106 protein-coding genes, 1 tRNA gene, 1 pseudogene, 2 riboswitches and 3 other annotated features (1 of these 113 running past the window's edge) are annotated in these 115343 nt (G+C 37.8%); of the genes and pseudogenes, 10 read left to right on the top strand and 98 right to left on the bottom strand.

Annotated elements, in window-relative coordinates:
- The 3 genes from recJ to DBX25_RS03925 form a co-directional block, all read right to left on the bottom strand.
- Positions 1-1556, bottom strand: partial view of a single-stranded-DNA-specific exonuclease RecJ gene (recJ, locus tag DBX25_RS03935; RefSeq protein ID WP_108669477.1) — the 5' portion only. The gene continues 814 nt to the left of window position 1, outside the view; 1556 of the gene's 2370 nt are visible here — the first part of the coding sequence; the start codon lies at positions 1554-1556; the stop codon falls past the left edge of the window.
- A gap of 129 nt (positions 1557-1685) precedes the next feature.
- Complete coding sequence (gene secDF, locus DBX25_RS03930) at positions 1686-3941, bottom strand: protein translocase subunit SecDF (protein WP_108669476.1); 2256 nt, start codon at positions 3939-3941, stop codon at positions 1686-1688.
- Positions 3942-4224: 283 nt separating this feature from the next.
- Positions 4225-4521 (bottom strand): post-transcriptional regulator, encoded by a 297-nt coding sequence (locus DBX25_RS03925; RefSeq protein ID WP_108669475.1) that lies wholly within the window; start codon positions 4519-4521, stop codon positions 4225-4227.
- Between the two features lie 144 nt (positions 4522-4665).
- On the opposite strand from DBX25_RS03925, the gene spoVB reads away from it, so the two are divergent.
- A complete protein-coding gene (gene spoVB / locus DBX25_RS03920) occupies positions 4666-6213 on the top strand; it encodes a stage V sporulation protein B (protein WP_108669474.1) in 1548 nt (515 codons plus the stop codon).
- Here the strand turns inward: spoVB and DBX25_RS03915 are convergent.
- Positions 6202-6840, bottom strand: a complete 639-nt coding sequence (locus tag DBX25_RS03915; protein ID WP_108669624.1) for a DUF421 domain-containing protein — start codon at positions 6838-6840, stop codon at positions 6202-6204. The genes spoVB and DBX25_RS03915 overlap by 12 nt on opposite strands.
- A gap of 161 nt (positions 6841-7001) precedes the next feature.
- Here DBX25_RS03915 and DBX25_RS03910 point away from each other — a divergent pair, with 161 nt between their 5' ends.
- Positions 7002-7382: a TIGR04086 family membrane protein gene (locus DBX25_RS03910; protein ID WP_108669473.1), complete on the top strand. Its 381-nt coding sequence runs from the start codon at positions 7002-7004 to the stop codon at positions 7380-7382.
- 64 nt (positions 7383-7446) lie between these two features.
- Here the strand turns inward: DBX25_RS03910 and yajC are convergent, their stop codons facing one another.
- From yajC to nadB, 13 genes and pseudogenes are all read right to left on the bottom strand, one after another.
- The gene (gene yajC / locus DBX25_RS03905) at positions 7447-7722 is read right to left on the bottom strand and encodes a preprotein translocase subunit YajC (RefSeq protein ID WP_108669472.1); all 276 of its coding nucleotides are present in this window, start codon (positions 7720-7722) and stop codon (positions 7447-7449) included.
- A gap of 31 nt (positions 7723-7753) precedes the next feature.
- Positions 7754-8893 (bottom strand): tRNA guanosine(34) transglycosylase Tgt, encoded by a 1140-nt coding sequence (tgt, locus tag DBX25_RS03900; protein ID WP_108669471.1) that lies wholly within the window; start codon positions 8891-8893, stop codon positions 7754-7756.
- A 38-nt stretch (positions 8894-8931) separates the two neighbouring features.
- Positions 8932-9960 (bottom strand): tRNA preQ1(34) S-adenosylmethionine ribosyltransferase-isomerase QueA, encoded by a 1029-nt coding sequence (gene queA / locus DBX25_RS03895; RefSeq protein WP_108669470.1) that lies wholly within the window; start codon positions 9958-9960, stop codon positions 8932-8934.
- Positions 9961-9991: 31 nt separating this feature from the next.
- Entirely contained in the window at positions 9992-10198 is a 207-nt protein-coding gene (locus DBX25_RS03890; RefSeq protein WP_108669469.1) for a DUF2905 domain-containing protein, read from the bottom strand.
- Positions 10195-11196, bottom strand: coding sequence for a Holliday junction branch migration DNA helicase RuvB (ruvB, locus tag DBX25_RS03885; RefSeq protein ID WP_108669468.1), 1002 nt, complete (start codon positions 11194-11196; stop codon positions 10195-10197). The genes DBX25_RS03890 and ruvB overlap by 4 nt, the downstream gene beginning before the upstream one ends.
- A gap of 22 nt (positions 11197-11218) precedes the next feature.
- Positions 11219-11824, bottom strand: coding sequence for a Holliday junction branch migration protein RuvA (ruvA, locus tag DBX25_RS03880; RefSeq protein ID WP_108669467.1), 606 nt, complete (start codon positions 11822-11824; stop codon positions 11219-11221).
- Positions 11825-11935: 111 nt separating this feature from the next.
- Complete coding sequence (locus tag DBX25_RS03875; RefSeq protein WP_240620143.1) at positions 11936-12520, bottom strand: BofC C-terminal domain-containing protein; 585 nt, start codon at positions 12518-12520, stop codon at positions 11936-11938.
- Between the two features lie 179 nt (positions 12521-12699).
- Entirely contained in the window at positions 12700-13413 is a 714-nt protein-coding gene (locus DBX25_RS03870; RefSeq protein WP_108669466.1) for a YhcN/YlaJ family sporulation lipoprotein, read from the bottom strand.
- Between the two features lie 137 nt (positions 13414-13550).
- Positions 13551-14519, bottom strand: coding sequence for a phosphotransferase (locus DBX25_RS03865; RefSeq protein ID WP_157950872.1), 969 nt, complete (start codon positions 14517-14519; stop codon positions 13551-13553).
- Between the two features lie 1752 nt (positions 14520-16271).
- Positions 16272-16416: pseudogene (gene safA, locus DBX25_RS21740) on the bottom strand (SafA/ExsA family spore coat assembly protein); the annotation flags it as partial.
- A gap of 271 nt (positions 16417-16687) precedes the next feature.
- Positions 16688-17791, bottom strand: a complete 1104-nt coding sequence (gene nadA, locus DBX25_RS03855) for a quinolinate synthase NadA (protein ID WP_108669463.1) — start codon at positions 17789-17791, stop codon at positions 16688-16690.
- A gap of 12 nt (positions 17792-17803) precedes the next feature.
- Positions 17804-18655, bottom strand: coding sequence for a carboxylating nicotinate-nucleotide diphosphorylase (gene nadC, locus DBX25_RS03850; protein WP_108669462.1), 852 nt, complete (start codon positions 18653-18655; stop codon positions 17804-17806).
- Positions 18609-20222 (bottom strand): L-aspartate oxidase, encoded by a 1614-nt coding sequence (gene nadB, locus DBX25_RS03845; RefSeq protein WP_108669461.1) that lies wholly within the window; start codon positions 20220-20222, stop codon positions 18609-18611. The genes nadC and nadB overlap by 47 nt, the downstream gene beginning before the upstream one ends.
- 115 nt (positions 20223-20337) lie before the next feature.
- Between nadB and DBX25_RS03840 the strand changes: the two genes are divergently transcribed.
- Together DBX25_RS03840 and DBX25_RS03835 are read left to right on the top strand one after the other, a co-directional pair.
- On the top strand, positions 20338-21486 hold the full coding sequence (locus tag DBX25_RS03840; RefSeq protein WP_108669460.1) for a cysteine desulfurase family protein: 1149 nt from the start codon (positions 20338-20340) through the stop codon (positions 21484-21486).
- Between the two features lie 26 nt (positions 21487-21512).
- Entirely contained in the window at positions 21513-22052 is a 540-nt protein-coding gene (locus DBX25_RS03835; protein WP_108669459.1) for a transcription repressor NadR, read from the top strand.
- A 109-nt stretch (positions 22053-22161) separates the two neighbouring features.
- On the opposite strand, the gene pheA is transcribed toward DBX25_RS03835, so the two are convergent.
- From pheA to DBX25_RS03635, 41 genes are all read right to left on the bottom strand, one after another.
- Positions 22162-23016, bottom strand: coding sequence for a prephenate dehydratase (pheA, locus tag DBX25_RS03830; protein ID WP_240620142.1), 855 nt, complete (start codon positions 23014-23016; stop codon positions 22162-22164).
- A gap of 138 nt (positions 23017-23154) precedes the next feature.
- A complete protein-coding gene (locus tag DBX25_RS03825; RefSeq protein WP_108669457.1) occupies positions 23155-23604 on the bottom strand; it encodes an ACT domain-containing protein in 450 nt (149 codons plus the stop codon).
- Positions 23605-23646: 42 nt separating this feature from the next.
- Positions 23647-24936, bottom strand: a complete 1290-nt coding sequence (gene obgE / locus DBX25_RS03820) for a GTPase ObgE (protein ID WP_108669622.1) — start codon at positions 24934-24936, stop codon at positions 23647-23649.
- Positions 24936-25535 carry a Spo0B C-terminal domain-containing protein gene (locus DBX25_RS03815; protein WP_108669456.1) on the bottom strand — a complete coding sequence of 200 codons (600 nt, stop codon included), beginning with the start codon at positions 25533-25535 and terminating at the stop codon, positions 24936-24938. The genes obgE and DBX25_RS03815 overlap by 1 nt, the downstream gene beginning before the upstream one ends.
- Before the next feature lie 170 nt (positions 25536-25705).
- A complete protein-coding gene (gene rpmA, locus DBX25_RS03810; RefSeq protein ID WP_108669455.1) occupies positions 25706-25996 on the bottom strand; it encodes a 50S ribosomal protein L27 in 291 nt (96 codons plus the stop codon).
- Positions 25997-26008: 12 nt separating this feature from the next.
- Positions 26009-26344 carry a ribosomal-processing cysteine protease Prp gene (locus tag DBX25_RS03805; protein ID WP_108669454.1) on the bottom strand — a complete coding sequence of 112 codons (336 nt, stop codon included), beginning with the start codon at positions 26342-26344 and terminating at the stop codon, positions 26009-26011.
- Positions 26345-26356: 12 nt separating this feature from the next.
- A complete protein-coding gene (gene rplU, locus DBX25_RS03800) occupies positions 26357-26665 on the bottom strand; it encodes a 50S ribosomal protein L21 (protein WP_108669453.1) in 309 nt (102 codons plus the stop codon).
- 13 nt (positions 26666-26678) lie between these two features.
- Positions 26679-26760, bottom strand: a sequence feature (ribosomal protein L21 leader region).
- 80 nt (positions 26761-26840) lie between these two features.
- The gene (locus DBX25_RS03795) at positions 26841-28292 is read right to left on the bottom strand and encodes an Rne/Rng family ribonuclease (RefSeq protein ID WP_157950870.1); all 1452 of its coding nucleotides are present in this window, start codon (positions 28290-28292) and stop codon (positions 26841-26843) included.
- A gap of 80 nt (positions 28293-28372) precedes the next feature.
- Complete coding sequence (locus DBX25_RS03790; protein ID WP_240620141.1) at positions 28373-29239, bottom strand: M50 family metallopeptidase; 867 nt, start codon at positions 29237-29239, stop codon at positions 28373-28375.
- Complete coding sequence (locus DBX25_RS03785) at positions 29232-30005, bottom strand: M23 family metallopeptidase (RefSeq protein ID WP_240620151.1); 774 nt, start codon at positions 30003-30005, stop codon at positions 29232-29234. Before DBX25_RS03785 ends, DBX25_RS03790 begins: the two co-directional genes overlap by 8 nt.
- 145 nt (positions 30006-30150) lie before the next feature.
- Positions 30151-31380, bottom strand: coding sequence for an MFS transporter (locus DBX25_RS03780; RefSeq protein ID WP_108669451.1), 1230 nt, complete (start codon positions 31378-31380; stop codon positions 30151-30153).
- Positions 31377-31919, bottom strand: a complete 543-nt coding sequence (locus DBX25_RS03775) for an NADPH-dependent FMN reductase (RefSeq protein ID WP_108669450.1) — start codon at positions 31917-31919, stop codon at positions 31377-31379. Before DBX25_RS03775 ends, DBX25_RS03780 begins: the two co-directional genes overlap by 4 nt.
- A gap of 136 nt (positions 31920-32055) precedes the next feature.
- A complete protein-coding gene (locus DBX25_RS03770; protein ID WP_108669449.1) occupies positions 32056-32697 on the bottom strand; it encodes a response regulator in 642 nt (213 codons plus the stop codon).
- A 13-nt stretch (positions 32698-32710) separates the two neighbouring features.
- Positions 32711-33829, bottom strand: coding sequence for a GAF domain-containing sensor histidine kinase (locus DBX25_RS03765; protein ID WP_108669448.1), 1119 nt, complete (start codon positions 33827-33829; stop codon positions 32711-32713).
- Positions 33830-33976: 147 nt separating this feature from the next.
- On the bottom strand, positions 33977-34783 hold the full coding sequence (gene minD, locus DBX25_RS03760; protein WP_108669447.1) for a septum site-determining protein MinD: 807 nt from the start codon (positions 34781-34783) through the stop codon (positions 33977-33979).
- A gap of 2 nt (positions 34784-34785) precedes the next feature.
- Positions 34786-35463 carry a septum site-determining protein MinC gene (gene minC / locus DBX25_RS03755; RefSeq protein WP_108669619.1) on the bottom strand — a complete coding sequence of 226 codons (678 nt, stop codon included), beginning with the start codon at positions 35461-35463 and terminating at the stop codon, positions 34786-34788.
- Positions 35464-35565: 102 nt separating this feature from the next.
- A complete protein-coding gene (gene mreD / locus DBX25_RS03750; RefSeq protein WP_108669446.1) occupies positions 35566-36084 on the bottom strand; it encodes a rod shape-determining protein MreD in 519 nt (172 codons plus the stop codon).
- Entirely contained in the window at positions 36081-36980 is a 900-nt protein-coding gene (gene mreC, locus DBX25_RS03745) for a rod shape-determining protein MreC (protein ID WP_108669445.1), read from the bottom strand. The genes mreD and mreC overlap by 4 nt, the downstream gene beginning before the upstream one ends.
- 33 nt (positions 36981-37013) lie before the next feature.
- Entirely contained in the window at positions 37014-38033 is a 1020-nt protein-coding gene (locus DBX25_RS03740; protein WP_108669444.1) for a rod shape-determining protein, read from the bottom strand.
- Positions 38034-38227: 194 nt separating this feature from the next.
- The gene (gene radC, locus DBX25_RS03735; RefSeq protein WP_108669443.1) at positions 38228-38914 is read right to left on the bottom strand and encodes a RadC family protein; all 687 of its coding nucleotides are present in this window, start codon (positions 38912-38914) and stop codon (positions 38228-38230) included.
- 46 nt (positions 38915-38960) lie between these two features.
- Complete coding sequence (locus tag DBX25_RS03730; protein ID WP_108669442.1) at positions 38961-39521, bottom strand: Maf family protein; 561 nt, start codon at positions 39519-39521, stop codon at positions 38961-38963.
- 254 nt (positions 39522-39775) lie between these two features.
- Entirely contained in the window at positions 39776-40792 is a 1017-nt protein-coding gene (locus DBX25_RS03725; RefSeq protein WP_108669441.1) for a hypothetical protein, read from the bottom strand.
- A gap of 109 nt (positions 40793-40901) precedes the next feature.
- Positions 40902-41984, bottom strand: a complete 1083-nt coding sequence (locus tag DBX25_RS03720; RefSeq protein WP_108669440.1) for a LysM peptidoglycan-binding domain-containing protein — start codon at positions 41982-41984, stop codon at positions 40902-40904.
- Positions 41984-42589 (bottom strand): hypothetical protein, encoded by a 606-nt coding sequence (locus tag DBX25_RS03715; protein WP_108669439.1) that lies wholly within the window; start codon positions 42587-42589, stop codon positions 41984-41986. The genes DBX25_RS03720 and DBX25_RS03715 overlap by 1 nt, the downstream gene beginning before the upstream one ends.
- A gap of 9 nt (positions 42590-42598) precedes the next feature.
- Positions 42599-43576: a type IV pilus biogenesis protein PilM gene (pilM, locus tag DBX25_RS03710; protein WP_108669438.1), complete on the bottom strand. Its 978-nt coding sequence runs from the start codon at positions 43574-43576 to the stop codon at positions 42599-42601.
- Between the two features lie 15 nt (positions 43577-43591).
- A complete protein-coding gene (locus tag DBX25_RS03705; protein WP_108669437.1) occupies positions 43592-44350 on the bottom strand; it encodes a prepilin peptidase in 759 nt (252 codons plus the stop codon).
- A 98-nt stretch (positions 44351-44448) separates the two neighbouring features.
- Entirely contained in the window at positions 44449-44877 is a 429-nt protein-coding gene (locus DBX25_RS20475; RefSeq protein ID WP_157950868.1) for a hypothetical protein, read from the bottom strand.
- Between the two features lie 12 nt (positions 44878-44889).
- On the bottom strand, positions 44890-45366 hold the full coding sequence (locus DBX25_RS03700; RefSeq protein WP_108669436.1) for a competence type IV pilus major pilin ComGC: 477 nt from the start codon (positions 45364-45366) through the stop codon (positions 44890-44892).
- Between the two features lie 141 nt (positions 45367-45507).
- A riboswitch (cyclic di-GMP riboswitch) is annotated at positions 45508-45591 on the bottom strand.
- 82 nt (positions 45592-45673) lie between these two features.
- The gene (locus tag DBX25_RS03695; RefSeq protein WP_108669435.1) at positions 45674-46882 is read right to left on the bottom strand and encodes a type II secretion system F family protein; all 1209 of its coding nucleotides are present in this window, start codon (positions 46880-46882) and stop codon (positions 45674-45676) included.
- Positions 46882-47922, bottom strand: coding sequence for a type IV pilus twitching motility protein PilT (locus DBX25_RS03690; RefSeq protein ID WP_108669434.1), 1041 nt, complete (start codon positions 47920-47922; stop codon positions 46882-46884). Before DBX25_RS03690 ends, DBX25_RS03695 begins: the two co-directional genes overlap by 1 nt.
- 11 nt (positions 47923-47933) lie before the next feature.
- The gene (locus DBX25_RS03685; RefSeq protein ID WP_108669433.1) at positions 47934-49580 is read right to left on the bottom strand and encodes a GspE/PulE family protein; all 1647 of its coding nucleotides are present in this window, start codon (positions 49578-49580) and stop codon (positions 47934-47936) included.
- Positions 49581-49629: 49 nt separating this feature from the next.
- The gene (locus DBX25_RS03680) at positions 49630-50889 is read right to left on the bottom strand and encodes a type II secretion system protein (RefSeq protein ID WP_108669432.1); all 1260 of its coding nucleotides are present in this window, start codon (positions 50887-50889) and stop codon (positions 49630-49632) included.
- A gap of 16 nt (positions 50890-50905) precedes the next feature.
- Positions 50906-51364 carry a PilW family protein gene (locus DBX25_RS03675; RefSeq protein ID WP_108669431.1) on the bottom strand — a complete coding sequence of 153 codons (459 nt, stop codon included), beginning with the start codon at positions 51362-51364 and terminating at the stop codon, positions 50906-50908.
- A gap of 15 nt (positions 51365-51379) precedes the next feature.
- The gene (locus DBX25_RS03670; RefSeq protein WP_108669430.1) at positions 51380-51904 is read right to left on the bottom strand and encodes a pilus assembly FimT family protein; all 525 of its coding nucleotides are present in this window, start codon (positions 51902-51904) and stop codon (positions 51380-51382) included.
- A gap of 68 nt (positions 51905-51972) precedes the next feature.
- A complete protein-coding gene (locus DBX25_RS03665) occupies positions 51973-53229 on the bottom strand; it encodes a VanW family protein (RefSeq protein WP_108669429.1) in 1257 nt (418 codons plus the stop codon).
- Positions 53230-53244: 15 nt separating this feature from the next.
- Positions 53245-54108, bottom strand: coding sequence for a hypothetical protein (locus DBX25_RS03660; RefSeq protein WP_108669428.1), 864 nt, complete (start codon positions 54106-54108; stop codon positions 53245-53247).
- A gap of 133 nt (positions 54109-54241) precedes the next feature.
- A complete protein-coding gene (locus DBX25_RS03655) occupies positions 54242-55954 on the bottom strand; it encodes a sensor domain-containing diguanylate cyclase (protein WP_108669427.1) in 1713 nt (570 codons plus the stop codon).
- A gap of 124 nt (positions 55955-56078) precedes the next feature.
- Positions 56079-57359 carry a bifunctional folylpolyglutamate synthase/dihydrofolate synthase gene (locus tag DBX25_RS03650; protein ID WP_240620140.1) on the bottom strand — a complete coding sequence of 427 codons (1281 nt, stop codon included), beginning with the start codon at positions 57357-57359 and terminating at the stop codon, positions 56079-56081.
- A gap of 66 nt (positions 57360-57425) precedes the next feature.
- Positions 57426-58076: a hypothetical protein gene (locus tag DBX25_RS03645; protein ID WP_108669425.1), complete on the bottom strand. Its 651-nt coding sequence runs from the start codon at positions 58074-58076 to the stop codon at positions 57426-57428.
- Between the two features lie 10 nt (positions 58077-58086).
- Positions 58087-60258, bottom strand: coding sequence for a hypothetical protein (locus DBX25_RS03640; RefSeq protein ID WP_108669424.1), 2172 nt, complete (start codon positions 60256-60258; stop codon positions 58087-58089).
- 188 nt (positions 60259-60446) lie between these two features.
- The gene (locus DBX25_RS03635; RefSeq protein ID WP_108669423.1) at positions 60447-63101 is read right to left on the bottom strand and encodes a valine--tRNA ligase; all 2655 of its coding nucleotides are present in this window, start codon (positions 63099-63101) and stop codon (positions 60447-60449) included.
- Between the two features lie 53 nt (positions 63102-63154).
- Positions 63155-63385: a binding site (T-box leader), on the bottom strand.
- Positions 63386-63551: 166 nt separating this feature from the next.
- Here DBX25_RS03635 and DBX25_RS21135 point away from each other — a divergent pair.
- Entirely contained in the window at positions 63552-63743 is a 192-nt protein-coding gene (locus tag DBX25_RS21135; protein ID WP_108669422.1) for a hypothetical protein, read from the top strand.
- Positions 63744-63879: 136 nt separating this feature from the next.
- On the opposite strand, the gene ysxE is transcribed toward DBX25_RS21135, so the two are convergent.
- The 8 genes from ysxE to hemA form a co-directional block, all read right to left on the bottom strand.
- Positions 63880-64923 (bottom strand): spore coat protein YsxE, encoded by a 1044-nt coding sequence (ysxE, locus tag DBX25_RS03625; protein WP_108669421.1) that lies wholly within the window; start codon positions 64921-64923, stop codon positions 63880-63882.
- 72 nt (positions 64924-64995) lie between these two features.
- Positions 64996-66333 (bottom strand): LysM peptidoglycan-binding domain-containing protein, encoded by a 1338-nt coding sequence (locus DBX25_RS03620; protein WP_108669420.1) that lies wholly within the window; start codon positions 66331-66333, stop codon positions 64996-64998.
- Positions 66334-66502: 169 nt separating this feature from the next.
- Positions 66503-67792 carry a glutamate-1-semialdehyde 2,1-aminomutase gene (gene hemL, locus DBX25_RS03615; protein ID WP_108669419.1) on the bottom strand — a complete coding sequence of 430 codons (1290 nt, stop codon included), beginning with the start codon at positions 67790-67792 and terminating at the stop codon, positions 66503-66505.
- 30 nt (positions 67793-67822) lie between these two features.
- A complete protein-coding gene (gene hemB / locus DBX25_RS03610; RefSeq protein ID WP_108669418.1) occupies positions 67823-68809 on the bottom strand; it encodes a porphobilinogen synthase in 987 nt (328 codons plus the stop codon).
- Positions 68806-69606 (bottom strand): uroporphyrinogen-III synthase, encoded by an 801-nt coding sequence (locus DBX25_RS03605; protein ID WP_108669417.1) that lies wholly within the window; start codon positions 69604-69606, stop codon positions 68806-68808. Before DBX25_RS03605 ends, hemB begins: the two co-directional genes overlap by 4 nt.
- Positions 69606-70538, bottom strand: coding sequence for a hydroxymethylbilane synthase (gene hemC, locus DBX25_RS03600; protein ID WP_108669416.1), 933 nt, complete (start codon positions 70536-70538; stop codon positions 69606-69608). Before hemC ends, DBX25_RS03605 begins: the two co-directional genes overlap by 1 nt.
- A gap of 9 nt (positions 70539-70547) precedes the next feature.
- On the bottom strand, positions 70548-71381 hold the full coding sequence (locus tag DBX25_RS03595) for a cytochrome C assembly family protein (protein WP_108669415.1): 834 nt from the start codon (positions 71379-71381) through the stop codon (positions 70548-70550).
- 15 nt (positions 71382-71396) lie between these two features.
- Positions 71397-72746: a glutamyl-tRNA reductase gene (hemA, locus tag DBX25_RS03590; RefSeq protein WP_108669414.1), complete on the bottom strand. Its 1350-nt coding sequence runs from the start codon at positions 72744-72746 to the stop codon at positions 71397-71399.
- 257 nt (positions 72747-73003) lie between these two features.
- On the opposite strand from hemA, the gene DBX25_RS03585 reads away from it, so the two are divergent.
- Positions 73004-73489 (top strand): LiaI-LiaF-like domain-containing protein, encoded by a 486-nt coding sequence (locus DBX25_RS03585; protein WP_108669413.1) that lies wholly within the window; start codon positions 73004-73006, stop codon positions 73487-73489.
- A gap of 148 nt (positions 73490-73637) precedes the next feature.
- Here the strand turns inward: DBX25_RS03585 and yihA are convergent, their stop codons facing one another.
- The 13 genes from yihA to ilvB all read right to left on the bottom strand — a co-directional run bounded on the left by yihA (position 73638) and on the right by ilvB (position 91716).
- Entirely contained in the window at positions 73638-74222 is a 585-nt protein-coding gene (gene yihA, locus DBX25_RS03580) for a ribosome biogenesis GTP-binding protein YihA/YsxC (protein ID WP_108669412.1), read from the bottom strand.
- Positions 74219-76543 (bottom strand): endopeptidase La, encoded by a 2325-nt coding sequence (gene lon / locus DBX25_RS03575; protein WP_108669411.1) that lies wholly within the window; start codon positions 76541-76543, stop codon positions 74219-74221. Before lon ends, yihA begins: the two co-directional genes overlap by 4 nt.
- Before the next feature lie 459 nt (positions 76544-77002).
- Complete coding sequence (lonB, locus tag DBX25_RS03570; protein WP_108669410.1) at positions 77003-78670, bottom strand: ATP-dependent protease LonB; 1668 nt, start codon at positions 78668-78670, stop codon at positions 77003-77005.
- Between the two features lie 348 nt (positions 78671-79018).
- On the bottom strand, positions 79019-80284 hold the full coding sequence (gene clpX, locus DBX25_RS03565) for an ATP-dependent protease ATP-binding subunit ClpX (RefSeq protein ID WP_108669409.1): 1266 nt from the start codon (positions 80282-80284) through the stop codon (positions 79019-79021).
- Between the two features lie 369 nt (positions 80285-80653).
- Positions 80654-81931 (bottom strand): trigger factor, encoded by a 1278-nt coding sequence (gene tig, locus DBX25_RS03560; RefSeq protein WP_108669408.1) that lies wholly within the window; start codon positions 81929-81931, stop codon positions 80654-80656.
- Positions 81932-82107: 176 nt separating this feature from the next.
- The gene (locus tag DBX25_RS03555; RefSeq protein WP_108669407.1) at positions 82108-83118 is read right to left on the bottom strand and encodes a tetratricopeptide repeat protein; all 1011 of its coding nucleotides are present in this window, start codon (positions 83116-83118) and stop codon (positions 82108-82110) included.
- Positions 83119-83276: 158 nt separating this feature from the next.
- Positions 83277-83861, bottom strand: a complete 585-nt coding sequence (leuD, locus tag DBX25_RS03550; protein ID WP_108669406.1) for a 3-isopropylmalate dehydratase small subunit — start codon at positions 83859-83861, stop codon at positions 83277-83279.
- A gap of 15 nt (positions 83862-83876) precedes the next feature.
- On the bottom strand, positions 83877-85301 hold the full coding sequence (gene leuC / locus DBX25_RS03545; RefSeq protein WP_108669405.1) for a 3-isopropylmalate dehydratase large subunit: 1425 nt from the start codon (positions 85299-85301) through the stop codon (positions 83877-83879).
- A gap of 305 nt (positions 85302-85606) precedes the next feature.
- Complete coding sequence (leuB, locus tag DBX25_RS03540; protein ID WP_108669404.1) at positions 85607-86719, bottom strand: 3-isopropylmalate dehydrogenase; 1113 nt, start codon at positions 86717-86719, stop codon at positions 85607-85609.
- A gap of 128 nt (positions 86720-86847) precedes the next feature.
- Positions 86848-88380: a 2-isopropylmalate synthase gene (locus tag DBX25_RS03535; RefSeq protein WP_108669403.1), complete on the bottom strand. Its 1533-nt coding sequence runs from the start codon at positions 88378-88380 to the stop codon at positions 86848-86850.
- A gap of 34 nt (positions 88381-88414) precedes the next feature.
- The gene (gene ilvC / locus DBX25_RS03530; RefSeq protein WP_108669402.1) at positions 88415-89437 is read right to left on the bottom strand and encodes a ketol-acid reductoisomerase; all 1023 of its coding nucleotides are present in this window, start codon (positions 89435-89437) and stop codon (positions 88415-88417) included.
- 45 nt (positions 89438-89482) lie between these two features.
- Positions 89483-89998, bottom strand: coding sequence for an acetolactate synthase small subunit (gene ilvN, locus DBX25_RS03525; RefSeq protein WP_108669401.1), 516 nt, complete (start codon positions 89996-89998; stop codon positions 89483-89485).
- 2 nt (positions 89999-90000) lie between these two features.
- Entirely contained in the window at positions 90001-91716 is a 1716-nt protein-coding gene (gene ilvB / locus DBX25_RS03520) for an acetolactate synthase large subunit (RefSeq protein WP_108669400.1), read from the bottom strand.
- A gap of 123 nt (positions 91717-91839) precedes the next feature.
- Positions 91840-92098: a binding site (T-box leader), on the bottom strand.
- Positions 92099-92468: 370 nt separating this feature from the next.
- On the opposite strand from ilvB, the gene DBX25_RS03515 reads away from it, so the two are divergent.
- Both DBX25_RS03515 and yidC read left to right on the top strand, forming a co-directional pair.
- Positions 92469-92840: a hypothetical protein gene (locus DBX25_RS03515; protein ID WP_108669399.1), complete on the top strand. Its 372-nt coding sequence runs from the start codon at positions 92469-92471 to the stop codon at positions 92838-92840.
- Complete coding sequence (yidC, locus tag DBX25_RS03510) at positions 92783-93586, top strand: membrane protein insertase YidC (protein WP_108669398.1); 804 nt, start codon at positions 92783-92785, stop codon at positions 93584-93586. Before DBX25_RS03515 ends, yidC begins: the two co-directional genes overlap by 58 nt.
- A 196-nt stretch (positions 93587-93782) precedes the next feature.
- Here the strand turns inward: yidC and DBX25_RS03505 are convergent.
- From DBX25_RS03505 to DBX25_RS03455, 11 genes are all read right to left on the bottom strand, one after another.
- A tRNA-Arg gene (locus tag DBX25_RS03505) sits at positions 93783-93859 on the bottom strand.
- A 151-nt stretch (positions 93860-94010) separates the two neighbouring features.
- Entirely contained in the window at positions 94011-94523 is a 513-nt protein-coding gene (locus tag DBX25_RS03500) for a metallophosphoesterase family protein (protein ID WP_108669397.1), read from the bottom strand.
- Positions 94520-95134, bottom strand: coding sequence for an XTP/dITP diphosphatase (locus tag DBX25_RS03495; protein WP_108669396.1), 615 nt, complete (start codon positions 95132-95134; stop codon positions 94520-94522). The genes DBX25_RS03500 and DBX25_RS03495 overlap by 4 nt, the downstream gene beginning before the upstream one ends.
- 12 nt (positions 95135-95146) lie before the next feature.
- Positions 95147-95890 carry a ribonuclease PH gene (rph, locus tag DBX25_RS03490; RefSeq protein WP_108669395.1) on the bottom strand — a complete coding sequence of 248 codons (744 nt, stop codon included), beginning with the start codon at positions 95888-95890 and terminating at the stop codon, positions 95147-95149.
- A gap of 90 nt (positions 95891-95980) precedes the next feature.
- Entirely contained in the window at positions 95981-97045 is a 1065-nt protein-coding gene (locus DBX25_RS03485) for a GerMN domain-containing protein (RefSeq protein ID WP_108669394.1), read from the bottom strand.
- A gap of 134 nt (positions 97046-97179) precedes the next feature.
- Positions 97180-97986 carry a glutamate racemase gene (gene racE / locus DBX25_RS03480; RefSeq protein ID WP_108669393.1) on the bottom strand — a complete coding sequence of 269 codons (807 nt, stop codon included), beginning with the start codon at positions 97984-97986 and terminating at the stop codon, positions 97180-97182.
- Between the two features lie 10 nt (positions 97987-97996).
- Entirely contained in the window at positions 97997-98446 is a 450-nt protein-coding gene (locus DBX25_RS03475; protein ID WP_108669392.1) for a MarR family winged helix-turn-helix transcriptional regulator, read from the bottom strand.
- A gap of 251 nt (positions 98447-98697) precedes the next feature.
- Complete coding sequence (locus DBX25_RS03470; RefSeq protein ID WP_042345475.1) at positions 98698-98922, bottom strand: helix-turn-helix domain-containing protein; 225 nt, start codon at positions 98920-98922, stop codon at positions 98698-98700.
- 118 nt (positions 98923-99040) lie between these two features.
- Positions 99041-99511: an acyl-CoA thioesterase gene (locus DBX25_RS03465; RefSeq protein WP_108669391.1), complete on the bottom strand. Its 471-nt coding sequence runs from the start codon at positions 99509-99511 to the stop codon at positions 99041-99043.
- Between the two features lie 133 nt (positions 99512-99644).
- Positions 99645-101918 (bottom strand): DUF6359 domain-containing protein, encoded by a 2274-nt coding sequence (locus tag DBX25_RS03460; RefSeq protein WP_108669390.1) that lies wholly within the window; start codon positions 101916-101918, stop codon positions 99645-99647.
- 246 nt (positions 101919-102164) lie between these two features.
- Complete coding sequence (locus DBX25_RS03455; RefSeq protein ID WP_108669389.1) at positions 102165-103256, bottom strand: citrate synthase/methylcitrate synthase; 1092 nt, start codon at positions 103254-103256, stop codon at positions 102165-102167.
- A gap of 106 nt (positions 103257-103362) precedes the next feature.
- On the opposite strand from DBX25_RS03455, the gene DBX25_RS03450 reads away from it, so the two are divergent.
- Positions 103363-104241: a LysR family transcriptional regulator gene (locus DBX25_RS03450; RefSeq protein ID WP_108669388.1), complete on the top strand. Its 879-nt coding sequence runs from the start codon at positions 103363-103365 to the stop codon at positions 104239-104241.
- 294 nt (positions 104242-104535) lie between these two features.
- Here DBX25_RS03450 and sdhB read toward each other — a convergent pair whose 3' ends face one another.
- The 3 genes from sdhB to DBX25_RS03435 form a co-directional block, all read right to left on the bottom strand.
- On the bottom strand, positions 104536-105297 hold the full coding sequence (gene sdhB, locus DBX25_RS03445) for a succinate dehydrogenase iron-sulfur subunit (protein WP_108669387.1): 762 nt from the start codon (positions 105295-105297) through the stop codon (positions 104536-104538).
- 3 nt (positions 105298-105300) lie between these two features.
- Complete coding sequence (gene sdhA, locus DBX25_RS03440) at positions 105301-107064, bottom strand: succinate dehydrogenase flavoprotein subunit (protein ID WP_108669386.1); 1764 nt, start codon at positions 107062-107064, stop codon at positions 105301-105303.
- A gap of 67 nt (positions 107065-107131) precedes the next feature.
- On the bottom strand, positions 107132-107740 hold the full coding sequence (locus tag DBX25_RS03435; protein WP_108669385.1) for a succinate dehydrogenase cytochrome b558 subunit: 609 nt from the start codon (positions 107738-107740) through the stop codon (positions 107132-107134).
- Between the two features lie 381 nt (positions 107741-108121).
- On the opposite strand from DBX25_RS03435, the gene DBX25_RS03430 reads away from it, so the two are divergent.
- The gene (locus tag DBX25_RS03430; protein WP_108669384.1) at positions 108122-108583 is read left to right on the top strand and encodes a YslB family protein; all 462 of its coding nucleotides are present in this window, start codon (positions 108122-108124) and stop codon (positions 108581-108583) included.
- 115 nt (positions 108584-108698) lie between these two features.
- Here the strand turns inward: DBX25_RS03430 and DBX25_RS03425 are convergent, their stop codons facing one another.
- The 5 genes from DBX25_RS03425 to DBX25_RS03400 form a co-directional block, all read right to left on the bottom strand.
- Positions 108699-109931 carry an aspartate kinase gene (locus DBX25_RS03425; RefSeq protein WP_108669383.1) on the bottom strand — a complete coding sequence of 411 codons (1233 nt, stop codon included), beginning with the start codon at positions 109929-109931 and terminating at the stop codon, positions 108699-108701.
- 93 nt (positions 109932-110024) lie between these two features.
- A riboswitch (Lysine riboswitch) is annotated at positions 110025-110201 on the bottom strand.
- Positions 110202-110280: 79 nt separating this feature from the next.
- Positions 110281-112056: an excinuclease ABC subunit UvrC gene (gene uvrC, locus DBX25_RS03420; RefSeq protein ID WP_108669382.1), complete on the bottom strand. Its 1776-nt coding sequence runs from the start codon at positions 112054-112056 to the stop codon at positions 110281-110283.
- Positions 112040-113506, bottom strand: a complete 1467-nt coding sequence (locus DBX25_RS03415; RefSeq protein ID WP_108669381.1) for a nucleoporin-interacting protein — start codon at positions 113504-113506, stop codon at positions 112040-112042. The genes uvrC and DBX25_RS03415 overlap by 17 nt, the downstream gene beginning before the upstream one ends.
- Before the next feature lie 204 nt (positions 113507-113710).
- Positions 113711-114649, bottom strand: a complete 939-nt coding sequence (locus DBX25_RS03405; RefSeq protein WP_108669379.1) for an FTR1 family iron permease — start codon at positions 114647-114649, stop codon at positions 113711-113713.
- A gap of 32 nt (positions 114650-114681) precedes the next feature.
- Positions 114682-115343: hypothetical protein (locus tag DBX25_RS03400; protein ID WP_205685171.1), on the bottom strand; the 662-nt coding region annotated here is incomplete at its 5' end.

The following is a 115343-nucleotide window of genomic DNA, read 5'->3' as shown; positions in this document are numbered from 1 at the left end:
TCTAATGAAAAACCATTATGTTCGAGCATTAACTTCATATGATTAGAATCTGCTCCAATCTTACGAATGGTACTAATTTTTGCATCCTCAATCAAAACTTTTGGTTTTGGATTTCCCATTCCAAAGGGAGCGAGTCGATCCATTTGAGCTATGCTTTCAAGTGTGATTTCTTCAACAGTCGTGACTGTATCAAGCTTAGTGACAGGAACAAAGTCTTCTTCAGTCAGTTGCTGAATAGCCAATTCATTTAGTCTTTCCCTTAATTCTCCTACATCTTCTATTTTTAGTGTCATTCCAGCCGCCATTGGATGTCCTCCAAAATGAGGCAATAATTCCCGACACTTTGAAAGATTTTGATAGAGATCAAAACCTTCGATGCTTCTAGCAGATCCTTTAGCTAAGCATTTTTCTCGGTCAAAGCTTAACACGATGGCCGGTCTGTAAAATCTATCAACCAGTTTGGAAGCCACAATTCCAATGATTCCTGAATTCCATCCTTCCTTACCGACTACAATGACAGAATTTTCATCAATAGGCCAATTTTCTTCTACTTCTTGAATAGCTTCAGAAGTGATTTGCTGGACTAATGCTTGTCTTTCTTTATTTAAGCCATCTATTTCATTTGCAATATAGTAAGCTGTCTCAAAATCATCTGTTAGTAATAATTCAACAGCAGGATCTGCATCTCCTAACCTACCAGCAGCGTTAATACGAGGGCCAATCCCAAAACCAATGGATTCTTCATTTAATGATGAAGGCTCTATGCCAGCAACCTTGAATAATGCACGTAATCCTGGCCTAGAAGTTGTCTTCATATTCTGAATACCCTTAGAGGCAATCAGTCTATTCTCACCGAATAAAGGTACAAGATCTGAAATGGTCCCAATTGCAGCTATTTCAAGTAAATCGTTTGGCACTTCCCCCAATAATGCATGGGCTAGTTTAAGAGCAACACCTACACCAGCCAAGTCCTTAAATGGATAACTACTATCCTCTAACTTTGGATGGATAATAGCTAAGGCTTCTGGAAGAATTGGTCCAGGTTCGTGGTGATCTGTAATAATATAATCCAAATCCAGATTTTTGGCTACTTCAGCTTCATGTATAGCTGAAATACCAGTATCGACCGTTATTAATAATGAAACTCCTTCTTCTTTAGCAAGTCTAAAAGCTGTTTCATTAGGGCCGTAACCTTCCGAAAATCGGTTTGGTATATAAAAATCCACGTTTGCATTAAGCTTTTTAAATGTCTCCATTAAAACTGTCGTACTACTGACTCCATCTGCATCGTAATCCCCGAAAATGCGAATATGCTCTTTTCGGTCAATTGCACGATGAATCCTGTTCACGGCAAGATCCATTCCCTTTAACAAAAACGGATCGTGAAAAGGAGTTTCTTCCGGAAATAAAAAAGACCGTGCTGATTCCAAGGTATCCATTCCACGGTTCACCAGTAATTTTGCTACCAAAGGTGCGATTTTAAGCTGAGCGGAGAGAACATTCGCTTTTTCTTCATTAGGTAATTGGACTTTCCAACGGGTTTTTGATCGTAGCATACATTCACCCCTTAACCTTCATTATTATACAAGACAGGCAAAAGCGTTTCAAATTGTTTTATCTTCCTATTATTAATTGTGAATAAATTACAAAACCGCAGGAATGCTCCCACGGCTTTGTATGATGAATTAAACTTGCGCTTCATCCGTATTCTGTTTCTTTTCTACAAAAGTAATCAATGTTCCTTTTTTCTTCAACTCTTTAATTTTAAATTCGAGCCATAGTTGGGAAGCTATATAAATTGATGAATATGCGCCTATTGTTAAACCGATTAACAACGCAATCGAGAAGTTACGAATCGATTCACTTCCAAATACAAGCAACGCCACAACAGTAATGATTACTGTTAATACAGTATTAACTGAACGAGCTAACGTTTGACGAATACTGATATTTACAATATCTTCTAATTCTGAAACATACTTAATTTTTCTCTTCGAGCGCATGTTTTCACGAATTCGGTCAAAGGTAACGATTGTATCATTAATTGAATAACCAACAATTGTCAAGATAGCTGCAATGAAGGTTAAATCCACTTCAAGACGCAATAAGCTGAACAGTGTGATGATTACGAAAGCATCGTGCATCAATGCGATGACGGCTGGTAAAGCCATTCTCCATTCAAAACGAATGGTTACATATAAAATGATTCCAATCGAAGCAATTAACACAGAAATCAAAGCATTTTTCGCAAGTTCTTTACCAATAGTAGGAGAAACAGTACTCACATTAGGCTCCATACCGAATGCTTTGTTCATATGCGATTTAAATTCAGATATTTCATTCTTATTAAGAACACCTTTCAAACGAACTACTGCAGTTTCATTATTTTTACCTGAAAGGACAATATCATCACTTTCTAAGTCTAGCTTTTCAAGTTCGTTTTGCACTTTTTCAGTAGTTAGAGAATCCTTTGAAGGAATCTCAAGCCTTGTCCCACTACTGAAGTCAATGCCTAGGTTTAAACCAAACACCAATAAGAAGATGATTCCGATAATAGTCATTGCAGAAGAGATTCCGTAAAAAACTTTACGTTTATGAACGAAATCAAATCGATCAAATTTAGTCGGCATATCTAATGTGTTTTCAGAATCTGCCAAGTTACTGATATCCTCTTTTTTAACACCAAACCAACCTGGCTTTTTATTGAACAACTTACTGTGGACCCAAAGTCCAAGGAAAATTCGAGTCCCAAATACTGCTGTTACGAAACTCATCAAAATACTAATGATTAACATCGTAGCGAAACCTTTAACTGAGCTTGTACCGAAATAGAACAATACTCCCGCAGCCAAGATGGTCGTTAGGTTAGCATCTAGTATTGTAGAAAGCGAGTTCTTGTTTCCTGCTTCATACGCAGACTTTATAGAACGCCCAAGCTTTATTTCGTCCTTAATACGCTCATAAGTAATGATGTTGGCATCTACAGCCATACCAACCCCAAGTATAAGTGCAGCCACACCTGGTAGAGTTAATACACCGTTCATCCAATCAAATACTAAAAGGATTAGATAAATATAAATAGTTAAAGTAATAGTCGCTATGAAACCAGGGAAACGGTAATACAAAAGCATGAATAGATAGATGATAGCTACCCCAATAATCCCTGCCATAATGGTAAGGTCTAACGCTTTTTCTCCAAACTTCGCTCCAACTGAAGTTGAATAGATTTCCTTCAATTCAACTGGTAAAGCACCTGCATTTAATAAATTGGCTAATTCTTTTGCTTCATCAATGGTAAAAGAACCAGTGATTAGTACTGTATTTTGGCTAAATACTTCCCTTACAGAAGGAGCTGAAATCATATTATCCTGAGTCTCAGGCTTCTGCATAGAATCTTTGCCTTCTTCAAAATCCATCCAAATTGCCAAAACGTTTGTAGGCGCAGGCATAGCGGATATTTGCTCTGTTACTTCTTTAAATTTGTTAGCATCCTTTAATGTGACTTCAACCACAGGTTGATTTTCCATAAAGGTCTGAGATGCTCCGCCTTCCTTCAAATCCGAACCGGTCATCATTTCCTTGTCATTGTAATCACGAAAAGAAAGTTTTGCTTGTGTGGATAAGATTTCACGAGCCTTATTTTGGTCTTCAACACCCGCAAGTTGTACACGAATTCGATCTGTACCTTCGATCTGGATATTAGGTTCACTAACACCCAATACATTTATACGGCGATCTAAAGCACTCGCGGTGCTTTTTAACGTGTCTTCATCTACTTTTTTGCCATCTTCAGATTTAACTTCATACAAGACTTCAAATCCACCTTGCAAATCCAAACCGAGTTTAATATTATCCAATATTCTTGTTGTAGTCGTCCCCATCATTGCGAATATTGCAATGACCAAGATAAAAAAGACGACAATTCTTGATCTTTTGACCATTATGTATTGATCCTCCTCAGGTACTTTTCAAGCCTTAACGAAACATTAGATGCAGAGACAAAAGTTCTACCGGACATAAAAACTGAATATTCTTACATTTAAGAGAAAATGTCGTCACATAAATAATGTTAAGGTCTTTATTTTACTTAAATTAGAAAAAAATAATAGGTAACAATCATTCGGAAAATGTCGAAGCTCCTACCATATTATGAGACAATTTAAAAACACTGTCAATCTGATTACAATTGTATATTTTGCATGCTAGACCGAAAGTACAATTTATTCATCCCAATAAATCTTTATAGGAATCCGGGCCATTTAATCCATTCGATGAGGCCTTAAACGCTTCGATAGTGGCAAAATGTATATACTCACTTACATTTAGTCTCAAGATATCGTTCACGATGTTATGTAACAATGGAGAACCTTGATGCTTTTTCCATTTTTTCTTCTGAAGATAGTGCCAAATGTCCTGTTCCTTCACTTCCCCGTAGCCATACAGGACAAACTCTTCCCTTTTGCTCTGTAATGCAGGCATGACACTTTGCTTAAATTCATCAAACTGATGACTATTTCCCATAAATTCTACCTCTCTCTGCGACCTATTTTCTATTTTTAGGACTGGTTTCTAGGATGAGAGAAACGCTTGTCATGTTTTGTCCAACTGCAAGCATATAAATTATTGTATATGAATTGATTCATTTTGAGAAGGCAGGTAATCGGCATGTCGAAGTTTTTTAAAGGAGCAATGATCTTACTGGTTGCTGGTCTGATTACCAGGGTACTAGGATTTGTCAATCGTATAGTGGTAGCAAGATTTATTGGCGAAGAAGGAGTCGGGCTTTACATGATGGCCCTCCCAACTTTATTCCTAGTGATCACCATCACTCAATTTGGACTGCCTGTCGCCATTTCTAAATTCGTAGCAGAAGCGAATGCCGTTGGAGACCAAAAGAAGATAAAGAAGATTTTAGTCGTTTCATTAAGTATTACAGTTGGATTGTCATTAATCTTTACTCCTGCACTTTTCCTACTAGCTCCTCTATTGTCTGAGACATTGTTCACCGATGAAAGGACGTATTGGCCACTAATGGCGATTGCACCAATTGTTCCAATCATAGCTGTTTCATCTGTTTTAAGGGGTTATTTCCAAGGAAAGCAAAATATGAAACCGGCAGCTTATTCACAAGTTTTGGAACAAGTAGTTCGCATCACCCTCATCGCAGTCATGACAAAAGCTTTCCTTCCGTATGGAATTGAATATGCAGCAGCAGGCGCAATGCTTTCCTCGGTAATTGGAGAACTAGTATCACTTGCATACCTAATGACTACATTTAAAATCAAAAAACACTTTAAAGTGAGGAGCAAATTTTTTAAATCGGTACGTAAAGGAAGAGATACATTTAATGAACTAATGAGTATTGCCGTGCCTAGCATGGGTAGTAGGATGATCGGTTCGATTGCCTGGTTTCTAGAACCTATTGTAGTCGCTCAAAGTTTGGCAATAGCAGGAATCGCTGCAGGAGTGGCTACCAAACAATATGGGGAGCTAACAGGCTATGCCCTTCCTTTATTAATGCTTCCCTCTTTCGTAACGATGGCACTTTCTACTTCCCTCGTACCTGCCGTTAGCGAAGCCCATGCTTCAGGAGACCATAAAACAATCCAGCATAGGCTACAACAAGCTTTAAGAATTACTTTCATTACAGGTTGTTTATCCGTCATTGCACTTTATGTATTTGCAGTTCCTCTCATGGAAGCGATGTATGGTACTTCCGGGTCTGCTGTATTTATTAAATTCATGGCACCGTTTTTCATATTTTATTACTACCAAATGCCCCTTCAATCGGTTTTACAAGCATTGAATTTAGCAAAGGCAGCTATGATTAACAGTTTGATTGGCGCTGTAGCAAAAACTGCAATCATTTTTCTACTTGCTTCTAGAGAAGAGTTTGGAATTATGGGAGCGGCGCTTGGTATGGCAGTTGGAATTGTATTAGTCACTTTCCTACATTTTTTCACAATCGTAAAAAAAGTTTCTTTCACTATTGAAGTTCGTCAATACTTAGTTACACTAGGGGTGACTTTCATATCAGGTTTTATTGGATTCCTCTGCTACAATAAAATATTTATAGCTCTGGGACCAATCACCAATTTATTAACTTCCATCATGGTTTTGACAATAGTCTTTATCTTATTGTTGATTGTTATGAAAGTCATCAAGAAGAGTGAACTACAAAAAATCCCTTATATCAACATTCTAATTCGATGATGATTCATCTTTCTGATCGATAAAAAATGCTTCATTGTCATAACTACAATAAGAAATCTGTGTTATGTCAGGATAGCCTTGTTTTTTCATTTGTTCTAGTAGCCACTCTTGTGTTTTATCAAATTCAATTAAGTTCCGTTGTTGAATCGCTCCATCTAAAATTAAAGGCAGGGCCAAGGACGATGTTTTCGTTTTCGTTTTCTTTTGGTTCTGCTCTTCTTTTTTAAATACCGATAACTTTCCCGAAGTTTCTAAAATGGCGTATTCTACTTCTTTTACATCTTGAACATCCTTTTCTCTTAATTGGACCAACAAATCTTCAAAGTTGTACCTTTGTTTTTTCATCGCTTTTTCATCTATTTTTCCATTAGTTATTATCATGGTTGGACGACCATCTACAAATTCCCTAAAGCGTTGGCTTTTTAATGACAGAATAGCTGAGGTAATTTGAATGAGCATCAGCATAATCATTGGAAAGATAGAATGGACGATCGGTGAATTTGGCTGTTCTATCGAGATAACTGCCAACTCTGCAATCATGATAAATACGACAAGATCAAGTATATTCAGTTCCCCTATCTCCCTTTTCCCCATTAACCTGAAGATTATAATAATTAATACATACATAAATATTGTTCGTAATCCAATATGAACAAAGGCTTCCACAAGCGTTCCCCCCTACCATCATGAAAATTGCAATGTCTATAGTCTAAATCAAAAATAGTGAGAATATGCTTGTACAAAGCGTTTATATTGCTTGAAGTTAAATGGAAAGGGAATGAGGGAGAATGGAAACAAAAAAAATGGGTTCGGCGATCTTGTTTGGAGTAGGGGCCATCTTTATCTTCGCTATCGTCATAAGTTTTATCTTTTCACTAATTTTAAGGTTTTCATCCTTGACTGAATCCTCTCTCACTTATGTCATGATGGCAATGACTTTTATATCATTGTTCATTGGTGGATTCATCTCAGGTGGAAAGGGTAAAAAACAGGGTTGGATGCTAGGTGGAGGCACTGGTATTCTTTATACAGCCATTATTTTACTTTTTCAATACCTTGGACATGACAGTAGTTTTTCAGCTAAAGAATGGATTTATCATGGTTGCTTTATCGCAACTAGCATGATGGGTGGAATTCTTGGAGTCAATTTAAGTGGTGGAAATAAATAAGAATAACTAAAGCCCGAAGAATTATTCCTTCGGGCTTTTAGCATTATGATTATGTTTCAAGTGATTAAATACCTGTACCTTTTTCCGTTACTTCACGGATTGCAGCACGGTCATATGTAAGACGAGAACCATCTCCACATTTGATGACAACTTTGTTATCATCGATTGAATCAACAAAGCCATGAAGGCCTCCGATTGTTACGATTTTATCGCCTTTTGCTAGTCCGGTTTGCATAGTTTGAACCGCTTTTTGACGTTTCTGCTGAGGACGGATTAAAAGGAAATAGAATAGGACGAACATAATTAGTAAAGGACCCACTGTACCCAATAATTCTGCCATGAAATTCAACTCCTTTCTACGAGCAAATTATTTAGAAATTTTTCGCATTCGGTTTGTTGAAACCATATTGCTCAAAAAATTCTTCCCTGAAGTCGCCAAGTCGATCTTCTCGGATCGCTTGTCTCACATTCTCCATCAATTTTACCAGAAAATATAGATTATGATAAGTCGTTAATCGAATTCCGAATGTTTCATCACATTTTATCAAGTGCCTGATATAAGCTCTTGAGTAATTCTTACAAGTGTAGCAATCACAATTCTCATCAAGAGGCCCGAAATCTCTAGCGAATTTGGCATTTTTCACCACTAAGCGTCCATTGCTTGTCATTAATGTACCATTTCGAGCAATACGGGTTGGAAGTACACAATCAAACATATCAACACCACGGATTGCTCCATCGATCAAGGAATCTGGAGAGCCTACACCCATCAGATATCTTGGCTTGTCTTGCGGAAGCAAAGGCGTAGTAAAGTCGAGCACACGATTCATAACATCTTTTGGTTCACCTACTGAAAGACCTCCAATGGCATAACCAGGGAAATCTAACGATACTAAATCTTTAGCACTTTGCTTTCTAAGTTCCTCATATTCTCCACCTTGGACAATACCAAATAAACCTTGATCGTCCGGACGTTGATGAGCAGTTAAGCAACGCTCAGCCCAACGAGAAGTCCTTTCCACAGAGCTTTTCATATATTCGAACGAGGCTGGATATGGTGGACACTCATCAAAAGCCATCATAATGTCTGACCCTAAAGCGTTCTGAATTTCCATCGCCTTTTCTGGAGAAAGGAAAAGTTTATCTCCATTTAGATGGTTTCTGAAATGGACACCTTCTTCTTCAATTTGTCGGAATTCACTTAAACTGAAAACTTGGAAACCACCAGAATCAGTAAGGATTGCTCGATCCCAGTTCATAAACTTATGCAATCCACCAGCTTCTCTAATAATTTCATGACCTGGTCTTAGCCATAAATGGTATGTATTACTTAAAATAATCCCTGCACCAATTTGCTTAATATCTTCTGGTGACATTGTTTTTACAGTTGCCAATGTACCTACTGGCATGAAAACCGGAGTCTCAAAAGAACCATGTGGCGTATGTACACGACCTAGCCTAGCTCCTGTTTGCTTACACGTTTTTATCAATTCATATCGAATCGCTGTCAATCTATTTACTCCCTTCGAGCCATTTATAGACTCATAAATTATATAATGAGCATTGCATCTCCAAAGCTAAAGAATCGATACTTCTCTTTTACAGCTTCTTCGTATGCTCTAAGTACATTTTCCCTTCCTGCCAATGCACTGATTAACATAATCAAAGTGGACTTCGGTAAATGGAAGTTGGTAATCATCGCATCTATTCCTTTAAATTCGTAACCTGGATAAATAAAGATACTTGTCCAGCCATTCTCAGCTACGAATTGTCCGTCATTCCTTGCGGCGATTGTTTCTAAAGTCCTTGTTGAGGTTGTTCCTACTGTAATGATTCTACCGCCATTTCTTCTTACTTCATTCAGTAAATGAGCAGTGCCTTCAGTCATCTGGTAAAACTCTGCATGCATATCATGTTCGTTTATATCATCCACACTAACTGGCCTAAAGGTTCCTAGTCCCACATGTAGTGTGATAAAAGCAATATGAACACCCATATCCTTAATTTGCTCTAATAATGATTCCGTAAAGTGTAAGCCTGCCGTTGGAGCCGCTGCTGACCCTCGTTCTCTAGCAAAAACCGTTTGATAACGATCCTTTTCTTCGAGCTGTTCTTTTATGTAAGGCGGAAGTGGCATATGGCCAAGCTCATCCAATGTTTCATAAAAAATTCCTTCGTACTTAAAACTAATGATTCTTCCTCCATGATCAAGCTCTTCCTCACATGTAGCAGTTAGTTTACCATCTCCAAAAGACAATACTGTACCTACTTTTACACGTTTTGCGGGTTTTACTAATGCTTCCCAAGTGTCGCCTTCCACTTGCTTAAGCAATAATAATTCAACCTTCGCCCCTGTATCTTCTTTTATGCCAAAAAGACGTGCAGGTAATACTCTAGTATCATTCAAGACTAAGCAATCACCTGGTCTTATATACTCTTTAATATTCTTAAAAATGTCATGCTTTGTCTCACCGGTTTTTTTATCTAAAACCATGAGGCGGCTTTCTTCCCTTTGCAAAAGGGGGGTTTGAGCAATCAGTTCCTCTGGCAAATGGAAATCAAATAAATCCACCTTCATTGTCCTTCACATCCTGTACAAAATTTATGTCCTATTTTAGCCTTCCAATAACATAAAAAATTAATGAAAGTACCACACTGACGATAATGGAGGTCACAATAGGGAAATAAAAAGTAGCATTCCCTTTTTTTATCAGAATATCTCCTGGCAACTTACCTATCTTAATAAACTGGGCTAAGAAACCCAAGATTAGTAAGATTGCCCCTAAAATCATCATTATCTTAGGAATTCCAGTCATTTTACTGGTACCTCCCTACCAAAATGCTGGTATACAAGGTCCGTTGCAATCCTACCCCTTGGAGTACGTTGAAGAAAGCCGATTTGAAGTAAATAAGGTTCATAAACATCTTCAATCGTATGCGATTCTTCTCCAATTGTTGCAGCAATTGTTTCTAACCCTACCGGACCACCTCGAAAACGATCTAATAAATTCAATAGGAGCTTATGGTCTATATGATCGAGTCCACGTCTATCCACTTGCATCAACTCAAGGGCATATTGTGCAAGATCAAATGTAATTTCCCCGGAGCCTTTAACCTGGGCGAAATCACGCACCCTACGTAAAAGACGATTAGCGATCCGGGGAGTTCCTCTAGACCGTTTTGCCAATTCAACAGCAGCTAGCTCTGATAATTCTGTCTCCAGTATATCTGCGGTCCGAAGAAGGATTTCTTTTAGTTGTGCTTCTTCATAATATTCCAATCTACTTAGGACACCGAAACGATCTCTCAATGGAGCAGTTAATGATCCCGCTCGTGTAGTGGCACCAACTAGAGTGAACGGAGGAAGGTCCAAGCGAACAGAACGTGCTGTTGGCCCTTTACCGATGACAATATCCAAGCAGAAATCCTCCATTGCCGGATAGAGAACTTCTTCAACCGTCCTTGGCAATCTATGAATTTCATCAATGAAAAGAACATCACCTGGCTCCAAGGAGCTTAAAATCGCCGCTAGGTCACCTGGTCGTTCAATGGCTGGACCTGCTGTAGTGCGAATATTAACACCCATTTCATTGGCAATAATCGTTGCCAATGTTGTTTTCCCCAATCCTGGCGGGCCGTATAGAAGAACATGGTCAAGAGCTTCCTCCCTCATTTTCGCAGCTTCAATAAAAACGTGAAGGTTTTCTTTCACCTTATCCTGCCCAATGTATTGCCGAAGATTTTGAGGTCTTAAGCTTTGTTCGAAAGAAATTTCCTGTAGATCAGCTTCTTGATTAACGATACGCTCTTCCATGTTCTTCCCTCCTTTTTATCAATCACTTTAGCATCAATTGTAACGCCTTCTTAATATAGGCCTCTGTAGTTAATGTTTCTTTTTGTAAATCCTTCGCAGCTCTTTGAACTTCTTTATCTGAATACCCTAAAGCTTTTAACGCTTCCATTGCTTCATCGAGAGAATCAGAATAAGATGAATTCTGAACAGTTTCAAGCTTATTATTAAACAAATTCGGGAAATAATCTGGAACGATATTCTCTAATTTTCCTTTTAAATCCAAAATCATTTGTCTAGCCGTTTTTTTGCCCACTCCAGGAAACTTTAATAGGAATTTTTCATCTTCATTTTCAATCGCTTGAACAACCTGTTCCACTTGACCAGAGGCCAATATGGCTAATGCACCTTTAGGTCCAATTCCGGTAACATTGATTAACTTAAGGAATAAAGCCTTTTCCTCTCTACCCTTAAAGCCATAAAAGGCCGCAATATCTTCACGAACATAATGGTGAACATAAACTTTCTCTTGTTTGCCAGTGGAAAAAATAAAAGGATTAGGCGTCATAATAAGATACCCGATCCCCCCATTATCCACGACTATGTATTCTGGACTAATATAATCCACGGTACCAGTAATATAATCGAACAAATTTTCCCTCTCCTACAGTTTGCTGTACAACATTGTAACATACAATCCTATAGAAGTTAAAGAAGTGAAACAGGAAATACCGAGAGGACTATACTCCGCTCGGTAATATCTCTAGTCTTGCATTCCTAAAACTGAATAAGGTTTGTAGGCTTCTAGCACCTGAACATATTGATGTTTGTCCAAGATTCGAATGCCATGCTTCAATTCTTCATATTTCAACCCTTCTAGTTTCTCTACATCAATTTGGAAGAAGGAGTGAATGATATCAGCACTATCTGGTCTTCCATTAAAAATGGAGAGAGTTCCATCCTCCGTAATTCCAAAATAACCGTTTGCCTTTAGCAACGGTGAAATATCATCCATTTTTTTCTTAAATATCATCCTATTATTATTTTGATCAACGAGCTGCCAATCTCTATATTGAGCCCACAAATCTTCCATTGCTAAGATTTCAACCATAACAGTCTCTTCACTGACATCTCCATCCAAGTATTCTCTCAATAGAACGATTTTTCTTTTTAATGGTTTGGAGGGAATCATGACTTCTTGTAATTCTGCTGTATTATTCTTGACAAGTTTTTGCTTTGCTTCTTTAGCAAAGCTTTCTTCTCCTAGCGTTGTAGAGATAGCAAATAACAGGATGGATAAAAATAAAAACAATATGTAATACCTTTTTGAAAAAGTGCGCTTTAACATAAACTCACCTCATGGTGAAAGATTGATTCATTTCATCATAATTGAATAAAAAATATAATTCTTTACCCATAGTCTGTCCGCACATGCTATTTTTAACCATTTAATTTAGAGAACTTGCCTTTATACATTTGTAATGTTCATACCATAAAAAAGGAGGCAGCAATCGCCCCCTAAATCAATTACTCACTATGTTCGAGATGGTTGGACAAATCTTTCAGCATATTATCAGCCTTCATTTGGTCAATTTTACTTCCTCCACCATCACGAAGCCCATTATCTAATGACTGCACATAATAGTACACACCCGAATCTGTTAGGATATATACCTTCTTATCCCCGGCTAACGGTTTTAACTGTTTCTCTAATCGTTGCTTCGTTTCTTGAGACTTATCAAAGTCTGTAATCAAAACAGCAATCATCGCTTTATTACCATTGATGACTGATCTGGCTGCTTTTACATTGTCATCTTTCTCAGCAGCTTGGGAAAGCTTTTCAGCCAATCTTCCCTCATACGCTGTATAGTAAGAGGCTCTTGCCGGTCGGGTCGTTACCAAGTGATTATGATAGTTCTTATCATCTCGATTATAATCACCATCTTGTCTAAACCACCCTTGATCACGGTCTGAAATAGGAACAGTAGGGTTTCCATCATGTTCTAGTCTCTCTTTTTCTCGACCTTCGTAATAACCATTGTAGTCATTCATCATGTGAGGAACAGGTGCCTGTTCATCAAGCAAAATCGCATTCCCTTTTTCTTCCTTGTGATTCGTATAATAACCCACATTTTCAGTCATGTTATTTACAGAATCTCTTGCTTCTTCCTTTGTAGAACATCCGGTAATCCCAGCAATCGCTAGGAGCGTTACTGGAACCAATATCGTTTTCTTGCCCAATAGGAAAACCCCCTTTTCCTTACACTTGAGTAGGTAACCTGTTTGGACAGTCTTACCTTCTCCTTACTAGTGTTTAAAGAAACGGAGGTTTTAAGCCAAAAAAATTATAGGTATTTCTAATAAATTTTGGAGGTACTTTACTCTCCTACCATTTTGGACAAAGAAGTATAAAACTTCATTCGTTCAGCATATTGTTCGACCGTTAATTTCCAAATTGAGTGGACATAAATTTGGTTATGGACTAAATTATCACGGAAGATTCTATTCCATTCCCTAAATATATCAGCAGGGAATGCCAGAGCATATAAGAAAGCAGTATTGGACTTATATTTGTTGATTTCAGGATAATCCCAAATTTCCTCAAAATCATGTAAATAAGGAAGAATTCGATTCGCATATTGGAGTATGTCTAATATAGGGGGGCCGGAAGATATTAAGTCAAAATCAATGATAGATAAAGCTCCATTTTTCTTTCGCAAAAAATTATGGTGGGCCACGTCGCCATGAAGCACTGTATTTTCTTCTTTTTTCAGATAACCATAATATTTAGCCAATCCTTCCAATGACCACCTTCCCCATTCAATATACGATGCAATGATTGAATCAGCCACGAAGGTTTGAACAGAAGGTACAAATTGTTCGAAAACTTTAAGTCGCTCTTCCCACTTTTCTTTTTGGCGAAGTTTAGGCAAAGACTTTCCCGTTGGAGAAATAAATCCTTTCCCTGCTTCATGAAACTTGGAAAGAAGAATCAATCCTTCAACCCTGTCAGTCTCTTTTTTATAGGAGAATTTTTTTGAACGTGGGGGAAGAAACTCAATTAACGTATATGTTAAACCTCTATATAAAAAAATCTTCTGATCTTCACGAAACTTATAGGTCTCATAAAAGCCTTGCTCATACAGATAAGAAGTGAATGCTATTTGAAGTTCCATTTTTTCATACGAGGAAAATCCTTTTAATAAGAAGGTTCCCTCATTTGTATAAATTACATATACATTGCTTCTTAGCTTAATGTATTTCAACAATATTAAGGAACATTCTTCCACATAATCAAGGAGACGAGTGTAGAATACACTGTCTCCCTCTAAATGATTAACGTTCATACTCGCTGCTTTCATCAGCAAATCTTGGCATTTCAAAGGTCTGAGGATTTACTGGCATTTGAGATGAACCTGGAAACATTCCAGGGAAATTTTGCATCGTACCTTGTTGCATCATCCCAGGATAAGGTTGCCCTGTACCTGTAAATGGCATTTGACCCGTTGGTGGTTGTTGTCCTCCCATGAATGGCATTTGACCCGCTGCTGGCTGCTGCCCTCCCATGAATGGCATTTGACCTCCTGATGGCTGCTGTCCTCCCATGAATGGCATTTGACCTCCTGATGGCTGCTGTCCTCCCATGAATGGCATTTGACCTCCTGATGGCTGTTGGCCTCCCATGAATGGCATTTGACCCGCTGGTGGCTGTTGGCCTCCCATGAATGGCATTTGACCCGCTACTGGCTGCTGTCCTCCCATGAATGGCATTTGACCCGCTACTGGCTGCTGTCCTCCCATGAATGGCATTTGACCCGCTGCTGGCTGTTGTCCTCCCATAAACGGCATTTGACCCGCTGCTGGCTGTTGTCCTCCCATAAATGGCATTTGGCCCGCTGCTGGCTGTTGTCCTCCCATAAACAGCATTTGACCCGCTGCTGGCTGTTGTCCTCCCATAAATGGCATTTGGCCGCCAGGCATTTGCATACCATCAAGTCCTGTTTGAGGGTACCCCATTTGTTGTGGCATCGGTATTTGCGGTGCAGCTCCTGCTCCTTGCACCATTGAAGAGGATTCTGGAGACTCATAATCCCCACACCCACAATCTTCTTCTTGTTCATACTGTGCTCCTGCTACGTTCATCGGCATAACGTTTCCAAAAGGCATTTGGTGACCAAATGGCATCATTTGATGACCCATCATATGAGAGGAAGACTCACCTAAGCTCGATGATTCAACCTGATATTTATGGGGAACGAATGAAGGCAAACCTTGGGCTTGTGGGACGCTATATTGGTAAGCTTGAGGTTGATTCATTCCTGGATATGGCATTGGTGGCATATGCCCAAATGGTGGTTGTTGCATCCCGTAAGGTTGTTGATGTCCTGGGAATGTTCCTCCCATAATAAATGAAGAGGATTCCATCGAGCTTGGGCTTTCTTCCATCATAGGCATTGGCATATGTTGGTACATTGCCCCTTGGACCATTGGAAATGCCCATGGATGACAAGGAGGGCAAAAACCCGTTCCTGGCATAAGTGGTGTAATAGGTATACATTCCGGTTGAGCTATCGGTGCTTGCACAACTGGGCTTTCCGGACTTTCTTCTTTCATCGGTTTCATAATATTAGTTGGTTTTTGTGGCATGAGTGGTACATTTACAGGCGCTGGTTTCATTTTATTCATGTTCACCAAATAGTAATTATTAATATCTATTTCGGGAACCACGGGTTTTGTTTTAGGTGCTTCTTTCATAATTGGTTTTTGTGGCAGTGGTGCTTCTTTCACAATTGGTTTCTCTTTTACGATGGGAGCTTCTTTTACAATCGGTTGCTCTTTCACGATTGGCTTTTCTTTCACGATTGGAGCTTCTTTCACAATTGGCTTTTCTTTTACGATCGGAGCTTCTTTCACAATCGGTTGCTCCTTCACAATCGGAGCCTCTTTCATGATTGGTTGCTCTTTCACGGTTTCTTTTTGGCCGGCAAGCTGTGAAGATAACGGAACTTCTTTCACGGCTCCTCCATGGATAGGTGCTTCTTTTTTAACACCGTATTTAATCTTTGCTGAACCTTCTTTTGATGCAGAAGCATTTGGGTTTGGTATTTTAATTTTCATACCCGGCATTATCATATCTGGATTGCTAAGTTGTGAATTTAGTTTTTTTAATTCTTCAAAATTCACGCCATAATGTTTGGCTAATTTCCATAGGGTATCCCCTTTTTGGACAATATGAATTTTCACTCTGATTTCCCTCCTATGCATATGTCCTTATATACTATGAAGCATTGGGCAAAGTGCTAACATTTTTCATCAAAACTTATGCATCATAAAATGAAATTATGATGTCCCTACGTAATTCTTTTTGCTGTTATGAGGTTTCCCCCCTCTTCTAAGGGGATTCAATCCTTTAATGATAAGGAAAAAGATGTTAGGAAAGACTTAAATAGTTGGATTTGTCCCCATGAAACAAAAAACAAGCCTAATTTAGAAAACAGGCTTGTTTGAGGGTTCACTATGCTCTTTGTAACATTCTATCTAACGCTAATATTGCGTAATCCGCCACTTCTTGTTCAACTTTGATGATATTGATTGGTTCTCCTGCCTCTATGCTTTCCAGTGACCAGAGCAAATGAGGGAGGTCGATTCGGTTCATTGTAAGGCATGGACACATGTATGGATTCAATGAAATGATTTTCTTGTCAGGATGGCGATCCATCAATCTCTTCACAAGGTTCATTTCCGTTCCAATGGCCCACTGTGATCCTGGTTCTGCTTGTTCAATCATTTTGATAATGTAAGCAGTTGATCCATTATAATCTGACTTTTCAACTACTTCTCTACTACATTCCGGGTGAACAAGGATGTTCATTTCAGGATATTGCTCGCGTACGTATTCGATATTTTTGATCGTGAAATTTTCATGAACAGAACAATGACCTTTCCAAAGAATGACCTTGATTTTTTGGATATCTCCTTCATAATCAAGAACTTCATTGATAGGATCCCAAATTGCCATTTGTTCAAGTGGTACCCCAAGGTCATAAGCAGTATTTCGACCTAAGTGCTGGTCCGGCAAAAACAGTATCCTTTCTTTCTCAGTAAAAGCCCAGCTTACCATTTCTTTAGCATTCGAAGAAGTAACCGTTGCTCCACCATTCTTTCCTACAAATGCTTTAATTGCGGCAGTTGAGTTCACATATGTCAGTGGGATAATAGAATCCCCAAATATTTTGGACAAATTCTCCCAGGCTGATTCAGTTTGATGAATGTCCGCCATGTCCGCCATGGAACAACCTGCTCTCATATCAGGTAAAATAACGAGTTGATCATCTGTTGTTAAGATATCTGCAGTCTCCGCCATGAAGTGGACTCCACAGAATACTATATATTTTGCTTCTTTATTATCCGCAGATACTTGAGCCAGTTGTAGAGAATCTCCTGTAGAATCAGAGTGAACCACCACTTCTTCCCGTTGGTAGTGATGCCCTGGAATAAACAAAGATTTTCCCAACCTTTGTTTAATCTCGTTTATTTTCACATGCATTTCTTCATCGGTCATGGATTTATACTTTTCAGGCAGCATAGTTGTACCTACTACTTGTTCAAGAATGCTCATGAGTTTTCCCCCTTACAGTGTAATCGTTTCATGATTGTATACTTTGGCGCTAATATCGAGTGATTTAACCGAGTGAGTTAAGCTACCAAGGGAAATGTAATCAACACCGCAATCACGATACGAAGCTAAATTGGTTAAATTGATTCCTCCAGATGCTTCAGTAATGATATGAGGTGGGACAAGTTTTATCAATTCTTTAATCTCCTCGGGACTTCGATTGTCAAACATAATAATGTCAGCACCGGCTTCTACTGCCTCTAAAACTTGTTCTTGTGTTTCAGTTTCCACTTCAACTTTTACCGTATGTCCAATCTTGCTCTTAACTAAGTTAACAGCATTTGTGATTCCACCTGCGAAATCGATATGGTTATCCTTAATCATCACCGCATCATAAAGCCCCGTTCTATGATTGAATGCTCCGCCAGTCCGTACCGCAAATTTTTCAAGCATGCGTAATCCTGGCGTTGTCTTTCTTGTATCACAGACTCTTGTTCCGGTGCCTTCCAAAATTGAAGAGGCTCTCTTTGCAGCTGTCGCAATGCCACTCATTCTTTGGACAAGGTTTAGCACTACGCGTTCACATGTCAACAAATCGCTCATTTTCCCTTCCATCACAGCCAGCAATTGGCCTGGCTCAATTTCCTCACCATCATTCACCAGCACATTTACCTTCAAATTGGTATCCATCATGGAAAAACCAATCTCAATAACTGACTTTCCGCAAAACACACCGTTTTCTTTGGCAAGAAACTGTAGTTTTCCAAGGTTGTGTTGTTCAAACAGTGATTCACTTGTAATGTCGGCTTCCCCTATATCCTCAATAAAAAAAGCTTCCAGCATTTGTCTTAGCTTCAGCTTGTTCATATAAAGCAGTCCCCTTTTTAGTTGAAATTAAATGGTTTTTTGTAAACGAAATGGTACGATTTCTCCATTTATAATCATTTTCGAATGGAAAATCACTTCTAAAATGTCCTCCTCTACTTTCAGTTCGAAGAAGAGCAGCCTCCGTAATAATCCATGCATTAATTAACATCAACACGACTTTACATTGTTCTGGGGATAGTCCTTGTAAACGAATGTAAAGAAGGGACGATAAATCATATCTTTCTAACCAGTCTTTAATTGTTCTTAACCCTTTTTCATCCCTAACAATCCCGACGTAACGCATCATCATCTTTTTGATTTCTGATTCGTTCGGCAAATGTAAGGATAAATCTTCTCTTGAATCCACAAAATCCAAATCAATGGTTTGCAATGAATCATTTAGAGAACTTAAATAATGGCCTAATTCTTTGCCATAAACCAATCCCTCTAATAAAGAATTGCTAGCAAGGCGATTAGCTCCGTGCAACCCCGAACAGGATACCTCTCCAACAGCGTATAGACCTGGAATAGAGGTTCTACCCTTCGTATCAGTAGAAATTCCTCCCATTAAAAAATGACTTCCAGGAGCGACAGGGATTTTACCCTTTGTTAAATCAATTCCGCTATCCTTACAATAAGTTGCAATTGAAGGGAATCGAACTTCAAAATCCTTAATCATGGAGATATCCAAGTACACACGATCACCTATCTCTAAATGAGAAAAAATGGTTTGTGATACCACATGGCGAGGAGCCAAGTCTTTTAAGACATGCTGTCCTTCCATGATTTTCATTCCACATGCATTGACTAAAATTGCACCTTCGCCTCGGACTGCCTCTGAAATGAGTCCAGATGCCCTTCCATGGCTGAATAACAAGGTTGGGTGGAACTGTATGAATTCCATATCCCTGACCACTGCTCCTGCACGGATGGCTAATGCTATTCCATCGCCTGTTGCATTCTGGGAATTTGATGAATATTCATAGAGTGCACCGCAACCGCCCGTAGCAAGGACTACATGACGAGCAAAATAGTGCATATATTGCCCATTTTCATTGACTGTCATTACTCCAACACAATGTCCTGATTTATTGACTAATAATTCTATAGCAGTCTCACATTCCGAAATGTTAACATTAGAACTAGACAACTTATTTAATAAATGGTTGATGATACCCTTTCCAGTGGCATCTCCATTAAAATGGAGAATCCGCCTTACACTATGGGCACCTTCCATACCTAATGAAATGTTTCCACTTTCATCCTTATCAAAACACATGCCATCTTCTATCAATTGCCTAATAGCATCTGGTCCTTTTTCGACTAAACTATTTACAGCTGCTAGATCATTGTAATATCTACCTGCATCTACTGTATCTTTTCCATGTAATGCAGGTGAGTCTTTATCTGAAAAGGCCGCTGCGACACCACCTTGAGCTAAATATGAATTGCTATCTCTCAACTTAGACTTTGTGATGATTCTCACATTCTTTACCTTGCTTGATTCAATTGCTGTTTGAAGTGCAGCAATCCCACTGCCTATAATAATAATGTCATTGGTAAACATTGGTCTTCCTCCTGTTATTACAGGTGTCTTGACACTTATATTTACACATTATTAAACTATTGACAAGAGTTTTTTACTTTGCTATTTTTTTATACTTACAAATGGATGTGATACCATGATTTATTTCGATTACGCGGCTACTACTCCAATACACCCTACAGTCCTTGAGTTGTATTTAAACGTTTCCAAAAATTACTACGGAAATCCAAGTAGTTTACATGATATTGGGGGAGAAGCCAAACAGCTTGTAGATCATGCGCGGATATCGATTGCTTCTCATTTTGCAGTTCCTTCAGAGACTATTATCTTTACAAGTGGAGGAACAGAAAGTAATCGATTGGCACTAGAAACATTGTTATGGAACACACCAAAACACCATAACCACATTTTACTATCAAAAACTGAACATTCCTCCATCACACAATTCATTCATAGTCTTAGTGATCGTGGTTTTGAGGTCGAATACATTCCTCACCAAAAAGACGGTATGATTGATTTAGATTCTTTAAAAGCATTAATACGAGAGAATACAGGCTTAGTTATTGTTCAACATGTAAATCCCGAAATTGGAGTTATTCAACCTATTGAAAAAATCCATTCCATTTTGAAGAATCATAAAGCTTTTCTTCATGTGGATTGTGTACAATCATTCGGAAAGCTTTCACTAAAGAGTATTGCTAAATGTACAGACAGTCTTTCTATTTCAAGCCATAAAATTTATGGTCCAATGGGTGTCGGAGCGGTGGTATTTCCAAAAATCCAATCGTTACAACCACCATTACATGGAATCAATCACGAATTTGGGTTCCGCTCAGGAACAGTCAATGTTCCAGGTGTAGTCGCATTTGCTTTTGCTGCAGAACGACTAGTGAAAAGGGATGTAAATCATAATACACCATCAGATTTACGCAAATTATTACTCGAAGGGTTACTTGAGAAAGGCGTCTTATTTCAAGAAATTAAGGCTTTCTCCGATCAGAATCAGTTACCAGGTATTGTTGGATTAATTTTTTCCGGAATGCAAGGACAATTTGTTATGATGGAATTAAATCGAGCAGGGTTTGCGGTTTCAACAGGTAGCGCCTGTCAAGTTGGGATGCAATCCCCCTCAAAAACGATGGTTGCAATCAATATCCCAGAGATTGAGGCCAAGGGGTTTGTAAGGATTTCATTTGGGGAAGATACGAACGAACAAGATGTTAGAAAACTTATAAACGCCATCTCAAAGTGTGTGAAACCTATTCAAACGGTTTATTATGAATAATTCAAGATTCAAGGAGGAAGCTCTACATGATTGACAAAACCAAATTATTAGGCGATGAGAGAAGAGAAGTCCTGCTGAATTTATTAAAGGAAAGTAGGAACCCTTTAACTGGTAGCGAATTGGCCAAGAGAGCAAACGTTAGCAGACAAGTCATCGTAGGTGACATAACCCTCCTTAAAGCACGAAATGAACCTATTCTAGCTACGAGTCAAGGTTATATTTATATTCAACCTATGGAAAACAGGGAAATTCATGAAAAAATTGTAGCATGTTTTCATAAACCAGAACGGGCAGAGGAAGAGCTCAATTTACTAGTGGATCTGGGCGTTACTGTTAAAGATGTAAAAATCGAACATCCTGTCTACGGTGATTTAACTGCATCCATCATGGTCAGTAACCGAAAAGAAGTGAAAAACTTTATGGAAAAAGTGAATAGCACTAATGCTACATACTTGTCCGAATTGACGAACGGTGTTCACCTACACACTTTATCTGCTCCAAATGAAAGATTGCTGAATGAAGCAGTGGAAGTGCTACGCCAAGCAAATTTATTAATGGAAAACTAAGTGTCGGACTGACTTTTTTAGTCAGTCTTTTTTTGATAACTCCAAACCTGGTAAAAAAATTAAATGTCAGGCACTTCAAGGAGCACCTGACATCTAGAAAAAAAGAAAATTAATTAAAAGAATAGCTTGGATAACTTCCTAGGAGAGTTACCTTACTTCCTAACGCTTCTAATTCCTGTATGGCTCCAGGTATCAAAACATCATCCATCTCCTGTTCGATATCTACAATGAAAAAGTAATTCCCTAATCCCGTTTTCATAGGCCGAGATTCTATTTTGGAAAGGTTAAGTTTTCTCCACGAAAACGCAGATAAAACTTGATGAAGCGCCCCTGCGTGATCATCGGGTAACACAATCATTAAAGAAGTTTTCATCCCTCTAAACACCGAATCGTTCTTTGGAAAATGAATATTTTCCTTTCCAACTACTATGAATCGTGTATGGTTATGATCATAATCGTGAATATTCTCCTTAACTGTTACAAGACCATATTCTTTGGCTGCAAGTTCATTCGCTATAGCTGCATATACTTTATCACTTTTTTCATTTACCAATTTGGCCGCAGCGGCCGTAGAAGTCACACTTTCACAGGGTATCCCTTTTAGTTCCCTATGGAGAAATTTATGACATTGGGCAAGGGCGTGAGAGTGTGAAAAAATCCCCTCTGCTTCCCTCCATCTACCAACATGCTCAGGGTGCACCATTAAATGTTGACGGATTGGTGCTATAATCTCGCCTAATATAGGAAGATGGATTTCATGAATTAAATAATCCAACGTAATGTTGACGGATCCTTCTAATGCGTTTTCCAGAGGGACTACAGCATAGTCCGTTTCATCGCTACTCACGGCATCAAGACATTCAGGAATCGTAAGCATAGGTTGTTTATGCCACCCTGTAAAAATGGATGAAACAGCTAAATCTGTAAAAGTGGCAATTGGACCTAGGAATGCAATTGTTTTCAAGTGACTAATCTCCTCTTCCATTCATCTGTTCGTAAAAAATTACTGTTAATCTTAGACTATTTTCAGAATATTATCAATAACAATTAGAACAAAAATAAGACCTGATGAACACATTGTTCACCAGGTCTTATTATTTTTTTAAGCGCCAGAACTTAGCACTTCCACTTTGTCAACAAATTCAAGCTTCCTCATGCTTGAGAGCAAAGAATCCATATCTGTTTTCATATCGCTTACATTTAATGAAAGGGTTACGTTCGCCCTTCCTTGTAGAGGAATGGTCTGGTGAATGGTCAAAACGTTACAGCCTGTCTTTGCCACAATGGACAGAAGCTCTGACAACGTCCCTGATCGATCTTCGAGATGGAAAAAAAGAGTGATGATTTTTTCCTTGACTATCGTATGGAAAGGAAACACAGTATCACGGTACTTATAAAAAGCACTCCTACTTAAATCAACCTTCTGAACGGCCTCCCAAACGGATTCCGCTTTTCCTCTTTCAATCATTGCCTTTGCCTCCAATGTTTTTTGCATGGCTTCCGGCAAAACATCCTCTCGAACAAGGTAAAACTTTTTATCTGTTTTTTTCAAATGAACTCACCTCAATGAGCCTTATTTACATATCGTACTATACTACTCAACAAACTCAAATTCGTATTCAAGAAGCCTTACTGTGTCGCCATTTTGTGCGCCTCTTTCACGTAGGGCATCATCAACACCGAACGAACGAAGCTGACGAGCGAAACGTTTGATTGACTCATCTCGACTAAAGTCAGTCATCTTGAACAGCTTTTCAATTTTTTCACCTGTTACCACGAACGTACCATCCGGCTCACGTGTAATGAAGAACTCTTCAGGTGCCGTTTCATGTTTGTACATGACATGATGAACCCCTGTTTCCTCCACTTCATGATCAAGAGGGAAGGTTGGTGTGTCTTCTAATGTATCCGCTACTGCGAATAACATGTCACGTACTCCTTCTCGAGTAAGAGAGGAGATTGGGAAGACCTTGACATCTTCACCTAATTTTTCTTGGAAAGCTTTTAGATTCTCAGCTGAATCCGGCATATCCATTTTGTTAGCAGCAATAATCTGCGGTCTTTCAGTTAAACGAAGGTTATATTCCTTCAACTCTTTATTTATCGTAAGGTAATCCTCATAAGGATCTCTGCCTTCTAATCCAGACATGTCAATAACATGGACAATAACACGAGTTCTTTCAATATGACGCAGGAACTGATGTCCTAAGCCAACTCCTTCGTGTGCCCCTTCAATCAATCCTGGTAAGTCTGCCATAACAAAGCTTCTACCATCTTCAGTCTCAACAACCCCTAAGTTCGGTACTATCGTAGTAAAGTGGTATTCTGCAATCTTTGGCTTAGCTGCAGAAACGATCGATAGAAGTGTCGATTTCCCAACGCTTGGGAAACCTACTAAGCCTACATCAGCCAATACTTTTAATTCAAGAATAATATATCTTTCTTGTCCTGGTTCTCCATTCTCCGCAATTTCAGGAGCAGGATTTGAAGGAGTAGCAAAACGAGTATTCCCTCTACCACCTCGGCCTCCTCTTGCGATGACAGCACGTTGTCCATGAACAACAAGGTCAGCAATGATTTCTCCCGTATCCTCATCTTTCACGACAGTACCTGGTGGAACTTTAACAATCATATCTTGAGAGTTTTTTCCATGTTGTCCTTTTGACATACCATGTTCACCTCTAGGCGCCTTGAAATGCCTTTGGTAACGGAAATCTATTAATGTACGTAGTCCTTCTTCCACTTCAAAGATGACATTTGCACCTTTTCCACCATCTCCACCAGCTGGCCCCCCGTTTGGTACATACTTTTCTCTGCGGAAGGCAACCATTCCGTTTCCACCGTCTCCGCCTTTAACATATATCTTTACCTGATCGACAAACATCATAATTTACTCACGTCCTTGCTTTCATCTTGTGCTGTGCTCTCGACATTATCATTGTTTTTGCAATTAGCCCAGACATGGAAAACCAATTCTGTTTCATCGGCTTCTTCTATATCTAGTTCCAGGTCTTCATGCAGATTTTGGTTCAAATGCATTAATAATTCATTATTCTTTTCTATCTTTCCCTGTATGTCAAAGGAAAAACGGATTTTTCCTTCTATTTGCATTATGGTAATTTTCAATGTATTTTCATGGAGTAGGCTAAGTGAGGACGATAATATGTTGAGGAATCTGCTTGTCCATCTTGAAATGCTTTCGTCAACCGACTGACAGCCATGATCCATCCCAATTACTTCAAATTCCACTGAATATGAATATTCCATCCAATTTGCGGTAAGCAGCAATTCCGTCAGTTTCGGCATGTCTAAATTGGATAAACGCGCTTCATTATTTGCTTCTAGGATGATTTCTTCCATGATAAGCCTTGCCCGATCCGGTTTGTTCAAATCAAGATTTCCTTTGATTAACTGCATTTTATTAAGCCAATCATGACGGGAATAGCGCAACAGATCAATTGTTGTCCACTGTTTTTTTTCCATAAAAAAACTCCCAAGAAATATAGTATAAGTATTGTATGAACGATATTTGCTATAAGTATTAGTTCCAATTATGGGAGAAAGGACTTCAATAGCAACTAAAAGTCTTTCATTTATATATTATATAATAAGAAAACTCTAACCAAACGGTTAGAGTTTTCTAAGTTGCAACATTAAGCTTCTTGTGCAGCTGGATATACGCTAACTTTTTTGCGGTCACGGCCGAAACGTTCGAAACGAACTACGCCATCAACTTTAGCAAATAAAGTATCATCTCCGCCACGGCCTACGTTTTCACCCGGATAAATCTTTGTACCGCGTTGACGGTAAAGGATAGAGCCGCCTGATACGAATTGACCATCGCCCGCTTTAGCACCAAGGCGCTTTGCGATTGAGTCACGTCCGTTCTTTGTAGAACCTACTCCCTTTTTGGAAGCGAAGAACTGAAGATCTAATCTTAACATATGTTCCACCTCCTATTTGCTGAGGGTTATTTTCATGTATTTTCCATAATCACGTTCAATCGTCTGTAGGGATACAAGCATCGTTTCCAATATGAGCTGGACTTTATCCTGTGACTCCTTTGGAAGGTCCTCAGGAATTTCACAATGAAGATAGCCTCCATTTCCCCCTTGATCGATTTTCGGTTGAACATCGGTCAAAGCGAATATGCTATTAACAGCTCCAAAGGATACGGCTGAAACACCAGCACAAACAATATCCTGCCCATGCTTTGCAAAATTGGCATGTCCGTTTAATGTGAAGGACGAAATCCTTCCATCGGGACGATAATCCATTTTGATGGTAATCATTCAATCATACCCTTAAGCGTTGATTTTGCCGATAACAACTTTAGTGTAAGGTTGACGATGACCTTGCTTTTTACGGTTGTTTTTCTTCGCTTTGTATTTGAAAACGATGATCTTCTTTTGACGACCATGCTTCTCAACAGTACCAGTAACAGTTGCACCGTTAACTAGTGGGCTTCCAACTTTAACGTTGTCGCCTCCAACGAATAAAACTTTGTCAAATGTAACTGCTTCGCCTGCTTCCACGTCTAATTTTTCAACGTAGATTACATCACCTTCAGTTACTCTGATTTGCTTACCGCCAGTTTCGATAATTGCGTACATACTTGCACCTCCTCTAATGTCTAAGACTCGCCAATCACAGGCGTTTTGCATAAAACAAAACCTTACATACCTGATCTGTGCGGTTGTAGCACGGGTGCGCTACAAACATAACATTAAAATCCTACCATGAACTAGATTAAGTGTCAACAAGAAAAGTGGATTTCACCTTCCTACCCTATTTCCAGGATCCGAATTCTCGAATAACATAAGTAGGCTTCCCTGCATCTAATACCTTGAAATGAACGGCTTTTCTAAGATGCTTTTCTAGCTCTTGTTTATATATGATATTTTCACCTTCATAGAGGCTTATGACATCTTTTGTTGCTTCAATAGTAACAAAATCCCCATCATGATGTTGGAATTGTCTCAGTTCTCTTTCCAGCTTGAAAGCGATTGTCTGTGGACTTTCTACGCTACCATGTCCGTTACATGTTTCACAATTTATCATAAGCTGTTTAGACAAGGGTGGATTTTGCCTTTTTCTTGTTAATTGGAGTAAACCCAATTCTGTAAAACCAACAAGATGCACATGACGGTCATCCTGATGCTGTTCTTCTTTCATGGCATGAAGAATTGCCTGTTGGTTTTGTTTCGTTTTCATATTAATAAAATCCACAAGAATGATACCACTGATGTTTCGTAATCTAATTTGTCTCATGATTTCTTTAGCTGCCATGATATTCGTTTGCTTTATCGTCACTTCTTTATCTTGCTTTCCTGTAAATTTCCCAGTATTTACATCAATTACAGCTAATGCTTCTGTTTCTTCAATGATGATATAGGCGCCATGGTCAAGCCAAACGATTCTTTTTTGCAGTTTTTCAAGTTGTGCTTCGATATTAAAGTGATGAAAGATATTTTCTTTTTCTCTGTAATAGTGAATGGACCAGTCAAGTGACTCCTGTTGATCCAACCAATTTTTCAACAGTTGATACAAATCGATATCATCAACCCATATTGCCCCAGTTTTCTCTTTTAGCAAGGCGTCCTTCAGTCGATCAGGAAAATCATTTTTCTTTTGCAATACATCTCCGACTTTCGCATTTTGAAGACGTGAAGAAAGCTGATTATATTCTTTCCTCAATTGATCGAGTTCTTTTATTAACCCCTGTTCCTCCATACCGGACATTCCTGTTCTGATTAAAAGACCTTCATGTGGACTTCTAATCTTCGATGCAGTGTCTATCCATCTTCTTTGTTCCTCTTCTGACATTTTCTTGGATACAGAACAATGAGTATGTCCATACATGTAAACCAGTCTTTCTGTTGATAGCTCGATAATCCCTGTCAGCTTTGCCCCTTTTCCGTCAATTTCATCCGATATGGCCTGGACCATGATTTTTTCTCCTTGATGGAGGAAAGATGTAATCGGTTTGGATTGATCACTTGCTAATCGAAACGAAAGTAGCTGCTCCTTATGTAGGAATCCATTCTTTTCTTTTCCAAAGTTAACAAAAGCAGCGTCCATCCCTGGTACTACTTTTTCCACTCTACCAACGTATATATTTCCAACTATGCTTTGATTTTCATCTAACCAATTCTCAAAGGCTTCCAATTTATTTTGTTTCAATAAACCAAAACGTTTTTCTCGGATGCCATTATGAACTATCAATTTTTTTTCTAACAAACAAAAAACCTCTCTTCTCGTTTGAAGAAAGGATACCATAACTACTACAGATAATGTAGTTCCATCGACATCTAATATGTTTAATAGGAAAATAATAAGTCTCCAACTTTTCCATGAATCTGCTTATCAGAAAAATACGCATGAAGGAGTTCAGTTTCATCTAACATTCCTCGCTCCTTGCCGTTTTTCATAATGATGATTGGATGCTTACTCCCTCGCTGAAATTGTTCCAGTACTTTATAAATTTTCATATTTTCATCTGCTTCAATAGGGGAAAGGGCATATATATCATCATACTTCCCATAGTGCCTTTCCAATAAAAATCGAATGAACGAATAGTGGCGTTGCTTCCACTCCATCCAAATCGAAAAAAGAATGAATCCTACCATAATCCAAGCACTTAAGTTTAATGGAGAAAACATGAAGATTAGTATGGCGAAAGTGAAGCAAAATAGCGCGGAAAGCTGTAATGTCCTTTCCTGGCTTTTCATATACGACTTTCTTTTAGATAGGGTTAAGAGTAATAGCTTTCCCCCATCTAAAGGCCATATCGGCAATAAATTAAAGCAAAAGACGCCCAAATTTAAATACAAGAATATTTTAAAAAGGTCGTTAGGTAATAACCCTATATTATTTAACACATATGCAACAACTACTAACCATAGATGTTGTAATGGCCCAGCAAGCGTCACCACCAAATCTTCTTTTAAAGGACGGTTTCCATGTTCTTCAGTCTCCATGGCTCCCCCAAAGGGAAGTATAGAAATCGACTTTATCCTCCACTTATAATAGTGGGCAGCTGCAGCATGACCCATTTCGTGAACCAATAAAATTAATAACAGCATAAGGATATGAATGAAATGTGCAGTCAGAACCGATAATCCTGCAATCACCCAGAGAGTAGGATGAATCCGGACTTTAGGAAACAAACCAAAATATTTAATCAAACGATATCACCTGATTCGGATCGATGAAAGAATCACCTGATTTAATCGCGAAATAAAATTCACCCTTGTCACTTTCCTCACTTTTTGAAACAGTCCCAAGCTCTTTTCCTTTTTCTACGAACTCATAAAGTTTGACATCAATCTTTTGAAGATGACCATACCAGGACTCTGTTTTATTACTATGCTGAATAATGACTGTTTGGCCAAGCCCATCCTTAACCCCTGCAAAAAGGACTAAGCCTTCATTCATTGCTTCCACTTTAGAATCTTTCCCCGTCTCAATCATAATGCCTTCCCCGTTGACCTCAAAACTTTGAGAAATTTTCCCGGATGCTGGGACCGCATAAGTAACCGTTCCTTCGTTTTCTTTTTTACTGACTTCCATGCTTTCTTTTTGTTTTTGGTCCGGTAAAAAAGCTATGGGCTTTCCAAATGTTTCTTCATACCAATCAGTAATCGCTGCAAATTGTAATTCATAGGAAAGAGATTTCTGCACCAACTCCCTAGGCTTATCCAATTTTACGGAAGGATGCTTGAAAAGAACGGCGGTACCAATGAGGAGCAAAGCTGCTGCAAGAACCTTAAACAACATCATTTCCTTGTTAAACAGTGGATGACTGTCGTCCGATACTTCATAACTAGAGAATGAACCGTTTCGGTTTCGATCATTTTCGTAGATGGTATTCCAATCACGAGATCGACTGTCTTTCATCTTTTTTCGTTTTGCAATACGGTTTCGTATTTCCTTTCTTCGATTACTCATCATCACCTATCCCGGGCTCCTTTTATCGATACTTTGTATCAATGTATGAGCGACTTGTCCAACCTATTCTTGAAATACATAAAATCTAGAACAAGAGTAGAAAATGCAATAAGCCAAAAAGGCCCCTGATTGCTCAGAAACCTTTGACCTAAATGGTAGAAGATTGTCCTATTACACTAACTTTTTCATTTTTCCATAATTTTTTCCAAGAGAAATAAATCGTCACTGAAGCGATTAGCATCAAAATGCTTAGAATTCCAAAGCTCAAGATGACTCCTGTCTCTGCTAAATTTGTAAAGATGAGGAGAAGGAGTATACGGATGGCAAGCCCAATTGCTCTAAATAGACTATCAATCCTTCCGATAATTTCATTAGGAATATGATCCATCATAAATGAATTTCTAGCTACTCTAACACCTGAGTTACCAATTGCAATAAAGAACATACATCCAAGATAGAGTGGCAAACTGACCCATACAATCAGTGAAATAAATAGAGTATAACAAAACACAGTCCATACCATCGTTTTTTCATTGCCTAGCTTCTTTGCAACAAGTGGGATCATCATCCCAGCAAACATAGCTCCCAGGCCATAGACCATACTTTGCAATCCATAGATGGATTCTTCCGCTTTAAGGACTTCCGATAGATAGACTGGGAACAGGTAATTCGTCATCATTACACCTATAAAAGGCATAACAGATGCAATCAGAAACAGAAACATGATTGGTCTCTTTGACATAAATCTAAACCCTTCAGTCATTTTCCTAGTAAATCGATCACTGTTCTTTTCAACCGCTAACCTCTTATATGGAATTCTAGCAAAGAAATAAATGGCAATCAGATAAGTGAATGCGTCCAGGACTAAAATCCATTGTAACTCCACTTTAATCATTAGGAAGCTTGCTACTGCACCGGCAATCATACTTGATAATTGCCCTTGCACCTCCATCATTCCGTTTAGTGCTTTAAAGTGGCTTTTCTCAAATACCTCTTGATTAAAAGCAAACATTGCTGGATAAAAGAGAGTATAGTAAAGACTTCCAGTAAAATACAGAACGATATAATGCCATGTTTCATATGTTCCTCCTGTTAGCCCAATTCCTGCAAACACAACCAGCATAATAAAACCGAATATTTCACCTACTAGCAATATGTTTTTTCGAGACCATTTATCAACCAAAAAGCCGATTGATGGTGTAATCATAAAATTGATGATGGTCATAACTAACGTAATATATCCGAATAAAGCAGAACCATTCTCAGACGTAACCAACAACCAAGGAATCGCAATCATCGTTATTCCTGAACCAATCGATGAAGCTATGTTCGCTACTAGGATCCTTCGAAACCGAAAATCCTTATAGAGTGTATTCAACGTACTCCCTCCCTCTCTCTTTGTAGTAGGTAGAACTCCGTGTACATTTTCAGCTCATCTATTAGTTTTTCGATATTGCATAAAGCCTCCTCCAATATTATCTGATTTTTATAATCAAAGTCTTTTGGATCAAGAACAATTTGTTTAGGCAATACATTCGCATATAGTGAACGACCAGTTGTGCGCATATTGTTTAAAGCATTAATCCCCCCTTTGCCTCCCCCTGCAACCGCAATGAGGGACACTGGTTTATTGGCAAAGTATTCACTACCTAGGAAATCGAGCGCATTCTTTAATGCTCCACTCATTGCACCATGATACTCTGGTGAGGTTAAAAGAATGCCATCCGAGGTTTTTACTGCATTTTGTAAATGTAGGACTGAAGGATCTTGTTCCTGTGAAGCATCTCCATTGAATAGAGGTAAAATTAGTGCACTTAAATCAATAATCTCCATTTCATATTTTTCTGACATATTTTTAACCGCTAATGTCGTACGCCCTGCTTTTCTTGGACTACCATTAATAATTAGTAATTTCATATCCGTTCTCTCCTTGGTATTTGTTACTTTTAGTATAGGGAGAGCACAGATTTCCAGCCTCATTCAATGGCCAGAAAATTTTTTAAGATAATAGACCGATAGAAAAAAGAAAAACTCTACAACTATAGTCGTAGAGTCACACTTTATGAATACCTTGCTTTACCGCATATAGAGCAGCCTGAGTTCGGTCATGTAAATTTAACTTGGCGAGGATATTAGATACATGTGTTTTAACTGTTTTTTCAGTGATAAACAACGAAGACGCTATTTCTTTGTTGCTTTTCCCGGATGCAATTTCACGTAAGACCTCAATTTCTCGAGAAGTAAGTTCATCGATTGGATTGCGCTCGGACTTTTTTCCTTGAATATGAGATATCAAATGTGCTGTGACCGATGGATCCAGCCCACTTTCCCCTCTCATCATAGCTTTTATCGCAAGAACCAGTTTATCAGGATCACTATCCTTTAACTGATATCCCTTTGCTCCTGCTTCTAGGGCAGGAATGGCGTGATGCTGATCCGCAAAGCTTGTTAGAATTAAGATTTTAATATTTGGATTTTGCTGTTGAATTAATTTAGTAGCCTCAATTCCATCTAGTATTGGCATTGAAAGATCCATTAACATGATATCAGGATTTAGTACAGCCGCTTTTTCAACAGCCACCTGACCATTTTCTGCTTCTCCAACAACCGTGAAGCCTTCTTGAGATTGGAGGAACAGTACTAATCCTTTTCTCACAATATGGTGATCATCCGCAATAACGATTTTTATTGTCAACTTAGAGTCCCTCCTAAAATGGAATGGTTACTGCAATGGTTGTACCTTTGCCTCGCTCACTTTTAAATTGAAAGCTTCCATTCAATGATACAACTCTTTGTTTCATATTTTTTAATCCCCAGCTAGGAAGCTCTAAATCTGGTTGATAATCGAAGCCTTTTCCATAATCAGTGATACTCATATGTACTTTTTCCTTTTTTAATTCAATTGATAAATTAACTTCGTTACATCCAGAATGCTTATGGCTATTATTAAATGCTTCTTGTGCAATACGGAAAAGTGACTCTTCAACATGGGCAGGTAATAATGCTGTCCCCTTTACGTTGCTATGGACAGTAAGCCCAATCATCTGACCATAACCACTCAAGGCACAGATAATACCCTTTTCTAGCTCCTTAGGCCTTAATTGCCAAATAAGCGCCCGCATTTCAGCTTGTGCCTCAATAGCAAGATTTTGAATGTCAGAGAAGGTTTCTATAATCTTTTCTTTTTGGTGTAGTGAAGCACCCACTTTAGCCATGAGATTCATAGAAAATAGTAATTGATTTACAGAATCGTGTAAATCTTGAGCCAATCGATTGCGTTCCTCCACTAGTGCAAGTGCACGGTGCTTTTCGGTCAAATTAATTCGTTTGATTGTATTACCAATTTGTAATGCAATTGACTCCAATAAGGCTAGTTCTTCATTCTTAAAGGTTTCTTTGCTTGGGGATGCAATATTTAAAATCCCGAATTTTTCATTTCCTGACTTCAAAGGAACCGAGGCATGATGAGTGAGTCCAAACGTCTCTCCCCATTGATTTTCAATCGCATCTTCTAATCTTTTACATCCGATGATATTAACTGCTTTATCCAGTCTTCCATCTTTATATCGGTCTAAGCACCAACAATTCCCCCTAATCATTGGTGTATGTGTCTCATTCATTAATGCAGGGGGCAAATTAACTGAGGCCACTAGCTCATAATTTTCATACTCATCAAGCAAGAAAATCCACCCTGTACCAAAACCTGTAATTTCAAGAAGTTTCTCCAATACTTCATTTAAAACCATATTAAGATCAGTACCATTATTTAAAGTTTCAGCTATCTCTTTTAAAATGACCAATTCAGATAAGTGGTTTTTAGATTTCATACCTGTTCTCCTACTTCGTTCTTCTTTTTATTATACATTTCAAATTATTGTATGTGTATATATATTGGTAAATATTTCAAGTTGATTAGAGGAATAAAATTAGATATCAAAAAAGCACCCCACACATGGTCGGATGCTTCAGAATTGTTATGACTTGACGCCAAACATTTTTTTAATTTTTGCAAACATACCTTTAGGCTCGTCCTCTAATGCTTTTAATGGAACCGACTCACCTAAAATTCTTCTTGCGATGTTTCTATAAGCGACAGATGCACGATTGTTAGGATCTAAAGCAATAGGTTCACCTTGGTTTGAAGCTCGGATTACTTGGTCATCGTCCGCTACGATTCCAATCAAATCGATGGATAGATGAGTTGTGATTTCGTCAATATCTAGCATTTCCCCACTTTTTAACATATGGCTACGGATACGATTGATCACAAGTTTTGGAGCTTCTACATTTTCCTCTTTCTCTAGCAAACCGATAATACGATCAGCATCTCGGACTGCGGATACTTCAGGAGTTGTAACAACAATAGCTTTATCCGCTCCTGCAACTGCATTTTTATACCCTTGTTCGATACCAGCTGGACAATCGATAATGATATAGTCATAATCCTGCTTCAGCTCGTCAATCAACTTTTTCATTTGCTCTGGAGTGACTGCATTTTTATCACTTGTTTGTGCTGCCGGTAAAAGATACAGCAACCCTTCAAATCGCTTATCCTTTACAAGAGCTTGATGGATTTTGCAGCGACCTTCCACCACATCCACCAAATCATAGATTATGCGGTTTTCAAGCCCCATGACAACGTCCAAATTACGAAGGCCGATGTCAGTGTCCACTAAACAAACTTTTTTCCCTAGGATTGCTAACGATGTACCAAGGTTAGCGGAAGTCGTCGTTTTCCCGACTCCTCCCTTTCCAGATGTAATTACTATAGCCTCGCCCACGATTAGAGTCCCCCTTCTAATCTATTTAAAATAGGTCTTACTTTCTTCAATACTTGTAACTTATCTATAACTATCTCGTTTTTCTCACTCAAATAAGCACATTCCATTTCATGCGTTGCTTCTTGTGAATCATCTTGAATCAATGCCACACTATCTGCAATTCGAAGTTGTGAAGCCTTCATGACAGATGCTGCAATCACCGACTCTACACTTCCATTACATCCAGCATGTGCTGCACCTTTTAGCATACCGATAATAAAGATATTTCCACCAGCTTTGACGGTTCCACCTGGGTTAACATCTCCAATCAACAATAGGTCACCTTTGACCTCAAGTACCTGTCCAGACCTTACAATGGAAGCAATGGTTTCAATACTGCTCTCTTCTTTCCACCTTTTTGCTTCTTCAAATGGTATGACGTTGGAATCAAATGCCTCAATGACAAGCTTTTCCTTCTTTTGAACCAAATTTTTGATTTCTTCTTCCTGTTCTGGAGTCAACAAACGGTTTCCTGTATGTACACGAACAGAAATAAGTGGGTCATGTTTTTGGAATTTATATTTTGCCGAAAGCTTTTCTTCGAGGTCCCTTTTAATCTCATAAAACGAGCCGTGATCATCAAGATGGAGCGTCAGGCCTTCCTTTGTGCCTTTTATCATAACAGTTTGAGAACTTCTAATACTCATAACTCCATTGTCACCTCAATGAATGAATAATTCTACATCCGAAAAGCCAATTCCTTTTTTTCGATATAACTAAAGTAGGACTTCAGCTTAAAGGTATTAGTCCCTCAGACCTTCAAGCTGAAGTTTTTCGATTTGTTTTTTTAATGGATATGAAAAAATAACAACCGCTGCCGCATTCAAGGCTAATGTTGGTAGAAGTCTCACTGTTGCAAATTCATGATACGACATGGATGCGACACCAATGATTAAATTCATTTGGAAAATCGTCACTTCCAAAATGGCTATGCTAAGCAAAGTCATGATGGAAACAATCAAAATATTGTTCTGTAATACCTTCATAAAGCTTGAAAAAAGGAAAGTAATGACAGGAAAAGCAAAGAGATAAATCCCTAGAACTTCTGTATAAACGACGTCAAACATGATGCCTAGGATTAAAGCATAAACCAAGGCTGTCCTCCTTGTCCCATATACAGCCAAAAACATAAGAAAAATCATAATAAAGTGTGGTACAAAGATATTCTTACTTATTAACAGGTCACCTAAAAAGATATTGACAAATAGACTTTCAGAAATAAAAATAAAGCCTGCTATGAGAGGAAGGATTAGTTTTCTCACAGGTTTTCATCCTCCGATGACTCCAATGTTTCATCTTCCTTTAATAAAGACTTGGCTGATTTCACTTTACGGTCCACCACCATCACGTTTGCTATGTCATAGAAGTCCGCAGCTGGCTTCAAATAAGCAACTTGAGTCAAACCGTATTGATCCGTCTCTACTTCTTCCACAGTCCCGATTACAAGACCAGCAGGGAAAATCCCGCCTAAACCCGAAGTCAATACATGAGAACCTTTTTTCACTTTTTCATTGAAAGGAATTCTTTTCAATTTGAGCATTTGTTTTTTCTGATCATAACCTTCTATCAGCCCAAAAATATCTTTCTCACCTTGAATGTACGCAGAAATCCTATTTTTTGGATCTTGCGCGCTTAACAGTTGGACAGAGGAAGTGAATTGATTGGCATACTTGACTCTACCAATTAATCCTTTGGCAGTGATAACAGCCATGTTTTTTTCGATGCCATGAATTTTACCTTTGTTAATAGTTACAAGCTCATAATACCAGCGGTCGGGGTTTCTTCCAATCACTGTAGCCTGAATAGGAGTAAAATCGTGTAGGCTATCTTTTTTATCAAGGATTTCCCTAAGCTCCTTGTTTTCCTTCTCTAAATCCTGCACTTCCGTTTTAAGCTTTACATACTCGTCTAATCGAGCTTTCAATTTCTTATTCTCATCATATGTATTTTGAAGATCACGAAAATTTTCAATCGTACCTGTAATATACGCCACAGGTGTATGGAAAATTTGTTGAGCAAGACCGGTAGCATCCTTAATGAATTGCTCCGGCCAGCTCAAACGGTCACGCTCTCTTAATGAAAACCCAATCAATGCCACGAGGATGATTATGCTAACCAAAAGTAGGATTAGTTTTTTATTTAGAAAAAACTGTGGCATGATTTACACCTCGATATTATTTGCTAGTTAAAATTAACGATAATCTTTTGCACGCGCTTTGAATAAATGAATGTGATCTAACGCTTTACCCGTACCAATCGCAACACAATCCAGTGGATTTTCTGCGATCAAAACTGGCATTTTCGTTTCTTGGCTAATGACCTTATCTAAATTGCGCAAAAGAGCACCTCCACCAGTCAAGACAATTCCGCGATCCATAATATCAGCCGCTAGTTCAGGTGGTGTTTTCTCTAATGTATTTTTAACCGAATCGACAATTGCATAAACCGTATCATGCAATGCTTTTGAAATCTCTTCTGCTGAAATCTCAATCGTTTTTGGCAGACCTGTCAACAAATCACGTCCACGAATCTCCATATTTTCAATTCCGTCTGGATCTCCAGCTGAACCAATCTCCATCTTGATGGACTCGGCTGTACGCTCCCCAATCATAAGGTTATACGTCTTACGGATATAATTGACAATCGCCTCGTCCATCTCATCACCAGCAATACGGATTGACTGGCTCGTAACGATTCCCCCTAATGAGATAATCGCGACTTCAGTAGTACCTCCGCCGATATCTACAACCATGCTACCAGTAGGCTCCCATACAGGAAGGTTTGCCCCAATCGCTGCAGCAAATGGCTCTTCAATCGTATAAGCATCCCTTGCTCCTGCTTGGCGTGTTGCATCAATAACAGCACGTTCTTCAACTGCCGTAATCCCTGAAGGTACACATACCATTACATAAGGCTTTCTTGAAAAGTAACCTTTTGGTTGAGCTTGGTTGATATAATATTTCATCATAGTCGCAGTTGTTTCATAGTCTGCAATTACGCCGTCTTTCATAGGACGTAAAGCCACAACATTACCTGGTGTACGACCAATCATATTTTTCGCATCATTTCCAACCGCTACAATTTGTTTTGTATCTGTTTGAAGCGCAACAACTGATGGTTCGCGGACTGCGATTCCTTTTCCTTTTAAATATACAAGCGTATTCGCTGTACCTAAATCAATTCCAAGATCTTTTGTACCAATTCCCAACATTCTAGTATCTCCCTTTCTGAACATAAATGCATTGTATACGAAGTAATAATAATCTATTATCTTGTACGAGTTTAAGGCCCTATTATTTCCGCTGATGGGCAATTGAAATGAGCGTTATTTTCCGTGTGTTGATTTTCTTTCTAAAAAAAAATCATAAATAATATTATATAGTAACGTCAAAAATTTTGATAGTGTTACAAATACCCTTTTTCTTTCAAGCTGACATATTTTTTATCACCGATAATCACGTGGTCTAATATATCAATCCCAATGATTTTCCCGCATTCGGCGAGCCTTTTTGTCACCTCAATATCTTCACGGCTTGGAGTAGGGTCGCCAGAAGGGTGATTATGAACACAAATAATGCTTGCTGCACTTCTTCGGAAGGCCTCTTTATAGACTTCACGTGGATGAACAATGCTTGAGTTCAAGCTTCCAATAAATATCGTTTGCTTATGGAGGACTTGATTTTTTGTATTGAGGTAAAGGCACACAAAATGCTCTTGCGTTAAAAAGCGCATATCATTCATACAATAATTTGCACAATCCTCTGGAGAACGAATTACATATCTGTCTTGGTCAGTGAAATTACTGATTCTTCTTCCCAGTTCAACTGCAGCTAATATCTGTATTGCTTTTGCCTCACCGATTCCCCGGATGCTAATCATTTCTTCTACCGATGCATCCTTTAATAATCGCAATCCTTCAAAATGTGAGATCAGCTTATTAGATAGCTGCATGACAGATTCATTTTGCGTGCCTGTCCTTAACAGAAGTGCTAGCAATTCTTGGTTTGATAAGCTTTGTGCACCATCTTGGAGGAATCGTTCTCTCGGACGTTCATCCTTTGGAAAATCTCTTATTAACATTTTGGTGGTCATAGTATCTTCCTTTCCCATTAAATGACGAAAGGAAGCATGAACCGACTTACTCTTGGAAGTGCTTAAGTTCTCTAGATAATCTGGAAACCGGCAGACCTACGACACTGAAATAATCACCGTTAATTTTCTTAACAAAAAGTGAACCGAATCCTTGAATACCGTAGGACCCCGCTTTATCAAAAGGCTCCCCGCTATCTAAATACGACGTGATGTCACTGTCAGTCAGCTCCCAAAACGTCACTTCCGTTTCTTCATAAAAACTTTTCACTTTGTCGCCTTTAACTATTGCTACACCTGTCAAAACACGATGCTCTCGACCAGATAGCTGTCTAAGCATAGAGAACGCATCATCACGATTAACGGGTTTACCTAAAATTTTGCCATTACAAACCACTACTGTGTCGCTTCCAATAATTATTTCTTCCGTGAATTGTGTCGCGACCGCCTTTGCTTTTCTTTCAGCAAGCTGTACGACTGCTTCTTCTGCTTCAATATCGTGTGGAATAAACTCATCAATATCACTGGAGTGAACTCTAAAGGGGATTTGTAGAAGAGATAGGAGTTCTTGTCTTCGAGGAGAAGAAGAAGCTAAAATAATAGAATGCATACTTTCATCACCTTGCCTTACATGTTCAAATTGGGAGATACACTTGTATCGTATCAAATAAGAGGAACATGTACAATGAAAGCGTACATTAAATGTGTATTTCTTTTCCAACAAGAAAATGAGATGTATTTTATTCGGGGAATCAATTTTTATTAAAAAAACTATTAAAAAGAAGCAAAAAAAAGAGACCATTATGGATCTCTTTTACCACGATTATGTCGAATCATTTCCCGGTAAATAAACGTGTTTCGACATTAGCCCTTTTGATAGATTTTTAAGAAGTTTAATAAGTGCTGCTGTCCTTGTACTAACTCCTCTATCTTACCGTTTTTAGCGAAATCAGACAGCTTGGATTGGCTTGTTAAAAGCTCAGTGATAGCCTGTTGCATAGACTCATCTTCGAGCTTAGATACATTAGCTTGAAGATGTTCCTGAATATTAGCATCTCCGTTAACCTTCACTGATCTATCTCCTGTCATAGCTAATGAATAGAGTGCTGTTAAGCTATTGAAATACTGGATACTTTTCGTGATGGTATCTAGATCGGTTTCGTTGGCTTGCATTTCTTTGGGTGCTTCGATCGTTATTTCCTTCCAGAATGCATCAACACCTAGCCCTTTATAATACACTGAAATGCTTTTTGTTCCTTCTAAATTATTTCCCGCTCCTAAAAGAATGTAAAACTTCCCGTCCAGTTGAAAGATTTCTGTACTTAATTTCTTCAACTTAAAAGCCTCCTGTTGTACTGTAGCAGCTTCTAAGGTGCTAAAAACTCCCCCTTGCACAACAAACGCTTGAATAGAAGGAAGTGGGATGTCCGCAGACTCTGTCGGATTCGTCTCCGTTTGAGTAGGAGTAGGCACACTTGTTGCCACACTCTCTTCTTTTTTGGCAGTAATCGTATTTAGAACAATCCATCCAAAACTAATGCCAAGCGTTACAGCAAAGACGATAGCAATCAATAAAGATTTTATAAGTCCAACAGAATTATTCTTCTTGTTCCACCCAATTGTCGTGATTGTTGCACCTTTGTTGTTTTTATTAGGCGTAACAAAAATTGATTCTTTTTTAGAAAATTCATCTTCAGGTGTAGGAAGAATCCAATCGAAGCTTTCCTCTTCCGCTTCAGCAGAAGCTGCAGACTCTTGTTGTGATTGTATAACTTCTTGGAAAGAAGGCTCTTCTTCAATTACAGGGGCTTTTTCTTCCTTGAAAGAACGATTTCTTCCATTGATTTTAATAGTGATAGTAGAAGGTTTTGACTTGTCCATTCCCTAAAAATGCCTCCTTTCGACGGGGTTTGTTCCATCCTAACATAGGAGAAAAAAAAAATAACAAGACTTTTGTCGTCTTGTTATCAATAGCTTTCGTCAAATATCGTCAATTGTTGAGGACGGGAATTTCGATGGTTTTTCCAGCCATAAGACGACTGATTCCATTCCAAGACTTAATCGTCTTTTGTTCTTCAGGATCACTATAGTATTTCATGGCAAGATTGAAAAACGTGTCTCCTGATTCTACTTTATGCTCGTAAACTTTATAGGATTTACCGTTCTTTTCTTCCATTACATACTCGTGTTTCTCTTCCTCAGAATCCTGGTTATCTACTGTTTCTTCATTCGCATCATTGGACGGATTTTCTTCTTCACTCTCTACATCCTGTCTATCAGCTGAATCAACACTTGGTGTTACTTCTATTGGTACCAGAGGATTGATTTTTTCAGAAGGTGCAGGTTTTTCATATTTCGGTACCTGACTCTTCAGATCTTCTAATTTAGGGAAATAGAAAGTAGAAACCGTGACGCTGTAAGTTAACTTAGTAACCGTTACTGATGATTCCCTTACTTCTCGTTGCCCAGTAAAGGTGAGATTATCAATTTTCGTAATACGAGGCAAATCCTCAATCGCCTTAATGAAGGCTTCCAATTCAAAATAAGAAGGCGACTCAACCGTCATGGATACCGTAAGCTGCTCGACTCCATCAGGTAAGGGAACAGCAGGAAGGGATTCAATAGGTTGGCCGTTTTCGTTAGTATTAGCAGCCTCGCTTGTAGAATTGGTCTCTACTGAAACAATGGAATTTGCAATTTCTGAAACCATGCCACTTCCTGTTTCACCAGTTTCTGTTGCTATTTGTTGGTTCTGGCCGAATGTAAAACTAGTAATTAAACTACCAGATTCCACTTCCGCTCTTTCCAATTCTAAGATGAACTGGTCAACTAGAGGTGCGACCGGAAGCTTCTTCTGTAACTCTGTCGTCTGTGTCAAAATCTCGCCTTTTTTCTCAGTACCCTGAGTTCCAACGTTGTCTAGCTTTTCTTCCTGAGCAGAAATGGTCGTACTCAAAGAAGAAATTCGTTCTTTTAAAGGTAAGAAATGAAACCAAAACGCATATCCAAATCCCAATGTACCAAGTCCGATGATGATGACAATAAGAGTTAGGAATTTTTTACGGGAATCCATTATGGCTTCACCTCCCCTTCTCTTTCAACTAGCTTTAATGCCTCAAGATCGACCTTCAGCGTATATTGGGTAATATACCTTGGTAACACATCGTTTTTTAAGGTGGGTTGAGATTCTTCTTGTCCAATCGTTTCGGTGACGATGCTTAACAATGTTGCTTCTTTAATGAAAGTTGACTCTTCAAGGCGCTTTAAATAAAACGCCGATTCCCTTGAAGAATCAAACTGGATCGTCAATTGAGCATCTCCACTATCTTGATACGAAAAATTCAACAAAAACCCTCGTTCTGGCAGTAGGGACGCCAAGTGTCTCAGCAATAAAAATGTCGAGACTGGATAATTCTCTGCCCAAGCAATCGCAGTTTCTAATTCACTAGTAGAACTTTGGTCAGCGCTTTGCAACTGTTTTTCTTGTTGAATATTCGCAAGTTTCTCCAGTGACGCGAGCTGTTGCTGAAGCCTGACCTCCTTTTCCACTTGCTGCCCATAAGCAAACCAGGAGTAAACCGCAACTGCAGCCACGATGAAGAAAAGCATAAGTATGCCAAGAAGTTGGAATGATCTACTCTTTTCTTTTTGGGGCATTAAATTTATATCCACTAACATTCTCGACACCTACTTTAGTGCAAGTCCAATACAATCTGTGAAAACAGGAGGGATATTATAACCCTTTTTCGTTTGGAACAATGGTTTTAATAAAGATTGGATAGGAATCTCAAACGAGCCTTCCATCTTTTTTTCCAGGTATTCCATACCAGGATGATCTCCTGTTAGGACCATCTTGGTAATTCCGTTTCTACCTTTAGTTAAATTAAATCGATAAAAAGTCATAAATCGTTCTATTTCATTTATTGTATCACGTGCCAACGATTCAAGCCCGTTTTCTTCATCCTTCCAAATAAAGTATTCCTGGCCACTACGGGCTTTAAATGACTCTATTTGATTCTCATTCACCGGTAGTTTCGTTAGCCTTACAAACTCAGGGCGATGATTAGCGAATACTGACAATTGTATTGAATCAACACCGATTTGCACGATTAGAGCATGCTCGTCCAATTCAGATTGGCCTAAATGATAATATAATCTATAAAGTGAAAGAATCGATAAATCTGCCACCACTGGCTTTAGGGAGCACTCTTTAAAAAGATCCGTGAATTCATGAATGATAGATTCCTTCGTCGCAATTAACAAGATTTCTTTCTGGCCAGATTTCTTGCCAATGTCAATCGCTTCGAAAATAGGATCCTCAAACGGAAGATGCAACGTGTCACCAAGCTGCATATATAAGTAACCCTTCAGTTCATCCTCTACTATTTCAAATGGTACTAAAACTTTCCGGATAACTACGAATGAATCTGGAACACAAAACGCAATTTTACTACCTTTCAATTTGTATTCGTCGACAATTTCATCCAAGATCATCGCAAAGGTCTCTTTTTGCTTAATTTGGCCTTCGACAATGACTCCTTCCGGTAGACATTTTTGTCCGTAAGAAAAAAAACTGTTCTTCTTCCCACTTTCAACAAAGCGAATATAACGGTCTTTAATAACAAAGTGTACTCTATGTTGACTGCTCCTTATTAACGACCCCATCCGCCTCACTCCTTTTTAAAACAAGTAAAAAGTATTTATGTACCAATTAATAATTCTTTCACCATAGAAATACGCCATCAGAGAGCCTACTACGATAAAAGGACCGAATGGAATCGGTTGCCTTTTCTTGAATTTGCCCACCATAATAATTCCTAGTCCATAAATGGCCCCGATAAACGTAGCGATGAAAAAGGATAACAAGGTAAACTTGAATCCAAGGACAATTCCAATCAAAAAATAGAGCTTAATATCCCCACCGCCCATTCCACCTTTGCTGATTACCGCGATGAAAAAGAGCAGTCCAAAACCGAAGAATGCGCCAACAATAGAGTCCCACCAAGGATTCAATGGAAGCCAAATCCGCTCTATAATTAACAACGGTAGAAAGAACAATAAAATCTTGTCAGGGATTAGCATGTAAGCAATATCTGAAACTATGATAATAATCAATAATGATATAAAGGTCCAGGCGGTAAGCAGTTCCCAATTGAACCCAATCTTATAGAATGCAAGAACGAATAAAAAAGCAGTACTTAACTCTATCAACGGATATTTAATAGAAATTTTTTGACCACATCCCCGACATTTCCCGCCTAGAATTAGGTAAGAAAAAATCGGTACTAGATCCACTGCTGTTAAAGTTCTTTTACAGGAAGGGCAATGGGAACGTGGTTTAATGATGGATTGATTCAATGGAACACGCAAACCAACCACATTATAGAATGATCCTAAAATTGCTCCTAGTATGAAAATATATAGATAAATTAGTAGCATAGAAATCATCCTTTAACAACTTTGTATCTAATATTATACTAAACTATTACTTCAGTTGGATATGTAAAAAAAGAACTCCTTATGAAAAGGAGTGAGGTTTATTTTGGGAAAGTGTCTAAAAGAGTTTCAGAATCCCTTGAACACACCTTAACCCTGTATGGGCAAAGTCTGATGTAATACTGAGTTTGATTATTGGACTTTACTATTAATATTCTTGAGTCATCCGAATAGGGATGTTGTGGTGGTGAGAAGATTTCGAGATTCAATCCCATATCTTGTCTCGTACCTACATAGCCAGATTTCTTTAATTGTCCTAGTGTTAACAATTTAACACCATTATCTAAGTACACATCTTCAAAGAGTAGATAGTTTTCAGTTGCTTGGATATATTGCACACCATTAAGTTGATGAACTCCGTCCTCTATATGTTTGAAAGCTGGCTTAATTAATAGCCAGCTTCCGGAGTTGAAAAGAACTACTAAAGAAAGACTGACAATAAGCAAGATAAATTTTTTTCGAAGTATCACAACTGTGTTTTATTAAGGAGTAGTTGGTGTTACTGAAACATTTGTTCTTTTTATATCTTTAGCTGCCAATGGAGCTGCTGCTGTTCCGACAGAAAATTTAGAACCTTTCAAATAAACCTTAAATGTTTTAGATGTATCATCATATTTCACAAAGGATGCCCCATCATAGCTTGCGGCATTATTATCAGCATCATTAAAATCATCCAAGTATCCACCTGAAACTAGTGTCGAGATTTGATATCCTGTTTTTGGGTCAGTACCAGTTGTTGGATAATCGTAAGCTAAGCCATCTACTTTCGCAATCTTTGCTGCAGAAATTACCATGTGAGCGTTTGCAGCATGAGCATCTTTCTTACTATTCTCAATGATATTACCAATACTCGGCACAGCAATCGCCGCAATAATCCCCAAAATAACGATAACGGCCAATAATTCCACAAGTGTTAAACCTTTTTGATTCTTGAAATGTTTCTTGAATCGCTTTAACATAACATTCTCTCCTTGGTAATAATAATTTTATTTACATAGGCTTCAGCCTAAAGTAACCATTTTCAGAATATTTAATCTTCTAAAAGGAATAAAAATGCCAATCATTACATCTAATTCGAACAGTAACTGTTCAACATTAAAGGTAAAATTGGCGGGTTGCACTACTCGCTCCTGTTCTTTCAAGTGCCCAATTACGAAAGAACAATCATTGCATCCAATTTATTATTCTAGCAGTTTTTCATACTCTTATTATATGAGTAAAAAGTCATATTTTTCAAATATAAATGTGTTAGAATTGTAAATTTTTTTACTGTATCGTTTCAAATATACTAAACATGGGCACCGCAATAGCTGATACTATTACACCCACCATTATTGATAAGAAAACAATCATCATCGGTTCCATTAAGGCTTTAATTTGATCCGTAGCATTGTCTACCTCGGTTTCATAGAAGTCTGCAACCTTGTCCAGCATTAAATCCATAGTCCCAGATTTTTCTCCTATTGCTATCATATGGGTGACCATGGGTGGAAATGCCCAATGCTTTTCCATAGGAACGGTAATTGATTGCCCTTTTTCGATAGAATTCCTACTGTTTCTTATTACCCTTGCAAGCACTTCATTGCCAATAATTCTTTCAACTATAGTCAATGAATGTTGAATAGGCACTGAGCTAGCAAAAAGTGAACCTAAGGTACGGGACATTCTTGCGATACTAGCTTTTTGCAATAGCTTTCCAATTACAGGTATTTTCAATAACGCGAAGTCAAAATAGTACCTTGTCGTTTTATTTGATCGCAAATATTGAATACCTAGAAGGTTGAATAGACAAATTAATAATAAAAGCCACCAATACTTCTTAAAAAAATCACCTAATCCCAATACCATTCTAGTAATGAGTGGTAGTTCTCCACCAAAAGAATGGAACATATCAGCAAATGCCGGTACAACAGTCGATAATAGAAACACGACAACAACTACTGAAATAATTCCTACTGTTGCAGGATACATCATGGCAGATTTCACTTTTTGTGTAGTATTGTGTTGTTTTTCGTAATATACTGCCATTCTCTCAAGAATTTCATCTAAATTTCCGCCTGCTTCCCCTGCTCTCATCATATTTATGAATAAAGGAGGGAAAATCTTTCGGTGAATTTCTGCTGAATCTGAATAAGGCTTTCCTTCTTCAAGACTGTTAGCAATATCTTCTAATGCTTTTTTTAATAACTTACTAGAAGTCTGCCTTGCTAGAATGTTAGTAGTTTCAACTACAGATATACCAGCTTTCAACAAGGTAGAAAATTGCCGAATGTAAATCACTAAATCTTGATTTTTTACCTTTTTTACGTTTAGGTTTACTTCTTTATATAATATTCCTTTTAACTCTTCTATTGAAGTGACCGCAATGCCCATCTCTTTTATTTTTGAGACAGCTTCTTTACGGTTGTCAGAAGTAATTTTCCCTCGCCTGATTCTTCCTCGGCGGTCCCGTCCTGTATAGCGAAAGACTGGCATTAAAGGACACCTTCCCCTATGTAAGGAGCTGCAGTTGCTGGATTAATTTTTTCTGCTTCTAACAGTTTCTTAACGGCCATTTCAAGTGTTTGCATCCCTTGTGCCCTGCTAGTTTGCATAACACTATGAATTTGATGAATCTTCTCGTTACGAATCAGATTTCGCACAGCTGAATTATTAATCATGATTTCAACTGCAGCCACTCGACCGTTTTTATTAACAGTTGGTAAAAGCCTTTGAGATACAATTGAATTCAAGACCGAAGCAAGTTGAACCCGTACTTGTGGCTGTTGGTTTGGTGGAAACACATCTATAATCCGATCAATCGTTGCTGGTGCATCTGTCGTATGCAATGTTCCTAATACTAAGTGCCCTGTCTCAGCAGCTGTTATGGCTGTAGAAATGGTCTCTAAATCACGCATCTCACCAACTAATATAATATCTGGGTCTTGACGAAGACATGCACGCAGCCCATTTGCAAAGTTTTTAGTATCAAAGCCAACTTCACGTTGATCAATCACACTTGAACCATGCTTGTGCAAATATTCAATTGGATCTTCCAAAGTAATAATATGCCGCTTTAGGTTCTTATTGATATAGTCAATCATTGCTGCTAGAGTTGTAGACTTTCCGCTACCAGTAGGACCCGTTACCAAAACCAGGCCTTGATGCTTCTCAGACACCTGTTTCAATATTTCTGGAAGCTGCAGGTCCTCTAACGTTGGAATTTTAGTGGGAACAACACGAATAGCTAAACTGATACAAGAACGTTGATGATATGCATTCACACGGAAACGGGATACACTAGGAATGCCATAAGAAAAATCAAGCTCGCCTTTTTCTTTGAATGTATCCCATAAGTTTTCTGGAATAATCGCTTTAGCCATCGCTTCAGTATCAGATGGTAGAAGCTTGTCCTTCCCATATTGCTTCAACTCACCATGAAGCCTCATTATTGGAGGAACTCCAACAGTCAAGTGAATATCTGAAGTACCTAATTCAAAAGCTGCCGTTAATATATAGTCTAATCTTTCTTTCATTAAGTGCCCCCCTATTCCTGAAGTGCCACTCGCAGCACTTCCTCCACTGTTGTTAATCCATTCTTTGCTTTCAATAGTCCATCATCAATTAAGAAGATCATTCCAGTTTTCATCGCGTAGCTCTTAATTTCTACAAGAGGCTTATTATTCGTCATCATCGTTCGAATGTTGTCATCCACCACAAGAACTTCATGGATAGCTAGCCTGCCTTTGTATCCACTGTTTTGACAGTTCGGACATCCAGAACCCTTATAAAGTTTATCTACCTTAATTCCTCGTTTATGGAACACATCTTTTTCCATTTGTGAAGGTTCGTATTCAATTACACATTCTTTACAAACCTTACGAATCAAACGCTGTGCAACAACACCAGCTAACGAAGATACTACTAAATAAGGTTCAATATCCATATCTAGCAATCTTGGGATAGTAGTAAGGGCACTATTCGTATGTAAAGTACTGAATAACAAGTGACCCGTCAATGAAGCACGGACGGCAATCTCTGCTGTTTCACTATCCCGAATTTCACCCAACATAACAATATTTGGATCCTGTCTTAAAATTGAACGTAATCCTTTTGAGAATGTAAGGCCAATGGCAGGATTCACCTGTACTTGGTTAATGCCTGAAATTTGATATTCCACAGGATCCTCAACGGTAATAATATTAACCTTATCCGTATTCAAATGATTCAATGCAGCATATAAAGTAGAAGTTTTCCCTGACCCTGTAGGTCCAGTAATCAGGACCATTCCTGATGGACGTTCAATCATTGAGACGAATTTCTGAAGATTAACCTTATTAAATCCTAATTGAGACAGGCTTATTAAAACGCTCGATAAATCTAAAATACGGATGACTACTTTTTCTCCATACACGGTTGGCAGTAGGGAGATACGTAAATCGACGGTTGTATAATTAACCTCAATCTTAATACGACCATCCTGTGGCAATCTAGTTTCGGTAATATTTAAGTTAGCCATGATTTTGATACGAGCAATTAACAAATTGTAAATATTTTTCGAGAGAATTCTTTCAGTCCGTAAAATACCATCAACACGATACCTAACAATCAGATTATCGTCTTGTGGATCGATATGGATATCACTCGCCTTGAGTTGCACTCCTGTTGACAAAAGCTGGTTAACCAATCGTACAGCTGGAGCCTCATCCCCATCTAAATCCCCTTCAATCAATTGATCTGGGTTTATATCATCAAACGTTTCTTTCATATTGTAATACTTATGTATAGCAGAGAGTATTTCATCTTTAGTTGAAATAACTGGGGAAATTTGAAATCCAGTCGATAACCTTAAGTCATCTAATGCAAAATAATCCATTGGATCATTCATTGCAACTATTAGTTGATTACCTTCTTTTTTTATTGGAATCAAGATGTTACGCATTGCAAACTCTTTTGAAATTAAACTGACCAGATTGGACTCAACTGGATATCTAAACAGACTTATATGTGGTATCCCGAGCTGAAATTCCAGAACTTCAATCAATTGTTGTTCACTTATATATCCCCGCTCTAATAAAGCATCTCCCAGTTTTTGGCCATCTTTTTTAGAACGCAAGGTTTCTTGAAGCTGATTTTCATTTATTATATTTGCTTCAACTAATAAATCACCTAGTCGCTTCCTAATCATAGTCATGTTCTTCACCTCTCTTAAGTTCACAATAGATCAATCTATCATTTTTAATCTAGTTATACTCGTACGTTATATCCGAGGTATCTATATCCCACCCAATATCAATCCCCGACTCCGTCAAACCACCTGGCCTACCGCATTTTTCAATGAATAATGCATTGTTTTTAGTTGGTGAGTAAATATTGTAGTTCTTTCCACTTGGAACACCCGATACAGTGCCACCTACACATATTTTTGCTGATGAATCAAAACCATTAATATGTTTATCGTTAAAATTGGCGTTACCTTTAACATATATCGAAGAATTACTCATTCCATTAATATTTCCATTCACATTAAAATTTGCGCTTCCTATTACTACTATTGTGGTATTTACTATACCTTGGTTAATATTCTTAAATTCTGCTGCTCCACCAATATAAATAAACGAATTGCTAATTCCATTGATAGGATCGTTAAAATCAGCACTTCCCTTAACATAAAGAGTAGAATTCTCTATTCCTTTGTTGATAGGCTTGTATGCAACTAAGGAACCTTCTATTAAGATATCCACATTGGAAATATCAGATGGATCATTAATTGTAACAGAACCCTTATAAGAACAATCCTTGCTCCCAAAATTATTCAAATTAGTACATTGTGGTAAGTTTATAGGAGCAGTAATGATGGTTTCATAGCTTGGTGGAAGAGTGTTTCCACCTGTCCCTCCTCCATTACCTGGTCCTAAATCTATAGTAATAGCCCCGATTTCCATATTAAGAGTAGATTTAATTTTTTTTTCACCCTTAAAATTGTCTCCTGTTCCCTTACTTAAGAAAGAAATCCTAATTGATTCGCCTGGTTCAATATCTCCACAAGTGGGGCATTTTAAGTCTGTTGATGGATTTTCAAAGATTATTTCAAATTTTCGTTTGTCATTTGGATCAATATTTTTAGAAAGTAATAAAGTATTGGGTAAATGAGAAAAAAATAAACCATTTCCCTTAATCGAGTCTACTAAGTCTTTTGCGATGGTTTCCTCATAAAATTCGTTAGTATTAAGGGCTTTGTTATTATAATCTGTAATTATTTTGGATTTTACATTTGAAATAATTTCTGTAAGCCTAATATGATAAAAATCCGAAAAATGAATAGATTGATATTGAATACCCATCTCTGCAACATCGTTTACTTGGATTCCTTTTTCTGTCCTTTTTATTTGGTGCATATTATTTACTATCATACTAGTTAATGTAACAGCTAAAATGCTGATTATCACAGTAATTAATAAAACACCAACCAAAGTGACACCTTTATTATTCCTTACAATCATTTTAACCTCCAAGACTCTACATTCTAGAAAGGATCGTTTTCACTTCAAATTGATTTCTAGAATCCATTTCATCTTCAACAATTAATTTTATGTGGAGAATTTTATTATTAAACGATTGATCGACCTCAAATTCTGTAGGTAGTTGAGTAACAGAGCCTACAATGAGTGTCAATGTATAGTTGAATCGGGAGTCTGAAATTGTTAACGTGTTTCCATTTTGATCTATTAAAGTTATCTTAGAAGCTTTTGGATTTCTATCCATTGTCACTTTGTATTTCTTCTTAGTTTCATGAAAATTAGTTAGTTCAGCTAGAATATAATTAGCTTCTTGTTGGAGTTGTACTTGACTCGTTGCTTTTTTTGAGAAGTTCAGGCTGTTCATCATCGCCGAACTTGTAAGGATGATTAGAATAGACAAAATTGCCATTGAAACTAACACTTCAACCAGAGTGAGTCCTTTCTGTCCCTTAAACATATTCTTTTTTTCTCCTTATTTTTTATATTCAAAAAAAGTATATGTGTCAGAAGAAAGTTTATTGTTCTGGTTCACATAAATGTAAACTTTGTATAGATTGGATTGTACTTTTACTGTAACAAGCTCTGGCTGTTGTTTGAGGTACACTTCTATCAAATAGGAAGGATCGTTCATTGTAAATTTATAATAAGTCACATCTATTTGGTTCGTCCCCTGTAATTCTTTTCGTGTTACTACTTCAATGTTTTTCTTTAAGTTTAGGTTAGGATATGTTGACATTAATAGATTTGATGCACTGGCATAGGTATTGATATTGGTTATGAATTTTTGAAACTCAGATTTATACGGTTCTTGTTTTATGAGGGCCTGTTGTTCCCTGGCAATATTTACGGTTTTAAGTGTTTCTGATGTGCGATTATTATACTGAAAGGCATTTGTAAAATATGTAAAAAACACCAACGTAATTATGCTTATTATTGTAAAAGAAGCCAATAATTCTACCAAAGTTATCCCTCTATTATTCTTTATAGAAATAAACATAGAATTATTAACCTCCCATACAATAATCTCTCTATATCTTGAATTATGATTATTTAACACCAAAATTATTATTGACTGCTGTTTTCTTCAACAACTTCCTCCTCGGAAAGTTGTTCTTCGACTGAAGTTTCTACAGAATTTTGTTCAATTTCTGTATTTCCTTCCACCTCAGCCTTAATCTCCTCAAACACAACCTCATTCACCGGCAAGTAAAAATCTTCAGCCATTAAGACCGCTTCAAGACGCTCTCCCTTTGGATCGAAAATGTCTCGGTAGACTGAAATGGAGTATCCTTTTTTCCCTTTAATCTTTTGCTCTGACTTGATTGAATTTAGATTAGCTACGTAACGAATGATTTTTTTCGGTTCATAGGATTTTTCATTTTCGAGTCGTACTTTATAGGACAGGCCAGCTTGCATTCCCTTTACCTGGATGGTCATTCCACTCTCTTGTGGGACAAAGCTGATGACATATTCTCTATCATTTGGATTGAAGATGATGAAATCCATTTCATCCTTTAGGATTTTTGCTTCAAATCCTAACTGAATTCCATTAGGGATTTCCTTACTTGTGTGTCTTTCTACTATTTGCAAATTTGTAGGCAAAATAGATTGGTACATACTTGAAGCTATAGTAGTTAAAAATTCACTGGAAAAAGTCGATTCATTAGTCTCCTTCAAGTAATTCAGTAAAGAAAAATTGGACTTAGCAGGAATAACCATCTCTTTATGCTTGGTGAGCCATCTCTCCGTCTTTTCTTTATCCGGTATCTCCTTCGTCACTTCTGAAAGAACTACATTTTTAGTCAATGTATCTTCACTGATAAATTCAGACAACTTGAAACTGACGATTGACTGTTGTAAAGTTCCAACCGTCTTTTCAATTTCCATTTTTAATCGTTTTAGATCAATCGTTTCAACTATTGATTCGTCAGTTATCATTAATAATTGGTCCTTTAGTTGTTGTTCTTTCACAGTGACAAATAACGGATTAGACATTCCATCCCCTGCCGACAAAATAGATTCTTCAATTTGAAAATAGAACATATCACTTGGTAACTGAATGCTTTTATCAGAAAAAGATATCTCAACCTTTGAGGAAGACTTCCATTCAATCGTTTTTTCATTCAACTTTTGTATAGCTTGATTTTGTTCAAGACTGGCTACTGAAACTGGACCGATAAAGGTATTTTGGACAAATAGTAGCTTATTCTGGAATACCGTTTCGTACGCAAACACTCCAATACGGGAAAAGGCAGTGATGAACAATGTGCAAAAAAGAATGATTAAAAATAGTCGTAGTGGTATCGCTGTTTTTTGCTCCATTTTCACTGCTCCTTTCTAAGATTGCTTACGGTTTTTATATAATTCTTCCAAATCATCAAAAAGCTCTATAGACGGATTACTTTCTTCAACTTGTTTTTTTTCTTGTTGTGCTAATGCAAGTTCAATCTCATCAATTGTATCTTCGTTTATACTATTTCTGTTAGTAGAAATAGCGTCAGATTCTACATGATCGAACGACTTCATTCTAGCCATCATTAACGCTTCAGCATCATCCACTCCATCGAAATCAATTCCATCCATTTCAATTACCTCGAATGGCAATTCCCCATTATCGTTACTAGATAAATGAGAAGGTTCATCTTGTTGGATTTGTAGAGGAATAATAAAATCGCTCTCTCGTTCAGGAACTTCTTCAGCTTGTTCTTCAAAAAGTTCAATATCCTTTGTTTCAGCTTTTTCTACAGGCGAAGGTTCCTCTTCAATGTCTAAAGTGTTTTCTATCTCAATGACCGGTTCTATAGTTACTTCTTTTTCCTCACTTGAAGGCACTAGAACTGAAGAATAATATTGATCGACCGTTTCAAACCCTTTTGCTTTTTCTTCTAATTCGATCATTGAATATAATGGTATAGGTGTGTCCTGTTTTAGTAATAATTCCTCATCCTCTTGATGATTGGTATATATGGAATCTTGTAATCTCTTATCAAATATGTATGATAGCAAAAAAGCCAAGGAAACTTGGATTAATATGATTTGCCATAATGGGAAGACGGATGTACCAACAAATCCCATCAAGCCTAATAATGCACAGACAGCGAGAACAAGGATTTTGCCTTTATTAGACAATCCTAGAGGTAACAGGATTAACAAGACGGCAATTAGTAAGAAAGATATAATCATTGTTAAACCTAGCATCATTGACGTCACCCCATTTATTTTGTAGTCTCATGACTATTTTATATGATTCTATGTCGAAAGTAACGAAGAATTGATAGCATTTCTCGTTTTTGACACATACAAATAAGCAAAAAACCAAATAAAGGCCTTTTGCTTATTTTATATACTGTGCAACCTTATTGCGTCCAGCTCTTTTTGCACCCGTATACATGGCACGGTCTGCATGCCTCATTAATGACATCGCGTCATCTGCATCTTTAGGTGCAGTAGCGAAACCGATACTCGCCGTAATATTCACTAGAATTTTGGATCTCGTTGTCTCTAGATCAGAAGTAACGGTAAATGGACGTGTAGCAATGAGTTTGCGAATTTCCTCTGCCATTTTATAGACTTCACTACATGAATAGTTTTCCACCATGATTACAAACTCTTCCCCACCATACCTTGCAACTAGTCCACGGTCACCAACATATTCGTTAATTCGTTTAGCGATTTGACATAGGATATCATTGCCGCTTTGATGACCATAATTGTCATTCACAGATTTAAAGTGATCTATGTCTATTAGGATTATGGAGATCTTCTTTTCTTGTGCTTCATTATTATCCATAAAAAGTTGAGATAGTTTGGTCTCAAAGTAGCCAAAATTGTAAAGTCCTGTCAGAGCGCAACGTTCACTTTTTTGTTTGGCAATTTGATGGTGCTTGGCATTTTCGACAGCGATGGCCAAGTATGAACATAAAATATCGACAATCATCAATTGGGATTTTTCATAGGCCCTTTGTTGACGGCTTCCGAGTAACAATACCCCTCGAACTTCAGAGTTACGCAGAATAGGTACTGCAAGAACACTTTCAATGTAATCAGGTAAAGTCCCCATTGAAAGATGTTTCCACTCTTTTTGCTTGCAATACAAAACTGATTGTTCCGTTTTCCAAACTGTCCCACTTATTCCTTCAAAAGGTTTCAATGGACGGAATTTTTCTTTCCTACCATTTATTGAACGTAGCATATAGAGCTCTTGCTTTTGTTGATCAACATCAAGAATATACGCCACATCCACATGGAATATTTCTGAAATTTGATTGATGAATACATCCAATACTTCATCAACATTTAGTCTTTCGGCAAGTTGATGACCCACTTCACTCGCTTTTTGCAGAAATCTATTAATGTTTTCAGAAGAATAATAGAGACGCAAAATTAGAGAGAGACCTAACATAGGAATCCCAACAAAGAGAATGGCGATTGATCCTAGCTGTTGGTAGAGAGTGAACAGCACAAGCCCTATTGGGAATGCGATAATTGAACTGATCGAATCGACTAACAAATCTTTCCCGAAAATATTCCGTTTTCTTTTAAACAAATAGATGATTATTAACGATAAAATCGTTTGATTAATAACGAAATAAGTAGTTGCATACGCTAAAATTTTCAAAAAATCTTCTTTATTATTTATATCTAACGCAAAATGAGTCCCACCTATAGCATAATAAATTAGACCACTAGTAAGTGAAACCAAAAAGAACATTAGTGAGTTTAATGGAATCCTAAAGGAGTCTTGTTTTGTTACCTTTACCTTTAACATTAGGGCAAGAACAGCAATTTGCATCAAAATTAATTCAGTAGATAAACCATAAACTAGAAAGACGGTCAATGAAACCGCTTGCGCACTAAAGATCGGCGTTTGGTTAATAACAAGTGGAAAATATGCAAGCAAGCACACTAGTATTGCAAATTGGACGAAAATCCAGTGATCCCCAGAAATTTGTGATGGGAAATATAGATGTGTAAGCCAGATGCCTGCTGGTACTATTAAAATCCATAAAAACCAGATGACTATTTTTAAAAGTTTACTAACCTGCATATTCCCACCCCTTTCTAGTATGATTCCATTTATACTATACAAATATTATCAATTAATCCTTCTTTTGTCATATATTTCAGTTAATTTAATTGAAAATATTACATAATAATTGTTGACATTATTTTCAGTTTAATAATTCCTTTATATACGGTCTTGCCAACCCTATAAAATACAAAGAACCCGTAACAATTAATAAATCATTCGGACCACATACAAACATAGATTGTTTTATTGCTTCTTTCCAATTTTCTTTACTTGTTTTATTAGTACAAGTGCTAGCCATAAGTAATTCATTTGTAGTAGTAGCTCTTGCAAAAGGTATTTGTGTGAAAGTAATGGAGGAAGCAACACAATCCAACATACTAATTACTTTTTTATAGTCTTTATCTTTTAATGATGTAAACACAAAATGATAGTTCTTATCTGGATATCTAATTTTTAAAGTATCAATTAAAACGTTCATACCTTCTGGATTATGGGATCCATCTAAGATGATATTATTAGGAAGAACTTCAAATCTACCTGCCCACATTGCTTTTTTTAACCCTTTTCGAATGCTTTCTTCAGAAATATTTAAACCATAGTTTTCATTTAACAAAAACACAGCTGCAATTGACAATGCTGCATTATTTATTTGATGATTTCCTAGCATTTTAAGATCTATATTTGATAGATGATTGTTATCCATAGAAAATGAGAAACTTTGAAAATCTGGTTTTTGAAGAATATCATTTATGATTATTTCAGAGTTTAATCGATAAATTGATGATTGTTCATTTATTGCTTTCTCTTCAATTACATTGCTCGGTCCCTGGTCAATAACACCACTTATAACTGGAACTCTTTTTTTTATGATGCCAGCTTTTTCATATGCAATTTCTTCCAGAGAATCCCCTAATATGCTTGTATGATCTAGTGAAATTGAAGTAATGATTGATAGTAATGGTGTTATTACATTTGTTGAATCTAATCTTCCTCCTAATCCCGTTTCAAAAAGTGTAATATCAACTTCACTTTTCTCAAAAAATAGGATGGCTAAAACTGTTATAATTTCAAAATAAGTTGCTCTATAACCAGCTTTACCTTCTTCTAATATAGGTAGAATTTTATTTAACAAACAAAGAAAATCTTCATCAGTAATCATCATTTGATTGATCATTATTCTCTCATTGACTTTTTCAAGATGAGGTGAAGTAAAACTACCAATCTTTAAGCCCTCTGCCATTAATATTTCCTTCAATGCATTTAGTGTAGAACCTTTTCCGTTTGTACCAGCAAGATGGATGCTTCTAAAATTCCTTTCAGGATTTGAAAATTCTTTCAGCATATCCTCCATTCTTTTAAGTCCAAATTCCATTCCCAATTTGGTTTCTCTATTAAACAAGAAATCCTGTGCCTTTTCCATGCTCGTAAACATAAACTTATTCTCCTTAGTGATAAAATAAAAGACCATTAACATTTATCTCAATATTTATTTACAATTTTGTTTTGACATTTCTTCTAAAGTATTTAACAAAAATAAATAGATTTGGTAAAAGCCTTTTCTATTTTTTTCAGCATTAATCTCTCTCCAATTAATTTCCATTTGAATAGCTGGAATTTTACAATGTTTACTAACAAAAGCAGCAACACAATTAGGATTATCTGCTTTAAAATGATAATCATTGGCAAAATCATTAAACCCTAATGATTTTGCAACTTTAATAATAGTATCTACTACAGAATAATTTTTTTGAATGTTTTCACCATATCCAGTTGCTATTTCAATTGAATTTTTATAAGACTCATTCATAATATGAAGATCAAGTAAGAATTTTATATTTTGATTTTTTATATATTTTATTAACTCTAATTTATAAAGACAGTTTTTATCATAATTAGCATCATCATTATTATTTCTTGTTTTAATAATTGAATGAATACTACCATTTTCATGCAAAAGTTCAGCAATAACTCCGGTATAAGATTCCGATTGTTTTACTCTTCCATTACGAATTTGTTTTACTGCATGTGGTGCAGATACCATAACAGGTAAATTACCTTTTAGTATTAAAAAATTATTTGCGCTTATATGCTCATTTCTAAACTCTTCTTCACGTTTAATTATTTGATTATAATCCACAAAATCACCTCTATTTACTCTTTGTTCTAATAAAGAAGAGTCCTACTGAAAAAGCACACATGAGCAAAACTATATAAACATCTAATTCAAATGAACTTTTGGTCTTGAATATACTCATAGTGAAAAGAGATGATAAAAAGACAATTGGAAATAAAACATAAGAAACTAAATTAAATCGGAAAGATAACTTGGTTTGCTGATATTGATCAATGGCATTTAATTTTTCGTTAACTTCTTTATATATGGCTTCACTATCAAATACTACTTGCCATTTTTCATAAAACTTTGCAATAACATTATTATCAGAAATATGTCCCAATTTAGCTTGTGTTAAAAAGTGCAGAAAATCTTGTCGTATAGCACTTGCATTCATTTTTTCAGAGACAAGACTGTCACGGACTATTTTATCAGAAAATTTCCGTAGTCCATCTCTTTGTTGTGCAGAAAACAAAAAGATAAAAAATTTTTCCTCAAGAAAATTCTTTGATAATTTTTCTAATCCAGTTCGATCTATTGAGTCTTTTTCAACTAAATATTGAACACCGCAACTACGTGAAAACCCATAAAACAATAAATCTCCCCTTTGTAAAAACTTTTGTTGAATCTCTCTATTCTTTTCTTCTAGGCTTGAGATATATGTTTTTTTTGTTGCGCTACACGTTTTTAATACTATATTTTCTTTCTTTTCTGGTATATAAGTATTTCCTATAATTTCAATAGATTCATACGCTATTCCTTTTCTTGTGGACTCATGTTGAATTTCCATTTCCTCTTTTAAGAAGTAACTAATTATTTTATTTACATCTTGACAAATTCTTTTATCAATTTCCAAAATATAATTTAAAGGAACGTCTCCTGAAAAACTAGAATTTAGAACTAAAAAACCTACTCCATATTTGAATAATCTAGATTCTACTTTTATTTCCCTAAATAATAATGGATTATCTATCAAAATATCCTTATCAATTGAAAAGGAATCCTCATTAAATGTAATAACTTTTTTAGCTGCTACTAAGAAGTTTCTACTATGTAGTTGAGAATTTGGAAGTTTTGTATTATTAAAAAAATAGTCATTAAACAATGGTAGAAAATTCTTAGAAAACTGTTTATATTTGTTTTCCTCATTGATAGGACTACCAAATCTTTTTGAGAATCTCTTTTGAATTCGATTGAATTTTTTATAATCAAAATGGAATGGGAAAACATATGAAACTTTCTGCGTTGAAATCCAGGGATCTGTATATTCCCTCATAATTTCAAGAATTTGATTTTGTTTTAAAATTGAATCGTTATTGCATATCTCTCCATCTATTATCTTCCAATCTTCATTTTCCTCATAAGGCTTTCGGTAATAATTTTCAAAAAAAGATAGATTTTTCACTAGTCTTTTATGGTTAAAGCCGGTAATAAGAGGTTTTATTTTTATGCCATCTGAAAATAATATATATAAACCATTGTTTTCAGTTTTAGCCCAATATTCCGAAAATAGAGATGTAGGTGGTTGTAAATAAATTTTCACTTTTATTTCTTCAACCTTGTTTTCATCTAAAATAACATCTAGATTTTCCGTCTTTGTGTATAAGTGATTGTTAGATTCTGAGAGATAGTTTTCTTTATCTAGCTTCAATAATGCCAACTCTTGAGAAAATAAACTTAAATCGTTTTCTTTCAATAACATACAATTTTTAACATCTGTAGAATCCTTATCATTTAAAATAAAAAGATTCTTTTCGAAAAATAGTAAAAATTTATTAATCACATCTCCTGGTTTATTTTGGTGTTTAGCTGCAATAATAATTGCGTCTAAATTCATTTCTTTATCTATTATTAATAAATTTTTCAAATTCTTATATATTCTCTCAAAGTCAAATGGAAGACACTGATATTCTATAATATATTTAGTAATGAAAATGGAAAATATAGTATCAATATTATAAAATGGGTTCAATATTATATGTATACAATTGGAATTTAAATTTATTTTTTCAAGCACTAGATTAGGATAATTAAGTATAGAATCAATGGATTTAATTATACCTTTTTCTATATTTTGTTTTTGTTCAGTGATTGAGTATTCCTCATGTGTAAAATCAAAATAAAGATAGTTTGTCTTAAGATGATCGGAAACCATTTTTTCACATTCGTAAAAATATGTGTACTGTTCTGTTTTATAATTCTTCATTAATCCCCCTACCATTCACCTATTTAATTTCCTTGTCTGCACCTATTTACCTTAATTAATTACTAAATATATTATATATATTATGTATTTCTACTTTCTATATAAAAAATAAAATGGCTCATAATATAACCTCGCCTCAAAAAATTAGATTTTTTGGTGGTTATATTATAAGCCGTATTAATTTTACTTTATTTTAATTTCTTTAATTCATTTATTCTGTTAGCAACTGCATCACGTTTTTCAACGTAGTCTTTCTCTTTTGCACGCTCTTCATCAATAACATGAGCTGGAGCTTTACTTACAAAGCCTTCATTACCCAGTTTTTTCTGAACACGTTCTACTTCTTTATCAAGCTTTTCACGTTCTTTTTCTAGACGTTTCAGCTCTTCTTCGATATTGATTAATCCTTGTAATGGAAGAATCAATTCTACTCCTGTTACTACAGCAGTCATAGCCTGCTCTGGCTCTTCGACTTTAGTGCCAATCGTTAATACTTCTGGGTTACAGAAGCGTTCAATATAGGCACTGTTCTTTTGAAGCATCTCAGAGATTTTTTCATCCTTCGTCTTAAGGATTAAGCTGATTTTTTTACTTAAAGGTGTGTTCACCTCTGCACGGATATTACGTACCGTACGAATGATTTCTACTAGAAGCTTCATCTCTTCTGCTGCTTCTGAATCAGAAAGGTCAGCATTCACTGTCGGCCAAGCTGCAACAGTGATCGATTCTCCATTGTGAGGTAAGTTTTGCCAGATTTCTTCCGTGATGAACGGCATGAATGGATGCAGTAATCTCATCGTATTATCAAGTACGTATGCCAAGATTGAACGAGTTGTTTTCTTTGCAGCTTCATCTTCACCGTATAAAGGAAGCTTCGCCATTTCAATATACCAGTCACAGAAGTCATCCCAGATGAAGTTATAAAGTAGACGCCCAACTTCTCCGAATTCATACTTATCAGCAAGTCGAGTCACATTTTCAATCGTTTCATTTAATCGTGTTAAAATCCACTTGTCTGCAACTGATTTTTCACCGGATAAATCGATTTCTTCATACTTCATACCGTTCATGTTCATCAATGCGAAACGTGAAGCGTTCCAAATCTTATTGGAGAAGTTCCAGATCGCCTCTACTTTTTCCATGCTGAAACGTAAATCTTGGCCTGGTGAGCTTCCAGTCGATAAGAAATAACGAAGGGAGTCGGCACCATATTGATCGATGACATCCATCGGATCAACACCGTTACCAAGTGATTTACTCATTTTGCGACCTTCTGAGTCACGAACAAGTCCGTGGATTAGAACGTCTTTAAATGGACGCTCACCTGTGAACTCCAAGCCTTGGAAAATCATACGTGAAACCCAGAAGAAAATGATATCGTATCCAGTTACTAGGCAGCCTGTTGGATAATAACGCTTAAAGTCCGGAGCCTCTTCATCCGGCCAACCCATTGTAGAGAATGGCCATAGAGCTGAACTAAACCAAGTATCTAAAACATCTTCATCTTGCTTCCAATTTTCCTCATCAGCAGGTGCATCATGTCCTACATATACTTCACCTGTTTCCTTATGGTACCAGGCTGGAATGCGGTGTCCCCACCATAATTGACGGGAAATACACCAGTCACGGATATTTTCCATCCAGTGTAGATAAGTCTTTTCGAAACGTTCTGGTACGAAGTTGACCTTCTCTTCTTGTTTTTGAAGTTCCACTGCTGCATCTGCCAAAGGCTGCATTTTTACGAACCATTGAGTGGATAGGTAAGGCTCTACGACTGCCCCACTACGCTCTGAGTGTCCAACTGAATGCATGTGCTCTTCAATTTTGAATAAGACACCTTGCTCTTGTAGATCTTTTACGATTTGCTTACGGCATTCAAAACGATCCATACCTTCGTATTTGCCAGCTTTTCCATTCATCGTGCCGTCTTCATGCATCACTAGAACTCGTTCTAAATTGTGGCGGTTTCCGATTTCAAAGTCATTCGGATCATGTGCTGGAGTAATTTTTACTGCTCCAGAACCGAATTCCATATCAACATAATCATCACCCACAATTGAGATCTCGCGTCCAACGATTGGTAGAATGACGGTTTTACCAATCAAGTGCTTATAGCGTGGATCTTCTGGATGAACGGCAACTGCAGTATCACCAAGCATCGTCTCAGGACGTGTTGTTGCAACTTCAATATGACCACTTCCATCAGCCAATGGATATTTCATGTGGTAAAAAGCACCTTGAACATCTTTATATATAACTTCGATATCAGATAAGGCAGTCTTCGTGGAAGGATCCCAGTTGATGATATATTCCCCACGATAGATTAAGCCTTTATTGTAAAGGGAAACGAAAACTTCTCTAACTGCCTTAGAAAGACCTTCATCGAGTGTAAAACGTTCACGAGAGTAGTCTAAACCAAGACCCATCTTAGCCCATTGCTCACGGATATGGCCAGCATATTCTTCTTTCCATTTCCATGTTTCTTTAACAAATGCTTCACGACCTAAGTCGTAACGGCTCTTCCCTTCGCTACGTAGCTTTTCTTCTACCTTCGCTTGAGTAGCGATTCCAGCGTGGTCCATTCCTGGTAACCAGAGAACATCATAGCCCTGCATTCTTTTCATACGAGTCAAAATATCTTGTAACGTCGTATCCCAAGCATGACCTAAATGTAGCTTCCCTGTAACGTTCGGTGGCGGGATAACGATTGTATAAGGTTCCTTTTGCTCATCATCTTTTGCTTCAAAAAATTTGCCTTTTAGCCACCACTCATAACGACCTTTTTCAATAGCTTTCGGATCGTATTTAGTTGGCATTGAGGTAGTTTGTTGTTCTGTTTCCATGTTTAGCCCTCCTAAAACACTTTTTTGCAAATAAAAAAACTCTCTTTCCTTGTGAAAAGGACGAAGAGAGTTGTTCGCGGTACCACCTTTTTTCCGAATGAAAAAACCCATTCGGCGCTTAATGACAATAACGGCTTTTCACCGGCATTCACTACTAAAAAATTCGTTCACGAATGCAGCTTATGGGTGACTTCGACTAGCTCTTGAATAAGAAACCTCCCACCAAATGGTTTCTCTCTCTGAAATCAGAATTCAAGTCTACTTATCCCAATCCTTGCTTTTACTTTTATAGAGTTACGTTTATAGTACAAAAATGTAATCTTAACGTCAATAATCTTTCCCGATTTTTTACTAGTATATACGCAGACTCGTCTAATGTGCAGTTATTTTCACCTTTTTCTTTGAATAACAATAAGATAAAACAAATACCTATTAAGGCGGGTGGCTAAAATGAAAAAAAGATACAATCCCTACAACATGCCCCCTTGGCTACGTAATTTGCGAGCTCTTTGCAATCAATTTATTATTCCTTTTTGCATATTCCAAGGAATCCGGACTTTCTTTTTTCCGACTGCATTTGATATTTTATTCCTCGGCTTATTAGTCTTTTTGGCAGTTAGCCTTCGGTCAGATTGGATTTGAGAAAAAATCGTGTGATTTAGGCGTTTCGGTAATATATGAGGCTGCTTCGGTAATAAATCTGGAATTTCGGTAAAAAAGATGTCCCGTTCGGTAATAAAGGCTACAATTTCGGTAAATAAAGGAATACGTAGGAATTTTAATCTTGCTGGGCTGCCGCAGCGGCTGCAGCTTTTTTCTGTTTCTCGATTTCATCAATTCTCATCACGACATACTCCACATTTTTCAATGTCCAATAGTTACGTTGAAGGTTTTTCATGTACATAATTTCTGTTCTTTGATTTCGTTTTTCATGATAATGTTCTACGGAAGATATGATGGCTCCTGGATGGGCTAAATAGCTTAAGAACAACATCATTTCTTCTTCCTTTAAGGAAAAATACTTTAAATACGTATATAACCAATCAATCGCATCATCATGACGGATAGGATACGTTTTACATGAATTAACTATAAATGGCAATAGATCAAAATGAACAGGGGCTGTTTTTGAATCTTCAAAATTAATAAAATGTCCATAGCCCCTGTCATCATATAAAAAATGGGAGATTGATACCTTTCCATGTGTGACCACAGTCCGAAGCTTTTCACTATCTTTCGTTTTTTCATACCATTCTTCTAACTTTTTGATGGAAAAGGTTAGAGCTTGTGAAATGTCATGATAGTATGAGCAGTACAATAACTCAAAAGGCGACATATACCATTTACGTTCACTAGCTTGAACAAATTCCTCGAGAAATTCCTTCTGCTTATTCCACAGTTCCACTGTTTTTTCATAATGTGCTTCCCGTTCTTCTTTTTTGACTTCAATTTCTTTGGACGTTAGCGTATGCATCCTGGCTAGTTCTCGAAACATATGCTTATGCTTTTCATTTCTCTCACTATTATTGTCATCTAAAAGCCAGGGCATCAAATAATACAGCTTACCATTGTTCAAAACTCCATAACGATTGTCCATGGTCATGAAAATGGGAACAATGCGGTTATAGCCTCTTTGATACAGTTTCTGAACGTTCCGTATAAAATCCATACCTATTTTTGGATCTATGCTCTTTAAAGCGAACACACCTTGATCTGTATAAATTTTATCAATTTTGCCCATGTTTTCATGATATCTCACCTGTAACATGTAAAATTTCATGATTTCGTCGACTTGGGTTTCCATTTCTTTTTTCAATTCCATCCCTTCACCCCCAGTCTCTTTGGATTTTCGAAAAAATAACAGCTTGAGCCAGGCCCAAACTGTTATGGAATATTATTTTCGATTGGCTACAACTTGTGGAATGTAGAGGACTTGACCTTCATAAATATCATTTTCATCATCTAAGTCATTTTTCTTTACGATATCCTGGACTGGAACTTGATATCGACTGGCTACTTCATGTAAATTTTCTCCATGTTGGACAATGCAAACTTTTAGTATCGCTTTATCCTGAGTTTCCTTCTTCCCAAAAAAGTCAGTTAAAGAAACGCTCGCAGTGGAAATTCGCTTTTCTTCAACTGGCTTTTGCTCCACTGCTTCTGCATTTGAAGCTTTTTCTGCGTATTGCTGAACAGAAAATGTAGTATTGACCCTTGGACTTGCCTGATAGGAGATTTCCTCTACATTTTCAGTTTCCACGACTACTTCCTCTTCTACTTCTTGAACAAAAGTATCTTGTGTTATCCGTTGTTCTTCTGCATCTTCAATTCTTTGACTATAGTCCTCCTGATAATATGGTGAATTAAGAACTGATACATCTTGGTCGTACTGAGATTCCTCCTGCAAAACCTGATTTTCTTGCCTTACCTGGTACTCTTGCTCCCCTTCCTCCAATATTTCTTCTTGATAATGAAAGACTGGAATCTCAGTAAATGACTCTTTTTGAGAGGATACTTCTTCATCCTCATATTGATATACGAAAGTAGATTCTGTATAAGATTCCTCGTCTTCACGTGGAAGTTTGGATGCTTCAACGGTAAAAGGCTCATACTCATCTTCTTCACGATAAAGTATCGGCTCCACAACTTCGGCAGATTCTTCGTTTTCATATTCTTCAACTTCTTCATCTAATTCCTCTGTCTCGTAGGATCGATGAGCAAATACTTCTTCAGTTTCTGGTGTAAAGGCTTGATACGGATGATGGGTTTCAGGCTCTTGTTGCGGGGTAAACTGTTGTTCCCCGTAAATACCGGTAATACATAAATCTGCGGATAATTTTAAACAATTATTTTCAGGCATAGTATAATCAAACGTCTGAATCATTACATTCACTTCGTCCAGTGAACTAATTCTATTGGCTGGAATTGAAATGTCTACAGGGAAGGCATGTTTAAAAGTGCTATAACCTTGATCATCCCTTTCCACATTCTGAATCGTTCTTTGGAAACTATTTGGCGATATATCACCAGTCTCCCACACTTGACTTCTACCACTGCTACGATACTGGCCTGTCAATTCCAAATATCCTTTTATATTTACATACTGATCATTTTCAGCAATGGTGACATTTGGATCAATGGCAAGACTAAATAGCTCCCCTACTTCCTGTCCTTTTTGAAACCAAACAGACTCTTCTAATGAAAATCGTAAGTACGATTGATCATTCGTCAAAATAATTTCCTCCCCTCATGGCTCAAAACGATATATATACCAATACAACTCTATGTATAATGAAGCAGGAATATGACAGTAAGTACCGGTTCTTTAAAGGAAAATCATGTTTGTTTTGTGTATCCCAGCTCTCAACAAAAAAACGCCCTGTAACACAGGACGTAGTTCATTATCTTTTTAATGCAGCAAATGATTTTTCAACTGCTTCTATCGTCTTCTCAATATCCTCATCGCTATGTGCGGTTGATAGGAACATTCCTTCAAATTGTGAAGGTGGTAGGAAGATACCTTGCTCAGCCATTTCACGATAGTATGCTGCAAAGAATTCAAGGTTAGAAGTTTTTGCTTTTTCGTAGTTAATTACTTCTTCATTCGTAAAGAAGAATCCGATCATTGAGCCTGCACGGTTAAAGGATACAGGGACGTCATATTTACGCGCAGCTTCAGTGATGCCTTCTTCAAGTCGGTCTGCTTTTTTATTGAACTCATCATAATGTTCAGGCTTTAGCTGACTTAAAGTAGCATATCCAGCTGCCATCGCTAATGGATTTCCAGAAAGTGTGCCTGCTTGATAAATAGGACCGCTTGGGGCAATTTGTTCCATGATTTCAGCTTTACCACCATATGCTCCAACTGGAAGTCCTCCACCAATAACCTTGCCTAGGCATGTTAAATCCGGTGTGATACCATAGTAGCCTTGTGCACAGTTATATCCTACACGGAACCCTGTCATAACTTCATCAAAAATTAATAACGCTCCATATTGTGATGTAATGTCACGCAACCCTTCTAAAAATCCAGGTTGTGGAGGAACAACACCCATGTTTCCTGCAACCGGCTCTACAATGATACCAGCGATATCATCCCCGAATTGCTCGAAGGCATATTTCACGCTTTCCAGATCATTGTATGCCACTGTAATTGTGTTCATTGCCACACCTTCAGGCACTCCCGGACTATCAGGTAGTCCAAGAGTAGCAACTCCAGACCCTGCTTTAATCAATAAGGAATCCCCATGGCCATGGTAGCATCCTTCAAATTTAAGAATCTTGTTTCTTCCAGTATATCCGCGTGCGAGACGTAGAGCACTCATGGTAGCTTCCGTTCCAGAGGACACCATACGAATAACTTCAATGGAAGGGACACGCTCGATGACAAGCTTGGCAAGTTCGTTTTCTAAAAGAGTTGGCGCTCCAAAACTTGTTCCCGTTTCAGCTACTTTTTTGATTTCCTCTACAACATGATCATTTGTATGTCCTAAGATTAGCGGACCCCAAGAAAGAACATAATCGATATATTCATTGCCATCGATGTCATAAATTTTTGATCCCTTTCCACTTTCCATGAAAATCGGATCCATATTTACAGATTTAAAAGCACGGACAGGACTGTTTACTCCACCTGGCATAAGTGACTTTGCTTCCTGAAACGCTTGCTTTGATTTTTCGAAAGATCTCATATCAACGTCTCCTTAATCTTATAAAATTAATTACAGCTCTTTCACCCATTTAGCCACGTCTTTTGCAAAATATGTGATGATTAAATCTGCACCAGCACGCTTTAATCCGGTCAACGTTTCCATTACGATGCTCTTTTCATCAATCCAACCATTCTGTGCAGCCGCTTTGATCATGGAGTATTCTCCACTAACATTGTAAGCGACAACAGGCAAATTAAAGGAATTTTTCACATCTCTAATGATATCCATATATGCTAATGCAGGCTTGACCATTAGGAAGTCCGCGCCTTCCATCATATCCGATTCTGCTTCCCGTAATGCTTCTAATCGGTTTGCAGGATCCATTTGATAAGCTTTGCGGTCGCCGAATTGAGGTGCACTATTAGCTGCATCACGGAATGGTCCGTAATAAGCAGAAGAATATTTTACAGCGTAAGACATAATCGGAACATCATGGTATCCAGCTTCATCTAAACCAGCACGGATAGCAGCAACAAAACCATCCATCATATTGGATGGAGCAATAATATCCGCACCAGCCTCAACTTGACTGACAGCCGTTTTTGCAAGAAGGTCTAGAGTTGGGTCATTTAGTACTTTGCCCTCTTCTACAATGCCGCAGTGACCATGACTTGTGTACTCGCATAGACAAGTATCAGCTACTACTAATAAATCAGGATACTTTTCCTTCACTAATCTTGTTCCTTGTTGGACTAAACCATTGTGGCTGAATGCCCCAGTACCCGTTTCATCTTTTTCATGATCGTAAGGTACACCAAATAGAATAACTGATTTGATGCCAAGCTCTACTGCCTCATCCACTTCTTCCATGAATTTATCTAAGGATAATTGAAACACTCCTGGCATGGAGGTGACTTCATTTTTCACATTTTCTCCTGCAGCGATAAAGATTGGATAGATTAAGTCTTCCGTACGTAAAAATGTTTCTCTTACCAGTGCTCTCATATTCGCGTTTTGGCGTAATCTTCGATGACGTGTGAACTGTAGGTCTTTCATTCTAAGTCCCTCCTATTTTTATTCGAATAATAGCTTTTCATAGAGTCAATCATTCCATCAATGGTATACACGTCCGGACATATTTCGACGTTCAATCCATGTTTATTAGCCGTCGCCTTTGCAATTGGACCAATGCAGGCGATCAGTGAATTCCGTATGTAATCTTGTAATTGATAGTGCTCCACAACTTTCATAAAGTGGTCAATCGCTGAAGAACTTGTAAAAGTAATGACATCGATATTTTTTTCACTTAAACAGTCTTTTAAAGCACTGTCACTGCCTTCAGGAATTACGGTATCATACATGATGATTTCTTCGCAAAGATTACCATTTTCACGTATGGCAACGGCAATAATATTCCTCGCAAGATTTCCTTTAGCAATTAAAACTTGTTCCCCTTGTTTTAAGATTGTTAAAAATTCTTCTACAAACACTTCAGCAACATATGTAGTGGGAATAAAATCTGCTTCAAATCCCTTTGATTGTAAGTAAGAAAGGGTCTTTGCACCAATGACTGCTATTTTCGGTAATGTTGTTTGGATTTCAAGGCACTGTAACCATTCGAAAAAATAATCGACACCATTTTTACTCGTTAAAACCAACCAATCGAAATTCGAGAGCCTGTTCAACACAGCGGAGATTTCTTCTCGGTTGGTTTCTGATTTTTGAAACGACAAGAGAGGGATTACTATAGGAATCCCTCCGTGCTGTTTAATCTTGCTGGACATTTCATAGGACTGGTTGCTTCCTCTTGTGATTAACACATATTTTTGATGGAGAAAGCCTTGTTCATCCATTACTTATCCAGCTCCTCTTTAACCTTGTCAATCAATTCTTTTGCTCCTTCTTTCGAAAGTAGACTAGCTACTTCATGACCAACCTCAACAGGATCTTTTCCTGAAATCATTTCTTTATAGATGACTTTTCCATCCGGGCTTGCCACAAGTGATGTTAATGTAACATTTTCGGAATCGTCTACCGTAGCGAAACCGGCAATGGGAACCTGGCAGCCACCTTCCATTTTATCAAGAAAAGCACGTTCCGCTTCAACAGCGATTTTCGTTTTATTGCAGGTGAATTTGCTAAGTTGTGCCAATAGTTCTTGGTCATCTTCACGACATTCAATAGATAAAGCGCCTTGACCAACTGCAGGTAAACAAAAATCTGTATCTAAGAATTCTGTAACTACTTCAGATTTCCAACCCATCCGAGCTAATCCAGCAGCTGCTAAAATAATCGCATCATAATCTTCGTCCTTTAATTTTTGAAGACGAGTGTCAATGTTTCCACGAATCCATTTAATTTCTAAATCTGGTCTTCTCGCAAGAATTTGGGAACTACGTCTAAGACTACTTGTTCCAATGATTGACCCTGCAGGAAGCTCATCTAATGTTTTACCATCCTTGGAAATTAACGCATCTCTATGATCTTCCCTAAAAGGGATACAACCAATTGTCAGTCCCTCTGGCAATACTGCAGGCATATCTTTCATACTATGGACAGCTATATCAATTTCTTTATCTAAAAGAGCTTGTTCGATTTCTTTAACGAATAACCCTTTGCCCCCAACCTTGGAAAGTGTGACATCTAAGATTTGATCACCTTTAGTCACTATTTCCTTAACCTCAAATTCAAATGGCAGCCCAAGGGATTTTAATTGGTTAATGACCCAATTCGTCTGCGTCAAAGCTAATTTACTTCTTCTGGAGCCTACAATAATTTTTCTCATGGGACCCTCCTAAGTGTTCCAAAAATGGAAAGCAGATAAGCTTCCAAATAGTAAAAAGTTAATTAATACGATAAAAAATGAAGCGATGTTCCAATAGGCAAGTGTTTTTCCGTAGACTTGCTTACGAACCCTCAAATATAAATAACAACTATAAGAAATGAGTACAATGAATGACCCAACGATTTTCGAATCGAACCAGCTCACATCAGGGACTTTTATGTATGCCCACTGCAAGCCAAGAATTAATGCTAATAAAAGCATAGGCACTCCAATCACTGTTAATACATATGACATATGTTCCAACTTTGATAGGTCACCTAACCGGATTAAGCGCTTTCCCCATTTTTTCCTTTTCAACAAATCATATTGCAATAAATAGAGAAGGGAAAATACGAAGGATAGTGAAAATGCACCATAAGACAGGATTGCCATCGTAATATGAATCAATAGCAACTCTGAAACTAGTTTTTGGGCAAGTACCTCTGATTCTACTTGAACTGGAGCAAATGTATGGATGGCCATAACAATGAAGCCCAGTACATTCGTAAAGAAAACGGTAAAATCCACCCGTAATAACTTATTAATAGCTAAAGAGAGTGTAATTAATACCCAAGCGTAAAAATATAGCCCTTCAAAAATCGTCAAGACTGGGAATCTTCCAGTTTTTTTGACATAAAGAAACAAAAAGATTGTTTGAAGCACCCAAACAATCGCAAGCAGCCAGAAGGCAAAACGGTTTGCCCTCCGGTCATTATGAAGGAAATCAATAAAGTATAAGAGCACACTTACCGCATACAGTACTACCGTAAACTCATGCAATCTTGTCATATACATTTCTAACATAGGAAGAAGCCTCTCTTACGCATGAGCCTGAACAGGCTTCAATCCTACTTTTGCTACACTTGGTTGCTGAATCTCAGTGGCTGTTTGCTTAGTCACCAATTCTTCAATATTAAAAGTTTTAATGAAATTCTGAAGAGCTTCTGCACTTTCAGGTTGATTTCCCGCTAGCTCTTTTGCAAACATGATTGGATCCTTGAGCATTTGGTTTACGATACTTTTTGTATGCTTGTTAAGGACTTTCATGTCACGTTCAGACAAGTGTGGAAGTTTTCTTTCAATGCTATCCATTGTGTCCGCCTGAATCGCTAAAGCCTTTTCACGTAAAGCAGAAATGACTGGTACTACACCGAGCATATTAATCCAAGAGTTAAACTCTACTATTTCGCCTTCAATCATGATCAAAATCGATTCAGCAGCTTTTTTACGCTCTTGAAGATTAGCTTCTACAATCCCTTCCAAATCATCAATATCATAAAGGAAGATGCTATCAAGCTTTGCTAAATCTGGATCAAGGTCACGCGGGACAGCAATGTCGACCATGAAAATAGGACGGCCTTTTCTCAGTTTATTGACCTGCATCATCATTTCTTTAGTGATGACATAATCCTTGGATCCTGTAGAAGAGATAAGGATATCAGCCTCAACTAATGCACATTGTAATTCTTGAAGCTGTTTTGCTTTGCCCGAGAAACGCTCTGCAAGATTCAAAGCTTTTTCAAACGTACGATTAATAACCGTCACATCTTTTGCACCGTTACTATAGAGGTTTTGGATGGCAAGTTCACCCATTTTACCTGCTCCTAAAACGAGTACATTCTTATTTTCTAAAGAACCAAAGATTTTTTTAGCTAACTCTACTGCTGCATAGCTTACAGAAACAGCATTAGTATTGATTTCCGTTTCAGCGTGAGCTTTCTTTGCTAAAGTAATAGCTTGTTTAAATAAATGATTGAACACTGTACCTGTAGTCTGTTCAGCTTGTCCAAGAAGATAACTAGAACGTACTTGACCAAGGATTTGTGTTTCTCCAAGTACCATTGAATTCAACCCACAGCTCACTTGGAATAAGTGTTCTACCGCACCATCACCCTCATATATGAATAGGAATGGTGAAAATTCACTTACTTCAAGATTGAACCATTGGGAAAGGAATTCTTTAATATAATAACGGCCCGTATGGATTTGATCGACAACCGCGTAAATTTCCGTTCTATTGCATGTAGAAATAATGATATTCTCTAAAATGCTTTTTTTATTATTTAATGCTCGCATTGCATCTGCAAGCTCAGTTTCATTAAATGATAGACGTTCACGAATTTCTACAGGGGCAGTTTTATAGTTGAGACCAACTGCTAAAATATGCATATATCCTTCGCACCCCCAATTAATTTTGACTATAAAAGTTCCATGACCATTATATCATGGACATTGTTTCGTACCTGAAAAAATTATGAACAGAATATGAATTCATATGCTAACATGGAAACAGTAATGTTTTCCTTAATTATTAATAATAGAACCAACTATTTATCACCAATATTCGACATAAACCTACTAATGTACCGTACCAAAAAAGTATTGATGTTGCAAGCAGTTACAATTGATTTTTATGGAGGTAATTTATGAAATCCCAACATATTTTTCCTGGAGTCATTTTAATAGGATTTGGTCTCTACTTTTTCATGCAACAAAACGCAATCACTCTTTTCGAAGGGTTTTATTCCTGGCCAACATTGCTTGGAATAGTAGGCATAGCCTTTTTACTGCAAGCATATATGGGTAAAGAGTTTGACAGTATTCTTCCCGGAGTGATTTTATTCGGTTTCGGACTGCATTTTCACGTGGTTGGAAAACTTAAAATTTGGCCAAATGACATTGGAGTATTCATATTAATTATCGCCTTAGGATTCATTTTACGAGCCAATAAAACAAAAAAGGGAATGTTCCATGGAATCTTACTACTTACTGTCTCGATCCTTCTCCTTTTCTATGATCGAATCTTTAAGATGATGGGTGTACTTGAAAACGGAATGGATACAGCATTGAAATTTTGGCCTTTTGTTTTAATAGGCATTGGTTTTTATGTAATGTTTATCCGAAAAAAATAACTAATAAGCTAAATTTCTAGTTGACCCCATAATTAATTTTTTCCAATTACATAAATGTTCATTCATACAATCTTATCTTTCATAAAACTCAAAAAAGAAACAGCCAATCAAAAGATCGGCTGTTTCTTTTTTTAAACAGTATTTAGTTCTATTTCATATGTCTAAATAGTGCTGACCAGGCTTCATCCTTGCCAAGCCCTGTTTCAGATGAAAACATAATCACTTCGTCACCATGTTCGATTTCCAAAGTCTCTTTTACAACTTTGAGATGCTTTTGCCATTTACCTTTCGGGATTTTATCGGCTTTTGTCGCAACGATAATTACCGGGATTCCATGATGTTTTAAGAAATCATACATCATCACATCATCCTTGGAAGGAGGATGACGAAGATCGACAATCAATAAGGCAGCTTTTAACTGTTCACGTGCAGTGAAGTAAGTCTCAATCATCCTTCCCCATGCCTCACGCTCGGATTTACTTACTTTTGCATACCCATACCCCGGTACATCTACAAAGTGTATTTCTTCATTTATGATGTAGAAATTCAAAGTCTGGGTTTTACCAGGTTTTGAAGATGTTCTTGCTAAATTCTTACGATTGATCATTTTATTTATGAAGGAAGACTTTCCAACATTCGATCTTCCTGCCAGAGCGAATTCCGGTAAATTACCTTCTGGGTATTGCTCTGGTTTTACTGCGCTAATCACTATATCCGCATGTGTTACTTTCATTTGCTTGCACCTACTAATGCTTGCTTCAATACCTCATCAACATGGGATACTAAGACAAATTCTAATTCATTTCTTACGCTTTCAGGGATATCATCTATGTCCTTTTCATTATCCTTCGGCAAAATGATTTTCGTTAAACCTGCTCGATGTGCACTTAATGTTTTTTCTTTAACTCCACCAATCGGCAATACGCGACCACGTAATGTTACCTCTCCTGTCATACCTACTTCTCTTCGGACAGGTTTTCCACTTAAAGCAGAAACGAGCGCCGTCGTAATAGTAATACCCGCAGATGGACCATCTTTTGGTACTGCTCCTTCAGGAACGTGGATATGGATGTCGTATTTTTCATGGAAATTCTTATCAATTCCAAGTTCTTCAGGCTTGGAACGAATATAACTGAAGGCTGCTTGGGCTGATTCCTTCATTACGTCACCCAGTTTCCCTGTTAAGACAAGCTTACCTTTTCCTTGGGAAAGAGAAACCTCAATCTGAAGGGTGTCTCCACCAACCGTCGTGTAAGCTAATCCCGTTGCAACGCCGATTTGATCCTCCATTTCAGCCTGACCATAACGGAATTTCGGTTTACCTAAGAAAGTATCAACAGTTTTATCAGAAACAATGACCTTTTTCTTATCCCCAGCAACGATGATTTTTGCCGTTTTTCTACATACATTCGCAAGCTGTCTCTCTAAACTACGAACTCCAGCTTCTCGAGTATAGTATCTAATAATTTTTTGAATCGCTTCATCTTTGATCTGAAGCTGTGATTTCTTCAATCCATGTTCAGCAATTTGCTTTGGTAATAGATGGTCTTTTGCGATATGCAATTTTTCCAGTTCCGTATAACCTGCAATATTAATGATTTCCATACGGTCACGCAATGGTCCAGGAATAGTTGCTAGGTTATTGGCAGTGGCAATGAACATCACTTTCGATAAATCATATGTTTCTTCTATATAGTGGTCACTAAAGTTGTGATTTTGCTCTGGGTCCAACACTTCAAGCATAGCAGAAGAAGGATCACCTCTGAAATCAGAGGACATTTTATCGATTTCATCCAATAGGAATACTGGATTAATCGTCCCAGCTTTTTTCATGCCCTGAATAATTCTACCTGGCATTGCACCAACATAGGTTCGACGATGTCCACGAATTTCGGATTCATCACGTACTCCACCTAAAGAAATACGGACAAAATTTCGATTTAACGAGGTTGCAATCGACCTTGCTAAACTTGTTTTTCCTACTCCAGGAGGTCCTGCTAAACAAAGGATTGGTCCTTTTAAAGAGTTGGTCAACTTTTGCACAGCCAAATACTCCAAAACTCTTTCTTTCACCTTTTCTAAACCATAGTGATCTTTATCCAATACTTTTTCAGCTCGAGCAATATCGATATTATCCTCCGTCGCATTAGACCATGGAAGAGCGACAAGCCATTCAAGATAGTTTCGAATTACAGCGCTTTCTGCTGAACTGGAAGGTACCTTTTCATAGCGGTCCAATTCCTTCATCGCTGTTTCTTGAATGTGATTCGGCATATTAGCCTTTTCGATTTTTTCAGTCAAAATGGCAATTTCACCTGTTTTGCCTTCTTTATCTCCAAGTTCTTTTTGAATGGCCTTCATTTGCTCACGAAGATAATATTCTTTTTGTGTTCTTTCCATTGATCGCTTTACACGTTGACCAATTTTCTTTTCTAAATTAAGCACTTCACGTTCATTATTGATGATATCAATAACCTTGCCAAGACGCTTTTTAATGTCGATTGTTTCAAGAATCTCCTGCTTTTCTTTCAACTTCAACGGTAAATGAGATGAAATAATATCTGCTAGTCGTCCTGGTTCTTCAATATCTGCAGTGGATGCAAATGTCTCTGCTGAAATTTTCTTGGACATTTTAATATATTGCTCAAAATATTCAAGAAGCGTTCTCATTAGAGCTTGATGTTCGACATCCTTCTCTTCTGAGTCGTCATAAGTTAACAATTCAGCAGTCATATATGTATCATGATCTTGAATTGAAATAGCCTCAGCTCTTGATAAACCTTCGACTAAAACACGGATAGTCCCATTAGGAAGCTTTAACATTTGCTTAACCTTTGTCAAAGTTCCCATAGTGTAAACATCTTCTTCACTCGGATCGTTTAAGGAAACATCCATTTGAGTGGTCAAGAAGATAAGATGTTCTTCCACCATTGCTTTTTCCAAAGCCTGAATAGACTTGTCCCTACCTACATCTAAATGCAGGACCATAGTAGGGTAAACGAGTAATCCTCTTAGCGGAAGGAGGGGGACGATGAGTTGTTTTTGTTCAGCCATGCCTAATACCTCCAAAAGAATAAGCGATATTTTTTTCTATACGCCAAAAATAAAGCGAAATGTTGATAACCAATAATACCGATATGTTAAAAAAAATTCCAAGGCATTCCCTGAAATTCATCAACTGCATAAAGATTAGGAATTATGAAAATCAAGACAAAGCATCCATCCATTTCAGCATTGCTCAACCTTTTAACAATTCTATCTTATTTGCCAGGGTGTGTCTATCAGTTTGAATTTATGAGATGTATGCGATTAGTATCTCCAAAACTGCCCGTCTAAAATGTGTATCACAGCAAATTCACATGTTATATGTTGGGATTACAAGACTCATAAAACTTGCTCCCTATTGAAACACCGAGATGTATCTAAAAACATCAATTCTATATTTACCCTAGGCTGATTCTCATGGTGTTCATAAAAAATGCTTCGGTGTCGAATTACACCGAAGCACTTTTTTTAGACACTCTTTTCACGAGGTGGAAACGTAAGATTGGGTAAGACATCCTCTGGTCGTTCTTCCTTCTTTAATGCTAGATCTAAAACTTCTCTAAAATGAAGGACAGGAACAATTTTTACCCCTTCTATTTCTTTCAAGATGGACTGCATGTTTTCTTGAGGAATAATGATTGTATCAGCACCAGCTAACTTCGCTGCCTTTACCTTTGGATACACTCCTCCAACCGGTTTAACTGATCCATGTATGCTCATTTCACCAGTCATGGCGATTTTATGATCGACAGGAATTCGATAAATCGCAGAGTAAATACCAGTAGCCATAGCAATACCAGCTGAAGGTCCATCTATCGGAACTCCCCCAGGGAAATTCACGTGAATATCAAATTGGTCTGCAGGCACACCCATGGATCTTAATACTGTCACCACATTTTCGATTGAGCCTTTTGCCATGCTTTTTCGTCTAATTTGTTTTCCGCTTCCACCAATACTTTCTTCTTCTACAATTCCAGTGATATTGATAGAACCTTTATCCTTTGCAGCGATTACTGTCACTTCAATTTCCAACAATGCACCACTGTTCGGACCATGAACCGCTAAACCATTCACCAAACCAATTTTAGATTGTTCCCCGATTTTCCGCTCCATTCTTGGGCTCAACTGGCTGGTTTGGACGATCCACTCAATTTCTTCATCTTTCACAAAGTCACGTTTTTCAGTGATTGCAAGGCCAGCAGCTGTTTGAACTAAGTTGACAGCCTCACGACCGTTTCTTGCGTATGTAGAAAGGATAGTCATTCCATTTTCACTGACTTTAATATTAACTTTCTTTGAAGCATTTTGGGCTACTTCTATGATTTCTTCTTGTTCCAGTTCCCTAAAAAATACTTCCATACATCGCGAGCGAATGGCTGCAGGAATTTCACTTGGTGTTCGTGTTGTGGCTCCGATTAAGCGAAAATCCGCAGGCAAACCATTTTTAAAAATATCATGGATGTGTGCGGGAATTCCATTGTTTTCTTCTTGGTAGTAGGCACTTTCAAAATGGACTTTACGGTCCTCTAATACTTTTAAGAGTTTATTCATTTGGATAGGATGCAATTCCCCTATTTCATCAATGAACAAGACCCCACCATGGGCGTTTGAAACAGCCCCTTGTTTTGGCTGAGGGATTCCGGCTTGCCCCATTGCCCCTGCACCTTGGTAAATTGGATCATGGACCGAACCTATTAAGGGATCCGCAATTCCTCTTTCATCAAATCGGGCTGTAGTTGCGTCTAACTCAACGAAAACCGCATTCCGTTTAAAGGGAGACCTTTCATACTTTTTTGCTTCCTCCAACACAAGTCTTGCAGCAGCTGTCTTTCCTACTCCTGGAGGACCATAAATGATAACGTGCTGCGGATTCGGACCACACAATGCTGCCTTTAAAGCTTTAATTCCATCAGTTTGCCCTACAATATCGTCAAAGCTAGCCGGCCTTACTCTTTCCGCTAGAGGCACAGTTAATGAGATAGAGCGCATTTTTCTTAGTTGGTCCATTTCTTTTCGGGATTCACGATCGATCGTCACTCTTTGGGAACGTTGCCCTTTTAAGAGATTTAAGAAATACAAACCAATTACAACACCAAAAAACAACTGGATAAACACAGCAATTCCTGTCCAGCTCATCGAAGTACCTCCTGAAAATCATCTCTGTTCTGTATTGCTAGTATCTCCTTGGAACAGGAGAATTAACCGTATTTTTACAAAAGAGATAGTCTGGTGATTTTTAACTTGAAGTGGCTACTGAATGTATTAGAAAGTTTGTCCGTTGATTTCAGCGAGAGGAACTTGCTTTCTGCAGGAAGGGGTGGGAGTCTCCTAGGTGTTATGGCCTGTGGTTTCTATCCTGAAGTACATTGTTGATTTACTCATGTTTGGATTGGAGCAGTAAACATCAGGCAAAAAACAACAATTAATGCAAAAAAGAAGAAAGACTCAAAATAAATGAGCCTTCCTTCCTTATGGTTATACAAATTATGCGCTTGTTTTTTCTTCACCGACAACAACCGATCCGTCTGTCAATAACAGCTTTGGTGGTTTGTTTTCAGTTACAGTTTCAGCTGTAATGATACATTTTTCGATATCTTCGCGTGAAGGCAATTCAAACATGACTTCAAGCATGATTCCTTCAATGATTGAACGTAATCCACGTGCACCTGTTTTTCTTTCAATTGCTTTTTTAGCAATTTCATGAAGGGCCGCTTCTTCAAATTCCAATTGAACATCATCCAGCTCAAGCATTTTTTGGTATTGCTTCACTAAAGCATTTTTCGGCTTAGTCAAGATTTCGATTAATGCTTCTTCATCCAGCTGCTCTAATGTAGCGATTACTGGAAGACGCCCGATGAACTCAGGAATTAATCCGAACTTTAATAAGTCTTCAGGAAGTACTTTTGATAATAACTCTTTTTCTTTTACTTCTTCCTTCTTATTATCAGAACCGAATCCAATTACTTTCTGACCAAGACGTCGTTTAATAATAGGTTCAATTCCATCAAATGCACCACCACAAATAAACAAGATATTCGTCGTGTCGATTTGGATGAATTCTTGATGAGGATGCTTTCTGCCACCTTGAGGTGGAACGCTAGCTACAGTACCTTCCAAGATTTTCAACAACGCCTGCTGTACACCTTCACCAGATACATCACGAGTGATGGATGGATTTTCAGATTTTCTAGCAACTTTATCAATTTCATCTATGTAGATGATACCTTTTTCAGCTTTTTCTACATCATAATCAGCAGCTTGAATCAATTTCAAAAGAATGTTTTCAACATCTTCCCCAACATAACCTGCTTCCGTTAGAGATGTTGCATCCGCAATTGCAAATGGCACATTTAAAAGTCTAGCTAATGTTTGAGCCAATAATGTTTTACCACTACCTGTAGGTCCGATCAAAGAGATATTACTTTTTGAAAGTTCTACATCGTCAATTTTACTGTTCGAATTGATTCGTTTGTAGTGATTATATACAGCTACAGCCAACGATTTCTTTGCCTGCTCCTGACCAATTACATACTCATCCAAGATTTCTCGGATTTCCTTCGGCTTAGGAACATCCTTAAATTCTACTTCTTCCTCAGTGCCTAGCTCTTCTTCCACAATTTCTGTGCAAAGCTCGATACATTCGTCACAAATATATACTCCAGGACCAGCTACGAGTTTGCGTACCTGCTCTTGAGTTTTACCACAAAAAGAACACTTAAGTTGTCCCTTTTCATCATTAAATTTAAACATGATCTCTCACCCCTTTAGAACTTTTCCCTGTATAACAAAGAAGTCTGGACGGCCATTTTCACCGATATCCAAACCTTCCCATCAAGCTTTGAAGATTGATTAAGTTGCATTTTACCACGTTCTTATGTAAAAGAAAAACGATATTGCTTAGAGAAAACGAGTCAATTAGAGACTCATTTTCACAGTACTATGTATTTTGCCCTTTAAAGGCAATCCCAAACCCAGGAATTTTATTAAGAATAGATAGAATATGTATATGCGTGCTAAACCTTATTTTACACCTTATGTAAGAAATAATCCTAGTCTAGTATATGGTATAAAACAAGGCACGAAATAATCGCGCCTTGTTTATTTAGATGATTTATTTAATTACTTGCTGTTTTCAACAAGGAAATCTACTGCTTTACGAACACGTAGGTCTGCTTTAACACCTTCAAGGTTACCTAAAGCTTGCTTGATTGTGTTTACATCCATGTTGTATTGCTCAGACATTTTTTGGATTTCGCTGTCCACATCAGCATCAGTTGCTTCAAGGTTTTCAGCATCTGCGATTGCTTCAAGAACTAAGTTGATGCGTACACGGAATTCAGCTTCTTCTTTCATTTGAGCTTTTAAAGCTGCTTCGTCTTGACCTGAGAACTGGAAGTATAGGTCAAGGTTCATACCTTGCATTTGAAGACGTTGTTCAAACTCTTTCATCATGCGGCCAATTTCGTTTTCAATCATTACTTCTGGAATAGTTACTTCTGCATTTTCAGCAGCTTTTTCTACTACAGCGTCACGTAATTGGTGTTCAGCATCATGCTTTTTGCTCTCTTCAAGGTTTTTCTTTGTTTTTTCTTTTAGTTCAGCTAAAGTTTCAACTTCTTCATCAACATCTTTAGCAAATTCATCATCTAACTCAGGAAGTTGCTTTGCTTTGATTTCATGAAGAGTAACTTTGAAAGTTGCAGGCTTTCCAGCAAGCTCAGCAGCATGGTACTCTTCTGGGAAGTTTACTTCGATATCTTTTTGTTGACCAGCTTCTAAACCAACTAATTGATCTTCGAAACCTGGGATAAATGAACCTGATCCAAGTTCAAGTGAGTAGTTTTCAGCTTTACCGCCTTCGAATGCTTCGCCATCTACAAAACCTTCAAAGTCGATTACGACAGTATCACCGTTTTCAGCTTTTCCGTTTCCTTTAACAACTAGCTCAGCTTGGCGCTCTTGCATAGCTTTGATTTCAGCGTCCACGTCTTCTTCTGTTACTGTTGCATCAAGCTTTTCAACTTCGATACCTTTATATTCACCTAATTTAACTTCAGGTCTAACAGTTACAGTAGCTGTAAAAATAAGGTTTTTGCCTTTTTCCATTTGTTCTACATCGATTTCAGGGCGATCTACAGGATCAATTCCTGCTTCTTCTACTGCGCTTGCATAAGCTTCAGGTAGGATGAAATCAAGAGCATCTTGATATAGCGCTTCTACACCAAAACGTTTTTCGAACATTTGGCGAGGCATTTTTCCTTTACGGAATCCAGGAATATTTACTTGCTTTACTACTTTTTTAAATGCAGCGTCTAAACCTTCGTTTACTTTTTCAGCTGGAACTTCAATTGTAAGAACTCCGCGGTTCTCTTCTTTTTTTTCCCATTTAACAGACATGCGTTTCCCTCCAAAAATCTATATACTTCATTATTTTGCTTTAATATGCCTTGTTGATTGCTCACAAGTCATTCTTACAAAATTCTCAAACTGAATTGAGAAAGTCGTTTTTTGTATGTTCTACATTACAACCACTACATTATAACATAGGTTGTCTTTGTTTCAACAGCAATAGCTTAAATTATGGGAGAAGATATTTCCTCCAGAGCGCGTAGATGACCCAGCGCCTCACTTATTCTTTCTGGTTGACACGCATAAAGGGATGCTATTTTTACCGGATCCGGTTCAGAACCTTGATATTCATCGGATAAATAATGGTAGGCAGCCACCAGTTCTTCATCATGAAAAGGAAAACCAAACGGATAACTAATAAAATGGTGTCGTTCTAGAATATTTTTAGCGAGTTCATATTGGGTTGGATTTTCTTGCCCTAATCCATTATCCAGGAGTTCAATAAGTTTTAACAGCGCTGTATCATCTTTAACAAGAGGTAGCTCTGAAGGTACAGCATTCATGCTCCGACCTAGTTTCACAATTGAGATTTCTATCCCGTATTGTTGCTCTACCATCATAGTTAAAACCATAGTCTTTAGGAATGGATGGGCTTTTTCATCCACTAAAAAATCCTCCAGTTGAGAAGCATATGGTCGAATGTTTTTATCAGATAACTTAGATAGAAGGAAAAATTGTTCGCTATCCGTTTTACCTTTAAGGATAAACTCTTCATACTCCGGTAGGACTTCTGCTTCTTTTTTTGTCTGTCGCTCTAATATGACTCTTTTACTGAATTCTAACATCCTTTCAAATGACTCCTCTTTATCAAGAGGGACCTCATTTTCATCCAGCAACGCTTCAATAGTTGAGACCATTTCTTCGTGCTCATTTAAATGAAGAAGCACCATTAAATAAATGCTCACAACTTGGAAATAGTCACCGATTCCTTTATGCATGATTTCCTTACAAAGCTGTTTGGCTTCCTTATATAACCCAAGCTCAACCATTGAAACAACAAGACCAATATGTAAATCTGCGTGATCAGGCTCTAATTCGACCGCTTGTGTAAGATAGGAATAAGCTTCTTTGAAGTTTTTATTTGCAAGAGAGTCCAACCCAAGCTTAATCAATCTATCAGATAACCCAGGTAGCGGGATGACATTGTCTTGCCTCTGTTTGTTTTTGTGATTCATACCTAAAACCCGCCTTATTCAATACGTTTGCTTTTTAATAGTGTAGCACGGCAAGTATAGGGAAACCAAATTCTAGAATAATATAATAGAGGATAATAACTTTTTTCATAATGAAGGGAAAAACCTATCCATTGAAATGGGATCACTTCTTGTGCTATCTATCCATGCATGAATTCATAGTATTTAATTTTTTCATCTAGTTGCAAGGTTAATGAAATTTCATCCCAACCGTTGACAAGCATTTCTTTCCAATATGGATGGATTTCAAATCTAGCTTCAAACCCTGAAGAGTCTTTCACTACTTGGTTAGGTAAATCAACCTCCAACTCTCTTTGAACAGCACTTGTTTTTTCAATGAGATGTTGGATAGTTTCTTTCGAAAGCTTGATAGGAAGCATACCATTTTTCAAGCAATTTTGATAGAAAATGTCAGCAAAAGATGGTGCTATCACAACGTTGAATCCATAATCCAAAAGGGCCCATGGAGCATGCTCTCTTGAAGAGCCGCACCCAAAGTTCTCTCCTGCAATAAGAATGGTACACCCTTTTGCATCTAATTGATTCAGTTCAAAATCTTCTCTCTCATTTCCATGTTCATCAAATCGCCAGTTAAAAAAGAGGTAGTCACCAAAACCTTGCCGATCAATTTTTTTCAAAAATTGTTTCGGAATAATTTGATCCGTATCCACGTTAGCCCGGTTTAATACTGCCACCCTGCTAATTACAGTCTTCAATCCACTCATGTCTCTCAGCTCCCTTTATATGTTTTTTTTAACTAATTGCTGTTGACTTAGTGTACGCACGTCAATAAATGAACCATAGATTGCTGCTGCCGCTGCCATTGCTGGGCTGACTAAATGGGTTCTTGCACCTTGTCCTTGTCTACCTTCGAAATTCCGGTTTGAAGTGGAGGCACAGTGTTCCCCTGCTGGTACCATATCCGGGTTCATACTTAAGCACATACTACATCCAGACTCCCTCCACTGAAATCCGGCATCAACGAAGATAACATCCAAACCCTCATCTTCCGCTTGTTGTTTGACCTTCTGAGAACCAGGTACCACTAGCGCCCTTACTCCTGATTTCACTTTTTTACCTTTTACGATTTCCGCTGCTTGTCTAAGGTCCTCGATTCTTGAATTGGTACATGAGCCAATGAATACATGTTGGATTGGAATATCTCCCATTGTTGAACCTTCTTTTAAATTCATATATTGAAGGGCTCGTTGTAAGGAATGCTGTTGTACTTTATCCTCATAATCTTCTGTTCGAGGAATGGTTCCATCTATTGGGCTGCACATGGCAGGATTGGTGCCCCAGCTAACCATAGGTGTGATGTCTTCACCTTGAATGACAATTTCATGATCATAAATCGAACTCTCATCGCTGGCTAAACTTCTCCAAAATTTGACCTGTTCATCAAAAGAACTTCCTTTTTCACTATATTTCCTTCCTTTTATATAAGAAAAAGTTGTTTCATCAGGGCTAACTAAACCCGCTCGAGCCCCACCCTCAATGGACATATTGCATACGGTCATCCTTTCTTCCATTGACATATTGCGAATCACTTCTCCGCAGTATTCAATAACATAACCCGTTCCAAAATTGACTCCTAACTTGGAGATAATATATAAAATAACATCCTTAGCAGTAACCCCATGTTGTAAACTTCCCTTAACCTCCAGCTTCATTGTCTTCGGTTTCGTTTGCCATAAAGTTTGAGTCGCAAGAACATGCTCAACTTCACTAGTTCCTATTCCAAAGGCAAGCGCACCAAAGGCACCGTGTGTAGATGTATGGCTATCGCCACACACTATTGTCATTCCAGGCTTAGTAAGTCCTAATTCTGGTCCAATAACATGAATAATACCTTGGTCTGCACTATTCAAATCAGCAAGTGGAATATTAAATTCCTTACAGTTTTCCTCAAGTGCATTCAACTGGTTCCTTGCAGTTTCATCATGAATGACGAAACGATTCTCCGTTGGGACATTATGGTCCATCGTAGCAAACGTTTTATCTGGCCTTCTTACACCTCTACTCTTTACTCTTAACCCTGCGAAAGCTTGTGGGGAAGTTACCTCGTGTATATAATGTAAATCAATATATAAGAGATCCGGTTTATTCTCTTCCCTATTTACAATATGAGATTCCCAAATTTTCTCGATTATCGATTTCCCCATGCTTATCCCCCTAACAGTTTTTTTACCTGTTCTATTTGTTCAGAAAGGCCTAATTACACTGGTTCTTTTCCTAGGACCATATCGGCTTAATTGAGGATATTAAACCCTATAATATGTTTCTTGATTTTCATTTAGGTTCAAACTATTACCTTTTAAACTGTTTAAAAGAAGACACGGCCGGATTAAGGACGTGTCTTGTTACTTTCTCGTATAGAAGAGTCCACCAAAACAAAAACAGAGGTTGGCAAGACTCTAATAAAATTATTTTCGATATAATTTACTCGCTTAAGTGAATAGATAATCATTTATGCGTAGGCTTGCATGATATTAGAAATCGCTCCTTGATCAAGGATATTATTTTTAATTTCAGCTACCATCTCAACCGTAGAAAGAACGCTATTACCCTTAGATGTGATATCTTTTGTACGGTATCCCTGTTCTAATACATCTTTAACTGCTTTTTCAACCGCTTCCGCTTCCTCTTCTAATCCAAAGGAAAGACGAAGCATTGACGCTGCTGATAATATCATCGCAATTGGGTTAGCAACATTCTTCCCTGCAATATCGGGTGCTGATCCATGAATCGGCTCATATAAATTCAGGCCATTTTCCGACAATGACGCTGACGGGAGCATTCCAAGTGAACCAGTCAATACGGACGCTTCGTCACTTAAAATGTCTCCAAACATATTCTCTGTAACGATGACATCAAATTGTTTCGGATTCTTGATTAATTGCATGGCCGCATTGTCCACTAACATATGTTCTAATTGAACATCCTGGTAATCCTTAGCAACTTCATTTGCTACTTCCCTCCAAAGCCTACTTGATTCTAGTACATTTGCCTTATCAACCGATGTTACTTTTTGTTTTCTCGTACGTGCCAATTGGAAAGCTAGTTCAATAATTCTCTTAATTTCATCTCTCTTATAAAAAAGAGTATCTACAACCGCTTCAATCCCATGTCGGAACGTCCTTTGACTAGGTTTCCCAAAATAAAGGCCTCCCGTTAATTCCCTAACGATAACGAAATCTACTTCTTCAATGATTTCCTTACGTAGGGGAGATGAATCGGATAAGCTAGAATAATAAGTAACAGGACGTAAATTAGCGAATAATTGTAATTCTTTTCTAATCTTCAGCAAACCTGTTTCTGGTCTTTGATTAGGTGGAATTTGATCCCATTTAGGCCCTCCTACAGCACCTAATAATACCGCGTCACTTTTTTTACATAGAGTTACCGTTTCTTCAGGAAGAGGTTGACCTGTCTGATCTAGTGCAATCCCACCGATTTGCCCATATTGGAACTGAAAGTTATGTCCATAACGTTCAGCAACACACTCCAAAATTTCAACAGCACCCTTTGTCACTTCTTCCCCAATTCCATCTCCAGGTAATACGGCAATTTTCTTATACATACCTCTCTCTCCCTTCATGAAAACTTTTAATTTTATACAAGCTGTAATGCAGGCAATTAAACATTAGCTTTGGATTATTCGCCCTTAACAACAACCTTTAGTAAGAAATAAATTTTATAGATTATCTTTTATATCAAGACTTTTTTCTCATCCTTTAAATAAATAACTCGATTCACTGCATGTAAATAAGCTTTAGCAGAAGCCTCCAATACGTCTTGGGCAAGCCCCCTGCCGCTCGTTTCCATCCCTAAATAATTCATTTTCACATAAACTTGTGCCAAAGCATCTCTGCCAGCCCCGACAGATTGAATCCTATAGTCCAGAAGATTTACAGGATCTTGAATGCACTTTTCCATCGTATTATATAAGGCTTCTATGCTACCGGCACCGGTACCAGCTTCCATCAATATTTCATTATTCCTACCCGTGATTGTCACAGTGGCTGTTGGTACTTGATTCGTTCCGTATTGAATTTGAATGGAGACTAAATCATAAAAACGATGATCATTTGATAGTTTTTCTTCTAGCACTAGTGCAACTAAATCATCATCTGTCATTTCTTTCTTACGATCAGCCAGTTCTTTGAAGGTAACAAACATTTTATTCATATCATTCACTGAAACACAAAGCCCCAGTTCTTCAAGTCTTGTTTTGAATGCGTGTCGTCCTGAATGTTTGCCAAGCACCATACTATTAGTCGAAACACCTACTAATTCAGGAGAAATGATTTCATAGGTCGTTTTTTCTTTTAACACCCCGTCTTGATGAATCCCGGATTCATGTGCAAAAGCATTTCGACCGACAATTGCTTTATTTGGAGGCACTTCCATTCCAGTCAATCTACTGACCAAATCGCTTGTTCTTTTAATTTCTCCTAGTTTAAGTCTTGTATTTGCCTTGTAGTAATCGGCTCTAGTATGCAATGCCACCACTAACTCTTCTAAAGCAGCATTTCCTGCTCTTTCTCCAATCCCATTAATAGTTCCTTCAATTTGACTGGCACCTGCCGATATCGCAGCAAGGGAATTTGAAATTGCCATCCCTAAATCATCATGACAATGAGCTGAAAGTTGAACCTTATGGATGGATGGTACATTCTGGATCAAATACTGAAATATCCCGCCATATTCCTGAGGTGTTATATATCCGACTGTATCAGGAATATTAATTACTCGCGCCCCTGCTTTAATGACTTGTTCTACCACATGCGCTAAATAATCCAATTCTGTCCTGCACGCATCCTCAGCTGACCATTGGACAATAGGGAACCGCTTGGATGCATACTTTACAGACTCTACCGCGGCTTCAACTACTTGATCTTTTGACATTTTCAATTTATGTTGTCGATGGATGGGTGATGTAGCCAAGAATACGTGAATTCTTGGTTGTGCCCCATCTTTAAGTGCTTCCCAGGCAGTATCAATATCTTTTTGCAGGGAGCGAGATAAGCCTGTCACCGACGAATTCTTCACAACCCTCGCGATTTCTTTGACGGAAGCAAAGTCACCTGGAGAGGCAGAAGGAAAACCAGCTTCAATAATATCCATACCCAGCTTTTCAAGCTGTATGGCAATCTCCATTTTTTCATTGGCATTTAGGTTTACGCCAGCTGATTGTTCTCCATCCCGTAAAGTTGTATCGAAAATTTGGATTTTCCTCAAATTAATCTCGCTCCTTTCTATCTAGTTTTTTTAATTAATTTTTGACTAAAGCTTTTTCTTTCTTAGACTGTTGCTGAACAAACGGCATCATCTTCCTTAATTCCCTGCCTACCTGTTCAATCAGATGATTGTTTTCCCTATTATTGATAGCTGTGAATTCTGGACGATTTGCTTGATTTTCTAAAATCCATCCTTTCGCAAACCTTCCTTCTTGAATATCTTTTAAGACGTTTTTCATTTCTGCTTTTACTTGATCGTTAATGACTCTTGGTCCTGATACAAAATCACCCCATTGGGCAGTATCTGAAATGGAATATCGCATTCCTTCAAGACCACCTTCGTACATTAAATCAACGATTAATTTCAATTCATGCAAACACTCGAAATATGCTAGCTCAGGCTGATATCCTGCTTCAGTCAATGTTTCAAAACCTGCTTTTACTAAGGAAGTCAACCCTCCACAAAGAACTGCCTGTTCACCAAAAAGATCAGTCTCTGTTTCTTCTTTAAAAGTCGTCTCTAAAGCCCCTGCACGAAGGGAACCAATCGCCTTTGCATACGAGAGTGCAAGTTCCTTTGCATTGCCTGTTACATCTTGGTAAATGGCAAACAAAGCAGGTACACCCGCATCTTGCTCATATGTCCTTCTTACTAAATGGCCCGGTCCTTTTGGAGCCACTAATAAAACGTCAACATCCTTAGGTGGAACAATCTGGTTAAAGTGAATATTGAAACCATGTGCGAATAATAAAGCTTTGCCTGCTGTTAGTCCCTGAACAATTTCTTCTTGATAAACCTTTGGCTGCATTTCGTCAGGAAGTAGCACCATTACTACATCGGATAATTCTACTGCCACTGCGACTGGATAGACCGCGAAGCCATCCTCCACTGCTTTGTCCCATGACTTACCTTTTCTAAGGCCAACTACTACATCCACACCGCTATCCCTCATGTTTTGTGCATGTGCATGGCCTTGTGAACCATACCCAACTACTGCAACTTTCTTTCCTTTTATGAACTGTTCATTTGCCTCTGCATTGTAATACATTTTAGCCATCGTTAATTCCCCCAGTATTTTAATTGTTCATAATCAATAATTTCATTAAACAAGTGAATATTTGATTGGTTGGTTGCTTTTTTGAGTACTTCTTGAGAAGGCTGTCGTTCCAGTCCTAGCCACTTCTTTAATGCCATATGGCCTTAGCAAATTTAAGAAAGCTTCTATTTTCTCACTTTCACCAGTAATTTGAATGACTAGACTCTCTTTTCCAACATCAATAACTGAAGCTCTAAAAGGTTCAATCAACGAATAAATTTCCCCACGGGTTTGTGGTGTCGATGTTACTTTAATTAAGGCTAACTCTCTTGCTACGATAGAATGATTGCTAATGTCGGTTACTTTTAAAACGTCGATCTGTTTATTAAGTTGTTTCGTCATTTGTTCAAGCAGATTTTCGTTTTCAACATGTACCACCACTGTCATTCTAGATACTCCTTCCTGCTCAGAATGACCAACCGTAATGCTTTCAATATTATAATTGCGTTTAGAAAATAGGTTGGTTATTCTATTTAGTACTCCTGGTCTGTTTAACACCGTCAAGCTGATGATGCCTTTCATACCTAAATCCCCTCCATTTCGTGCAGACCTTTTCCTGGAGCTACCATCGGGTACACGTTCTCCATACTTTCTACCTTCATATCAATTAAAATAGGTTTAGGAGTTGAAAGAGCTGCTTCTATTATTTTTTCTGCTTCTGCTTCAGAACCTGCTTCATAAGCTTCGATCCCATACGCTTCTGCTAGTTTAACGAATGAAGGCTGATGAGGAAGAAGACTATGAGAGTAACGTTCCTTATAAAAAATTTGTTGCCATTGACGTACCATGCCAAGGGAATGATTATTAATAATAATTATTTTGATGGGTAGGCTCATCTCTGCAATGACCCCAAGTTCTTGGGCAGTCATTTGGAAGCCACCGTCTCCAACTAAAGCAATGACGGTCTTGTTAGGTTCTGCAATTTGGGCTCCTATCGCTGCTGGTACACAGAATCCCATCGTCCCAAGCCCTCCTGAAGTGACCCATTGGTTAGGAGTACGTAAAGGGTAATACTGAGCTGCCCACATTTGATGCTGTCCTACATCCGTTACAACAATCGCATCACCATGCGTTTTTTCGTGTAATAGTTCTATAACTCTTTGAGGTTTTAGCTTTTGTTCTGAAGTATTTTCATATTTTAATGGATATTTTTGCTTCCAATGTTTTATCGTTTCTAACCATTCATGATTTTGTGGTTTTTTTCCATTTTGTTCGATTAGTTGAAGGAGTGCCTCTTTCGCGTCACCAACTACCGGGATTGCCGTCGGAACATTCTTGCCAATTTCTGCTGGGTCAATATCAATATGTGCTTTCACCGCTTTTGGAGCAAAAGTAGTGAGATTTCCTGTTACCCTATCATCAAATCTTGCACCAATACTTATGAGTAAATCACATTCGTAAAGCCCCATATTGGCCGCGTATTCTCCATGCATGCCTGCCATGCCTACAAACAATGGATGATTTGCAGGAAATCCCCCTAATCCTAATAAAGTATGTATGACTGGGATTCCTTGTTGTTCTGCGTACTCTACTAAATGTGACGAAGCTTTTGCATGCAGGACACCAGCTCCAGCTAAAATGACTGGCTTTTTCGAAGAACTGACTGCTTCCACTAGCTTTCGGATTTGAAGATAATTGGGTTGGGTGGTAGGCTGATAACCCGGGAGATGAATATCCGGATTCATCTCTGCTTCTCCCTCTAAAGTTGCTACATCTTTCGGTATGTCTATGAGGACTGGACCTGGCCTACCTGTAGTGGCAATAAAAAACGCCTCATTAATGATCCTTGGAAGGTCTTCCGGTTTTCTTACTTGATAATTATGCTTGGTGATCGGAGTGGTAATTCCTAAAACATCCGCTTCTTGGAATGCATCTGTACCGATGACACTAGTAGCAACCTGACCGGTGAAAACAATAAGAGGTAGAGAATCAATCATTGCATCGGCAAGACCAGTAACGATATTTGTAGCGCCAGGACCAGAAGTCGCTATGACTACACCTGGTTTTCCAGTGATTCTGGCATAACCTTCCGCAGCATGGATTGCACCTTGTTCATGTCGAGCTAAAACATGTGTGACTCCAGCATCGTATAATGCATCATATATGGGCAATACCGCTCCCCCTGGATAACCAAAAATCACCTCAACCTCTTGTTTCTTTAGTGCCTCGATGAGAAAGTCTGCTCCTTTATGCTTTTCCTTCCCACCTCTTTTTACAGCTACTGCAGCTTTTTGTATCATGAAATCTACCTCCAAATTTCATTTCAATTCTTTCGCTTTCTGTATGAATCATAGATTGTAGAAAACAAACCAAAAGACAACATAAAAAGCCCTTCCACCCAAATATGATTGCCTCAGCAATTCTAAAGGGGTGAAAAGGCTTTATAAAACCTATCCACGGTACCACCCTTATTCGTGCAACATCCATGCACGCACTCTTGGAACTAAATGATAGTTCCTAGTTTTGATAACGAGTGCCGGTATGCACTCGTTCAGTCCTACTCAACTTTCAGACTGAAGCTCAGAGGTGAGTTCATCATATGGGATCATGCCGGTTCTCAGCACCCTCGGCTCTCTGTAAAGATTGTTCCAAATGACTACTTTTCCTCTTCGTCGCTTTCCTCTATTCACTTTTTATTATTAGCGAGATAAATTAATACAGCTTTAAATAATTAAAGTCTATGGATAAAACATGGCCGTTAGACCAGCCATTTCACCTTTTAAATTTTTCTCAAAAAACCTTTAAATGTCTTATTAGTGGATTATATTACGCCTTATTAAATGGAGCGTCAATAGCTATTTTATGAATTATTTGATTATTTTGATTAATCAAAATAATTGTATCCGCTTTCATTATGATAGGGTCAATATTTATCCGAAATAAATTTTTTTCTAATTTTATTTTTTTCCAACTACCAAAAAGAAACTTGCATGGATGTAGTTTCGTATATAATGTAAAAGCAGTGTTCTTATATTAGAAAGGGGGATAGTCCATGATTGAATTTTTAGAATGGCATGAAATAGGACCTTATCTTTTCTTTGCAAGCATATTCCTTAAAACTACTGCCACGATTGGGCTATTCTATTTTCTAGTAGAGTATTTAAACACGAAAAATAGCCCTTTTAAGATAAGCACTCATACTGATGAAATGGAAAAGGTCGCTGAGAACCAAATTCTTTTTCCGCAAGCACAATCCATTCTTCAATGGTTTGCCCTGCTAGTCAGAAATAAAGAGAGCGTGGATGACGAAGACTCCAAAATCCTTTTTGAACCGAACTCAGTTCTAACTATTCAAGGAGGATTATTATGGAGCAAATTAAAAAGAAAAAAGGATTACCGTTACTATATATTACACTTTTACTAATCGTCTTGACTGGGTGCCAGCAGGCATCAACCACGACAATTGAAGCATCCACTCCTGGATTCTTCAACCATTATTTCGTTTATTCTTTCTCAGTAATTTTGAAAACAATTGCCAATTGGTTTGAGGGGAATTATGGCTTATCCATTATTCTTGTCACATTACTCATTCGACTATTACTCATGCCTTTCATGCTTCGACAAACGAAAAGCCAAGTGTTGATGAAAGAGAAAATGAAGGATGTGCAACCAGAGCTTTCTGAGGTTCAGGAAAAATTAAAAAAGGCAAGCACAGCAGAAGATAAAGCAAAATATCAAGCAGATTTAATGGCTGTATACAAAAAGCATAATATAAATCCTCTTGCGGCAATGGGAGGATGTCTTCCTGTATTACTACAAATGCCTATTCTCATGGGGTTTTATTATGCCATTCGTATGACACCTGAAATTGCTAGCCATAACTTCCTTTGGTTTAATTTAGGACATACAGATTTTATCCTTCCGTTCATTGCAGGTTTGGTGTACCTCTTTCAATTTCGAGTTTCATTAGGAAACATACCGGAGGAACAAAGAAAACAGATGGCTATCATGGGCTTGCTTTCTCCTATTATGATGACCATATTTTCCTTTTCTGCACCAGCAGCATTACCCTTATATTGGACAGTTGGTGGACTATTTTTGATTTTGCAAACCTATATAGGTAAAAAATTCTATCAAACCAATGTTGCCGTTGAACAAAAATCTATGTAAAAGTGATAAAAGCTTAGACCAAAATTATGTTTACTCAATCCATTAATTTAGAAAAACCCGTATTAGAATGAAGATCATTTTAATACGGGTTTTTTCACGTTTTTAGAACAAGATTATAATCTTCCGTCCCATTATTAAACAATTTTAAATACAAAAAACGCCATGACTAAAGTCATGACGTTGTATGTACAGTAAATGGCGTCCTGGGAGGGATTCGAACCCCCGACCGACGGCTTAGAAGGCCGTTGCTCTATCCTGCTGAGCTACCAGGACATAATTATTAAAAATATTTCTCAAAAAATTATGTACTATTTATTAAGGACATTTCTTATTATAGTGACATAACTTTGTAAAGTCAATATATTTTCGAGAAAAAACTTTTGCGAGGAGATATTTTTTATCTCCTCGCTTATTATACAACATATTATGAGAAATGGTAAGTAGTGGATAGTTGTTTTTGAACATTTCCTTCTTCATCGTAAAAATGAACGTTTGCAATAGTTCCTTCCATTTCAAGAATGGCATATGTCTTTTCTTTTCTACCTCTAGGAAGGTTGATGCTACCAGGATTAATGTAGAGCTTACCATCGATCATTTCGCTGCCTGCCAAGTGGGAATGTCCAAAACAGACTATGTTAGCTGCTACCTCTTCTGCACGATACATCAAATTCATCAACGTCATTTTTACATTATGCTTATGGCCATGAGCTACATAGAAGGTATAGCCGCTTTGACTAAATGTCAGTTCTTCAGGGAATGTACCTCCAAAATCACAATTCCCTTTGACGACTTTAAACCCAGACAATGCTGAATCTTCACTAGATAACTCACTATCACCACAATGGACCATTGCTTGCACTTCATCTTGGTGTCGTTTTTTGAGAGATTCTAGAATTTCAGTTTGCCCATGACTATCACTTACAATTAGAATTTTCATAGAACATGATCGTCCCTATTGAAGAGTTCGTTCATAATTCTTTTTAGTTTCTGAATAGCATTGTGACGATGACTGATGTTGTTCTTTTCCTCTGAAGTCAATTGTGCCATTGTTTTGTCATAAGTTGGAACGTAGAAAATAGGATCGTAACCAAAACCATTTGTACCAGCTGGTTCTTCTGCTATGTATCCTTCTACAGTCCCAAAAGTTGTGATTGTTTTTCGATCGGGTAAGGCTAAAGCCAAGGAACAATGGAATCTAGCAGTACGATCGTTTCCTTTAATTCCTTTCATTTCTGATAGGACCTTATCCATATTAGCCAAATCATCCTTTTCAGGTCCCGCATAGCGTGCAGAAAAAACTCCTGGACGACCTTCCAAAGCATCAATGATTAAACCAGAATCATCGGCTAAAACGGGAATTCCAAAGTATTTTGATATGGTTTCTGCTTTAAGTATCGCATTTTCTTCGAAAGTTATTCCTGTTTCTTCTACATCAAGATCCTCGGTCATATCTAAAAGTGTCAAGACTTGGTAGCCCATTGGCTTAAATATTTCATCAAACTCTTTTGCTTTTCCTCTATTCTTCGTAGCAATTAAAATGGTTTTCACAAGACATTCCCCTTATTTCGCACCAATTTTTTCTGCAATTTCGCCTAAAGCTTCTGCTTGAATTGCAAAAATCGATTCTAATCCACCTTTTGCAAGACTTAACATTTCTTGTAGCTGGTCATATGTAAAAGTAGCTTCCTCACCAGTACCTTGAAGCTCCACAAACTCGCCATTACCTGTCATTACGACATTCATATCGACTAAAGCCGCTGAATCCTCTACGTAATTTAAATCAAGAACTGCACCATAATCATTAAGCAACCCAACACTTGTTGCAGCTAAAAAGCTTTTTATTGGGAAAGAAGCTAATTTCTTCTCTATATGAATTTTATCAAAAGCAAGCGCCATAGCTACAAAAGCACCAGTAATGGATGCTGTCCTTGTTCCTCCGTCCGCTTGTATAACATCACAATCCACCCAAAGAGTACGTTCACCCATTGCTTCTAGATCAACAACCGCTCGAAGCGCTCTTCCAATCAAACGTTGAATCTCCATCGTACGACCTGTAATTTTACCCTTTGCTGCTTCACGGATATTTCTTTGCTCTGTTGCTCCTGGGAGCATGGAGTATTCTGCAGTTACCCAGCCTTTCCCTTCCCCTCTCATGAATGGCGGGACTCTTTCCTCAATAGAAGCTGTACAAATTACCTTTGTATCGCCCACACTAATTAATACAGATCCAGCTGGATGTTTAACATAATTGGTTTCTATATGTATCGGTCTTAATTCATGATGATTGCGGCCATCAAAGCGCATTTATTTATTCATCCTCCTTCAAATAAATAAGAGGCGGCAAAATTGCCAACCTCTTTTCTTAATACTATATAGTATATCAAAGTTTCATTTTTAAAAACTACCTGTATTGACTTTTTCAGGGCGAACTACTGGTTCATTCAAAGGCTTTCCTTCTGTATTTTTCAGTTCAGCCTTGCCATTGACCAATACTTCTACACTCTCAATGCCTTCCTGCTCGGTTAAAGTCAGGACTAAAGCAGTCAATAAGCTTTGAGAAATTGTTTTCTCCTCAAACCCACCATAGATCGATTCGTTGAAGTTTAACGTCACCTTACCATCCGCTACTTTTGGCGCTTCAACTAATTCAACGTCTGGCATGAATTCTGTTAACAAATGAGAAGCGAAGTTCGGAGCTTTTGTCAATTCATCGACAACAGCTGTAACAGGGTCAGAACCATTTTCGCTGATACGTTTTGTTACAGGTACATAATAATAATTACCTTCTTCACCACCAATATAATAAATCGTAACAGGCTTAGTATTGGTGATGTCAACAACACTCGTCGTATCTAAATTAATTCCATTTTCCCTTGATACAGAATCGGTGATTGGCGTTTGATTAACAGGCATTTCATTGATTTCATGGCCATTAATACGCATTTTAACAGATTTGACAGAATCGAATTGAGTTAAAGTCCAAGTGATGGATTGCAGAATTTTCAACTCATCTTCTGCCTTATATGTGGCAAACTCTGGTGAAAAGTCTACAACAGCTACGCCCTCCTTATTGATGTTCACATCCACTTCGGTATCAGCAGGCAACACTGCTCTAAAACCATTTGGTAGAATATTAGAAACTGGACCGTTTTCTACTAAATATTCTAATGCTTGTTTGGCTATACCTTCTTTACCTGGAAGTGCGACACTTTGAGGGACTACAAATCCATTTTTATCAATTAGGTAAAGTTCGGTCATGACTGTTTTTTGTTCTGCTTCTGCTTTACCTTGAGATTCTGTAGAATTCCCTTCTAGTTTGTCCGCTCCTTCAACGTAAGTCACTTCTTTAGGAGGATCAATCTCTTTCTTTTTTTCCCCACCTAATAAACCACATCCACCAAGCAATACTGAAGATGCTAAAATTGTTGTCGCGATTGTCACATTTCTTTTTTTGGACATTGCGATCCCTCCTACTACAGTTTGTACTACTATTTATACGAGCCCTGCCAAAAAATAGAACACATATGAAAATAAAGTATGTAGATAAAATCGTAGAAGGATCTAAACAAAAAAAACAACCCTAAAAATAAGGGTCATTCCTTGTTACCTAATTTGATTGTTTGGACATTTTGTATAGGGCGTTCTAACCAAGAAGATGCAATACGACCAAATATATCTTTAGATCCCGTCGTATAAAACACATGCTCTGGTTTAACTTTTTGATTATTTTGGATACCATTATGCTGTAGTATTACACTCGTTTCGCGAGCCGTTTCATCACCGGAAGATATGACCTTAACATCTTGTCCCATGAAATTACTTATCAATTTACCTAATAGAGGGTAATGTGTACAACCTAAAATCAGCGTATCTAGTTTTTTCCCTTTTAAAGGTCGTAACGTTTCCGCTACTACTTTTTTGGCTATTGCACTGTTAATCTCTTCACTCTCAACAAGTGGAACAAATTTTGGACAAGCCAAACTCGTTACATTCACATCTTCATTAATGGATTGTAATGCAGATAAATACGCTCCGCTTTTCACAGTTCCTACAGTACCTATCACACCAATATTTAGATTTTTGGTATGTTTAAGTGCTGCACGTGCTCCAGGGTGAATAACCCCAAGTACAGGAATATCCAATTCAGCCTTAATTTCTTCCAAGACGGCAGCTGTAGCCGTATTACAAGCAATAATCAGCATTTTGATTTGTTTTTTCAGGAGAAATTGCGTCATTTCCCATGTGAATTGTTTTACTTCTTCTACTGTCCTCGGTCCATATGGGCATCGAGCCGTATCACCGAGATACATAATACTTTCATGTGGTAATTGCCTCATTACCTCTTTAGCGACGGTCAAACCGCCAACTCCCGAATCAATGATTCCAATCGGTTGTTTCAAACGTCTCGCCTCAATCTTCCTTCATTTCATGATGTAATTTCTTTAAACTGCTTTGAAGAGTATGGACTTCAAGATTAGAAAAATCTTTCAATATATCTCTCAAATAAAGTTGTCTTTTCTGGATTACGTCGTCGATGATATGTTTACCCTCTTCAAGTAAATGGATTCTAACCACTCTTCGATCATTCTCATCCTTGACACGCATCACTAGTCGATTTTTTTCCATTCTATCTACTAAATCGGTAGTGGTGCTACATGCTAGAAACATTTTATTGGAAAGTTCCCCAATCGTCATATCACCATCTTCCAAAAGCCATTGCAATGCGATGAACTGTGGAGGGGTAATGGTATAATTGCTAAGGATTTCTCTTCCTTTTTGCTTAATAATTGAGGATATATAACGTAGTTCTTTTTCGATATCAGCAACTAATTGGTCTGTTTCCAATTTTTCTAATTCCATTAATACAACTCCCTGTCTACTTACATATGTATTATTTTCACTTATATCTGTTTAAATTTCAAGGTGTAATACATGTCACTTTTATTACAATGGAGTTTTATGAGGAAATCCCGTAATTCATAATGAAAATAAGCAGCTAGAAAAAGCAGCAGTAGGAAAGCGTTTCCTTTTCTGCCGTTTCATCTAACTGCTTTCTAAGCATGTATCACTGCTTACACGAAATAGACATAAGCCTATCCCTTTACCTTCACTTACAAATGAAGCTCTCCCATCCGAAGGAGCTCTACTACTGCTTGTGAACGTCCTTTAACTCCAAGCTTTTGCATTGCGTTCGAGATATGGTTCCGTACTGTCTTTTCACTAATGAATAATTCTCCTGCAATTTCTTTTGTAGTCTTATCCTGCACCAACAGCTCGAACACTTCTTTTTCTCTTTTGGTGAGTAATGGCTTATGAGTGAATTCGTTCTCCTTCAAGTATTGTAACCCTCCTTGCCTTCACCAGCTGTAACCTAGGAATGGGTATAAATTTAGTCATCATATAGTATGTGAAAGAGGAGAAGGAAGTGACTATTTTCCATGATAGATGACTTAATTATTTACAAAGCTGATTTGGCCCGCTTTTGAGAAGCAATTCTTTCATTTCTTCTGTCCATGCAACGGACTTTCCAGTTAATTTTGAGATTTGTACCATCGATCCTCTTCCGGTAAAGCAAATCTGTCCATTTTCTCGTTTCCCCATGTAGTGGACATCAACAGAAGAATTTCCTACCTGGTTAGCCTTGACATAGATTTGTAAGTTCTCATCAAAAAATACTTGCTGAAGAAAGTCACATTGAAGATCTGCGACTACAGGAATTGTTTCATTATTTGGCTTTACCCAGTCCTGCATAAAACCAAGGGCTTTGAAAAATTCGATTCTCGCCATCTCATAATATGTAAATGGGACAGTATTATTTAAATGCCCAAACATATCTGTTTCGGAAAACCGTACTTTTATTGGGTAGAAAAAAGAAAACGTACCTTCCCACTCCCTTAGATTTTCAATATATGATATTCGACTCATCTTGTTTCCTCCTATTTAATGAATGGTTATTCATTCAATTTTATTATATTTAGAACATTATGAAAAGTATTATGATATGATCATTTAGTATTTAAAAAGAGCATGGCTCAAAGCCATGCTCTTTTTAGATAACTTATGAAGCTTTCGGATGACCACAAGCCTTCCCTTTTGGATCTTTTGGTTTCTTATCATGTCCTTTATGTTTTCCATTATTAGAAGCTTGATCTGGGCAATTCTTTACTGCATGTGTGTTCGTCAGATCCAACTGAGCAATCAATGGATCATGATCGCTCGCACGCCCGTGAATATTCATAAAAGGAGAATTGATATTTAATATCTCGAATTCCGTTTTCTCATATAAATTCTTTGAGACCAGCATATGATCCAAGGCTTGTGCATTTCCTTGATAGTTATACGTATATCGCTCTTGTACAGGTAGTTTGTATATTAGGTTTTGCAAAACATCGCCTTCCAGTGTTTTTAAGGCCGTAGTAAATTCAAAATCATTCTGATCTCCTAAAACCACTACGTTTGCTTTTGGGTCTTGTGAAATAATGGAATCTACAAATCCATTGATAACTTTAGCAAGCTCGATTCTTTTTTCTTCGCTCCCTAGTATAGGTGGTTGAACTTTACCAAACAACGGTAAATCCCCACCTTTAGAATTCAAATGATTCGTAATGACGATAACGTCCTCACCTTGGAATTCAAATTCTGCTGCTAATGATTTTCTTGTATCCTCGAACAAAGGATTTTGAGGGTCGATTCGTCCTGGATTTAGGGTAAGACTACCATTTTCATATTTGACCGCCTCATTTGCAGTACCCTTCGACGCTTCTTTTAAACTTACACGTTCAGGATTATACAAATACCCAACCCTTATATTCCCACCAGGTGCACCACCGTCACGCTTATCTTCAGGCGCAATATCGGTAAATGCATAAACAGGTCCACCTAGCTCGCTAACTTTATTTACTAACTTCTCAAAACTTTGTGTAGCATCTGTCAATCCATCGTCTGTTTCACCATTGCTATCTTGCACTTCAATTAACCCAATGATATCAGGAGACTTTAATTCATTAATCAATGAATTTGCAATTTTCTCCACTTTCTCATCTGGAGTTTTTGCAGAAAAGTTTTCCACATTGTATGATGCGATAGTTAATTTACTATCAATTTTTTCAAAATTTAATCTATCTTTTTCAATGTCTTTTACAGTAAGTGAAGGCATGCTAGTTGTATCAACTAAAAGTTTGTAATTACTGAATGAATAACTCATAACACCTTTGACGATTCCGTCAAATCGGTCTCCTGTCTTTGCCACAAAATCTTTATTGATTAATAAATGAATTCTTTCAGGGTTGGAATTATTCTCAGTTAGCAAAGGAGCACCTAAATTTGTATAGAGTTTATTTTCATCTCTTGAAACAACTACTGGTACTTCTCCATATTTTTGAGGTCCTACAATGGAAGGACTCTCTAGCCCTACCACCATTCCCTCTAGGCTTTCATAAAAATCAATTGCATCTTCGTTTACATCAAAAATAGAAAAAGAATCGTTGTCAATTACTTGGCTAGGGATTAAACGGTCCTTACCTAAAATTACAGGTAGAGGTAATGGTTGACTCTTTAAGACAACGGATACTGAAGTAGCATTGATTTCAGTCATCGGCAAATCCGTTTCCAATTTCTCTGGATATCCGTCCAATACCCACTCTTTTACGGAACCATCAACAAAGACAACATCGCCTTTTTGTACTCCATGGGCTTTTTTGTAGACCATAATCGCATCAGAAGTCTCTTGTTTTCCATCACCATGTTGATCTTGGATGAAGAAATTATTGCTATCAACTACGTGTGTAACAATTCCTTTTACTCCCTCAACCGTCTTTCCTTGATAAGGTGACGTATGGCTTTCTCCTTGCAGTTCAAAGATTTTTGGACCTTCAGTTGCCGGAGGCTCAGATGGAGTTCCAGCATCATTCGTAAAATGGATGGCTGTAGTATCCTTTAAACCAAGAACAGAGAAGTAATTCACGATTGATGCAGTCACTTGAACACTTTCTCCAATAATGTCTGGATTCGTTTGTAAACCAAATTCTGCCCTTAATGACGAAGGTAGCTGAACAGGCATCATTTTGGTCTTATCTGTCTCAGTGGGATCATCAGCAATGATAAAGTTATAATCATTCGAAAAGGGTGCTGAATAATTATATGACCCTGTTGTCACTGCATGTCCAATGATATATCCTTCCACTGTAGCAATACCACTGCCTAATGCTATTGCTTCCTTCACACTCATGGTCTCATCAGCATTCACAGTATGGATTGAATAAGGCAATAAAGTGGTAAGTAAAAGCACGAATGAAGCAGTTAAAACCATGAATCTCCTCTTAATAAAATTCATTAATAGTTTCCTCCTTTTTGTGTTTGGTTTCCTGGGAAATACAATTTACAACAATTTATTACAAAATTCGGAATAACTATAACATTAATTCGTAAACTCTTTGTAAATTTATGGGGTTATTTCTGTAAACGCTTTAAAAACTAGACTTATTTACTGGGATGTTTTTACGTAATTAGGACTATTAACTCATAAAATAAAAATAGATGGACCAAGTATTCCAATACTTAATCCATCCATTACTTTCTATTATTCAGCTAATATGGGACCCTTGTATCGTGCTTCAGGACGGAAAATCGTATTGTCCTCTGCCTGCTCTAATACATGCGCCGTCCAGCCAACCGTTCGACTTGCAGAAAACGTAGGAGTAAATAGGTCAGGATGCATTTGAATCGATTTCATAACTGCCGCTGCATAGAATTCAACGTTCGTATAGAGCCTTCTTCCTGGCTTATATTCCTCTAATAGATGTATCGCAGTTTTCTCCACATGACTAGCCAAGTCTAGCCAATGATTATTTCCTTGTATGGAACTTACTACTTGTTGCAATGCCACTGCCCGCGGATCTCGTGACCTGTATATCCTATGTCCAAACCCCATAATTTTTTCTTGATTTTCCAGCTTTTCACGGATCCATTTTTCAGCAAAAGGTTTCTCTTTTATTTCATCTAACATCTTAATGATACCAGTAGGTGCGCCGCCATGTAACGGGCCCTTCATAGCCCCAAGTGCACCCACAATGGCAGAAACCATATCTGATTCCGTTGAGGCAATGACCCTCGCCGTGAAAGTGGACGCATTCATACCATGTTCCATCGTTAGAACCATATAGGATTCCAACGCTTTCAAATTCGCTTGCGAAGGACGTTCACCATAAAGCATATATAAGAAATTTTCCACATGACTAAGATTCCCATTAGGTGCCACAACGGGTAACCCATTCATCACTCGATAGCGGTAGGCAATTATAGTTGGCATTATGGCCACCATTTTGATGGCTTGATCCATAGATGGTTTCCAGTCATAATCTTCTGTTCCTAATGAAGATAGTACCGTCCTTACTGTTTCCATAATTCCTATGTTAAGTGGTAGAGACTCTATTAGTCGTATCGCGTACTCTGGTAAAATTCTTGCTCTTTGCATTTGTTTTTGTATAACATCTTCCTCATATCGGGAAGGAAACCTACCATTCCATAAAAAATAGGCTACTGCTTCAAAACTATATTTCAAAGCTAATTCTTTTGCTTCTCTTCCCCGATATAAGAGATACCCTTGTTCTCCATCGATATAGCTTAACGAAGTTTCTGCAGCAATGACTCCCTTTAAACCTTTTTGAAACATATAGACCATCCCCCTTTGATACTACTAGTGTACGTGATACAATCATTAATAAAAATTAAATATATTTTCATTTTTTAATTAATATTTTTAATCAGAGGAGGAGAATATGGATTTAAAATGGCTAAGAACATTTGTCATCGCAGCAAAATACGAGAATTTTAGGCAAGCCTCTGAAGAACTTTTTATATCTCAGCCTTCGGTTACAGTACATATAAAACTTTTAGAAGAATATTTGGATGTGTCTCTCTTTGATCGAAATGGAAGAAATGTATTATTAACAGAGGAAGGTAGAAGGTTCTTACCAAAAGCTAATATTCTATTAGAAAATTTCGAGGAGAGCATAGAAGATTTAAAACTTTTTAAGCAAGGAGTGCAAAGAAAGTTAACTTTGGCTATTTCTCCCTTGATTGCTGCTTCCATTATGCCATATATTCTTCAACAATATATAAAGGAAAACCCAACTATCAAGCTTGATATTCAAGTTATAGAATCAAAAGGTATTCTTTCAGCAGTTCTATCGGGAGAGGTGGATTGTGGTTTATCAAGAATGGAAGTTTTTCATCAAAGCGTCACCTGCGCCCCTCTTTATGATGATCCAGTTCTATTAGTTTCTGCAAATGATGGAATGGATCCTGAATCCAGCCCACCTATTGATGTTGAATTCCTTCTATCCTCAAATAGAATTTTGACGCATAATCATCCAGAATATTGGGATGACCTGCTTAAAAAATTGTCGATTAAATTTTCCGATCTTCAAACGATGATCGTCTCCCAAGTGCATGTTACTAAAAGGTTTATTGAAGAGGGGCTAGGTGTGTCATTCTTGCCAGAATCGACAGTTCGAAGAGAATTAATGGAAGGACGCTTAATGGAAGTTCACATGCATGATTTTCCGTTACCAATTGCCAAAAGTTACTTAGTTACAAAGTATCAACATACAGAGGGAATGCAATTTTTTGATTTTATCTCTAAGTTTAAACTTTAAATAGAGATTGACTCAAAAGGTTGATTAAATTCAACCTGAGGGTCGCCTTTTTTTATTTTGTGAAAAAATGAATTTAGCATTCTGAGTTGATTGAAGTGGCTGGCGCGAAGTCTCCTGCGGTCTCAGCTGGACAGCTGAGACCCCGTAGACGCCAACGGCGGCAAGGGAGGCTAAGCGTCAGCCCCGTGGAAAACGAAGCGCCTGGAACGTAAACAATGGGCGATTATTACATGCTATCCTAAAAAAGAAAGAGGGTGTCCCAATAGTTTATACCTTTTGGGACACCCTTTTCTATTATGCTTCGTCGCTTCCGAAGAAGTTTCTGAATGATTGGATTGTAGTGTCGCGGTTTAGTGCAGCAATCGATGTAGTCAAAGGAATTCCTTTCGGACATGATTGTACGCAGTTCTGTGAGTTACCACAGTTAGCAAGTCCACCATCACCCATGATTGCGTTTAATCTTTCTGGTTTGTTCATTTCACCAGTAGGATGCGCGTTGAAAAGACGAACTTGTGAAAGTGGAGCGGGACCGATGAAGTTAGACCCACTGTTAACGTTCGGACAAGCTTCCAAACATACACCACAAGTCATACACTTAGAAAGTTCATATGCCCATTGGCGCTTTCGTTCTGGCATACGTGGTCCTGGACCAAGATCATAAGTTCCATCAATCGGGATCCATGCCTTAACCTTTTTCAACGAATCAAACATTCTACTACGGTCAACTTGAAGGTCACGAACTACTGGGAAAGTACGCATTGGCTCAAGACGGATTGGTTGCTCAAGTTGATCCACCAAAGCCGTACAAGATTGTCGTGGCTTTCCATTGATCACCATAGAACAAGCCCCACAAACCTCTTCAAGACAGTTCATGTCCCAAGTAATAGGTGTAGTAGTTTCCCCTTTAACGTTTACAGGATTACGGCGAAGCTCCATCAGCGCCGAAATAACATTCATATTAGGGCGGTATGGAATTTCAAATTCTTCAGTATAAGGGGCAGATTCTGGTGTATCTTGACGAGAAATGATAAAACGAACTGTTTTGTGCTCAGCCATGATTTAGTTCTCCCCCGCTTTCTTTTTCGTATAGTCACGCTTACGAGGTGGAATTAACGATACATCAATATCCTCATAATGGAATGCAGGAGCGGATTTCAGACCTGTGAATTTCGCCATAGTCGTTTTCATGAATTCTTCATCGTTACGTTCTGGGAATTCTGGCTTGTAGTGAGCTCCACGGCTTTCATCACGGTTCAAAGCACCTAATGTGATAACACGTGCCAATTGAAGCATGTTCATTAGCTGACGTGTAAATGAAGCACCTTGGTTACTCCATTTTGCAGTATCATTGATGTTGATATTTTCCCAACGCTCAATAAGCTCTTGAATTTTCTCATCTGTTTGTTTTAGCTTGTCGTTGTGACGAACAACCGTTACGTTATCTGTCATCCATTCTCCAAGCTCTTTATGAATGATATAAGCATTTTCTGTACCATTTAATGACATGATACGGTCCCATTTAGCTTGTTCTTCTTGAACATGCTTATCGAAAATATCAGAAGAAAGGGAGTCAACTGACTTCTCTAAACCTTTGATATATTTCGTTGCGTTTGGTCCTGCAACCATTCCGCCAAAAATTGCAGAAAGTAAGGAGTTAGCTCCTAAACGGTTTGCACCATGCTGTGAATAATCACATTCACCCGCAGCAAATAATCCAGGGATATTCGTCATTTGATCATAATCAACCCATAGTCCACCCATTGAATAATGGACAGCAGGGAAAATTTTCATTGGAACTTTACGTGGATCATCACCCATGAACTTTTCATAGATTTCAATGATACCACCAAGTTTGATATCAAGCTCTTTAGGATCTTTATGAGAAAGATCAAGGTATACCATGTTTTCACCATTGATACCAAGCTTTTGGTTAACGCACACATCGAAGATTTCACGTGTTGCGATATCACGAGGTACAAGGTTTCCATAAGCAGGATATTTTTCTTCCAAGAAATACCAAGGCTTACCATCTTTATATGTCCATACACGTCCACCCTCACCACGAGCCGATTCACTCATTAAACGAAGCTTATCGTCTCCTGGTATAGCAGTTGGATGGATTTGAATGAATTCACCGTTTGCATAATATGCACCTTGTTGGAATACGATTGAAGCCGCTGAACCAGTGTTAATAACTGAGTTTGTAGACTTACCGAAGATAATTCCAGGACCACCAGTCGCCATAATTACAGCGTCACCAGGGAAAGCCTTGATTTCCATGGATGATAGGTTTTGTGCAGTGATTCCGCGACATACTCCTGCGTCATCAAGAACCGCACCTAAGAACTCCCAGCCTTCGTATTTCGTTACAAGACCGCTAACTTCGTAACGACGAACTTGCTCATCTAAAGCATACAACAATTGTTGTCCTGTAGTAGCACCCGCGAATGCTGTACGGTGATGCTGTGTTCCACCAAAGCGACGGAAATCTAATAAACCTTCAGGTGTACGGTTGAACATTACCCCCATACGGTCAAGCATATGGATAATTGCAGGTGCAGCTTCACACATTGCTTTTACTGGTGGTTGATTTGCTAAGAAATCTCCACCATATACTGAATCGTCAAAGTGTTCCCAAGGCGAATCTCCTTCACCCTTTGTATTAACCGCACCGTTAATCCCACCTTGTGCACATACAGAGTGTGAGCGCTTAACAGGTACAAGAGAGAATAGATCTACTGGTTGTCCAGCTTCCGCAGCTTTAATGGTTGCCATTAGGCCAGCTAGACCACCACCAACTACGATGATTTTACCTTTACTCAACTTAATTCACTCCCTTTTTCCTAACACGTGTGCAGAAAATTTTCTGCCTGCTATGAATCAATAATTCTTATACGAAAGCAAAAATCGCTCTTAATCCAACGATAGATAATGCAACAAAGATACCTAAAGTCACATAAGTAGAAATTAATTGTGCACGTGGAGTAATAGTTAATCCCCAGCTTACAGCGAATGACCATAATCCATTTGCAAAGTGGAAAATTGCAGAAAGAACACCAATGATGTAGAACCAAAGCATGAATGGATTGCTTAAGATTTCCTCCATCATTTGGAAATTAACTTCCGCACCGAAAGCAGCTTGAATTCTAGTTTCCCAAACGTGCCATGCAAGGAAGATCAACGTAATTATTCCTGTTACACGTTGTAACAAGAACATCCAGTTTCTAAAGAAACCGAATCTACCCACATTGTTTTTTGCAGTGAAAGCAATATAAATCCCATAAATTGCATGATAAAGCAACGGCAAGAAGATAATGAAAATCTCCAATAATTCCCGAAAAGGCAACATTTCCATGAAATGAGCTGCTTTGTTAAAAGCCTCTGCCCCTCTTGTTGCAAAATGATTGACAACCAAATGCTGTATCAAGAATACCCCAACTGGAATAACTCCCAGTAAAGAATGTAGTCTGCGGTTAGCAAACTCACGATTTCCAGCCATTTTGTACCCCCCTTAATTAATTAAAATGTTTTAAGCAGTGACCTCATAACCCCCGTTAATCGCTCACATTGCAGAAAAATGTTGCTAATACTATATTGAAGATAGTTATAGCCGATACCAGTATAATGTTAAACAAACCATTAATACATGAAAAAAATACAAAACTTCTAAAATTTAATTCTTCATATTTCTACATTTTCTAACAATAATATGACATAAACATTTTACTCCTCTAAAAATGAAGCGTCAAGAAAACGGATACATAAATAATGCCAGAAAAATAAATTAATTGGATGAAAGTTGTCACTTTTTTCTTTCCAATTGTTGTAGAAACCAAACTAGGCTTCCTTTATAATATGGAATAGAAAAGAGGGGAAGTTCATGGAAAAAGAACTGCTTGAAGAAAAAAGTGAAATTATAACAACATCCACCGAACCTTACGTGCCCGTCTTTGGACAAGAAATATTACGCGAATTCGTTTTGCAGGAAATCCTCGGCAAAGAAGGCCCTCAGATCCTTTACTGGGCAGGAAAGCAACTGGCAAGAAAATTCCCTGTAGATGACTTTAACGAAATATTAAATTTCTTTACCCATGCTGGCTGGGGAGCTCTCACACTGAAGAAAGAAACAAAGCATGGACTGGAACTAGAACTTTCTGGCGAGGTATTAGCACGTAGATTCGAATTAAATGATGACTGCCATTTTCAATTAGAGGCTGGATTCCTAGCCCAACAAATTGAAATGCAAAAAAAACGTATGACTGAAACATTAGAAGAAAAGAAAAAAAAGCTTAATAAAGTTCTTTTCACCGTACAATGGGATAGTAAAGACATACTTGAATAAAAAAATGGGTTAAAATGATAGGCTGAATCCAATTTGGATTCAGCCTTTATTTTTGATCACTTATCCTTTTGTTGAGGTATTGGTAATCACATCTCGAAAGACCTTTTCACCTCGATTATGCTTTCACATCTGTCGTTTCACTTAATTGAAATGCTTCATGTAAACATTCTACAGCTTTTACCATCTTTTCGAATTCAACGACAGTAGAGACTTTAATTTCCGAAGTACTTACCATCTTAATGCCGATTCCATTATTGGCAAGTACGTCGAACATCTCTGCTGCAACCCCTGGATTTGAAACCATTCCAGAACCTACGATAGATACTTTTGCTAGACCGCTCTCTGTTTCAATAGACTCATACTGCAACTGTTCCTTATTCGCTGTCAGTACATCAATAGTATCCTTCAAATCATCTGACTTGATAGAGAAGCTTAGATTCATCTGTCCAGCTGATGTTGCACTTTGAATAATGATATCCACATTGATATGATTCTTTGCGAGTAATGTAAAGATGCTAGAAAGTGTCCCTACGATATGCGGTAATCCAATTAATGTGATTCTAGTAATTCCGTCTTCAAATGCAATCCCTCTGACAACCAAATTTTGTTCCATTGTAGCTTCCTCCTCAATTCTCGTTCCTTGTTCCATGACCATACTTGAACGTACCTCTAATGGTACAGAATAATTTTTTGCAAATTCAACGGCTCTTGGATGCAAGACACCTGCACCTAGATTGGCCAGTTCTAACATTTCATCATACGATACGCTTAATAACTTCCTAGCAGTCGAAACACACCTTGGATCGGTTGTAAATACCCCGGTTACATCAGTATAGATGTCGCAACGGTCTGCCTTAAGGATGGCAGCTAGTGCAACAGCGGTTGTGTCAGATCCACCTCGACCTAAGGTCGTAATCTCGCCTTCAACTGTAATTCCTTGGAAACCGGCCACTACCACGACTTTCCCAAGGGCTAGTTGTTCTTGAACTCTCTCTTTTTCAATATCTATGATTCTTGCATTTCCAAAAACACTCTCTGTTTTCATCCCAGCTTGCCATCCAGTATATGAAATTGCATCAATGCCAATATCGTGAAGGGCCATTGCCAATAAAGAGATTGTCACTTGTTCACCCGTAGTTAGAAGCATATCCATTTCCCTTTTGTTAGGGAACGCTGATATCTCCCGAGCCATGTCTACTAACACGTCTGTAGTTTTTCCCATTGCCGAAACGACTACCACTACGTCATTTCCTGCATTTTTTTCAGCCTGTACTCTTTTGGCTACATTACGGATTCGATCTACATTCCCAACTGATGTTCCACCAAACTTTTGAACGATTAGTCCCACAGATTTCTCCACCTTTATCTTTTTTGTCCAGAAAACGCAAAAAACAGCAATGAGAGATCTCATTGCTGTGAATACGCAAAAATACGCAGTACACAGTGAGATAGCTCTCCAAGAACAACATTCTTGACAATCCAGTAAATATTCAATACTGAACCAGTACAAGCAAAATATGAGTTTGCTTTACTTCGGCGATTTCCCCTTTCATAACCCTTCGTTGAAGCTCATCCTTCTCCAGGCATTACTATTGAAACTCGCACCTCTATCATCACTTTAACTTGTAAAGTAATTTTATTATTCAATTACGAAACATTATATCACGCGTTTTTGTACTCCGCAATGAATTTTGTATTTATCCTTCTGAAAGAGTTCGACGGATTTCTTCTGCAAGAGGCTTTGGAATTCCGATTTTAATAAACTCCTCTATTTCGGCTTCTTTCATTTTTTTAATAGACCCGAAATGTTTTAATAGTAATTTTCTACGTTTCTCCCCAACTCCAGGTATTTCATCCAGCTTGGAGGAAATGGCATTTTTACCGCGTAGTTGCCTATGGAACGTTATCGCGAATCTATGCACTTCATCTTGAATTCGTTGTAATAAATAAAATTCTTGGCTCCGTTTATCCAAGGATACCACTTCTAGTGGGTTTCCAATCAATAATTCAGATGTGCGATGCTTTTCATCTTTCACTAGTCCCGATAATGGAATATCAAGTCCTAGTTCGTTTTCAAGAACATCTCGGACAGCTTCGATATGCCCTTTTCCTCCATCGATGATAATTAAATCTGGGAGAGGAAGTCCTTCCTTTAAAACCCTAGAGTATCTTCTTCTAACAACTTCACGCATGGATTCATAATCATCAGGGCCTTTTACCGATTTGATTTTGTACTTTCTGTATTCTCTTTTCTCTGCTTTCCCATCTATAAACACGACCATTGCTGAAACTGGGTCGGTCCCTTGAATATTGGAATTGTCGAAAGCTTCAATGCGATGTGGCGTATAAATCCCTAGTTTTTCTCCTAGATTCTCCACAGCCTTAATTGTTCGTTCTTCATCCCTGTCAATCAATGAAAATTTCTCTTGGAGAGCAATATTTGCATTTTTGATGGCAAGCTTCAATAAATCCTTCTTTTGGCCCCGCTTTGGATAATGGGTTTTCACTTGTAATAACGCTTCGGCCATTTCTGCGTCCACTGTCTCTGGTAGAAGGATTTCCTTTGGTTTAAAGTGATTCGACATTTCATAAAACTGTCCGAGGAAGGTAAGGAACTCGTATTCCGCTTCATCGTAGATGGGAAACATCGAGACGTCCCTTTCAATCAGTTTTCCCTGTCTAATGAAGAAAACTTGTACACACATCCATCCTTTATCGACAGCATAGCCAAATACATCGCGATCTGTAAAGTCGGTCATCGTCATTTTTTGTTTTTCCATCGTTACTTCGATATGAGCTATTCGATCACGATACTCCTTCGCTCTTTCAAAATCGAGCACTTCCGCGGCAGCATGCATTTTGACCAATAAATCTTCCTTGATTTCCTTGTACCCACCGCCAAGGAATTTGGTGATATCTTCAACTATTTGCTTATATTGCTGTTCAGTTACTTCCTTGATGCAAGGAGCCAGACATTGATCAAGATGGTAGTATAAACAAACACGATCCGGAAGCGTATTACATTTCCGAAGTGGATAAATTCGGTCGAGTAGCTTCTTCGTTTCATTGGCCGCAAAAACATTGGGATAAGGACCAAAGTACTTTCCTTTGCCTTTTTTGACCTTCCTCGTCGTGATCAGTCTTGGGTGACGTTCATTCGTCAAATGGATGAACGGATAGGTCTTATCATCCTTCAGCATGACATTATATTTTGGATTATGCTTTTTGATTAAATTCAACTCAAGAATCAGTGCTTCCATATCAGAAGAGGTAACGATGTACTCAAAATCCTCAATTTCATTCACGAGCCGGAACGTCTTTCCATCATGGGAACCTGTAAAATATGATCGTACACGGTTCTTCAATATTTTTGCTTTTCCCACATAAATAATGGTTCCTTGACGATCCTTCATCAAATAACAGCCCGGTTGGTCAGGTAGGATGGCTAGCTTATCTTTAATTCTTGCGTTCATTTACAGTTTCCCCCTTCCATTCATAAAGTTCTATGGAAGCATATACAGGATCAAATAAAGGATTCGAATGAAAGCTTTTTACTTTCACAAAATCATTCTCAACAGCACCTTGTGCTATAAATCCTTCTTTCACTCTGTTTGTTATATAAATCTGTTTATTCTTTGCATATGTTATGTCCTCTAAAAATTGAGTATAGGTGAGAATTCTTTTATGCTCAAATGGACTCTTGATATACTCAAATACTCTTGTTTCTTCCCATGTATATAGAATAAAGGGATTGTCGGCGACAGACAAGTCATTAGCCAACTGATAAACTGCAGGTGTTTGTTGATATTGCTCTTTAAGTAAATTGACTCCTATGAATACTTGGGCAAGTAGGAAAACGATAAATATCATTGTAATACTGATCTTATTATTTTTCAGAAGCCATATTCCCATATAAAGACATGCAAGCAATATCAAAGGTAAAATATGCCTTGGTTTGTCGATATTCTGGCCAAACCACGCCCATAGGAAATATGCAGCCATCATTATTAGAAGCATAGGGTGCAAAAAAAGTTTCCTGTTAAAAATAATCTGAAAACCAAGATAAACAAGGATGAAACCTCCAATGACCATCAGAAAATAGGATTTTGAAAATAAACCCGTCCAAAAAACATTTGTAAAGAGTAATGTCATTCCCCTGCTTAGTGTAGAGGTATTTTCTGAAAAGCTTGTCCCACCCCATTCATTAAAATGCCCATCTGAAAAGCCATTGGCAATCTGAATGAAGGTTTCCCACCCTCCAACATTGGAAGCTAAAGCAGATACCCAAAGAAACTGGAAGACAACTGCGATCACTGATTCTTTTATAACTGTTATCCATCCTCCCTTGGCGCTCTTTATGGTGTTCCACCACATAAACAAAATTCCTACACCCAATAGTAGGTACGAAAATCGAATACCGAGGAGGACACTAAAAAGGAAAAGGGGCAATAGCCTTATAGAAAACCTATTTTTTTTGATTGCGAGTTTCAGACTCCATATATACCATGCAAGTACTGCGACTGCAGCACCTTCAGACATGGGCTGGACACCCATAATTATTAAGTAACTAATCGAATGGACGAACGCTGTCAAAAGGAGGCTATTTTCTTTTGATAAATATTCCCTGGCAAACAAATAAATCGGAATAATGGTTGATAACATCAAGAAACTGTTGAAATAACTTAGTGCAAGTTGAGGTGTTTCAGCAAAATTTGAAAATAGCATTCCACCTAAAATAAAATACGGGTACCCTGGAAAATGAGGTTGCATTTGCAGCAAGTCAAACTGGACAACTCCAAGGGCAAAATCCACCATATCCCACGTAGCAGCATATTTGTACGCATAAACAAATTTCAAAGAAGTGATATATAAAAGAATGAGGCAAGAAAAAACAGAAATAATGATGTTTTTAAATCGACTCATAGGTAAAAAAAACCTTCTAGCGGTGTTAAACACTCGTTCCACTCCCTATTTAACTCGAACCTTTTTATGGAAAAAATTTAAAAGTAATGATTATTCATTCATAAATGAATCAGTTACTATAAGGCCATTATTGCCAATGAAAGAAAACCTCGCAAGTAAAATAAAAGACTCGCTCCAATATGAAGCGGGTCTTTTGTATGCCTGTTAATTAGGTTTCGAATTAAGGTTTCCAATCCGTTTACGGAAGGATAAAGTCAATTTGTCATGCTTGATTAACCACATCCAGAAAAAGACGAATCCGAAGTAACCCCAATATCCTAAAATTTGTTCGATGGTTGGATTGTGACTATATCCAAACATAGCTGCCATGAACAATCCAACTTGACCTGATATAAGGACATCATCACCAGTATCCCTTTGATAATGTAACTCATCGGCGTAGTGTTCTGGAAGGATGTGTACAATATTATACACTTCTGCCGGTTTTCCTTCAGCTGTAGTGTACATGGATCCCATTAATCCTAAATCTTGTAGGATTCCTATCCCTTGTACTAAAAGTCCGGCAGCAATGAACATAATAAGTAGTCCGGTAATATTGAAGAAAGCCTTCAATGAAATCTTCATCGTACCTGAGAAGAAAAGATAACCAATCATCAATGCTAGTAATAATCCACTTAGGGCACCGTAGCTAGTAAATACCTTCGTAACGTCTCCGCCACTAATTGCAGCAAAGAAAAATACAGTTTCCACTCCTTCACGAACCACGATTAAATATGAGTGGATAATCATGGCTGATACACTTCCTGCTGTTAAAGCAGCCTGAATTTTCTTTTGCATCTCGCCTGTCACATCTTTAGATTGCTTTTTCATCCAATGAACCATATGAGTCAAAAGAAAAACGGAGGCAAACATAATGGAAACCTTCAAATACACTTCTGATCCAAAGCTTGCAAAGCCAGTGAAAACTACTTGGAAGACAAGAGCAACAAGAAAGCTACTAATCAATGCGAGTAGAACACCTAAGTAGACCCATTTTTTATATTTATCTGCGCTCATTCTTGTCAAATAACTTAAAATCAAACCTACAATCAATATAGCCTCAAGAGATTCGCGCAATGTAATCAAAAATGCCTGAAAGTCCATCTCTCAATACTCCCCCTAACTACCTTTTACATCTATTTCTTTTTCCTTAATTTATTGCTGGCGATAATTAGCAAGAAACCTACAATAAGTATGATAGAAAACCATAGCCAAAACGATGAATTACCTTCTTCATCCCCTTGATTCAAAAAGTTTAAATTCTCTTCTGTCAAATGACTTTTATCTTTTTCTACTTCCGAAACAATCGGAAACGCTGGTGCCAGCTCACTGTTGATAAAGGCTACATTATTGTCAAAGGCATCTTTATCGTTATTCTTACTTCCAATCCCAAATAGCCCAGGGTTACCAAGTGCTTTCAACGCATCATCAAAAGCTTTATAAATTGCATCTACCGATTCTTGGTCCTTATTTTCCGCAAGGATTGGATCCAAGACTGTAAATGTCCCTCTTGCCTTAGCCAGTAGGAGTTTAGCTTGGCCGTAATCCTCAAACTGTTCCTGAGCAAAATGAAGGCGCCGCTCAACATTTAGTCTCAAGGCTGCTTGATAGCTTCTAAGAACGAGTTCTGAATCTTTCTTTTCAAACCCTTTTTCAATATCAACTTTTGCTTTTTTAAAATATAAGTCAAATTCTTTCTGGTATGTGTCATAGACTTTTCTTGCATTCGTCCAGTCGTCTGCAGAAAGATATTTATGTAATTCCTTATATGCTTCCGCAAGTTTCTCTTCGCCAGGAT

This window comes from Peribacillus acanthi, from assembly GCF_003073175.1.
Classification (GTDB): Bacteria; Bacillota; Bacilli; order Bacillales; family DSM-1321; genus Bacillus_BN; species Bacillus_BN acanthi.
Note: the sequence above shows the minus strand (reverse complement) of the source record. Positions and strands in the feature narration are given on the sequence as shown.

Coding starts and splice junctions, on each gene's coding strand:
- secDF (WP_108669476.1), bottom strand. CDS start 3,941: ATGGTCAAAAGATCAAGAATTGTCGTCTTTTTTATCTTGGTCATTGCA.
- DBX25_RS03925 (WP_108669475.1), bottom strand. CDS start 4,521: ATGGGAAATAGTCATCAGTTTGATGAATTTAAGCAAAGTGTCATGCCT.
- spoVB (WP_108669474.1), top strand. CDS start 4,666: ATGTCGAAGTTTTTTAAAGGAGCAATGATCTTACTGGTTGCTGGTCTG.
- DBX25_RS03915 (WP_108669624.1), bottom strand. CDS start 6,840: ATGTATGTATTAATTATTATAATCTTCAGGTTAATGGGGAAAAGGGAG.
- DBX25_RS03910 (WP_108669473.1), top strand. CDS start 7,002: ATGGAAACAAAAAAAATGGGTTCGGCGATCTTGTTTGGAGTAGGGGCC.
- yajC (WP_108669472.1), bottom strand. CDS start 7,722: ATGGCAGAATTATTGGGTACAGTGGGTCCTTTACTAATTATGTTCGTC.
- queA (WP_108669470.1), bottom strand. CDS start 9,960: ATGAAGGTGGATTTATTTGATTTCCATTTGCCAGAGGAACTGATTGCT.
- DBX25_RS03890 (WP_108669469.1), bottom strand. CDS start 10,198: ATGACTGGAATTCCTAAGATAATGATGATTTTAGGGGCAATCTTACTA.
- ruvB (WP_108669468.1), bottom strand. CDS start 11,196: ATGGAAGAGCGTATCGTTAATCAAGAAGCTGATCTACAGGAAATTTCT.
- DBX25_RS03875 (WP_240620143.1), bottom strand. CDS start 12,520: ATGTTAAAGCGCACTTTTTCAAAAAGGTATTACATATTGTTTTTATTT.
- DBX25_RS03865 (WP_157950872.1), bottom strand. CDS start 14,519: ATGAACGTTAATCATTTAGAGGGAGACAGTGTATTCTACACTCGTCTC.
- nadA (WP_108669463.1), bottom strand. CDS start 17,791: ATGAGCATTCTTGAACAAGTAGTAGGTACAACTATGCTGCCTGAAAAG.
- nadC (WP_108669462.1), bottom strand. CDS start 18,655: ATGAACAAGCTGAAGCTAAGACAAATGCTGGAAGCTTTTTTTATTGAG.
- nadB (WP_108669461.1), bottom strand. CDS start 20,222: ATGTTTACCAATGACATTATTATTATAGGCAGTGGGATTGCTGCACTT.
- DBX25_RS03840 (WP_108669460.1), top strand. CDS start 20,338: ATGATTTATTTCGATTACGCGGCTACTACTCCAATACACCCTACAGTC.
- DBX25_RS03835 (WP_108669459.1), top strand. CDS start 21,513: ATGATTGACAAAACCAAATTATTAGGCGATGAGAGAAGAGAAGTCCTG.
- obgE (WP_108669622.1), bottom strand. CDS start 24,936: ATGTTTGTCGATCAGGTAAAGATATATGTTAAAGGCGGAGACGGTGGA.
- DBX25_RS03815 (WP_108669456.1), bottom strand. CDS start 25,535: ATGGAAAAAAAACAGTGGACAACAATTGATCTGTTGCGCTATTCCCGT.
- rpmA (WP_108669455.1), bottom strand. CDS start 25,996: ATGTTAAGATTAGATCTTCAGTTCTTCGCTTCCAAAAAGGGAGTAGGT.
- DBX25_RS03805 (WP_108669454.1), bottom strand. CDS start 26,344: ATGATTACCATCAAAATGGATTATCGTCCCGATGGAAGGATTTCGTCC.
- rplU (WP_108669453.1), bottom strand. CDS start 26,665: ATGTACGCAATTATCGAAACTGGCGGTAAGCAAATCAGAGTAACTGAA.
- DBX25_RS03785 (WP_240620151.1), bottom strand. CDS start 30,005: ATGATGAGTAATCGAAGAAAGGAAATACGAAACCGTATTGCAAAACGA.
- DBX25_RS03775 (WP_108669450.1), bottom strand. CDS start 31,919: ATGAAATTACTAATTATTAATGGTAGTCCAAGAAAAGCAGGGCGTACG.
- DBX25_RS03765 (WP_108669448.1), bottom strand. CDS start 33,829: ATGAAATCTAAAAACCACTTATCTGAATTGGTCATTTTAAAAGAGATA.
- mreC (WP_108669445.1), bottom strand. CDS start 36,980: ATGCCACAGTTTTTTCTAAATAAAAAACTAATCCTACTTTTGGTTAGC.
- DBX25_RS03740 (WP_108669444.1), bottom strand. CDS start 38,033: ATGTTGGGAATTGGTACAAAAGATCTTGGAATTGATTTAGGTACAGCG.
- radC (WP_108669443.1), bottom strand. CDS start 38,914: ATGACCACCAAAATGTTAATAAGAGATTTTCCAAAGGATGAACGTCCG.
- DBX25_RS03730 (WP_108669442.1), bottom strand. CDS start 39,521: ATGCATTCTATTATTTTAGCTTCTTCTTCTCCTCGAAGACAAGAACTC.
- DBX25_RS03725 (WP_108669441.1), bottom strand. CDS start 40,792: ATGGACAAGTCAAAACCTTCTACTATCACTATTAAAATCAATGGAAGA.
- DBX25_RS03720 (WP_108669440.1), bottom strand. CDS start 41,984: ATGGATTCCCGTAAAAAATTCCTAACTCTTATTGTCATCATCATCGGA.
- DBX25_RS03715 (WP_108669439.1), bottom strand. CDS start 42,589: ATGTTAGTGGATATAAATTTAATGCCCCAAAAAGAAAAGAGTAGATCA.
- pilM (WP_108669438.1), bottom strand. CDS start 43,576: ATGGGGTCGTTAATAAGGAGCAGTCAACATAGAGTACACTTTGTTATT.
- DBX25_RS03705 (WP_108669437.1), bottom strand. CDS start 44,350: ATGCTACTAATTTATCTATATATTTTCATACTAGGAGCAATTTTAGGA.
- DBX25_RS03700 (WP_108669436.1), bottom strand. CDS start 45,366: ATGTTAAAGCGATTCAAGAAACATTTCAAGAATCAAAAAGGTTTAACA.
- DBX25_RS03695 (WP_108669435.1), bottom strand. CDS start 46,882: ATGCCAGTCTTTCGCTATACAGGACGGGACCGCCGAGGAAGAATCAGG.
- DBX25_RS03690 (WP_108669434.1), bottom strand. CDS start 47,922: ATGAAAGAAAGATTAGACTATATATTAACGGCAGCTTTTGAATTAGGT.
- DBX25_RS03685 (WP_108669433.1), bottom strand. CDS start 49,580: ATGACTATGATTAGGAAGCGACTAGGTGATTTATTAGTTGAAGCAAAT.
- DBX25_RS03680 (WP_108669432.1), bottom strand. CDS start 50,889: ATGATTGTAAGGAATAATAAAGGTGTCACTTTGGTTGGTGTTTTATTA.
- DBX25_RS03675 (WP_108669431.1), bottom strand. CDS start 51,364: ATGTTTAAGGGACAGAAAGGACTCACTCTGGTTGAAGTGTTAGTTTCA.
- DBX25_RS03670 (WP_108669430.1), bottom strand. CDS start 51,904: ATGTTTATTTCTATAAAGAATAATAGAGGGATAACTTTGGTAGAATTA.
- DBX25_RS03665 (WP_108669429.1), bottom strand. CDS start 53,229: ATGGAGCAAAAAACAGCGATACCACTACGACTATTTTTAATCATTCTT.
- DBX25_RS03660 (WP_108669428.1), bottom strand. CDS start 54,108: ATGATGCTAGGTTTAACAATGATTATATCTTTCTTACTAATTGCCGTC.
- DBX25_RS03655 (WP_108669427.1), bottom strand. CDS start 55,954: ATGCAGGTTAGTAAACTTTTAAAAATAGTCATCTGGTTTTTATGGATT.
- DBX25_RS03650 (WP_240620140.1), bottom strand. CDS start 57,359: ATGGAAAAGGCACAGGATTTCTTGTTTAATAGAGAAACCAAATTGGGA.
- DBX25_RS03640 (WP_108669424.1), bottom strand. CDS start 60,258: ATGAAGAATTATAAAACAGAACAGTACACATATTTTTACGAATGTGAA.
- DBX25_RS03635 (WP_108669423.1), bottom strand. CDS start 63,101: ATGGAAACAGAACAACAAACTACCTCAATGCCAACTAAATACGATCCG.
- DBX25_RS21135 (WP_108669422.1), top strand. CDS start 63,552: ATGAAAAAAAGATACAATCCCTACAACATGCCCCCTTGGCTACGTAAT.
- ysxE (WP_108669421.1), bottom strand. CDS start 64,923: ATGGAATTGAAAAAAGAAATGGAAACCCAAGTCGACGAAATCATGAAA.
- hemL (WP_108669419.1), bottom strand. CDS start 67,792: ATGAGATCTTTCGAAAAATCAAAGCAAGCGTTTCAGGAAGCAAAGTCA.
- hemB (WP_108669418.1), bottom strand. CDS start 68,809: ATGAAAGACCTACAGTTCACACGTCATCGAAGATTACGCCAAAACGCG.
- DBX25_RS03605 (WP_108669417.1), bottom strand. CDS start 69,606: ATGGATGAACAAGGCTTTCTCCATCAAAAATATGTGTTAATCACAAGA.
- hemC (WP_108669416.1), bottom strand. CDS start 70,538: ATGAGAAAAATTATTGTAGGCTCCAGAAGAAGTAAATTAGCTTTGACG.
- DBX25_RS03595 (WP_108669415.1), bottom strand. CDS start 71,381: ATGTTAGAAATGTATATGACAAGATTGCATGAGTTTACGGTAGTACTG.
- hemA (WP_108669414.1), bottom strand. CDS start 72,746: ATGCATATTTTAGCAGTTGGTCTCAACTATAAAACTGCCCCTGTAGAA.
- DBX25_RS03585 (WP_108669413.1), top strand. CDS start 73,004: ATGAAATCCCAACATATTTTTCCTGGAGTCATTTTAATAGGATTTGGT.
- yihA (WP_108669412.1), bottom strand. CDS start 74,222: ATGAAAGTAACACATGCGGATATAGTGATTAGCGCAGTAAAACCAGAG.
- lon (WP_108669411.1), bottom strand. CDS start 76,543: ATGGCTGAACAAAAACAACTCATCGTCCCCCTCCTTCCGCTAAGAGGA.
- lonB (WP_108669410.1), bottom strand. CDS start 78,670: ATGAGCTGGACAGGAATTGCTGTGTTTATCCAGTTGTTTTTTGGTGTT.
- clpX (WP_108669409.1), bottom strand. CDS start 80,284: ATGTTTAAATTTAATGATGAAAAGGGACAACTTAAGTGTTCTTTTTGT.
- tig (WP_108669408.1), bottom strand. CDS start 81,931: ATGTCTGTTAAATGGGAAAAAAAAGAAGAGAACCGCGGAGTTCTTACA.
- DBX25_RS03555 (WP_108669407.1), bottom strand. CDS start 83,118: ATGAATCACAAAAACAAACAGAGGCAAGACAATGTCATCCCGCTACCT.
- leuD (WP_108669406.1), bottom strand. CDS start 83,861: ATGAGTGGATTGAAGACTGTAATTAGCAGGGTGGCAGTATTAAACCGG.
- leuC (WP_108669405.1), bottom strand. CDS start 85,301: ATGGGGAAATCGATAATCGAGAAAATTTGGGAATCTCATATTGTAAAT.
- leuB (WP_108669404.1), bottom strand. CDS start 86,719: ATGTATAAGAAAATTGCCGTATTACCTGGAGATGGAATTGGGGAAGAA.
- ilvC (WP_108669402.1), bottom strand. CDS start 89,437: ATGGCTAAAATGTATTACAATGCAGAGGCAAATGAACAGTTCATAAAA.
- ilvN (WP_108669401.1), bottom strand. CDS start 89,998: ATGAAAGGCATCATCAGCTTGACGGTGTTAAACAGACCAGGAGTACTA.
- ilvB (WP_108669400.1), bottom strand. CDS start 91,716: ATGATACAAAAAGCTGCAGTAGCTGTAAAAAGAGGTGGGAAGGAAAAG.
- DBX25_RS03515 (WP_108669399.1), top strand. CDS start 92,469: ATGATTGAATTTTTAGAATGGCATGAAATAGGACCTTATCTTTTCTTT.
- yidC (WP_108669398.1), top strand. CDS start 92,783: ATGGAGCAAATTAAAAAGAAAAAAGGATTACCGTTACTATATATTACA.
- DBX25_RS03500 (WP_108669397.1), bottom strand. CDS start 94,523: ATGAAAATTCTAATTGTAAGTGATAGTCATGGGCAAACTGAAATTCTA.
- rph (WP_108669395.1), bottom strand. CDS start 95,890: ATGCGCTTTGATGGCCGCAATCATCATGAATTAAGACCGATACATATA.
- DBX25_RS03485 (WP_108669394.1), bottom strand. CDS start 97,045: ATGTCCAAAAAAAGAAATGTGACAATCGCGACAACAATTTTAGCATCT.
- DBX25_RS03475 (WP_108669392.1), bottom strand. CDS start 98,446: ATGGAATTAGAAAAATTGGAAACAGACCAATTAGTTGCTGATATCGAA.
- DBX25_RS03465 (WP_108669391.1), bottom strand. CDS start 99,511: ATGAGTCGAATATCATATATTGAAAATCTAAGGGAGTGGGAAGGTACG.
- DBX25_RS03460 (WP_108669390.1), bottom strand. CDS start 101,918: ATGAATTTTATTAAGAGGAGATTCATGGTTTTAACTGCTTCATTCGTG.
- DBX25_RS03455 (WP_108669389.1), bottom strand. CDS start 103,256: ATGTTTCAAAAAGGTTTAAAGGGAGTCATTGCTGCAGAAACTTCGTTA.
- DBX25_RS03450 (WP_108669388.1), top strand. CDS start 103,363: ATGGATTTAAAATGGCTAAGAACATTTGTCATCGCAGCAAAATACGAG.
- sdhB (WP_108669387.1), bottom strand. CDS start 105,297: ATGGCTGAGCACAAAACAGTTCGTTTTATCATTTCTCGTCAAGATACA.
- DBX25_RS03435 (WP_108669385.1), bottom strand. CDS start 107,740: ATGGCTGGAAATCGTGAGTTTGCTAACCGCAGACTACATTCTTTACTG.
- DBX25_RS03430 (WP_108669384.1), top strand. CDS start 108,122: ATGGAAAAAGAACTGCTTGAAGAAAAAAGTGAAATTATAACAACATCC.
- uvrC (WP_108669382.1), bottom strand. CDS start 112,056: ATGAACGCAAGAATTAAAGATAAGCTAGCCATCCTACCTGACCAACCG.
- DBX25_RS03415 (WP_108669381.1), bottom strand. CDS start 113,506: ATGAGTCGATTTAAAAACATCATTATTTCTGTTTTTTCTTGCCTCATT.
- DBX25_RS03405 (WP_108669379.1), bottom strand. CDS start 114,649: ATGGACTTTCAGGCATTTTTGATTACATTGCGCGAATCTCTTGAGGCT.